The following is a 115,343-nucleotide window of genomic DNA, read 5'->3' on the forward strand; positions in this document are numbered from 1 at the left end:
ACGTTGAACACGGGCCCGTGACCGGCGAGGATCTGCCGGACCGTGCGCAGGACGAGCAACCCGTCGTCCGACATCCAGCGGCGGCGCCACGAGAGGTACGCGTAGAGCGCCAGCGTCGCGAAGGTTAGCCAGGTGGTGGGGGACTTGAGCCACGTCGCGGGTGCCGCCACGAATTTCGTCGTGGCGGTGGTGGCTGTGGTCATGGCCCCTCTCCCCGGTGGTCTTTTCCCAGTCTCGCATCCGGGGGTACAGGTGACTCGCGGCGCTGGTCGCGGCGATGCCGTGATTGTTTCAGTGCGTGGGTGCCGGACTCGCCGAAGGAGCCGGGGTTTCCGTAGGTGCCGGGGTTTCCGAAGGCGGTGGCGGAGTCGTGCTCGACGTCGGGGCCGGTGCCGGAGGCGGCGGGGGCGGCGGTGCCAGCCCGAGGTCCGCGTTGAGGTTCTCGTGCGTCGTCCCGCCGAGGGTGAACGCCGCCGTGCAGCCCGTGGCCGGGTCGGCATCGGAGTCGCGCGCCGCGTCGCCGACGGCCTGCCGCGTCACGGTGAGCCCGTCCGGCAGGTGCGAGACGTCGAAGCAGACCTGGTAGGTCCCGTCCTTGCGCTTGTCGAACAGGTACGAGCCGTCGGCCGCGGTTTTCGTGGTGGCGAGGGTGCCGCCGGCGCCGTCCTTGAGCGTCACGGGAATGTCGGCGACGCCGGGCTCGCCGTCGTCCTGCAGGCCGTTGCGGTCGGTGTCGCGCCACACGCGGTCGCCGATCTTGTCGATCAGCGGCAGCGGCGTCACGGTGATCGTCGCCGTGGCCGACTGGTCGGTCAGCGTGCCGCTCGTCGAGGTGACGCCGGTGATCCGAACCTTGTTGACGTGGCCGGTGTCGTTCTCCGCCAGGTTGGGGTGGTCGCAGGACACGGCGTTCGACGCGCCGGGCGCCAGGCTGAACGCGGGCGGCAGCGACGAGCACCACGAGTCCTTCAGCAGCACACCGGTCAGCGGCTGCGAGCCCGAGTTCGTGACGGTCGTGCGGTAGTGCGCGGTCTCGCCGGCGGGGATCGTGGCCGACGGGCCCCACTCGCCGGTGGCGGGGTTCTGCACCTCCAGCTTCACCGTGTACGCGGCGAGCTGCAGGTCCACGCAGTCCCACATCACCCAGTTGCGGTTGGTGGTCGCGAAGAACACCACCGACGCGGTCTTGTCCGGCGCCGTCTGCGCGGGAAAGTCCTGGCGCGAGAGCTTGCCGTCGGATTGCACGTCGTGCGTGACGTTCTGCGATTTCTCCAGGAGCGTGCGCCCGGCGGAATCGGTGAAGCGCAGTCCGGTCGACTGGGCGTTGGCGCGGTCGGCCAGCGCAGAGCCGACGGAACCCGTCGCCGCCGAGAGCGTGTAGATGCCGCCCGGCGTCGCGGGCAGGGTCTGGGTGGCGGAGCTGACGCGGCCGTCGGGCGTCTGGATTTGCGCGTTGAGCTTGCCGTCGGACGCGTGCGCGGAGTTCGTGACGAGCTTCGGCACCTTGTCCGGCGGCGTGCTGCGCGGCACGGGCGCGGCAGGAGTGAACACGTAGCCCGCCGGTGCTCCGCCGGGCGCGTTCGCCTGCTCCACGCTCGGGTTGGGGGCCACTCCGCCGCACGCCGAGGTGTCGGCCGCCGGCGCGGAACCCGGGAGGACGACGACAAGCGCGCCGGCCAGCACCAGGGTGCAGGCCGACGCGCCCGCCGAACGTCCGATCGCGACTTTTCCTGCCCGCCTCACCCACCGAAGCTATTACTCCGCACGGGTTCGGCGCAGTGGAAGCCACTCCAAAGAGTTACCGCACGCCGATGCGCCCAGCGTGTCTCAGAGTTCCTCTTCGCCCACCAACGCGGCTTCCTTCGGCACCTCGTGCGGGTCGGTTTTCTTCTCCCGCAACGACAGCAGCACCGCGGCGATGACACACAGCGCGGCCGCGATCACGAACGGCCCCTGCTCCCAGCCCAGCCAGTCGGCGACGTGCCCCACGAGTGTGGCCGCGACGGCGCCGCCGAGCCACCGGCAGAAGTTGTAGCCCGCGCTGGCGACCGGGCGCGGCGCGTTGCTGATCGACATCGCGGTGCCCGTGAACAAGGTGTTCAGCAGCCCCGAAACCAACCCCGAGAGCACGATGCCGATCACCACGACCGTCTTGTTCGGCACGGCCAGCACCACCATCAGCACGGTGTAGCCGACCACGGCGAGCGCGGCCGCGTGCCGTTCGCCGAACCGCGCGGCGAGCTTCGGTGCCAACGCGACGCCGGCCACCGCCACGCACAGGCCCCAGCCGCAGAAGATCAGCCCGACGGCGATCGCGCTCCAGCCCAGCACGAACGGCGACCACGCCAGCACCGCGAAGAACGCCGCCGTATACAGCGCCGACGCGACGGAAGTGCGCAGCAGACCCGGGTGCCTCAACGCGCGGATCGGGTCGAGCAGCTTGATCGGCTCGCGCTTCTCATGCGAATCGCTCTTCAGGAACACCGAGCACAGCACGAGCGCGCCGGCCATCAGCACCGCGGTGCCCAGGAACGGGCCGCGCCACGAGATCGTGCCGAGCAGCGCGCCCAGCAGCGGGCCGACGGACAGCCCGACGCCCAGCGCCGCCTCGTACAGCAGGATCGCGCCGGACTGCCCGCCTGTGGCGGCGCCGACGATCACCGACAGCGCGGTGGCGATGAAGAACGCGTTGCCGAGGCCCCACACCGCGCGCAGGCCCACGAGCTGCTCGATCGAACCGGCCGCGGCGCACAGCGCGGTCGCGGCGACGATCAACGTCAGCCCGACCAGCACGGTGCGCTTCGCGCCGAAGCGCGCGGACATCGAACCGGTGAACAGCATCGCGATCACCTGCACGCCGAGGTACGACGTGAACAGCAGCGTGACCTGCGACGGTGAGGCGTTCAGCCCCTGGGCGATCGACAGCAGGATCGGGTCGACCAGGCCGATGCCCATGAACGCGATGACCGCGGCGAACGCCGTGATCCACACCTGCTTGGGCTGACCCTTGATCGCGTCCAGCAGGCTCGAGTGGTGCTCAGCGCTCATCGCTGATCAGTTCCTCCTCCGGGTTTTCGGGTGACTCCTTCTCGGGTTGATCAGCCTTCGGTGCGTCACTGTGGAAATCGCTGATCAACTTCGTGAGGGCGGGCAACGCGGCGTCGATCGCGGCGCGTTCGGCGTCGTCGAGCACCATGAGCCGCTCGCGCAGCTGTGCCTCCCGCGCCGCGAGCAGCTCGGCGTAGAAGCGCTCGCCCGCCTCGGTGGCTTCCACGAGCACGGCCCGGCCGTCGTCGGGATCGGGGCGGCGGCTCACCATGCCGAGGCGCTCCAGCCGGCCGACGACATCAGTCATCGACGGCATCCGCACGCCTTCGAGCTGCGCGAGCCGGCTCATCCGGCGCGGGCCGCCGCCCACGAGCTCGGCCAGCACGGACCCCTGCGTGAGCGTCAGCAGCTGCGGGGTTTCGCGGCGCACCAGGTAGTACAGCCGGAACACGACCGGCCGGAGCCGGTGCGCGAGGTCGACGATCGGGGAAGTCACTTAGCCAGGCTAACAAATTTAGTTAGGCTAGCGAAGTAATTCGCCTCACAGACTAGGCTGCAGGCATGGACGCGGTGATCTTCGACCTCGACGGCGTGCTGGTGGACTCGGAAAAGACTTGGGACGAGGTGCGCCGCACCGTGGTCGCGGAGCACGGCGGTACCTGGTTACCCGAATCGACCAGAGAACAGCAAGGGATGAGCACCCCCGAGTGGGCTTCGTACCTGGTCGGCACGCTCGGCGCGCGGCTGACGCCCGACGAGATCGCGCGGACCGTGATCGACCGGATGGCGCAGCGCTACGCCTCGGGACCGCCCGTGATCGACGGCGCGCCCGACGTGGTCCGCGCCGTCGCCCGCCGCTACCCGGTGGCGATCGCGAGCTCGTCGCCGCCGGTGCTGATCCAGGCGTTCCTGCAGGCGTGCGACCTCACGTCGCTGGTGCCCGTCGCGGTGTCGAGCGAGGAGGTCGGCGCCGGCAAACCGGCGCCCGACGTCTACCTGCGCGCGGCGAAGCTGCTGAACGTGCCGGCCGCGCAGTGCGCCGCCGTGGAGGACTCGACCAACGGGCTGAAAGCCGCGCTGGCGGCGAAGATGGCCGTGTACGCGGTGCCGAACCCGCACTTCCCGCCGGACCCGGCCGTGCTGGAGCAGACCACCGCCGTGGTGCGCGACATCAACGAACTCCCGGCGGCGCTGGGACTCTAGACGCCGAGAAGGGCTCCCCGGAACACCGAGGAGCCCTTCTGCCGGCGAGAAAAGCGCGTCAGCGCTCCAGCTCGCCGCGGATGAACTTGTCGACCGCGTCGCGCGCGGTGGAGTCGTCGTACTGCTCCGGCGGCGACTTCATGAAGTAGGACGACGCCGACAGGATCGGCCCGCCGATGCCGCGGTCCTTCGCGATCTTCGCGGCGCGCACGGCGTCGATGATGATGCCGGCCGAGTTGGGGGAGTCCCACACCTCGAGCTTGTACTCCAGGTTCAGCGGCACGTCGCCGAACGCACGGCCCTCCAGGCGCACGTAGGCCCACTTGCGGTCGTCGAGCCACTGCACGTAGTCCGACGGTCCGATGTGGACGTTGCCCTTGCCGAGCTCGCGGTCGACCTGCGAGGTCACCGACTGGGTCTTCGAGATCTTCTTCGACTCGAGGCGCTCGAGCTCCTTCATGTTCAGGAAGTCCATGTTCCCGCCCACGTTGAGCTGCATCGTGCGGTCGAGCTGCACGCCGCGGTCTTCGAAGAGCTTCGCCAGCACGCGGTGCGTGATCGTGGCGCCGACCTGCGACTTGATGTCGTCACCGACGATCGGCACGCCGGCGTCTTCGAACTTCTTGGCCCACACCGGGTCCGACGCGATGAACACGGGCAGCGCGTTCACGAACGCCACGTTGGCGTCGATCGCGGCCTGCGCGTAGAACTTGTCGGCCTCTTCCGAACCCACGGGCAGGTAGGAGACGAGCACGTCGACCTTCGCGTCGCGCAGCGCGCCGACGATGTCGACGGGCGCCTCGTCCGACTCCGAGATGGTCTCGCGGTAGAACCGCCCGAGCCCGTCGTAGGTGTGCCCGCGCTGCACCGGCACGCCGAGCGGCGGCACATCGGCGATCTTGATCGTGTTGTTCTCGCTCGAGAAGATCGCCTCGGACAGGTCGTGGCCGACCTTCTTGGCGTCGACGTCGAACGCGGCGACGAAGTCGATGTCGCTGACGTGGTATTCGCCGAACTGGACGTGCATCAAACCGGGCACACGCGTGCCGGGATCCGCGTCGCGGTAGTACTGCACACCCTGGACCAGCGAGGAGGCGCAGTTGCCGACGCCCACGATGGCCACCCGAACGCGGCGGTTCTCGCCCATGCCGGTTTCTCCTTCAATCCGTTACTTCATCTGCAGGTCTGGCCGCGACGTTGCGGCCCGAGCGGCGCGCCCTCACTCCTGCGGGCCACGCTGCTCGGCTTGTTCGTGCGCGATCAGCTCGTTGAGCCAGCGCACCTCCCGCTCGCTCGACTCGAGTCCCAGCCGGTGCAGCTCGCGGGTGTAGCGGTCGATCCTCTCCTCGGCCCTGGACAGCGCCTCGCGCAAACCCTCGCGACGCTCTTCCACGCGACGCCGCCGGCCCTCCAGGATCCGCATCCTGACGTCGGCCGGTGTCCGCGAGAAGAACGCCAGGTGGACGCCGAACCCCTCGTCGTCCCAGGTCTGCGGACCCGCGTCACCGAGCAGCTCGGCGAACCGCTCCTTGCCCTCGGCGGTGAGCTTGTAGACGCGGCGGCCGCGCCGGGACCAGGCCCGGTCGTCCGCCTCGTCGAGCTCCTCGACGAGGAATCCCGCCCGCAGCAACCGACGCAGGGTCGGGTACAGCGAGCCGTACGAGAACGCCCGGAACATCCCGAGCGTCTCGTGCAAACGCTTGCGCAGCACGTACCCGTGCATGGGGGCCTCGTGCAGCAACCCGAGGATCGCGAGTTCGAGCACACCGCACCCCCTCACGGGAACAAACCGCAGCGGCCGCCGTTGCCCCAGTGGCTGGTGGGACCTACTGGGGCGACCGCCTCCGTCAACCTACTCGGCAACTATATCGCGCCGATACATCGAAGTGGCGGAAGTAACCCCAGGAAGTGGCCAGACCAGGGCGAACGTCACCAGAGAGTTATCGAATTTCCGGCGTGTCCGAATAGTCGCCCTGGGTGGCCTCCCGCAGGGGGCACTGCACACACAGGAAGAGCCCGTACTCTGTTCCTCGTGCTTACCCAGCGGCAGGTCGTGGACTACGCCTTGCAGCGCCGTGCGCTGCTGGCCGGCGTCCGCTCCGGGCGCGTCGTCGACCATGAGGTGTGCGACGCGACCCCGTACCTGCTCCGTGCGGCGAAGTTCCACGGCAGGCCGGACGAACGCGCCTGTCCGATGTGCCGCCGGGCGCCGTTGACCCTCGTGTCGTGGGTCTACGGCGACGAGCTGAAGCACGTCTCGGGATCGGCGCGGACACCCGACGAACTGGCCCGCATGGCGGGGCTGTTCGGCGAGTTCACCGTCTACGACGTAGAGGTGTGCCGGACGTGCCACTGGAACCACCTGGTCCTGTCCTACGTCCTCGGCACGGGCGAGCCCCAGCCCACCCGGCCGCGGAGGACAGCCGGCCAGTGACGAGTATCGAAACCGCTGCAGAGCACAGGGCGGCGCGCTCCGGCTTCTCCCGAACGCCGGTGCCGGCAGTGTCGGCAGTGCCGCCTTCGGAGGCCCATTCGTGAACGACGATCGCAACCGTTCCTGGCCCGGCCAGGAGCCAGATGCACCTCGCCGTGCCCAATGGCCGGAGGAAGAACCGGGTCCCGCCTGGCCGGGCGAGGACGCCCCCCGCCGCCCTCAGCGGCAGGCCCCGCCGCGACGCGGCCCCAACGGGGGCGCGCAGCGGCAGCCGCGTGGTGCCGTGCCCGAGTGGCCGAGCGGCGACGAGCCGCGTGGTGCAGACCGCCGTGGTCCAGACCCGCGCGGTGCGGATCCACGCGGTTCAGGTCCTCGCGGTCCGCGTGGTTCAGACCCGCGTGGTTCGGATCCACGCGGTTCAGATCATCAGTGGCCCGCGGACGAGCCCCCTCGCCGTCCCCAGCGGCCGCCGCAGCGTCCCCAGCAGTCCCAGCGCGTGCCGAACGCCAACGGCCAGGGCGGCATGCCGCAGCGCCGGCAGGCTCCACCGCCGCCACCAGGGCCGAACGGTCCCGCCGCGAGCCCGCCGCAGGGTTTCCGCCAGCCGGGCCCGCCCGGACCCGGTGGTCCAGGCCGCAACCCGTCCGGTCCCGTCCGCCGTCCGCCGCAGGGCCGGCCGGAGCCGCCGCCCCCCGCGTACCCCGACCGCGAGCCGGACCTGATCACCCACGCCGCGCACAACGGCACGGAGTTCGGCTACGACCCGTACGACGACCGTTACGACGATCGGTACGACAGCTCCGAACACCCCCAGTACTCGGACGAGGACGACTTCGAGGACGAAGGCCCCGAGCTCGACGAGAACGGCAAGCCGATCAAGCCGCCGCTCACGCCGAAGCAGCGCAAGCGGCGCCGGTGGAAGATCATCCGGCGCGTCGCCTACGCGTGCGTGGGTCTGTTCATCGTGGTGCCGGCCGTCGCTTTCGTGATCACGTACTTCATGGTGAAGGTTCCTTCCCCGCAGGACGTGAAAGCGTTGCAGAGCCAGCCGATCACGTTCTTCTACGCCAACAACCAGGTGATGGGCCGCAGCGTCCCGCCGGGCGGCGACCGCGAGCTGCTGCAGCCGAACCAGATCCCCGACGTCGTGAAGCACGCCGTGTACTCGGCCGAGGACAAGACGTTCGAGACCAACTCGGGCTTCGACGTCAAGGGCATCCTCGGCGCGGTGTACAACCAGGTCACCGGTGGTACCGGTGGTGGTTCGACCATCTCGCAGCAGTACATCAAGAAGGCCACGGAGAACGAAGCTCCGACGCTGACCCGTAAGTGGACCGAGCTCGCGAAGTCGTTCAAGCTCAACAACGAAGAGTCCAAATCGGACATCATCACGGGCTACCTGAACATCGTCTACTTCGGCCGCGGGGCCAACGGCATCGCGGCGGCCGCGAAGGCCTACTACGGCAAGGACGTGAGCCAGCTGTCGGCGTCGGAGTCGGCGCTGCTCGCCGGCCTGATCCAGGGCCCGAGCCGCTCGGAAGACCCGGCGTACACGCAGAAACGCTGGAGCTACGTGTTGGACCAGATGGTGACCAACGGCTGGCTCTCCCAGGCCGACCGCACCGCCGCGACGTTCCCGAAGCTCATCCCCAAGGGCGCTCAGGCGAAGGAGAACGCGGGCACGCTGGACTACTTCATCCAGCAGCGCATCCTCGACGAGCTCGAGGCCAAGGGCTACGACCAGGACAAGCTCTACGGCAGCGGCGCGAAGATCTACACCACGATCGACCCCGCGGCGCAGCAAGCGGCGGTCAAAGCCGTCCAGGACAACATGCAGGGGCAAACCGACCCCGACATCCTGGGAGCTCTGGTCGCCGTCGACCCGAGAACGGGCGGGGTCGTCGCCTACTACGGCGGCCCGAACACGGTGAAGGGCGACGACGGCAAGGACACGCTGGCCAACGACTGGGCGAACACGGCACAGAACCCCGGCTCGTCCATGAAGCCGTACGACCTCACCGCGTTCCTCAAGATGGGCAAGGGCCTCGGCGAGACCTTCGACGGGACCAACAACCGTGAGCTCGGCGGCCGCATCGTCCGCAACGCGGGTGAGAGCGCCAGCTGTGGCCCTCAGTGCACGGTCAAGAAAGCCATGGAGGTCTCGGCCAACACCGTGTTCTACGACATGGTGCTGAACGTGACGAAGCCCGCGCCTGTCGCCGAAGCCGCGAGGGAAGCCGGTGTGCAGCCGGCGCCGAAGGGCAAGGCCAAGCTCGGCACCAACGACGCCAACATCGCGCTCGGCGGTGGTGAGACGTCGTTGACCCCGGAAGACCAGGCCGCGGGTTACGCGACCTTCGCCTCGGGTGGCATCTACCGCCAGCAGCACTTCGTCTCGAAGCTCACCAACTCGCAAGATGAGGTGGAGTTCGACGAGACGACGCTGCAGGGCAAGCCGGCGTTCGACCCCGACGAGCAGAAGAGCCAGCAGATCGCGGGCAACGTCACCGACGCGCTCGGGCCGGTCATCAAGGAATCGCACTTGAAGTGCCCGACCGGCCATGAGTGCGCCGGCAAGACCGGTACGCAGCAGTTCGACCCGGGCAAGGCGAAGAACCTGCCGAAGGGCTACGCGGACCGCAACGCCCAGACGTGGATGGTGGGCTACACCCCGTCGATCTCCGCCGCGGTGTGGATCGGCGGTGACGGCAACAAGCCGTTGCACGACAAGAACAACAAGCCGATCTTCGGTGCCACCATCGCCGGTCCGGCGTGGCAGGACTTCATGGACACCTACCTCAAGGGCAAGCCCACGGAGAAGTTCCCGAAGGTCGACCCGATCGGCAAGGACGCCGACACGGTCACGCCCACGAGCAGCAGCAGTCGCACGGTGACCACCACGTCCAGCCCCACCACCACACAGTCGACCCCGACCACGACGTCGAGCACCACGTCGAGCGAGACGACCACGTCGACGAGCACCACGACCAGCCGCCCCGGCGGCATCTTCGGCGGTGGCACCGGTAACGGCGGTGGTCCCGGTCGCAACGGCGGTGGCGGCGACGGCGGAGGCGGGGTCGAGGTGACCCCACCACCGAAACAGCCGGGCGGGTAACCGCCAAGACGAGCCGCGAAGGGCTCCTCTCCGGCCGGGAGGGGAGCCCTTCTTCGTGTCCCGGCCACCGCGATCCGCGCAGGGAGTGACCCAGGCGACATCGCTCAGCCGCCACCCTGGGCGTAGTTTTGTCCGGTTCACGCCGCGCCGGGGCCGTTACCCAGAGATACGTCCCGCCGGTCGAGTGAACCGACCCCACCCGCGGTGCGTCCCCTTGTGGAGAGGGGATCTGCGCCCGCAGCACGCCCGCGTCCGAGAAGAGGATCCGCACGTGAACGACGACCGCAACCGCTCCTGGCCCGACCGGGATCCCGATCCGCGGCGTCAACCACCCCCCGCGGGCCGTCAGGGACCGCCGCCGTGGGCGCGCAACCAGCCGCCTCCGGGTGGTACCCCTCGGACGCCCCCGCCCGGCAATCCCGCGCAGCCCGGTCAGCCGCCGCGCGCGCCCCAGAACCGCCCCGGCACCCCGCCGCCCGGTTTCCGGCAGCCGCGGCCCCCGGGCGCGCGCCGCCCGACCCCGCCGCCGCGTCGCGAGCCGGAGCTGATGACGCACCACGTGCACAACGGCACCGCCGACGACGGCTACGACGCCCGGTACGACTCCGGGGGACCGCTCGACCCCGACGAGGTCTACCCGGAGGAGCCGGAGCTCGACAAGAAAGGCCGGCCGGTCCTCACGGCCGCGCAGAAGAAGAAGCGGCGCTGGAAGATCATCCGGCGCAGCGTCTACGCGTTCGTCGGCGTATTCATCGTGATCCCCGCGATCGCGTTCGTCATCACGTACTTCAGCATCGACGTGCCTTCGCCGCAGAGCGTGGCGCAGGGGCAGAGCCAGGCCGTGACGTACCTGTACGCCGACGGCAGCCCGATGGGCAAGGATGTGCCCTCGGGTGGCGACCGGCAGATCCTCACCGCCGACCAGATCCCCGACATCATGAAGCACGCCGCGATCGCGACCGAGGACTCTTCGTTCGAGACCAACTCTGGCTTCGACGTCACGGGCATCCTGCGTGCCGTGTTCAACCAGGTCACCGGCGGCACCGGCGGTGGCTCCACGATTTCCCAGCAGTACATCAAGAAGGCCACCGACAACGACGCGCCCACGCTCACCCGAAAATGGACCGAGCTCGCGAAGTCGTTCAAGATGAACCAGACGTACTCGAAGCAGGACATCATCACCGCGTACCTGAACATCATCTACTTCGGGCGCGGGGCGTACGGCGTCGGCGCGGCATCGCAGGCCTTCTTCCACAAGGACGTCAAAGACCTCACCTTCTCCGAAGCCGCGCTGCTCGCCGGCCTCATCCAGCAGCCCGGCCGCTCGGAGAACTCGAAGGTGGCCCACGACCGCTGGAACACCGCGCTCGACCGCATGGTGGAGAACCACTACATCACCGCGGCCGACCGCAAGGCCGCGCAGTTCCCCACGCCGATCCCGCTGTCGGAGAGCAAGGATGACTCGGGCGCGCCGTACGCCTTCATCTCGGACCAGGTGAAGGCCGAGCTCGAAGCCCACGGCATCTCGAGCGACCAGTACTACTCCGGCGGCTACACGATCCAGACGACCATCGACAAAAAGGCGCAGGACCTCGCCCAGCAGGCGGGCGCCGACGCGCTGGCGAACCAGTCGGACAAGCGGCTGCTCGACGCGCTCGTGGCCGTCGACCCGAAAACTGGCGGCGTGCTCGCGTACTACGGCGGGCCGACGACCATCGACGTGAACGGCCAGAAACAGAAAGCGCGCGACTGGGCCGACACCCCACAGAACCCCGGTTCGTCGATGAAGCCGTACGACCTCACGGCGTTCCTCAAGATGGGCAAGGGGATCAACTCGACCTTCGACGGCCGCAACAACCGCGAGTTCGACGGTCGCATCGTGCGCAACGCCGGTGACAGCGACAGCTGCTCGGAGCAGTGCACCGTCGCCGAGGCCATGAAGATCTCGGCGAACACGGTGTTCTACGACATGGTCCTCAACGTCACCAAGCAGGGCCCGGTCGAGCAGGCCGCCGAGGAAGCCGGCGTGAAGACCAAGGACAACGGCGGCGGCAACTCGCAGATCGACATCTCGAACAACAACATCTCGCTCGGCGGTGGCGACACCAAGATCACTCCGGCCGACCAGGCGTCGGGCTACGCCACCTTCGCCGGCGACGGCCAGCAGCGCGACCGCCACTTCGTGCTGAAGGTGACGAACTCGCAGAACGAGGTGGCGTACGAAGCCCAGGCGCAGCCGGCCAAGTCGGCGTTCGCCGACGGCGACGCCGACCTGAGCAAGCAGGTCGCGGGCAACGTGACCGAGGCGCTGAAGCCCGTGATCGGCTTCTCGAAACTGAAGTGCCCGACGGGCCACGAATGCGCCGGCAAGACGGGGACTCAGCAGCACACGAAGCGCGCGGGTGAGCCCGCCTCGGCGGCCAACGCCAACGCGCAGACGTGGATGGTCGGCTACACGCCTTCGGTCTCCGTGGCGGTGTGGGTCGGCGGCGACGGCGACCTGGACCTGCACGGCAAGGGCAGCACACCGATCTTCGGGTCGACGATCGCCGGCCCGCTGTGGCAGAAGTTCATGACGACCTACCTCGCGGGCAAGCCGGCCGAGCGCTTCCCCCAGGTGGATCTGATCGGCGACGCGGCCCCGCCGTCCGGTCCGCCGAGCGACCCGAACATCCCGCCGTCGGACATCACGCCGACCGACAACCCGAACGACCCGAACAACCCCGGCGACGGCAACAACCCGGTGAACCCCGGCGACCCGAACGGCCCCGGCGGCCCGGGCGGCAACTTCCCGTCGTTCCCGACGCGCACGCCGAAGCCGCCGAAGCACCCACCGTCAGGTGACCCCACCGACACGGGGCTTCCCGGCGACACGGGCGTTCCCAGCGAATAGCCAGGGCGTCGCAAGAGAAAAGGCTCCCCCCATCCGGGTTTCCGGACGGGGGGAGCCTTTTTCGCGCCCGCAAAGGAAAGCGGGGGAGGCCGCGAGCTCGGCACTGGGGGTTACCGAGGTCACGGCGAGCTAGTCGAGCGTGATGACGCGGCCCTCGGCGCCAGAGCGGTGAGCGGCTTCGATCACGCGCAACGCGGCCACGGAACCGGCCGGGTCCACGGGGAACGCCGCTTCGCCACGCAACGCGTCGCGCACCTGGGCGTAGAAGTCCTCGTAGCGGCCGACCTCGGTGGGCACGATCTCGGTGTGGTCCGTGCCGTCGTCGACGCCGAGGGCGCCGGCGTCGGCCTCGGGCTCGACGCCCCAGCCCTCGTCGCCGGGGCGCAGGCCGTCCTTGATCTGGGGTTCCTGCACGTCGAGGCCGTACTTGGTGAAGGTGGCGCGGTCGCCGAGCACGCGGAACCGCGGGTTGCGCGTGGCGGCCAAGGCGGAGGCCCACAGGTGCGAGCGGACTCCGTTGGCGTGGTGCAGCGCGACGAACACGTCGTCGTCCACCTGCACGCCGGCGCGGCGGCGGTCGACCTCCGCGTAGACCTGCGTGACCGGGCCGAACAGCTGAAGGGCCTGGTCGACGATGTGCGCGCCGAGGTCGTAGAGCAGGCCGCCGGCCTCGGCGGGGTCGCCGAACTCGCGCCAGTTGTCCTTGATCTTCGGCACCCAGCGGTCGTAGCGGGACTCGAAGCGGAACACGTCGCCGAGCCGGCCGGACTCGATCACCTTGCGCACGGTGAGGAAGTCGGAGTCCCAGCGGCGGTTCTGGAAGACGGTGAGGCCGACGCCCTTGGCCTTCGCCGCCGCCACGACCTGCTCGGCCTCGGCCGCGGTCGGCGCGAACGGCTTGTCCACGACCACGGGCAGGCCGAGCTCGACGGCGCGCAGGGCGAGCGGCACGTGGGTACGGTTCGGGGTGCTCACCACGACGAGGTCGAGGTCGCCCGCCTGGGCGAACAACGCATCGGCGTCGGGCACGATCTCGGTGCCGGGGTACTCCGCGCGGGCCTGGCCGGCGCGTTCCGGGTTCGCCGTCACGATCGCCGCGGGCACCAGACCCGGCGTCGAAGCCACCAGCGGCGCGTGGAAGACGCGGCCGCCGATGCCGTAACCGAGGATGCCGACTCGCAAGTCATCAGCCATGCCGCCCATTAAACAACACTGTTGCGTAACTAGCCAGTTCTTCGGGAGGATCGCCGGATGGCCGAAACCGGAGTCAACCTGCGCGGGCTGCGCCGCTTCAACAGAGCGCTGCTGCTCGGCCACATCCTGCGCGCGGGCGGGCTCAGCCGCGTGGAACTGGCCGAGCGCACGGGGCTGACGCAGCAGGCGGTGTCGAAGATCGTCGCCGAGCTGCTCGAGACGCAGCTGCTCGACGTCGAGCGACAGGCCGCGGCCGGCGTCGGCAAGCCACGCACGCAGCTGCGGATCCGGCCGTCAGCGAAGTGCGCGCTCGGCGCGCAGCTGGACCGCGACGGATTCCTCGTGCTGCGCACGGGACTGTCCGGCGAGGTCGAGGAGACCGTCGAAGGTCCGCTGCCCGTCGGCTTCACACCGGAGCAGGCCGTGACCGCGGTGGTCGGCGCGACGCGCAAGCTGCTCGCCGACGTCGACCCGGCGCGGGTGCTCGGCCTCGGCGTCGGCGCGGTGGGACCGCTCGACCACCGCGAAGGCCGCGTCCGTGACGCCACGAACATGCCGGGCTGGCACGACGTGCCCCTTCGCGACCTCCTCGCCGAGCGCACGGGACTGCCCGTGACGCTCGACAAGAACACGAACTCCGCCGCGGTCGCCCACACGTGGCCCGACACGCCGGAGACCGCCACCGCCGTGGTGCTCGTGGGCACCGGTATCGGCGTCGGGCTGCTGGTCGACGGCAACGTCTACCGCGGCCCGCGCACCAACGCCGGTGAGTTCGGCCACACCACGATCGCCTACGACGGCCCGCGCTGCGCCTGCGGACGGCGCGGCTGCGTCGAGATCATGCACCGCTCCGCAGCCACCCCCGCCGAGGCCGCGCGGCTGCTGGGGATCGGGCTCGCCGACCTCGTGCAGGTCCTGGACCTGGAGCGGATCGTGTTGTTCGGCCGCGCCGTCCGCGCGGAGCCCGACGTCTACCGCGACACGGTGGCGGCGCAGCTGAGCGAGCTGCTGCCGGTGCCGCACTGGCAGCGCATCGACGTGGAGCTGAGCGACCTCGGGGAGGAAGCCGTAGCCCTCGGTGGGGCTTTCGAGGTGCTTGCCGGGTTCTACTCCGACCCTAAATGACAGGCGCCTGACCTGCGGGCAGATAGCATCCGCGACGTGCCCGACCAAGCCACCGCCGAAGAGCCGGACGCGGCTCCCCGCACGCTGACGCCAGCGGAGCGGATCGTGCCGAGCTGGAACGACCCGCTGGCCGCCGCGGCGACGAGACCGATCGGTGGGCCGCTCGGCGAACACGCGGCCGTGGGCCGGCATTGGTTCTGGTCACCGCAGCGCGTGGGACTGGGCCTGGCGATCCTCGCGCTGGTGCTGTGCTGGTTCGGCAAGGCGTCCTGCATCCAGCAGTACCAGGACTCCACCGGCGCCAGCCAGCTCGACTGGCGCGCGGGCCGCCCGTTCGTCGCGATGTGCTACTCGGACATCGTGCCGCTCTACAGCTCCGAGCGGCTCAACGACCCGAAGACCTTCCCGTACGTCTCGTCCTGGCAGGAGGACACACAGACGGCGGACAACCAGACCCGCTACATGGAGTACCCCGTCCTCACGGGTCTGTTCCAGTGGGTCAACGCGAAGCTCGCGGCGGGCTGGCTCTCGGTCGCGAACTCCGGCTGGCTGCCCAGCGCATTGCCGGTGGCGATCTACTTCAACATCTCCGCGTTCTGGCTCGCGCTCGCGTGGCTGATCACGGTGTGGGCGACCGGGCGCACGATGAAACGCCGGCCGTGGGACGCGGTGCTGGTGGCGATCTCGCCGCTGGTGCTGGTGCAGGCGTTCACGAACTTCGACGCCATCGCCACGGCGTGCACCGCCGCGGCGATCCTCGCGTGGTCGCGAAAACGGCCGGAGATCGCCGGCGTGCTACTCGGGCTCGGTGCCGCGGCGAAGCTGTACCCGTTGCTGTTGCTCGGGGTGCTGTTCGTGCTCTGCCTGCGCGCGGGGAAGCTGCGCGCGTGGGGCAGAACGGCGGCGTTCACCGTGCTCACGTGGCTGATCGTGAACGTGCCGTTCATCCTCGTGGCCACGCACGGGTGGTGGGAGTTCTTCCGGCTCAACACGTTGCGGCCGATGGATCCGGACTCGCTCTACAACGTCATCTCCTACACCACGGGCTGGACCGGCTTCGACGGCGTGCTCCAAAAAGGACAGACGCCGGCGATCCTCAACACCGTGATCGCTGTGCTGTTCCTGCTCTGCTGCGCCGGAATCGCGTACGTCGCCCTCACCGCGCCGCGGCGGCCGCGCTTCGGCCAGCTCGCCTTCCTCGTGGTGGCGGCGTTCCTGCTGACCAACAAGGTGTGGAGCCCGCAGTACTCGCTGTGGCTCGTGCCCCTGGCGGTGCTCGCGATCCCGCGCTGGCGGCTGCTGCTGAGCTGGATGGTGATCGACGCGCTGGTGTGGGCGCCGCGGATGTTCTACTACCTCGGCATCGACCACAAGGGACTGCCGGAGGGCTGGTTCCTCGGCACGGTCGTGGTGCGCGACCTCGCCGTGGTGGGCCTCTGTGTACTGGTGATCCGCGAGATCTACCGGCCGCGCACGGACCTCATCCGGCTCGCCGGAGACGACGATCCGGCGGGCGGTGTGCTCGAACGCGCACGTGACCGCGTGAAGTTCCAGGGCTTCAGGAAGCACCGCCGGGCTGTGCCGACGGTGCCACCCGTGCCCGAGTCCTAGGCGGTCTGCTTGCGCAGGAAGGCGATGTCGGCCGCTTGGCCCTCACTCGGCGTCTCCACGACGACGGGCGCGCCGGCCTTGCGGACGACGTCGGCGAGCAGCTCGGGATCGATGGTCCCTTCGCCGCCGACGACGTTGGCGTGGCGGTCGCGGTTGGAGCCGAACTCGTCGCGCGAGTTGTTGAGGTGCACCAGGTCGATGCGGCCGGTGATGGCCTTGACCTTCTCGACGGCGTCGGCCAGGTCCCAGCCCGCGGCGTAGGCGTGGCAGGTGTCGAGGCAGAACCCGGCGCCGAACTCGCCGACCTCGTCCCACAGGCGCGCGATCACGTCGAGCTCGCGGGTCATCGCGTTCTCGCCGCCCGCGGTGTTCTCGATGAGGATCGGCACGGCGAAGCCGCCCTTGTCCGCTTCGCGCTCGAAGAGCTTGCGCCAGTTGGCCAGGCCCTCGGCCACGTCGTCGCCGGCGCCCACGTGGCCGCCGTGCACGATGAGTCCCTTCGCGCCGATCGCGGCGGCGCCGGTGGCGTGCTGCGCGACGTTCTTGCGCGACGGGATGCGGATGCGGTTGTTCAGCGACGCGACGTTGATCAGGTACGGCGCGTGGATGAACACCTCGACCGGCGACTCCTTGATCGCGTCCCCGAACGGGTGCGGTTTCGGAGCCTTCCACCCCTGCGGGTCGGACAGGAAGAACTGGACGACGTCGGCTTCTCGCTCGGCTACGGCGGCCAGCGGATCGTCGTCGCGGACATGGGCGCCAATCTGCATGAGAGCACGCTACCCCCGGGTGAATCCGCACCTGACGCCCCAGTTGGTGACGCTCGTGGAGTACCGTGAGCGCGTTCCGTGATCCAGTTCGGGCCGTCGGAGGGGTTTTGCATGGGGAAGCACGCCGCCCGGATCACCACGTTGGGGATCGCCGTCGCACTGCCGGTTCTCTCGGCCGCGCTCGCGCTCCCCGCCACGGCTTCCGCGGACACGAGCCCCACGCTCGACGGCGACTGCTCGGCCACGCTGCAGAACGGCAAGACCGGCAAGGGTTTGTCACTCGACGCGGGCGCGCCGCTCAACGCTCCGAACCGGCTCACCGTCGGCCTCGACTCGAAGGCCAAGCAGGCCGACGGGAGCAACCCGCTCTTCACGCTCCCGGTGGGCGATGTCGTGCGCACGCTGGGCGTCGGCGAGGTGCCGGCGGTCGGTGACGCGGCGGCGAACGGTGTCTGCCCGCTCGCGCAGAACACGGCCAACAGCGTCGGCAACGCCACGGGGAGCTTGGTCGGTGGCGTGACCGCCCCGGTTGTGATCCCGCCCGGAGACAACCCTCCCGGTGACAACCCGCCGGGCGACAATCCCCCCGGTGACACCCCGCCCGGCCAGACGCCTCCCGGCAGCACTCCGCCGGGCGCTCCCGGCAGCAGCCTCGACCCGGTGATCACCGGCTCGGGCGACCTGTCCGGCCTCGACTCCATCGCGGGCATCTTCACCAACGCCGCCATGCTGCCGTCCGGGCTCGTGCAGGCGCCGCCGGTGATCACGCAGGTCATCCCTGGTCAGCTGCCTGCGGACCAGGTGCCGACCGTCGACGCGAAGAAGTCGGGCACCGCCGAAGCGCTGCCGGCCGTGACACCGCCGGCGAAGCTGCCGATGCTCATCGCGGTGCTCGCGCTGGCCATCGTCGCGGCGGCGCTCGTGCGCGCGTGGCTGCGCCGCAAGACCGCCTGATCGACACGGGTGGTGACACCCGCTTCCCACCCGAATGCCTGACATCGGTGGCTGAGCGGGCGTCACTCGTTCCCGTTACCGTTGTTGTCCAGGGGAGACAGGTTCAGACCGAACGCGGTGGAGGGCTCGATGGCCAGGCAGCACCGCACACGCAGGGCCACCGCGCTGGGAGCCGCCGCCTTCGTGCTGGCCGGCTCGGCCGCGCTCGCCGCGCCGAGTACGGCGTCCGCAACGTCCACTCCGTCGACCATCGTGACCCAGTGCGGCTCGACGATCACCGCGAAGCCCGGGGACACGGTCCAGGTCAAAACGCTGCTGGGGCTGCCGGTCGACCTCGGTGTGGTCGGCCAGGTCTCCGGTGTGCTGACCGGCGCCGTCAACTCGGTTCTCGGTGCCCTCTGCAAAGTCACGGTGAACGTGGTCGACACCGTCGTCGCGCCGGTGCCCGTGGTGGGCGCGCCGGCCGCTGGGGCGCTGAACCAGACCGTCGCGGGGACCACGAACACGCTGCAGCAGGGCGTCGATTCGACGCAGCGCGCGCTGACGGGCGGGGCGCCCGCGCAGCAGAACCCCGGCAGCCCGCAGCAGCCGCCGGCGACCGGTCCCGGCGCGCCGCAGGGCGGCACTCCCGCCGGCCAGACGCCGATCCCGCCGGTGAACAGCCCGTTGCTGCCGCTCTCGGGTGGCGGCGGCGGTCTCGCGTCGCTGTTCCCGGGCTTCGCGAACTTCTCGAACCTGCCGTTCAGCACCGGCTACGCGCCGATGCGCGACTACAGCGACATCCCGATGGCGATGGCCGGGCTGTTCTCGCCGTCGCCCGCGCTGCGCTACGGCAGCCAGATCCCGGGATACGCGCCGCAGTACGGCCTGCCGAACCCGGGCCAGCCGTCGGCCGGCAACGCGAGCGTGCAGAACGCGGGCGAGGCGCAGGCGTTACCCCCCACCGGCGATAACCACACGAACGGGTTGGACTGGCCCGTGCTGGTGGCAGTTCTTGCACTCTCCGGAGTCAGCGCGGGCCTGGTTCGCACCTGGGTCCTCCGCCGAATGGCCGCTGCGAGTTAGGCCGACTCACCAGTATCTTTTCGGAGTCCCATTCGTTTTACCAGTGGCGATGGTTGACGCCCGAAGATCCCGGAGGACTGCGCTCGTGCCGAAGAACCCCACCTGGCTGAGAACCCGGCGCGTACTGAGCGTCACCGCGCTGGCGGCCCTGGTGAACGGCGGCGCGTTCCTCGGCTCGGGCACTGCTTCGGCCGCCACGACCCTCGCCAACCAGTGCACGGGCTCAGTCAGCGGCAGCATGGGCGACACCGTCGCGTTGCCGGGCTCCTCCGTCAGCGCGCTGGCAAAGCAAGCCGCTGCTTCGAAGCAGCAGACGCTGCTGTGGATCATCCCGCTCAACGGCGTGAACCCCGATGGCGTCGCCAACGCACTGTCCGCGAAGACGCTCACGGTCGGCACCGTGCCCAGCTCGTCGCGCGGCACCATCGACGGCAAGAGCATCGGCAGCGCGGTCGGGCAGGCACTGCAGGGCAACGCCGCACTTGGCTACAGCGCGGACACGAAGAAGCAGGTGCTCGACGCGATCACCAGCTCGATCACCTCGAACTGCGGCCTGACGACGCTGGCCACGAACTACACGCCGCCCACCTCGTCGTCGACGCCGCCGCCGAGCAACAGCTCGCCCTCGACCAACACCCCGCCCTCGAACCCCGACGGCGGCCCGCTCGCGAACCTCATCCCGGGATCCACCGGCACCGCGCCGCAGCGCGACTACAACGGCATCCCCACCGCGACGCCCGGCACCGCCGTCGCCCCCGGCATCCGCTACCCGGCCAACGGCACGCTGCCCGGATCGGCCGCACCCGTGACCGCTGGCCAGGACACGCAGAGCCAGGGCCCGGACGTGCGCAACGCCGGCAACGCGGAGTCGCTCGCGACTTCCGGCGGCGCGTCCGACATCCAGCTGCCGATGCTGCTCGCGGTGATCGTGCTGGCGGGTGTGACGGCCGGGCTGGTGCGCACCTGGGCGCTGCGCCGGGCCTCCTGACAGCTCTGTCGGTACCCCCAGGTAGTCTTACCTGGACAAACCCTCCTGCCACGGACAGTCCGTGGCCGCGAGCCCATAGGAGGTGAGTGGTTATGTCACGCCATTACGAGGTAATGGTCATCCTGGACCCCACGCTCGACGAGCGCACGGTCGCCCCCACGCTGGACAACTTCCTCAACGTGATCCGCACTTCGGGCGGAAGCGTCGAGAAGGTCGACGTCTGGGGCCGCCGTCGCCTGGCGTACGAGATCAAGAAGCACGCCGAGGGCATCTACGCGCTGCTCGACCTGAACTCCGACTCCGACGCGGTCAAGGAACTCGACCGTCAGCTGTCGCTGCAGGAGACCGTGCTGCGCACCAAGGTCATGCGCCGCGAGGTCAAGCGCGCCGCGGCCAAGCCCGTCGCCGCCAAGGCCTGAGCCGAAGGGACGTCCCCGTGGCTGGAGACACCGTCATCACCGTGATCGGAAACCTGACCTCCGACCCGGAACTGCGTTTCACCCCGTCCGGCGCGGCGGTCGCGAACTTCACGGTCGCGTCCACGCCGCGCACCCTCGACCGGCAGTCCGGCGAGTGGAAGGACGGCGAGGCGCTGTTCCTGCGCTGCAACATCTGGCGCCAGGCGGCGGAGAACGTCGCCGAGTCGCTCACCCGCGGCGCCCGTGTGGTCGTGCAGGGCCGGCTCAAGCAGCGGTCCTTCGAGACCAAGGAAGGCGAGAAGCGCACCGTCGTCGAGCTCGAAGTCGACGAGATCGGGCCCTCGCTGCGGTACGCCACGGCGAAGGTCAACAAGGTCAGCCGCGGTGGCGGCGGTGACTTCGGCGGCAGCGGTGGCGGCGGCGGTGGCAACCGTGGAGGCGGCGGTGGCGGCGGCATGCCGGCCGACGACCCGTGGGGCTCCGCGCCCCCCGCAGGCGGCGGTGGCGGCGGCGGTTTCGCCGACGAACCCCCGTTCTGATCTCGCACTTTTACACCTCAAGATTTGAATCCAGGAGAAGACAGTGGCCAAGCCACCCATCCGTAAGCCCAAGAAGAAGGTCTGCGTTTTCTGCAAGGCCGAGAAGAAGGGCCGCCCGGAACTGATCGACTACAAGGACACCAACCTGCTGCGGAAGTACATCTCCGACCGCGGCAAGATCCGTGCCCGTCGCGTCACCGGCAACTGCAGCCAGCACCAGCGTGACATCGCCATCGCGGTGAAGAACTCGCGCGAGATGGCACTGCTGCCCTACACCTCGACCGCTCGCTGAGGAGGCTCGTCATGGCGAAGATCATTCTCACCACCGACGTGGCGAACCTCGGTGGCCCCGGCGACATCGTCGAGGTCAAGGACGGTTACGCCCGCAACTACCTGCTGCCCCGCGGCTACGCCATCGTGGCCAGCAAGGGTGCCGAGAAGAACGTGCGCACCATCCAGCGCGCGCAGGAGTCCCGGCGCATCCGCGACCTCGACCACGCCAAGGAGATCAAGGCGACGCTCGAGGGCCTCGGCGCCATCCAGCTGACGGGCAAGGCGGCGGAGGGCTCGAAGAAGCTCTTCGGCTCCATCACCGCCGGCGAGATCGTCGACGCGATCAAGGCCCAGGGCGGCCCGCTGCTCGACAAGCGCGTCCTGGACCTCCGCGACCACATCAAGACGGTCGGCAAGCACTCCGTCAACGCCCGCCTCCACCCCGACGTGAAGGTCGACGTCCGCCTCGAAGTCAAGGCGACTTCGGTCTGACGGTTTTGTTCTGACGAAGCGCCCCTCGGGTTCCGACCCGAGGGGCGCTTCTCTTTCGAGTGACCGGCAGTGCGGATCGAAACCGAGTGATTTCGTTGCGTTATCCTCGCCGCTGATCTTGCTCAGGTTTCGCACGTCGGGGGTTCGCGATGTCACGCGGCTTCGTCCCGCTGGTGGTCGCGGCCGCCCTGCTGACCTCGTGTAGCGGAACAGCCGAACCCGCCGCGCCGACCACCTCGGCCGCCGCCACCTCCGGCCCCCAGGTTCCCAGCCCTCTCCCCACCAACGGCCTGCTCAGCGATCCGTGCGGCGTCCTCACCGAGGCCGAGGCAGGCACCGTCGGTCTGGCCTCACCGGGCAAGGAAGACACCAGCACAGCCAAGGGGTGCACCTGGAAGTCCAGCTCGAGTGAGCCGAACCAGATCGCCCTCACGCCCCTGCCGCGCAACACCGGCGGCATCGGGGACGTCTACGCCCAGAAGGCCAAGGACGCCTACTTCGAGCCGGTGAGCATCAGCGGCTATCCGGGTGCGTACGCAGACGTGCAAGACGCGCGTAGCCAGGGCAGCTGCACCCTTTGGGTCGGGGTCACTGACCAGCTCGCCGTCTCGGTGATTCCGCAGATCCAGGAGGGTCCGCACCAGTCGGACCCGTGCGGCGTCGCGCAGAATTTCGCGGCGGCGATGATCACCCATTTGAAAGCCCAGACCTAAGCCGGTTGAACCGCTGGTCAAGGCGGGAACAAGATCGCTTTCCACGCCCGCCCGAAGTCGCTTGAACCCGCGCGGGAACCATCGGCCGTGCGTTACCATCCAACCTGCTGATCTCGCCGTTTGGGGAGCGAGAGGTAGCCCAAGGGGGTAACGCCGATGTCCGATGTTCCACCACCCGCTCCGATCAAGGTCGGCAGCTACGGAACAGCCGGTGGGTACCAGTTCAGCGAGGAAGAAGTCGACAGCGTCATCACGCAGTGGGAAGACCTCCTCGCCCACCTGTCCGATGACCTCGGCAAAGCTCAGGCGATCTCCGACGTGAAAGCCCCGGCCGACGAATTCGCCAGCCACGACTTCATCAACAAGGGTTCGAACCCGTCCGGACAGACGCTGCTCCTCCAGCACCAGCGCATGCACGACTACGTCTCGAACTTCATCACCGCGCTCAAAGCCGCGAAGAACAAAATCACGTACCACGAGCAGGAACAACGCGACGCCCTCAACAAGACTGGAGCCTGAGTACCACATGCAGTCCCGCACCCTTCGACTCGCCGCAGGCACCGTCGCCGCCCTCGCCTTGCTCACGGCTTGCAGTGGTGGAACCGGCGGTGCGACGCCGCCGTCTGCCTCCGGCAGTTCAGACATCGCCCCGAGCGGCGGTTCGGGACCCAAGGTGCCGGCTCCGCTGCCGACCAAGGACCTGCTGAGCGACCCGTGCAGCGCCCTCACCTCGGCAGAAGCGACGCAGGTCGGGCTGGCGTCTCCCGGGCGGAAGACCGATGGGGAAGTGACCGGCTGCACCTGGACGTCGTCGGGTAACGGGCAGAACTTCGTCGCGATCAACGTTGCGCCGCAGAACAGCAACGGGATCAGCGACATCTACGACCAGAAGGCCCAGCAGGCTTACTTCGAGACCGTGACCGTGGACGGCTACCCCGGCGCTTTCACCTCGAAGGCCGACCTGCGTCCCAGTGGTAACTGCCAGTTGTGGCTCGGCGTGACCGACCAGCTGGCCGTGTCCATCAACCCTCAGCTCAGCGTTGGACCGAACAAGGCCGACCCGTGCGGGTACGCCAAGAGGTTCGCGACGACGTTCATCGCACATCTCAAGGCCGCGGCGTGATCACCACGCGGCCGACACACGGTTCGGAAGGAGTGGCACATTATGGGGAATGATGCCAACACCGTCGGCAAGGAACTGAAGTACGCCGCGGGCGGTGCGCTCGCCGGTGCTGCCGTCGGCTCCGTGGTGCCGGTCGTCGGCACCGCGGTCGGTGCCGTTGCGGGCGCGGCAGTGGGCAGCCTGGTCGGGCTCTTCAGCGGTGGTCCCGAGGCCCAGCAGCAGTCGGCCGACCTGGGTGGCCGCACGATCGACGCCTACACGATCTACCAGAAGATCAACGCCGGCAACACGACTTCGCTCACCACCGGGGTAGGTGCCGCCCAGAACCTCCAGACGGTCCACGACGGGCGCGTCACCGAGATCGACAACCTGAACAAGAAGATGGACGCCGCCTGGCAGGGTGGCGGCGCGACGGCCGCGCAGGCCGGGGCGCACCCGCTCGGTATCTGGTTGCAGGATTCGGTGAACAACCTCGGTAAGAGCCACACCTACCTCAACACCCAGGTCGACTGTTTCGGCACCGTCAAGACGAAGGTGCAGAACATTCCGAAGGATCCGCCGTCCGCGGGCTTCCTGGACGGGGTCAACCCGTTCAGTGACAAAGACGACGAGATCAACGACTACAACAACAACGCCAAGGCCAACGTCGACGCGTACACCAATTACTTCAACGCCTCCGGCGCGAACGCCCAAGGTCTGCCGCAGTACAGCGCGTGGCAGGGCAACAACCTGTCCGGCCCGCCCGGCGGCCCGAACGTCCCGGGCGGACCTGGCGGCGGCGGCAAGGTTCCCAGCATGAGCGGAGGCCCAGGTGGAGGCGGCGCCAGCAGCTTCAAGCCGGGGGACATGCCGAAGTTCGACGCCAAGCCACCTTCGACGGACTCGACGGGCAACCACACGGGCATCAACGACCCGAATGGCCCCAACGGCACCGGGATCCCGACCGGGACGTACACACCTCCGGGCTCGGACAGCACCTCAGCACAGGGCTTCACGCCGTCGTCGTTCGACTCGAGCGGGTTCGGGCCGGGCGGCGCAGGCGGGTTCGGGCCGGGCGGTGGCGCCGGCAGCTTTGGCGCCGGTAGCGGAGGCGGGTTCGGTGGTGGCGCCGGTTCGGGTGCTGTCGCGGGCTTCGGGCCGGGTGCGTTCGGTGGCGGCTTCGGGCCTGGGGGCGCGGCCTCCGGTGCGTCGGCAGGGTTGGGCGCTGGTGAAGGCGCCGCGGGTATGCGCGGCGGCGCCTTGGGCGCCGGTGCGGCCGGCAAGGCCGGTACTTCGGGCATGGGCGGCATGGGTGCGGGCGGCGCCAAGGGCGGCAAGGGCACCGAGGACGAGGAACACCAGACCAAGTACCTCGTCGAAGAGGACGCCAACGAGTTGTTCGGTACTGACGAATTGACCGCCCCGCCCGTGATCGGTGAATGAGGCCCAACGACGTGATCACTCTCGACCGACCGGTCAAGTTCACCCTCCCGACGCTGTTCAACCTGATCAAGCGTCGGGGCGGCGAGCCCCACCAGACGTTCTCCGATGTGGCGACGTTTAACGACCCGGATGCCGAGCGCAGCCTCGACCTGCAGGTCAACGCGGCACTGACCGAGATGGGCCTGATGGGGCCGCGCGGGATGGACCGGGACCTGCTCGGGCTGGTCGAGTCGATCTCACACCCGCAGGTCGAGTACTACGGCTGGTTCGACGGGCAGTTCGAAGACGGCAGCCCGTCGCAGTACTCGGTGCTGGTCGGCAGCGGCAGCGGCGGTGGGTTCGGCCTCATCAAGATCGCCGGGGACAACGCCGTGACGTTGCAGCGGCAGCGGCCCGACTACCTGCTCCCGACGTTCCTGGACATGATGCCCGCAGGCCAGGGTGCATCGGGGCAGCCGTTGGTCACCAGCAAGTCCGAGTTCGACAGTGGACGCGCCGCGGGGTCCGAGGATGTGTCGCAGCGTTCGATCATGCAGACCGGGCCTGGGCGGAACGAGGCGCTCGCGCCGTTGAAGGAGATTCAGCGGATCCTGAAGGCGCCGCGGACCGGGGCGGGGTCGTTGTACGTCGCGACGCGGCCGAACGGGGGGCGGCGCCGGCGGATTCCGAAGCCGATCAACTTCGTGGACACCGCCGAGGGGCGCTGGCTGATGGAGGAGCGGCCCGGGCGGGACGATTCGCTCGTCGTGTTCACGCCCGGTACGCCGAAGGCGATCGGGGATCGGTTGCGGACCGCACAGAGCGCGTTGGGCTGACCCGTCAGAGCGCTACTCCGGGTGGGGTTTCGAGTGCGGCACGTTCAGATTGCCGCCAGGTGAACCCCACCCGGTTTTTGTGTTGCGACCGGCCTACCAGCGTGTTCTCACTCAGCGGTTACTCAGAGCGCCGAAACACCGGTGCACGGCCGGCGTGGCCACTCGTTCAGCCCACCGTGTCATGCCTCTACGCTCCGTAGCATTCATCCACAGGCATGTGTGCACGCACCCGGGCGACACGCCGAACGACGCGCCACGCGCGACACGCCGGACGAGTTTCGACAAAGTTCTCCACAGTCTCTACACAGGCCTTGAACTGGGGATTCTTTGAAGCTGATCAGTACTGTCCCCAACTTGTCCACAGCGTGGCGGCTGCCTGTGACTGGTTACCTCCAGTCGTCCACAAGTTATCCACAGGACCGTCAACACCCTGAATTGCGCTCGTCCGTCCGGGGGATCTAGCGTGCCCTCTCGGCCAGCACTCACGGTGGCGCCCGGCGTGGCAAGTCATCGGTGAGGGGGACGCCGGTCCATCATCAAGAAGGGCCCGGCGGTTGGGCTGGGAAAGTCGGAGAGGATCCGGCATAATCGAACAGGTGTTCGCACGGGGAGAGCTCGCGCGGCACCGTTCGACACAGGACGTGACGAGTGGCAGGGGATGACCGCGGCTTAGCCCGCCGGTCGAGGAGGTGTCCGGGGCGGTGGCGCTGACCGACGACCGCGGTCCGATGTACGACGCGGACTCGGACCCGGGGCCGAGTGACCCGGGTCCGGGCGGGTTCGACCGGCAGCCGCCGCAGGACATGGCGGCGGAGCAGTCGGTGCTGGGCGGCATGCTGCTGTCGAAGGACGCGATCGCCGACGTGATCGAGGCGCTCGGGCCCGGCGACTTCTACCGGCCCGCGCACCAGGCCGTGTACGACTGCATCCTCGACCTCTACGGCCGCGGCGAGCCCGCCGACCCGATCACGGTGTCGGCGGAGCTGGAGCGCCGCGGCGAGCTCGGCCGCGTCGGCGGGGCGCCGTACCTGCACACGCTCATCGCGACCGTCCCCACCGCGGCCAACGCCGGGTACTACGCCGAGATCGTCGCCGAGAAGGCGGTGCTGCGCCGGCTCGTGGAGGCGGGCACGCGCATCGTGCAGTACGGCTACGGCGCGGCGGCCGCCGACGGCGCCAACATCGACGAGGTCGTCGACCGCGCGCAGGCTGCGATCTACGACGTCACCGAGCGCCGCACCAGCGAGGACTACGTCGCGCTGGAAGACCTGCTGCAGCCGACGATGGACGAGATCGACGCGATCGCGTCGCGCGGCGGGCAGTCGCGGGGCATCCCGACGGGGTTCGCCGACTTCGATGAGCTCACCAACGGCCTGCACCCCGGCCAGATGATCATCGTCGCCGCCCGCCCCGGTGTCGGTAAGTCGACGCTGGGCCTGGACTTCGTGCGGTCAGCGTCGATCCGCCACGGCCTGACCAGCGTCGTCTTCTCGCTGGAAATGAGCCGCACCGAGATCGTGATGCGCATGCTGTCGGCCGAGGCCAAGATCCGCCTCGCCGACATGCGCGGTGGCAAGATGTCCGACGACGACTGGACCCGCCTGGCCCGCCGCATGAGCGAGGTCTCGGAGGCGCCGCTGTTCGTCGACGACTCCCCGAACATGACGATGATGGAGATCCGCGCGAAGGCCCGCCGGCTCAAGCAACGCCACGACCTCAAGCTCGTGGTCGTCGACTACCTCCAGCTGATGACGTCGGGCAAGCGCGTCGAGTCGCGGCAGCAGGAAGTCTCGGAGTTCTCGCGGCAGCTCAAGCTGCTCGCGAAGGAGATCGAAGTGCCGGTCATCGCGATCTCCCAGCTCAACCGTGGTCCGGAACAGCGCACCGACAAGAAGCCGATGCTGTCCGACCTCCGTGAGTCGGGCTCCCTGGAGCAGGACGCCGACATCGTCATCCTGATCAACCGCCCCGACGCCTGGGAACGCGACGACCCCCGCGCCGGCGAAGCCGACCTGATCCTGGCGAAGCACCGCGCCGGCCCGACGAGCACGATCGTCGTCGCGCACCAGCTGCACTACAGCCGCTTCGCCGACCTCGCGCACGATTAGCCCCGCTTTGTCCGACGCGGCCCCCACCTTCGGCGACGTGCGACTGCGCGCCTTCGAAGACCGCGACGTGGACATGATCATCGACTTGTCGACCGATCCCTACATCCCGACCATCGGGTCCCTTGTCGGCAACTCCAACCGGGACGACGCCCGCGCATACCTCCGGCGACAGCACGACCGCCTCGAGGCCGGGCTGGGCTACGCGTTCTGCGTGGCGTCCGCGAGCACCGACGAAGCACTGGGCACGATCGGCCTGCACCTCACCGCCCTCACCGCCGGCCGCGCGACCGCGGGGTACGCCATCGCCCCCGCCCACCGCGGCAGGGGGCTCGCGCGGCAGGCACTCACCGCGCTGACGTGGTTCGCCTGGTCGATCCCGGACCTGCACCGGATCGAGCTGTACATCGAACCGTGGAACGTCGCCTCGGTGCGCACGGCCGAGGCCGCGGGCTACGAGCGCGAAGGTCTGCTCCGCAGCCACCAGGAAGTCGGCGGCCGGCGGGTGGACATGCTGCTGTACGCCGCGATCAAGCCGGCCGACCAGCCAGGGTAGCGAGGTGGTTCAGCTGGGACGCGGAAGGTTCGGCGCCCGCGCGGTCAGGGTCGATCACCCTGCCACCGTGACTCTCGGCGGTCAGCGGCCAAGAGCCTCGTAGTTCGTGATGAAGCTCGTCAACAGGCGAGCGAACGTCGCACGATCCTCGGCACTCCACGGCGACATCGCCTCCGCGAAGACAGTCCTGCGGAACGTGTGCAGCGCGTCCAGCCGGGCGCGGCCGGCCGGGGTCAGCGCGAGGACCGTGCGGCGGCCGTCGGATTGGTCGGCTTCCCGCTGCAGGTCGTCCTGGTCGACGGCGCGGGCGACGAGACGGCTGGCGCGAGGCTGGTCGACGCCGAGCGCCAAAGCGAGCGACGTGACGGTGGCCGGATCGCCACGGTCCGCGAAGTCCTCGACGACGTCGAGCAGTTCGATCACCGGGTCCAGGGCGTGCTGGCCACGGCCACGGGCGATGCGTGTGAGAGCGCGGCGCTGCTGGCTCCGGCGGATGGCGATCATGGCGTGCTCGACGTCGGCCACCGGGTCCGGCATGGGTGTCCCCTCACGGAAATACATGTACATTTACATGTAGTTGCTCTTCAACATAGGGAGTATCCATGAAACCCATCGGCTACTGGCTCCGGCACAACCACGAGTTGCTCGAAAAGGCCTTCGACCAGCCGCTCGGCGCCTACCACCTCACGCGCCGGCAATGGCAGGTGCTCAACGCGGTCGCGCAAGGGGCGCACGCCATCGAACAAGTCGACGAAGCGCTGAAGCCCTTCGTCACCCAAGAAGGCAGCATGGCCCGACACCTCGGCGAGCTGCACCACCGAGGCTGGCTCACCCCGGACCACCAGCTCACCACCCAAGGCCGGCAAGCCCACCAAACGATCGAGGCCGACGTCCGAGCCTTCCGCGCCCGGGCCACGAACGGCATCGACGAGCAGGACTACCTCACCACCGTCCGCACCCTGGAACGAATGGCTGAAAACCTCACCTGAGGAAATATCGCCGGGCCACAAAGCGTCGCGTACTGTAGTAGTTGAAGTTTCAAACACTTGGAGGCACGCATGGCCCGCACCCCGGTTCTCTACCTCAGCCACGGTGCGCCGCCGCTCGCGGACGACACGAGGTGGACGCGGCAGCTCGCCGGCTGGTCCGCTGACTTGCCGAAGCCCCAGGCGATCCTCGTCGTCTCGGCGCACTGGGAGGAGGCGCCGCTGACGCTCGGGGCGACCGAGACCGTCCCCCTCGTGTACGACTTCTGGGGCTTCCCCGACCGCTTCTACCAGGTGAAATACGCCGCGCCGGGCGCGCCCGAGCTGGCCGCGAAGGTGCGCAAGCTGCTGCACTCGACCACGCCCGTGCACGACGCGCCGGACCGCGGCCTCGACCACGGCGCGTACGTGCCGCTCGTCGAGATGTACCCCGGCGCCGACATCCCCGTGCTGCAGGTTTCGATGCCTTCGCTCGACCCGCAGGTGCTGTTCGACCTCGGCCGCAAGCTCGCGCCGTTGCGCGACGAAGGCGTGCTGATCATTGGCAGCGGCTTCTTCACCCACAACCTCAGCGCCATGCGCGAGACCGACGGCACCGACGGCACGCCGCCGCAGTGGTCCACCGAGTTCGATCACTGGGGCGACGAGGTCATCAACCAGGGCGACGTCGACGCGCTGCTCGACTTCCAGCACAAGGCGCCTGCCGCCGCCGTCGCGCACCCGCGCATCGAGCACTTCGCGCCGCTGTTCGTCACGCTCGGCGCGAGCGAGACGACCGGCCGCACCGTGATCGACGGGTTCTGGCACGGCCTCGCGAAGCGTTCTCTCGAATTTTCCTGACGCACAAAGAAAACGGGCCCGGAAGCTGGCTGCTTCCGGGCCCGTTTCGGGATTGGCTACATGCTCACTTCTTGAAGAAGCCGGTCACCTTCGCGGCCAGCTGCTGGATCATCGCCAGGGGCGAGGAGTCCATGCCCGACAGCGCCGGGACCTGAGCCACGGGCAGCGCCGGGACGGCGGGCAGCGTCGGCAGAGCCGGCAGACCCGCGGTCGGCAGCGCCGGGACACCCGACGTCGGCAGCGTGGCGGGCACGCCCGGCAGAGCCGGCAGCGCCGTCACGGCGGGAAGCTGCTGCAGCGTCGGCAGGTTCGCCTTCACCGGGAGCTGAGCCGGGACGGCCGGCATGTCCGCACGCTCGCCACCGAAAGGCAGACCCGGCAGCTGCACGCCGCTACCCAGACCCGACACGGTCGGCAGGGAGGTGGCGCCCTTGAGCTGACCCAGCTCGTTCAGGGCCGACAGCCCGCTGACCGGCAGGTCGGCGCGCTCGGCACCCGGCAGCATCGCCATGGCGGGCAGGCCCGGCAGAGCACCGGCGTCCGGCAGGGCCGGCAGACCCGGCAGCGCGGGCAGACCCGGCGTGGCACCGGCGGCCGGCAGCGCCGACAGGGCCGGCAGCGCGGGCAGCTGAGCCGCACCGAGCTCGTTGCCGAGCGGGGTGTCGATCGACGGCTCGGACACGACGGTGTTGTCGGTGCCCTCCGCGGTCGCGGTGCCCAGCAGCTCCAGCGGGACGCCGAAGACCGGGACGTTGACCGGCAGGTGGTGGTAGAAGTTGTAGCCCGAGAGCGCACTTCCATCACCGTCGGTGGTGGGGGTGCCACCGTTGGTCGCGGTGATGTTGTTGTCACCGGTCGCGTGGGCGACACCGGCCGCGGAAACGGCGTTGGTCACCACGTGCGGCACCGCGCTGACGGGGATGTCGAGGATGTTGCCCGAAACCGAGCCCTCGAGACCCGACGTGGTGTCGTCACCGGCAGCGGTCACGTCCTGCGTGTTGGTGCTGTCGGCGGAGGACACGCCCGCCGCGGAAACCGAGTCCGCCACGACCGGGACGGCCGCCAGCGGGTCGGCACCGATGACGTTGCCCGCCACCGCGCCGGCGTCACCGTTGGTCAGCGCGGAGCCGCCCGCGGTCGACGCGACGTCGTTCGAACCGGCCGCGTGGCCCAGCGCCGCACCCGCGACACCGGTGCCCGACGGGTTCACCGCACCGGCGACCGGCGCCTTGATGATGTTGCCGGCGAGGCCGCCGCCCTGGCCGTCGGTGCTGGCGTGGCCGCCCGCGGTCGAGTCGGTCAGGTTGTCCGCCTGCGCGGTGCCGATGCCGGCCACCGCGCCGCCGATCCCGTGGCCCTGGACGGGCAGCGAGACCGGGGCTTCGATGATGTTGCCCGCGCCCGCACCCTTGGTGCCGGTCGCGTGCGTGTCCCAGCCGGCACCCGAGGTGGTGTCGCCGGTGGCGTTGCCGTGGCCCTGGCCCACGAACGCGCCGCCGATGCCGAAGACCTGCACCGGGGCCGACACCGGGACGGTGCCGAGGTTCGAGCTCAGGAAGCCGTTGTCGTCGGCGGTGTTGCCGCCGCCGCCGGCCTGGACGACCTTGGTCTCGTGCGCGTCGGCCGAGCCCTGGCCGATGAACGAGCCGCCCACGCCGAAGACCTCGGCGGGCACGCCCACCGGGACCTGGACGACGTTGCCCGAGCCCGAGGAGTCGGTGCCCTGGCTGCCGTCGTAGCCACCGGCCGTGACGGTCTTGGTCTCGTTCGACGTGCCGGAGGCGTTGCCGATGTGGCTGCCGCCGATGCCGTGCACCTCGGGAGCGCCCGCCACCTGGCTGTTGACGACGTTGCCGCCCAGCACGGTGTCGTTGCCACGGGTGTAGCTGCCGTTGCCCGCGTTGGCGTCGGTCGTGTTGTCGCACGAGGCGTGCGCGTTACCGATGTAGGTGCCGCCGACGCCGCACGCCTCGACGGGCAGGGCGACGGCCGGGTCGACCACGTTGCCCGCGCCCGCGGCGTGCTGGCCCGAGGTCTTGACGAAGCCGCCGGAGTCGACAGTGCTCGAGTGCGAGCTGCCGACCGAGCGCTCGGGCGACATGCCCGTGGTCGCGTTGCCGATCCACGAACCCGCCACGCTCGCGACGTTCGCGATCGGGCTGAGCTGCGCGGCCGCGGCGTTGCCGCCGAGGAACGACTGGTCACCGTCGGTCTCGAGGTAGGTCGGCGTGCCGGCCAGGCTGCCCGGCCGCTTGTCGCCCGCCTTCGCGTCGGCCGAGGAGGAGGACGACGCGTCGGCGTCCGAGCCCCACACGCCACCGGCGTTGCCGTTGAACTTCACCGGCAGGGCGATGGGCGCGCCCACCACGTTGCCGGTGCCCGCGCCGCCCTTGCCGTCGGTCAGCGCGGAGCCGCCCGAGGTGGCCGTGGTGTCGGCGGTGTACTGGCTGTAGCCGTTGCCCAGGATCCAGGACGCGGCGTTGCCGGTCACCTGCACCGGGGTGGCGAACTGGCCGGCGACGACGTTGCCGGACAGGCCGGAGCCCTTGCCGGTGGTGTCGATGTTGCCGGTCTCGGTGGTGCTCTGGCTGGCCGAGCCGCCGTGCACCGCGCCGGACCCGCCCGCGAGGCCGACGCCGTTGCCGGCCAGCTGCACGGGGAGCGCCCAGTCGAGGGCGACGACGTTGCCCGCGAGCCCGGAGTTCTTACCGGAGGTCGCGATGTCCTGGTTGTGCGAGTAGGTCTGCTCGTGCGACTTGCCGTCGACGTTCGCGTCACCCAGCACACCGACGGCGTTGTCGACGATCTGGATCGGCACGACGAGGTCGCCGGAGACCTTGTTGCCCTTGAGGGCGTCGTGGGTCGGCGTCAGCTGCCGCGGCGCGTCGGCCTTCGGCAGGCTGCCCGTCAGGTTGCTCGCCGCACCGCCGGGGCTCTTCGCCGAAGCGAGCGCGTCCTTCACGGCGGAGGTGACGGGCTTGGTGCTGACCTCACCCTGGTAACCAGGAACGTCCACCTGACCCAGCGGGGTGCCGATGGCGTTGTTGTCGACGTCGACCGGAACGGTGACGTTGAGGTCGAGCGGGGAGGCCGGGGTGTCAGGGTTGACGTTTTCGTCGGCCGAGGCGATGCCGGTGCCCAGCATCAACAACCCACCCGTGACCAACGCGGTCTGGAGTCCGCGCTTTGCCCAGGTCTGCATGGGGTTTTTCTCCTTCATTTCGGGTTCCCTTGCGGGCTTGTGGAGGTGCGCTTTTCGCCGTGTTCATCGAGGGGAAATGCGCACCAGAGGGGTGGTGCGGTGCGAGCGCAGAAAGGGCGCATCGCGAGAAAACCCGCGGGGTTCAGTCGGTGACGCGAAGCAGGCACGACGAAGGTGCTCGAGCTTCAGGGCGCGTCAACGACCCCGCGGGTGAGGTGAATCAGTCAGGAGTGACGCCGGGCTGGTGGCCCGGGCTGAGCGGCGTGTGCCGCACACCGGCGCGGGTCGAACCCGCCACGGCGCTGTCGACGGCAGCGGTGACCCAGGAGGGGACGCCGAAGTTGAGGCCGTCGAGGTGACCACCGGGGGCGGTGTTGCCGCCGCCGCCGGGGACAGTCGGGATGGAGGGGGGCGCCATCGGGAGCTGCGCCGGGGAGAACGGGTCGGGCAGGTTGCGGTGGTCGCCACGCGAAGGCGTGTCGACGCCCGCGCCTGCTGCCGCGAAGTCCTCGTGCGCGGAGCGGGAGAAGATCGCCCGCAGCGCGTCGGAGGTGGAAACCGCTGCGGCGCCGAGGTTCTGCGCCGTGTCACCGGTGGTGCCGGTGGCGGCCGAGACGGGAGCGGCCGGCTCGACGGGCGAGCCCGGGAGCTCGGGGAGGTCGACCAGCGACCCCGTGTGGCTCGGGTCGAGCAGGTCCCACACCTTGCGGCCGAAGTCCTGCGCCTCGGGCGACGGGGCCGTGGCCTCGTCGATCACGCGGCGCGTGTCCTCGGGCTTGCGGGCGATGTGCTCGATCGCGCCGAGCGTGCGCGACGCCGGGTGCAGCACGGCGTCTTCACCGAGGTCGGTCACGGCGTCGCTGACGCGCCCGGACACCTCGTGGTCGGCCGTGGTGCGCACCTGGTCGCGGTGCGGCCCACCGATGTGGTCGCGCGGGTCGAGCGAGCAGATCGGCCGGTCGTGGCCCGGCTCGGACCACGTGGTGGCGTCCTGCTCGCACGCGGAGAGATTCTGCACGGCGCCCGCGGCGGTACCGGCGAACTCCGAGACGCCGCCCGTGACGTCGCCGAGGTTGGCCACGGTCGCGTCGGTCACCGGGGTGGCGCTGGGGATGGTGTCGGCCGAGGCAGCGGAGGAGGAGACGGCCCACGCGGCGGCGGTCGCGGCGACCGCGCCACCGAGGACGAACAGCGCACGCGACGCGAGACGGCCGACGCGCTTCGCGTCCCGCCTCTCGTTCGCCGCGTTCGTCACTCGTGTTTCTCCTCGACTCGAAATGTCTGACTCGAAATGTTTTCGGGCTTTTCGCTTTCCGAGCGACACTGAATCGTCGGAATTGCGTTCCCCATCGCCGGGTGTGAGACCGAGAAAACCAGGAGCAACACCCGTCACGCATCCTTGACACGACTTGATGCCACCATCGTGTGAACAACACAGAGTGTGGCTCGATCTCACGTTCGGTGATCACCACTGGCGGAGCGGGGTTACTCCGCAGTCGGCTGTCAAGCGCCACTTCGGGCGAACCGACGGACGCGCCGCCGCCCGCAGCACTGCGATTCGCCCGGAATGACAGGGCGGACCGATACGGTGGGCTTCGTGAGCCAGCCACCACGCGGACGGCGCGAGCAACCGTTCCTCACCGAGCACAACGACATCACCGGCCTGGTCCCACGCGGACTCCGGGTGGCCGCGGCACTGGGGTGGCGGTTCATCGTCGTGATCGCCGCGCTGTACGCGGTGGTCTGGCTGATGGGTTACCTGGCGGCGGTGGTCATCCCGGTGTCCATCGCGCTGCTGCTCGCGGCGCTGCTCGCGCCCGCCGTGGAAAAGCTCGTGCAGGTCCGGTTCCCGCGCGGACTCGCGACGGCGATCGTGCTGATCGCCGGGCTGGCCGTGCTGGGCGGGCTGCTCACGTTCGTGATCACGCAGTTCTCCAGCGGCCTGCCGCAGCTGCAGCAGCAACTCAACAACAGCCTCCACCAGATCCAGCGCTGGCTCACCGACGGGCCGATCCACCTGCGCCAGGAACAGATCCAGGATTTCCTGAGCAATGCGATCGGGTTCATCCAGAACAACCAGGCCTCGCTCACGAACACCGCGCTGACCACGGCGGGCACCGTCGGCGAGATCCTCACCGGGTTCGTGCTCACGCTGTTCATCACGATCTTCTTCCTGGCCGGTGGCAACCAGATCTGGTCGTTCCTCGTGCGCGGCGTCCCCACGCGGGTGCGCAAGCGCGTGGACGTGGCCGGGCGCCGCGGTTTCGCGTCGCTCGTCAGCTACATCCGCGCCACGGCCGCAGTGGCCGTGGTCGACGCCGTGGGCATCGGCATCGGGCTGTGGATCGTCGGCGTGCCGCTGGTGATCCCGCTGGCGACGCTGGTGTTCCTCGGCGCGTTCATCCCCATCATCGGTGCGGTGATCGCCGGTAGCGTCGCGGTGCTGATCGCCTTGGTCACCAAGGGATTCATCGGCGCGATCATCGTGCTGGCGATCGTGATCGGCGTGATGCAGCTGGAAAGCCACGTGCTACAGCCGCTGCTGCTCGGGCGTGCGGTGCGGCTGCACCCGCTGGCCGTGGTGCTCGCGATCGCCACCGGTCTCGTCGCCGCGGGCATCGCCGGCGCGCTGCTGGCCGTGCCGCTGCTGGCCGTGCTCAACGCGGGCATCCGGTCGCTGCTCCACGAACACAATCCCGACCCCGAGGCCGTCGACGTGCTCCACGACCAAGCGGCGCAACCCAACGACGCCGAACCGGGCTCCGACGACGCCGAAGTGCCGACTCGGGGCGACGACGAGGAGAAGTGAGCACGCCGGCGACCCGCGACCCGGCGACGCCGCTGTGGCGCGGGGTCGTGTTGCTGCGCGTGGTCACGTGGGCGTTCGCGCTCGGTGTGGTGATCGCGCACCGCGGTGAGTTCCAGCGCGCGTGGCTGGCGTGGGCCGTCGTCGGCGCGATGGGCGGGTGGACGCTGGTGTCGGGCGTCGCGTACCTGCGCGAAGGCGGCCGGTGGCGGTGGCTGGTGGTGCTCGACGTCGTGCTGACGACCGGGCTGATGTTGTTGTCGCCCTTCATCTTGTCGCCGACGCAGTACGCCGAGGCCGCGCCGCTGATCACCACGGTGTGGGCCGCGGTGGGACCGATCGCGGCGGCGACCCGCTTCGGCGCGGGCGGCGGTGTGCTGGCGGGACTCGTGGTCGCCGTCGGCACCGGCGTCGCGCGCGAACGCCTGGACCTCGACGTCTTCCGCGACGGTGTGCTGCTCTGCGCGAGCAGCGTGCTGATCGGCATGGCGGCCACCACGGCGCGGCGCTCGGCGGACGCGCTCGCGCTGGCGTTGCGCACGGAAGCCGCGACGGCCGAACGCGAACGGCTCGCGCGCTCGATCCACGACAGCGTGCTGCAGGTGCTCGCGCGCGTGCGCCGGCGTGGCATGGAAGTCGGCGGCGAGGCGGCCGACCTGGCGCGGCTGGCCGGTGAGCAGGAGATCGCGTTGCGCGCCTTGGTGACCACCGAACCGTCGTGGGCGGTGGCGAGCAACGGGACCGCGGACCTGCGTTCGGCGTTGCAGCTGCTGGCCACGCCGTCGGTTCAGGTCGCGACGCCCGCGGGGACCGTGGACCTGCCGGCGCACGTGACTTCGGAACTGGTGGCCGTCACGCGCGAGGCACTGTCCAATGTGGAGAAACACGCGGGCGCGGACGCCCGCGCGTGGGTGCTGCTGGAGGACCTGGGCGGCGAGGTCGTGGTGAGCATCCGCGACGACGGCCCGGGCATTCCCGAAGGCCGGCTGGCGCGCGCGGAGGCCGACGGGCACCTGGGTGTGGTGGAGTCCATCAGGGGCCGGGTGCGCGATCTCGGCGGCACCGCGGCCCTGGACAGCGCTCCGGGCCGCGGCACGGAGTGGGAGGTGCGCGTGCCGAACACGCCGGTGCCGAACAAGACCGCGCCGAACAAGGCCGTGCGAAACAAAACGAGGGGCGGACGATGACGATTTCCGTGATGGTGGTCGACGATCACCCCATCTGGCGCGACGGCGTCGCCCGCGACCTGGGCGAAAACGGCTTCGACGTCCGCGCCACGGCGCCCGACGCCCCCTCCGCCGTCCGCATCGCCCGCACGGTCTGCCCGGACGTCGTCCTGATGGACCTCAACCTCGGCGGCACCTCCGGCGTCGACGCGACGCGCGAGATCACGACGGAACTGCCGGACACACGGGTGCTGGTGCTGTCGGCTTCCGGCGAGCACTCCGACGTGCTGGAGGCGGTGAAGGCGGGTGCCTCGGGCTACCTGGTGAAATCGGCGTCCGCGGCGGAGCTGGTGGACGCCGTTCGACGCACGGCCGAGGGCGATCCCGTCTTCACGGCGGGTTTGGCGGGGCTCGTGCTGGGGGAGTACCGGCGGATGGCCGACGCGCCGTCGTCCGCCGAGCCGGCGCCGCCGCGGTTGACCGAACGCGAGACGGACGTGTTGCGGCTGGTCGCGAAGGGGCTTACCGCGCGCCAGATCGCGGAGCGGCTGGTCCTGTCGCACCGGACGGTGGAGAACCACGTGCAGTCGACGCTCCGGAAGCTGCAGCTGCACAACCGAGTGGAGCTGGCGCGGTACGCGATCGAACACGGCCTCGACGAGGACTGATCGCTACGAAGCACTGACTGCGACCGTCTGCAGAGCGCCGGTCAGCTTGGCTTTCCCGAGCCGCCACGCGGGTTCGCCCGGGTGCCAGGCCGCGACGACCCCGTCGTCGAGCACGAGGTCGCCATCGTCGGTCCAGTCCAGCGACGAGTGCTTGAGGTTCTCGGTGACGAACGGCATCGACGGTGACTGCTGCCAGGTCAGGTCCGTGAGGTCGAGCAGCCACACGTCGCGGGTCTGGAGGTCGGAGTTGTGCCACGAGGGCGAGCCGAAGTCGACGGCCGCGAAGTTGCCTTCCCGGCTCGGGACGACCAGGGGATTGCTCTGGACCACCGGCAGTTGGACCTTCTCGCGGCTCCCGTCGCGCAGGTCGACGACCGTCAGGTCCGTGAGGCCGCCGAGGATCAGCCGGTTGCCGATCGCGGCGAGGATTCTCGGGGCCTGCTGCACGGTGCGTCCGGTGTCGGGGTCGATGAGGACGTCGACGGTTTCGGCGGTGCCGTTGTTCACGGTGATCAGCAGGCCGCGGGAGGTCTCCTCCCGCAGGATCGTGGTGCAGCTCGCCGTGGTGCCGCCGCCCAGCGCCGAGCCCGCGAGCGACACGTGCTCGAGCCGGCAGCTGTCCGGGGCGTCCTGGCGGATGACCCACACGCTCTTGGCGTCGGCGCCCGGCGCGAGGCTCACCGCCTGGCCGAGCGGCGTGGCCACGCCCGCGTAGGCGTAGACGTCGAACGGCTGGCAGGTCTGCTGGCACCGCGGCGAGGTGAGGATCACCGGGGTGCGGCCCACTCGCTGCATCCAGACCAGCCGATCACCACCCGGCACGCCGGGCACGGTGCCCTTCGCGCCGGTGTCGGCGTCGAACAGGGTCGGCGGTGACGTGGCGAGCAGCAGCTGCACGTCGATCCCGCCGGTGGCGACCGACCCGGTGAGCCCGCTCGGCGGCGGGCCGCTCGGCCGGGGCATCGTCGTGGCCTTGGGGCTCGGAGCCGGGGTGGGGATCCCGCCCGTACACGCGGCCAGGAGGAAGCTCGTCGCAACGAGGGCGACGCCGGCGCGAAATACGGGTCTGTTCAGGGTTTTTCCCCGATCTGACGACGGAAATACGGTTCTACCATCGTTTGCATGGCCGAGGAAGAGACGACCGGCGCGGAGACCGCGACCGAGACGAAGCCGTTGACCGCACGCGACATCCGGGTGTCGGACGACGAGCGCGAACACGTCGTCGCCGTGCTCCAGAAGGCGATCGGGCTGGGGATGCTCAACCTCGACGAGTTCACGGAGCGCACCGACAAGGCGCTGGCGTCGCGTACGCGCGGCGAGCTGAACGCCGTACTCACGGATCTGCCGGGCCTGCTGCACCCGGGGGCGGCGCCCAGTTACCCGGCCTACCAGCCCCCGACCAGCACGTATGCACCCGGTCGGCGGCTCGAGCTCAACGCCAAGTACTCGTCGCTGCAGCGCGGCGGCCCGTGGCTGGTGCCGGCGGCGCTGGTCGTGCGCAACAAGTACGGCAGCACGAAGCTGGACTTCACCGAGGCCCAGGTGTCGACGCCGGTCGTCGAGATCGAGCTGGACTCCAAGTGGGGTTCGGTCGAGATCATCATCCCGCCGCAGGCCGCGGTGGACTACAACGCGATCACCGAGATCAAGTTCGGTTCACTCGACGACAAGACCGGCAGCAACGGCCGCGCGGGCAACCCGCGCTACGTCATCACGGGCCGCATCCACGGAGGCTCGCTGGTCATCCGCAACCCTCGGCGGGGCTTATTCGGCTGACCGGCGATGCGGTGCCGGACCCGGTTTTCCATCCGTCGGCCGGGTCCGGCTCCGTCTTTTTCAGTTCTTTCAGTTCGCTGCCGCGCGCGCCGCGGCCGGATCGGCGCTGGCCAGCGCGTTGGTTGCTTTCACTTCCGCCTCGGCCAGCGTGACCGCGGCCAGCGAAGCGCCGACGGCCCGCACCGCCGCGGCGTTCATCGACAAGCTCGTGAGGCCCAGGCCCGCGAGCACCACGGCGAGCCGCGGGTCGGCCGCCGCTTCGCCGCAGACGCCGGCCGGCTTGCCCGTCGCCTTCGCCGCGTCGCCGATCAGCTTGAGCAGCCGCAGCAACGCGGGCTGCCACGGGTCGTTCAGCTTCGCGACGGCGCCGAGCTGCCGGTCGGCGGCGAACGTGTACTGGGCCAGGTCGTTGGTGCCGACGGACACGAAGTCGACGACGTCCAGGATCTCCCGCGCGGACAACGCCGCCGCCGGGATCTCGATCATCACGCCCGCGCGCTCGATGCCCGCCGCGCGCACGCGTTCGGCGAACCACGCGGCTTCCTCGGCCGTCGCGACCATCGGGGCCATCACGGAGACCACTGCGCCCGAATCCTGCGCAGCGCCGGCGATGGCCTCGAGCTGGCGGTCGAGCACCTCGGGCCGGTCGAACGCAACGCGCAGGCCGCGCACGCCCAGCGCCGGGTTGGGCTCGTCGTCGGGGTTGAGGAAGGCGAGCGGCTTGTCGGCGCCCGCGTCGAGCGTCCGCACGATCACCGGCTTGCCGCGGAACGGCGTTAGCACCGCCGCGTACGCCTTGCGCTGCTCGTCGACGGACGGCTCCGCCGGGGCGTCGAGGAAGCTGAACTCGGTGCGGAACAGGCCGACGCCCTCCGCTCCCGCGTCCGCGGCCGCCTGCGCGTCGGCGGGCGAACCGACGTTGCCGTAGACCTTGACGACGTGTCCGTCCGCGGTGGCGCCGGTGCCGTTCCACTCCGCGGGCCCCTGCGCGACGGCCATGAGGACGGGCGCCGCCGGGTCCGCCGGCCGGACGAGGCCTGTGTCACCGTCGACGGCGAGCGCCTCGGCGTCGAGGGCGAGCAGCCCGCGAACAGCCACGACCGCCGGGATCCCGAGCGCGCGGGCGAGAATCGCGGTGTGGCTGGTCGGGCCGCCTTCCTCGGTGACAAGGGCGAGCACCTTCGCGGGATCCAGCCCCGCCGTATCCGCCGGCGCCAGGTCCCGCGCCACCAGCACGCTGGGCGACACCAGCTGCGGCACTCCCGGCGGCGAGACGCCCAGCAGCTCGGCCACCAGCCGGTCACGCACGTCGCGCACGTCGCGCACGCGCTCCGCCATGTACCCCCCGGCCGCGGCCAGCGCCTCGGCAAACCCTTCGGCCGCCTGGTGAACCGCGCGCGCCGCCGGCAGGTTCTGCTCCGTCACCAGCTTCTTCGCCTGCGCGGTCAACGCCGGGTCGCCCGCCATCGCCGCGGTGGTGATCAGGATCGTCGCGGCCTCACCGGTCGCGGTCTCGGCCTGCGCCTCCAGCCGCGCGGCCACAGCCTGCGCGGCGGGCTCGATCCGCGCGGCCTCGGCGGCAGGATCGGCCGGTGCGGGGGTGCTCGCGGGCTCACCGAACGGCTCGGGGACGCGCACGACGGGGCCGCTCGCGCGCCCCGGGCTCACCGCGACCCCGGTCAGCGTCACGTCGGCGGTGGACTGACTCTCAGGCATGGTCTAGACCATAGCTCAGATACGTCTCGATATCCCGGGGTGGCGCGCACAATCCCCGGGACCGCACTCGTTCCAGCACCGGTCGCACCTCCTCCTGCCACCACGCGTCGGCCAGCTCTTCACGGCTGCGCAGCGGGCGGCCGGTCAAAGTCTGCCGGAAACCCCAGGCCTCCGCCGAATCCGCGAGACGGAACCAGTCGGCCGGCTCGTCGAGCCACAGGCCCACGCGCACGTCGTCGGCGAGCGGCACGCGTTCCAGGAACAGCCGTTCCGCGGTCTTCGACGGCAGATCGGCCAGCGTCAGGCAGCTCAGCGCGCACGCGACGGTGCTGATCCAGTGCACCTGGGCACGCACCACCTTGGCGCCCCGCGCCCGGGCGAGCGCCACGCGGTGGTGGCCGTCCTCCACGAAGTACAGCTCGCCGAGGCGCACGAGCCGGACCGGCGGAAGGTCGGCCGCCGTGGTCGCGAGGGCCTCCCACCTCGGCCGCAGTGCGCGGTTGAGGGGCCGGAAGTACCGGTCGAAGTCGCCGACGCGCGCGACCGTACCCACCACGCGCGTGACCGGGACGTCCCGGACGCCCTCGTCGGTCTCGGCCTGCCTACCGAGCGCCGCCAGCGTCTCGTCGAGCGGCAACAGGGCCAGCGCGTCGGGACGGCGGGCGTCGGCGATCGCCTTCAGCTGTGCGGCGTACCCCCGCCACCAGGCGGAACCGAACGAATCGCCCATGTAAAGGACAACGCGGCCCGGCTGCGGGTCATTCCAGCTCGGCGGACGTCGGGTACGACGGCTGCGCACCAGGGCGGGTCACGCTCACCGCGGCCACCCGCACCGCACGGCGCGCGGCGTCGACGAGCCCCGCCCCCTCGGCCAGCGCGGCGGCGAGAGCTCCGGCGAACGCGTCGCCGGCGCCGGTCGTGTCGACCGCCTGGACCTGCGGCGACGCGACTTCCGTGACCCCTTCGGATGCCACCACCACGGCGCCCTTCGGGCCCAGAGTTACCACGGCCGCGCGCGGGCCCAGCTCCAGCAGCTCGCGTGGATCGGCGCCGGGCGAGCCGAGCAGGTACGCGGCTTCGTGCTCGTTGACCAGCAGGACGTCGAGCGCGCCGAGCGTCTCGGGCGGCAGCCGGGCGGCGGGCGAGAGGTTGAGCAGCACCGGCACACCCTTCGCCGCGGCGCGCGCCACGGCGTGCTCGACGGTCGGCAGCGGCACTTCCAGCGACAGGACCACGATCTTCGCGCCGTCGAGGACCGCATCGGTGAGGTCGCCGGGCGCCAGTGCGGAGTTGGCGCCGGGCGAGACGAGGATCGAGTTCTCGCCGTCGGGTGTCACGGTGATGTAGGCGATGCCGGTGGGCCTGCGGACAGTCCGCAGGTGCTCGGTGCCGACACCCGCGCCGGCGAGCGAATCACGCAGCAGCTCGCCGTACGGGTCGTCGCCGATCGCGCCGAGCAGAGCCACGTCCGCGCCAAGACGGCCCGCCGCGACGGCCGTGTTCGCGCCCTTGCCGCCGGGGGACAGGACGGTGTCGCCGCCCAGGACGGTTTCGCCGCCGGCCGGGCGGCGGTCGACGGGGACGACGAGGTCGGCGTTGGCGGAACCCACCACCAGCACGGCTGCACACATGGTCGACACCTTGCCACGGGTGCGCTCGGGCGCAGGTCACGCACCGTCCGTGCGCAAAAGTGAAGGTTTTTGTAACTTATCCGGCGCCCAGTGCGACAATCAGGCGAGCAGCGGCTGCCCGTCACTCGATCGGGGGATCCATGTCCCCCAGGCGTCACTTCTGACACGGGTTCCGCTCTTGTGGAGCGTCACTGTCCTTGAGCCAGTGGCGTTGCCCCGACCGGAAGCGCACCGGAGAGGGCATCGGGTCGCCGGCGCCGATCACGTAGCCCCCCGAGTGATCGGCGTCGGCGGCGCCCCGACCAGCGCGGCCACGGCCCGCGCGGCCGGCATCGAAACACCCGAAGCGAGCACGAAGTCGCCGCCATCGCGCGACTGCACGCGCACGACGCCGCCCGGCTCGGCCGTCACGGCGGAAATCTCCTCGCGCCGCACCACGACCCCGTTGTCGTACCGAGGTATCCACACCACACCGTCGCCGTCCACAGTGAACACGCCCCGCGTGCCACGGTGCCGGGTCCACACCAGCGCGGCGACGCACAGCGCGACCGCGATCAGGCCGGGCACCGTAACCGGCAGCCACGTCCGCACGATGAGCACGGCCGCGAGCAACGCCACCGTGCCCCCGATCGCCGCCTGACGCGCGCCCGAAGCCTTGCTCGCGCGCACCGTCACGCTCTCGCCGGCAGCCGGCGCCCGCTTCGCGGAGGCCCACCGCACCACCGTCGCCGCCACCCGTTGCGGGCCGAACCCGCCGCGCCGGACCTCCAGCGACGGCCACCGCACCAGCCCCGGCCGCACCGTCTCGACGGCGGCCGCCAGCCGGTGGGCCTCGCCGGGTTCGAACAGCGTCGACAGGACGAAGCCGTGGGGACCGCGGCGGCTGAACCGGTTGACCAGGCGATCCTCGGCAGAAGGAGCCAGGTACACCTCGACCCGGTTGTGCTTCTCGACCAGCACGACCGCGCTGAGGTCGTCCCACGGCAGCACGAGCCGCGCGTCGCGAGCGGGGAACCGCAGGCCACGCGAAGTGACCTCGACGCTCAGCCGCTCCTTGCGCATGCCGCGCCGCCCGACGGGGATACAGCCCAGCAGCACGAGCCCCACCAGGGCGATCACGGATCCGGCGTACAGACCGGCGCGGCTCACCGTCATGAGCACGCCGCCGAAACCCGCGATGAGCAGCCCGGGAACCAGGAGCAGCAACGTCGCCAGCCGCACCTGGTCCGGCGGAACGGGCGCGGGGTAGGTGACCGTGGTGATTTCGTCCATCTCGGACGAAGTGTGACAGAACGCGCCCGGGGTTTCCCTACCCCGTTCGGCGGACGACCGGGTGTTTTCGCAGCTCAACGGCCCCTAGCGTCGGCCGCATGAAAATCTCGGACTGGAAACGAGCGGTCTACGCCCTGCTCGCCCTGCCCGCCTGTTTCGGCGGCAGACGCGCCCGGCAGCTGCTCGCGGAGCGACTCTTGAACGTCCCGCCGCGCGAAGGGACCCCTCGCTACCTGGCCGCGGCCGGGGTGAGCGTGGTGGCCATCCCGTTTTCGCTGCTCATCGGATTCCTGGTGTGGCGGATCGCGACGTACGGCGCGTTTTGGGACCCCTCGACGGCCGACGAATCGTGGGGCGGACCGTCGCTCGTCGGGGCCTGGCTCGTGCACTTCTGGTGCGCGCTGGGCATGGTCGTGGTGGCCATGTGGGTGCTGCGTCCGCTCACCGATCTGCAGGCCCGGCTGCTCTCCGGCCACGTTGTTACGGGAACAACGGTGCCGACCACCTAGAATGTCCGGATGAGCAGCCCCACGCGAAGGGGCCGCGCGCGAGCGGCTACCGAGCAGGACATCCGCCGGACCGCCCGGAGACTGCTGGTCGAACAGGGTCCGGACGCCGTGACGCTCCGGGCGATCGCCCGGGAGCTGGGCATCACCGCGCCGGCCCTGTACCGCTACTACGAATCGCGCGACGACCTGGTGGAGAAGCTGCGCCTCGACGTGATCGCCGATCTCGCCGCCGAGCTCGCCGAGGACGTCGCCGTGCTCCCCGACGACGGGATGGCGCAGCTGTTCGCCATCTGCAAGGGCTTCCGCCGCTGGGCGCTCACGCACACCAAGGAGTTCACGCTGGTGTTCGCGTCGCCCACGGGCGGCGTCGGCACCACAGCGGGCAGTGCACTGCACCGCCTCGACGAGCCGTTCGGCCGCATCTTCCTCGCCGCCGCCGGCCAAGTCCTCGCCACGCACGACCTGGTCATGCCACCGAACGACGTCGTCCCGCCCGAGCTGCGCGACGACCTCACCGCGTTCCAGAGCGAGCTGCTCGCCGTGCTCGGCGAGTCGGGCCGCGCGATCGCGCCCGAGAAGCTGGACCTCGGGCTCACGTACCTGATGATCCAGTTCTGGGCGCGCCTCTACGGCCACGTGACGCTCGAGGTGTTCGGCAACTACCCGATCCCCGTGTCCAAGCCGGACATCCTCTTCGAGGCCATCCTCACCGACCTGGCCCGTGACGTGGGGCTTTACGCCGGTTAGGCCGCGTGGCCGCCGTCGACCGAGAGTGTCGCGGCCGTGATGTACGCGCTGGCCGGGCCGGCGAGATACGCCACGGCGTCGGCGACTTCCTCGGCCGTGCCGTAGCGCCCGACCGCGGTGAGCGACTTCTGGTCGTCGGCGAACGGGCCGTCGGCCGGGTTCATGTCGGTATCGGTCGGGCCCGGGTGCACGAGGTTCACGGTGACACCCCGCGGCGCGAGCTCCCGCGCGAGCGCCTTGGTCAACCCGACCATCGCCGACTTGCTCATCGCGTACAGCACCATGCCCGGCCCAGGCGCGCGATCGGTGACGCAGCTGCCGATGGTCACCACGCGCCCGCCGTCGCCGAGGTGCTCGGCCGCCGCCTGTGTCGCCAGGAACGCGCCGCGCACGTTGATCGCCAGCACCCGGTCCACGTCCGCCAGTGCGGTCTCCGCGACGGGCGCGACGAACCCGACGCCGGCGTTGTTGACCAGCACGTCCAGCCGCCCGAACTCCGCGACCGTCGTCGCCACGGCAGCCCGCACGGCCTCGGCGTCCGCGCTGTCCGCCGCGATCGCGATCGCCCGACGGCCGAGCGCTTTGATCTTGTCGACGACGTCCGCCGCCGGCCTGGCCCCGCTGACGTAGGTGAGGGCTACGTCAGCGCCTTCCTCGGCCAGCCGCACCGCCGTCGCCGCGCCGATGCCCCGGCTGCCGCCGGTCACGAGCGCCACCTTGCCGTCGAGCTTCATCCCCAGATCTCCTTCGTGGAAGCCGGTTTTCCTCATGGCTCCATCGAATCGCCGGGGGTGCGGCGGTGCTGGCGCGTTTCGGCCCTGGCACTCGAAGGTTCGGTTTCGCGCACGGCCGGACACGGGTTGTGACAAACTCACCTTCGGATCTTGAAGGGGAGGGCCGGGGTTGCTGCACGTCCAGGGGCTGGTGAAGGACTACGACGGCCGCCGCGTGGTGGAGAACGTGTCGTTCGCGCTACAGCCCGGCACGGTCACCGCGTTCCTGGGCCCGAACGGCGCCGGGAAGTCGACGACGCTGCGCATGATCTGCGGCCTGACCCGCCCCACCGCGGGCACGGCGACGATCGCCGGACGGCGGTTCGCGGAGTGGCCCAACCCGGGACACGTCGCGGGCGTGCTGCTCGACGCGGCCGCCGTGCATCCCGGCCGCACGGGCCGCCGTCACCTCGTGAACGGCGCCAAGCTCATGCGCCTGCCCAGCTCGCGCGCCGACCAGGTGCTCGCGCAGGTCGGGCTCGGCGACGCGGCGAACCGGCGCATCGGCAAGTACAGCCTCGGCATGCGCCAGCGCCTCGGGCTCGCGCACGCGCTGCTCGCCGACCCGCCCGTGCTCATCCTCGACGAGCCCATCAACGGCCTCGACCCCGAAGGAATCCGCTCCACACGGCAGCTTCTGCGCGGCTACGCCCAGCGCGGCGGCACCGTGCTGCTCTCGAGCCACGTTCTGTCCGAAGTGGACCAGACGGCCGACCGCATCGTGATGATCGGCCACGGCCGCGTCGTCGCCGACGGGCCGCTCGCGAGCTTCGCCGGCCCCGCGCGGACGGTCGTGCGCACCAGCGACGTGCCCACACTCGGCACCGCCCTGCAGCGCGCGGGCCTCGACGTCCGCCAGACCGGCCCCGACGCGCTTTCCGTCGCCGCCCCGACGGAGCGCGTCTCGGAGGTCGCGTTCGCCGCGCAGGTACGGGTGCTCGGGCTGGCCGAGGAACAGCAGAACCTGGAAGAGCTCTTCTTCCGCCTCACCGGAGGTCCGCGATGATCCCGATGCAGTCGCCTGTGCAGCAACAGCCGGCGTGGGCCGCCGCTGCTGCGAGGCGCGCTTCGTTCGGCACGGTGGTGGGTGTCGAGCTGCGGAAGTTCACCGCCACCCCGGCCGACAAGATCCTCCTGGTCGCCGGGCCGATCGCGTTGGTGCTGCTGTCGATCCTGTTCATGGTCGACCCGTTCAACCCGGTGACCATGCGCAAACAGCTGGGGACCGTGGTGACCACCATCCGGTTGGCGGCGGTTCTCGTGGACGTCGCGCTGGTCAAGCTCATCGCGAGCGAATGGCACTACCGCAGCGCCCAGCCCACTCTGCTCGCCCAGCCCTCCCGGCTGAGGTACGTGCTGGCCCAGGGCGCGATCGCCGCCGGTTCCTGGGTGCTCGTGGCCGGCCTGCACATCCTGATGACCTTCACCTACTTCGCTGGTGTGCTTGACGACCACGACGCCGAGAACCTGCTGACGATCCGGGTGGGCACCACGATCGGAGTGTGCCTGCTCGGCTCGTTCCTCATGACGCTGCTGGCCGTCTCGATCGCGTGGCTGATCCCGAACACCGCGGGCGCGATCGCCGCCTACTGCCTGATCTCGATCCTGTTCGTGATCGTGCAGGCCAACCAGGATTTCGCAGGCTGGGTCGATCCGGTCGAACCCGCGCGACAGCTCGGCGGGCTGTCCGCACACGGCCCGATCGCGCTGGCCACATCGCTGGTGCTCTGGCTCGGGGTCACGGTGCTCGGCATCACCCGTGCTGCGCGGCGGGAAGCCGCCTAGCGGACAAGGGAGCCGCCGCCGGGATCGACCGCGGCGAAGTAGTCACCCGCCATTTTGCGCAGCGGCGGGCAGTACTTGTCGGACGCGCGGCGGTAACCGTCGATGGACGAGTCGTCCGCGCCGCCTTGGTGGAAGGTGTCGAACGCCAATGGCTCCGCGGAGCCGGTGTTCACGATGAGGGAGCAGCCGTTCATCCCGGCCGAAGTCACGGCGTAGTAGCGCCCGAGCAGGATTTCTCGGCGGAAGTGGCTGCTCAACCCCGATTCGGACATCCACGCGGACTGCCACGGGTCGGGTTGGCGGCTGTCGGCGGCGTCCGTGTGCACGACGAGCAGCCCATCGGCCGAGTTGATGTCGCAGGCCTTGACGTTCGGGTCGAAGGTCGGCTGGGTGCTGGCACCGAGTGCGGCGAGCAGCGCCGGGTTGCGCTCGAACTGGGTGCAGCTGTCGGGGAACACGTTGGGCCGGGTGGTCACCGTCGGCAGCTGGTCGTAGGCGATCGAGTCGGCGGGCAGGGTCGGCGCCGGCTTGCCCGGGGCCGGACCGGGCGCCACGGCGCAGCCGGTCAGAGCGAGGGCAGCGGCGAGCACCGGCAGAACGGTGAGCGATCGACTACGCACGGCGAGCACGTTACCGGCCCGGGCACGAGACCCGGGCCGGAACGCGCGAATTCACGAGCACTGAAACACCAGCGCCGATTCACAGCACGATGTTGACCAACCGCCCCGGCACCACGATCACCTTGCGCGGCGTCTTGTCGCCGACCAGTGCGGCCACCTTCTCGTCCGCCAGAGCCGCAGCCTGCACGGCGTCGGAAGCGGCATCCGCCGGCACCGTCACGCGCGCCCGGACCTTGCCGTTGACCTGGATCGGGTACTCCACCGAGTCCTCGACCAGGTACTGCTCGTCGACGACCGGGAAGGGGCCATGGACCAGGGAGTCGACGTGGCCCATCCGGTGCCACAGCTCCTCGGCGACGTGCGGCGCCAGCGGAGCCAGCAGCAGCACCAGCGGCTCCGCCACCTCGCGCGGGGTGCCGGCAGCGGAGCCGTACACCTTCGTCAGGTGGTTGTTCAGCTCGATCAGCTTCGCGCCCGCGGTGTTGAACCGCATCTCCGCGTAGTCCTCGCGGACACCGGCGATGGTGCGGTGCAGCAGCTTGCGGTCGGCCTCCGACGGGTCGTCGGCGGTCACGCGCAGCTCATCGGTCTGCTCGTCGATCAGCAGGCGCCACAGGCGCTGCAGGAACCGGTGCGCGCCGACGACGTCCTTGGTCGCCCAGGGGCGGGACATGTCCAGCGGGCCCATGGACATCTCGTACAGGCGGAAGGTGTCGGCGCCGTAGGTGTCCGACATCTCGTCGGGCGTCACGGCGTTCTTCAGGCTCTTGCCCATCTTCCCGTACTCCTGGGTGACCTCCTCGTCACCCAGGAAGAACTTGCCGTCGCGCTCCACGACCTCGTCGGCCGGCACGTGCACGCCGCGCTTGTCCGTGTAGGCGTACGCCTCGATGTAGCCCTGGTTGAACAGGCGCCGGTACGGCTCCTTCGACGACACGTGGCCCAGGTCGAACAGCACCTTGTGCCAGAAGCGCGAGTACAGCAGGTGCAGCACCGCGTGCTCGACGCCGCCGACGTACAGGTCCACGCCACCCGGGTCGTCCACGCCGTGCTCGGCCGGGCGCGGGCCCATCCAGTAGGCCTCGTTCTCCGGTGCGCAGAACACGTCGGGGCTATCCGGGTCGACGTAACGCAGCTGGTACCAGCACGAACCCGCCCACTGCGGCATCACGTTGGTGTCGCGGCGGTACTTCTTCGGCCCGTCGCCCAGGTCCAGCGTGACCTCGACCCACTCGGTCGCACGCGACAGCGGCGGCGACGGCTCGGAGTTGGCGTCGTCCGGGTCGAAGGTCTTCGGCTTGTAGTCGTCGACGTCCGGCAGCACCACGGGCAGCTGGTCCTCGGGCAGCGCGATCGGCATCCCGGTCTCGTCGTAGACGATCGGGAACGGCTCGCCCCAGTAGCGCTGGCGCGCGAACAGCCAGTCGCGCAGCTTGTACTGCACGGTGCCCTCGCCGGCGCCCTGCTCCTCCAGCCACGCGATGATCGTCTTCTTCGCGTCGGCGACACCCATGCCGTCCAGCGACACGGTGTCGTTGGCGGAGTTGATCGCTGCGCCCTCGCCGGTGAACGCCTCGCCGTCGAAGCCCTCGCCCGGGTCGACCGTGCGGACGATCTCCAACTCGAACTTCTTGGCGAAGTCGTAGTCGCGCTGGTCCTGCGCCGGCACGGCCATGATCGCGCCGGTGCCGTAGCCCATCAGCACGTAGTCGCCGATGAAGACCGGGATTTCCTTGCCGTTGACCGGGTTCACCGCGAACGCGCCGGTGAAGACGCCGGTCTTCTCCTTGTTCTCCTGACGGTCCAGATCGGACTTGCGCGACGTCGCCAGGCGGTACTCCGCGACGGCGTCGGCCGGGGTCTTCGCGCCACCCGTCCACACGGCCGGGTGCTCACCGGCCCACTCGACCGGCGTCAGCTTGTCGACCAGCGGGTGCTCGGGCGCCAGCACCATGTAGGTGGCGCCGAACAGCGTGTCGGGCCGCGTGGTGAAGACCTCGATCTTCTCGTCCCCGGAAGCGCCGGCGGCGAACGCCACCCGCGCACCCTGCGAACGCCCGACCCAGTTGCGCTGCATCGACTTGACCTTCTCGGGCCAGTCCAGCAGGTCCAGGTCGTCGACCAGCCTGTCCGAGTACGCGGTGATCCGCATCATCCACTGGCGCAGGTTCTTGCGGAACACGGGGAAGTTGCCCCGGTCGCTGCGCCCGTCGGCGGTCACCTCTTCGTTGGCGACGACCGTGCCCAGGCCGGGCGCCCAGTTCACCGGCGCCTCGGAGATGTAGACCAGGCGGTGGTCGTCGATGACCTTGCGGCGCTCGACGTCGCTCAGGTCGCTCCACGCACGCCCGTCGGGTGTCGGGCGCTCACCGGACGCGTACGCCTTCTCCAGGTGCTCGATCGGGCGCGCCTTGCCGGCCGGCTCGTCGTAGTAGGAGTTGAAGATCTGCAGGAAGATCCACTGGGTCCACTTGTAGTAGTCCGGGTCGATCGTCTCGATCGAGCGGCGCTCGTCGTGGCCCAGGCCCAGGCGCTTCAGCTGGCTGCGCATCGTGGCGATGTTCGCCTCGGTGGTCGTGCGCGGGTGCGTGCCGGTCTGCACCGCGTACTGCTCGGCCGGCAGGCCGAACGCGTCGTACCCCAGCGTGTGCAGCACGTTGCGGCCGATCATGCGGTGGTAGCGCGCGTAGACGTCCGTGCCGATGTAGCCCAGCGGGTGCCCGACGTGCAGGCCAGAGCCGGACGGGTACGGGAACATGTCCTGCACGAACAGCTTGTCCGACGGCACCGGCTCGCCCTCGACGGCCAGCGCGCCCGTCGGGTTCGGCGCGTGGTAGGTGCCGTGGTCGGACCAGTAGTCCTGCCAGCGGCGCTCGATCTGCCCCGCGAGCTCCGCGGTGTAGCGGTGCGGCGGGGTGTTCTCGGCGCCGGGAGCACCGTCACCCGTGGTCGGGGTGGGCGCCGTGGACTCTGTCATCGCCGTCTTCCTCCGTGATCGGACCACTCCAGAAACAACTCGACCCCTCAAGCCCGAAGGCATGAGGGGTCGCCGCGCCGGCCGGGCCAAGGGTTGGCCGAGTCAGCGCGGCAGGCCAAGGAGCAGCCGAGCCGAGTTCATAGCCTCATGTTACCAATCCGACCAAAAGCAGTGCGGACACCAACCGGACGTCACCTCGCCAGCCAGTGGTTTCCGCCGTGGCTGTGGTCGGATTGGTAACCATCAGCACAGTACTTGGCGGTCAAAGGCGTTCCGACGGGACTGCCAAAGCGATGACCTGCGTCACCTGCGTCGCGGAGAAGTTGTTGTCGCTCACGAAGACCAGGCTGCGTTCGCCGTTCGGCAGCGCCGGGCCCCAGGTCATGCCCTCGACGTTGTCCACCGCGGAAACGTAGTCCGACAAGTCGGCGATCAGCTTCTTCTTCACCGGCTTCACGCCCTTCGCGCCGGCGAGCGATTTCACGTTCAGCACATTGGTCGCGCCGGACGTGTCGATCTCGTACACCCGCACCTTGTTACCCACACCGGTGACGAACGAGCGCTCCATCATGAGGAACTTCGTCGGGTCGAGCTGGTTCACCGCGAGCATCGAGGACACGCCGGTGTCGGCGAACGCGTCGGCCGGCACCGAGGTCGCGAACAGCTTCTCCTGCGGGTACGCGTACTGCGCGAGCACCGGGCCCGTCCGCGCCTGCAAGGTGACCCGCGAAAGCGCGCCGGACGTCGGGGTCGGCGGCGGGCCGTCCTGCAGCAGCGGCGCCTCGACCTCGCTGGCCAGCAGCGCGCCGAAGCCGGTGTAGGCGAGGCCTTCGAGCACGTAGTTGCGGCGCGGGCCGGCGTCGGCGGTCATCTTCTCGTCGGCCGGCAGCGGCAGGTCACGCACGTAGCGGCCGTCCCGGGTCGCCTCGCGGATGGAGGGTTGGATGAACGAGTCCGCCAGCCGGTCACCTTCCTGCGACCAGGTGTACCCGCCGGTCCACGGGTCCACGCGCAGCTCTTCGGGATCGATCGTCTGCTCGTTCTGCGGCGCCGTCGGGTCGTTCTGCGCGAGCGGTGGGTACGGCGTGCCGTCGGGACGCAGCAACGGCTTCGTACCCGTGAACGTCACCGGGCCGAGGTGGTGGGCGTCGAGGGAGAACTTCGCCGTGTAGAAGCGGGCGGGGTTGATCGCGGAGCGGTCGTCGCAGATGAAGGCGTAACCGCCGGTGCGCGGGTCGAAGTCGATCGACGACAACCCGCCGACGGTGGTGCCCTGGAACTGGAGGGCGTTGGGCACGAGCTGCTCGCCGATGAGGCGAACGGGGCGGGCGTGACTCTCCGAAAGAACCTCGGCGCTCGCGGCCGGAGCGGCGAGCAGGGAAAGGGGCAGTGCCCCGATCAAGGCGGCGGTGAGCACGCGGCGTCGCTGGGACGAAGACATGGCGTGTAGCACAACGGACGAGGGTATCCACCACGTTGCCGGGAGGTCACGCTTATCCTCAGGGGGTGTTCGCTATCGCGCTCGTCCCGATCGTGCTGGGTCTCGTCGTCGGCTGGGGTGGCTTCCTCGGCTTCCGCGAACGGCTGACCCGCGAAAGCGGTACTGGTGTCCGCACGGCGGCTTCGCTGCGCAGTGACGCCGCCTTCAAGCTGGCCAACCGGGTGGCGAGCGTGCCGACGCTCGCGGGCGGCGCCGTCGGCGTGATCGCCGGCCTGGCGGGCCTCGCCACGGGCACCACGGCCGGGATCGTCGCCGCGGCTTTCGTTGGTGTGCTGGGCATGCTGGTGCTGGTCGTGGGTGGCGGGGTGCTGGGCGCCCGCGCCGCGCTGACCGTGCCCGCCCCGGCTCCGGCCGCCCCCGCGGGCTGCAGCGGCTGCGCGTGCGGCTCGGGTGGCTGCGGCGTGTTCCAGAAGGCCGACAGCTAGTTCCGCTGCAGGTCACCCGGGTGGGTGGCCAGCAACGCGATCGGCACACCCTGGCGACGCAGCACCTGGCCCCAGAGGTCACGGTTGGGCGAGGCCAGGATGTCGCTCGGCAGCGCGGGCACGATGACCCAGTCGTCGCGCTCGATCTCGCCCGCCAGCTGCCCGGAGTCCCAGCCCGAGTAGCCGGCGAAGACGCGTACGCCACGCACCTTCGGCACGAGCGCTTCCGGGTCCGTGTCGAGGTCCACGAGCGCCACCGGCCCACGCACGGCGATCACGCCGGGCACGCTCGCCGCTGTCTCGCCCGTGCGCAGCGCGGCCAGGCACAGAGCCGTTTTCTTCTCCACGGGACCGCCGACGAACACCGACTGCGGCTCCGCCACGTGCCCGCCCCAGTTGGGGAGCACGTCGTGCACGGGGACGTCGCTCGGGCGGTTCAGGACCACGCCGAGCGTGCCCTCGTCGCGGTGGTCGATGACGAACACCACGGTCCGCTTGAAGTTCGGGTCGAACATCGTGGGTGCGGCGACCAGGAGCGTTCCCGGTTCAACCTCGGCGTCCGCTGGCACGCCGCCAATCCTCCCACTTCCCGCCCCGAGAATTTCGTCGGCACGGGAACACCAACCACTCGTGCCCCGTTGGGAACAGTAGGCCGGCGCACTCCGTGTCCCCCGGGCTCACTGAAGAACAGCCTTTGTGGAATACCAGTTCGGCTGGAGCCACACTGCGCCAAGCCGCCGAGAGGCGACCAAGTGCGCCGGCCCCCAACCTCCCTCAGCCGTGCCACGTCCGCGGTCGCAGCGGCAGGCCCGACGTGCCCTCGTCCGGAGTCCGCACCGCCAGGACCTGGTTCACGCCGATGTGGTTGCCCTCGAACGCGAGCGCCGAAGCCGCCATGTACATCCGCCAGACGCGGGCGCGACCGGCTCCGGCGAGCCCCGCGGCCCGGTCCCAGTCGGCTTCCAGGTTGGCGACCCAGCGGCGCAGGGTCAGCGCGTAGTGCTCGCGCAGCGCTTCGACATCGCGCACCTCGAACCCGGCGCGCTCCAGCTGCGTCACGGTCGTGCCGACCGGCGCGAGCTCACCGTCGGGGAAGACGTAGGCGTCGATGAACCCGTCGAGCTGGTACTCGGACTCGTCCTCGCGCGGCCGGCGGCCGATCTGGTGGTTGAGCAGCTTGCCGCCCGGACGAAGCAGGGCGTACAGGTCGCGGGCGTACTCCAGGTAGCTCTCGGCGCCGACGTGCTCGGCCATGCCGATGGAGGAGATCGCGTCGTAGGGACCGTCGGAGACGTCGCGGTAGTCCTGCACGCGGATCTCCACGCGGTCGGTCAGGCCCGCCTCCGCCACGCGCTTGCGGGCGTAGGTGGCCTGCTCCTCCGAGAGCGTCACGCCGACGACGTGCACGCCGTGCTCGCGCGCCGCGTGCAGCGCCATCGAGCCCCAGCCGCAGCCGACGTCGAGCAGGCGCTGGCCCTCGCGCAGGCCGAGTTTCCGGCAGACGAGCTCGAGCTTGTCGTGCTGCGCCGTGTCCAGGGTGCTGCTTTCGGACCAGTACGCGCACGAGTAGACCATCGACGGCCCGAGGACGAGCTCGTAGAAGTCGTTGCCCACGTCGTAGTGGTGGCTGATCGCTCGCTTGTCGGTGCGCCGGGTGTGCCGGTGGCGAGGCCGGCGCACCTCCTCGGGCGGCCGAGGGGGCGGCAGCGGCGGTCCGGCGAGCTTCAGCAGCTCGCCGATGGCGCCCCGCACCTCCGGGTCCCGCAGGGCGCCGAGGACGCTGCCGCCCGCCGCCTCGTCGCGCTCCCAGATCAGTCCCGAAATGGCCCCGAGCGCGGTGTAGAGGTCCCCTTCGAGGCCGAGGTCGCCGGACACCCAGGCGCGGCCCAGGCCCAGCTCGCCCGGCTTGAACAACAGGCGACGGAGGGCGCGGCGGTTGCGCACCACGAGCACGGGCGCGCCCTCAGGACCGGCCTGGGAGCCGTCCCACGCTCGGATCTGCAGCGGGAGCTCAGCTCCGAGCAGCTTCTCTGCGGCACCCACCAGCCGCGACGCGGCGCCGGTCATGGCCACACCCCTCTCCCTGAGACGACAGTCGGACGTCTGTCCTCCAGGTAAAACGCTTTCACACCCTTTCGCAGTCCCCCATAGGCGTCACAGCTCAGTAAAATGCCGCCGGTTCACTGGGCGAAGTGCGCTCATTAGGACCTTCTGGGCCGTTCACCCCGTAGCTACGCTGGCCCCCGTGACGATCAGCGCGACAACGGAGCGATTCGGGCCGAAGCTCCTGGTCCGTGATCGCGAGTTCCGCAGGCTGCTCTACACCCGGTTCGCCGCGCAGTGGGGCGACGGCGTGTACCGGGCGGGCCTCGCGGGTGCCGTGCTGTTCAACCCCGAGCGCGCCGCCGACCCGCTGGCCATCGCCGAGGGCTTCGCGGTGCTGCTGCTGCCGTACTCCGTGGTGGGACCGTTCGCGGGCGCGCTGCTCGACAGGTGGGACCGCCGGCGCGTGCTCGTGTTCGCGAACCTGCTGCGGGCGGTCGCCATCCTCGCGTCGGCCGCCGCTGTGGGCACGGGCCTCGGCGGGCCGGCGCTGTTCTCCCTCGCGCTACTGGCCGAGGGCTTGTCGCGCTTCATCGGCTCGGGTCTGTCGGCTTCCCTGCCGCACGTGGTCCCGGCGCCGAGCGTCGTGTCCGCCAACGCTTTCGCGACCACGCTCGGGTCGGTGATGGCCGTGGTCGGCGGTGGGTGCGCCATCCTGCTGCGCCTGGTCTTCGGCGCGGGCAACCTCGGCTCTGCCGAGACGACGGCGTTCGCCGCGCTGGGCGCGCTCGTCTCGGCGCTGATCGCCCGGCGGTTCAGGCGCGGGGTGCTCGGGCCGACGGTCGTCGACGAGCCGCCGAACCCGTTCCTCGCCGTCGCTCGCGGTCTCGCGGACGGCGCCCGCCACGCCTGGCGCGCGCCGAGCGTGACGGCCGGGTTCATCGCGCTGTTCGCCCACCGCGCGGCCTACGGCATCTCGCTGCTGGTCACCGTGCTGCTGATGCGCAACTACTTCACCGACAACGGGGTGTTCCGCGCCGGCCTGCCCGGGCTCGGGCAGATGGCCGCGCTCGCCGGCGCGGGCATCCTCGTGGCCGGGCTGCTCACGGCGCGGCTGATCCGCGGCTTCGGCCGGCTGCGCGCGATCCTCGGCGCGCTGCTGGTGGCCGCCGTCGCCCAGTCGGCGCTCGGGCTGCCGATGGTGCTGCCGCTGGCGTTGCTGGCGTCGTTCCTCATCACCGGCGCGGGTCAGGTGCTCAAGCTGTGTGTCGATTCGTCGATCCAGCTCGACGTCGCCGACGAGGCCCGCGGCCGCGTGTTCGCCCTGTACGACACGCTGTTCAACATCACCCAGGTGGCCGCCGTGGCCATCGGCGCCGTCTTCATCGCGGACAACGGGTACTCGCCGGGACTGATGATCGCGGCCACGATCTGCTACTTCCTCGGCGGCGCCGGTTACCTCGTGGCGCGCCGCCGCGCGGTGCCGGACCGGCCGAACTGATTCGCTGCCGCAAACCGTTGAGCCGAACGGGGTCAGTGATCGTCTCATTGGCATTAGAGTGACGCGTGACCCGGCCGGGTGAACCCCGGCGAGTGCAACCGACACGGGGGGCCACCGTGAGTACCGCAGGGGACGACCGCGCCCTGGAAGCCGCTCCTGCAGTGCTGACGTCTCCGGACGGGCTGGTCCGGGCCACCGTCGGCACCGGCGGCACGCTGGGCCGGCTGGAGTTCGCTCCGGACACTTTCCAGCGCACCACTCCCGCCCAGCTCGCGTTCACCGTCCAGGCCCTGGTGCAGCAGCTCGCCGAGGCCCCGCTCACCGACGCCACGCCACAGCAGATGCCGTCCCCCCGTCCGACGCCGCGGCGCGTGCGCCCGCGTACGGCGCCTGCTCCGCAGAGCCCCGCCACGCAGGGCGCTGTGAAGCCGCAAGGACCGCTGCCTCCGCGAAGCGCCGTGCCGCAGCACCGGCGCCGCGGCTACTAACGCCGCGCACCGGATGTGCTGAGACCTGTGGAACCACCAATTTCCGAGTCCGACCAACACGGTCGGCTGGTCGAGATCGGGCGGCTGATCCGCGCCCACCAGCCCGACGAGGGTGCCCCCGCCGGCATCGGCTTCGCGCAGGTCGGCGACCACACCGAGGTCCAGCCGCGCAACACCGAGGCCGGCCCCGAACTGGTCGGGATGTTCCACGCGCTGCGCGCCGGCATGTACCGCCAGGGCCGCGGGACGTGGCTGCAGGCGCGGTTCGTGCTCGCGTCCGACGGCACGTTCGACTTCGACTTCTTCGTCGACGGCGAACCCCAGTGGACGACCCCGCCCGACCCCGGTACCTACCGCGACGAGCTCGAGACGTTCCCCCGCGAGGACGCGCACATCCCCGACTGGTGGCGGCTGCGCACCGGCCTGCCGCTCGGCGTCGAGTTCCGCCGCGCCCGCCCCGCCGAGGTGGGGGAGGAGCGCGAGCCGCTGGCCGACGAGGAGCTGCCGCTCGTGCTGCAGTACCTCGAACGCGAGGCGCTGGTCGGCGACGCGCACCGCACCGACGGCACCTGGCTGTGGCCCGAGACCGTGTCCCACCAGCTGCGCCGCCACAGCATCGCGCCGGAGCCGGAGCTCGTCGCGCACATCCGTGAGCTGGGGTTCCAGCCGCCGTACGTCGAGCACCTGGTGCGCCGCACGGCGGAGGCCGACCTGCTCGGCCGTCCGCGTCCGCGACCCGCCGCCGAGGACGGGCAGCGCACCGCGGGCGACGTCGCCGCCGAGCTGGAGACCAGCCCCGACCCGGATCTGGCCGACGAGCAGCTGCTGGTGGTCCTCGTGCAGCGGCTCGGCTCGTTCGGCGTGTGGCCGCAGGCCTACCGGATCGGCGCCGTCGAGGCCGGCAAGTGGTGCCTGACCAGGGGCGACGACGGCTGGACCGTCACGTCGGCCGCTGGAAACGGCCAGACCTTCGAGCACCTCGCCGACGCGGCCCAGCAGCTGCTCGGCGCGCTCTTGCTGCACCCGGCCCGGCGGACCGGCGGGCGCGAGACCCCGCTCGAGACGGCGAAGGAAGTGGACGACTGGCCCATCCAGCCGGCCGCGGGTGACCCGCCCCTCACCCTGCTGCGCAACAAGAGACTCACCCGACTGCCCGAAGGTACGGTCGTCCTGCGCTTCGGGGAGGAACCGGGCAACCTGGTCCACCACGGCGAGGTACGGTTCGCCACGACGTCACTGCCACTCGAACGGGAACGAATGGCGCACACTTACCGCCTGAGAAGGTCACTCTACGTGGTCACCGGAGTGACGGTGCCCTGGGCGAACCTGCCGGGCGGAGCAGTGGCATACGTGTTGCCCAAGCCGATCGCGGAGCACGAGTCCGACGGAAGCCTGGAGAGGATCGAGTAGGTGGAAGCGGCGGAAGCGATGGAGAAGGTCGTGAACTGGCTACGCGCTGTGCACGGCCCCCAGATCGCCGGTCCTGGTGGGCTGCGGGTCGACACCGACCGCGTGCTGCGCATCCCCGAAGGCTGGTCGATCCCGTACAACACCACCGCGTACCTCGACGACGGCCGGCCGGACAAGGAGCTCTTCCCGCCACCGTCGGTCGTCGTGCGTGAGCCGGACGGCGAGCTGCGCCAGGCACCCCCGAACCCAGGAGGGCTGAGCATCCCCGTGGCGTTCCCCGGCCAGGAGAGCTGGCGCGAAGTCGTGGACCCCGAGTACGTCAAGGCCGGGTTCGGCGAGCTCGGCGTGCCGCTTCAGGCCGTGGCCGGCTGGGTCAAGGTCGACAACGAGGGCCGCCAGACCGGCGACGAGCGCGAGAACCCCGAGTACAAGGCCGGCCCGATCCGCCGCGGCTACCCGAAGCCGGAGAACACGCTGGAGACGCTGCTCGCGTTCGCCAGCGTCGGCTGGCTCACGCGTGAGCAGCTGCTGATCGGCCTGCTGCGCTGCGACGTCTTCGTGCCACTCGACCCCGAGACCGGCGCCACGGATCGCTTCTACTTCTCCGAAGAGCGCAACGAGCTGCGCGTCTTCAGCGCGACGCGCCACTTCCCGCCGCGGGAGCACTCCTGGTGGCGCGTGGACCTCGCCACGCTGGCCGAGTTCGAGCACCCGCCGAACCTCGTGATCAACGGCGGCCCGGCGACGTTCGAGGACGTCTCCGGCGACGATCTCTCCACCATCGCCAAGCGCTTCCCGCGCCACGAGCCGCGCATCGACCGGCACGGACGCGGCCCCGAGGCCGAGGAAGACCTCGAGCGACTCACCAGCGACACCGCCACGCGCATGGGCCTGTCCGAGCCGGTGGCCGTGCCGCTGGTAGCAGCGGAAAACGCGCGTCGCCACGGCTTCGAGCTCACCGCCGAGGAGTGCCAGCGCACGGTGCTGGGCCAGTCGTGGCTCAACCGCCTCGCGATGGCGGAGCCGCCGCGCAGCAAGCCGAACGACTGGCGCGCCAACGGCCTCGTGCCGGGCTGGGACAACCTCGGCCGCGTGATCCCGCGCCTGGACACGTTCGGCAAGTACCCCGACCGCGACCTCGAGAACTTCCGCTACGGCTGGCAGCGCGTCGCAGGCGCGTACGTGGGCTTCGCGCTCGGCGAGGCGCTCGGCATGGCCGTGGACCGGATGCGGCTCGACGAGATCGTCACGCAGTTCGGGGCCGAGGGCGTGGCCGACCTGCCGGTCGCGTTCGACCAGGCGGGCCGCATCGGCTCGCTGACGCAGCGGCTGCTGTTCTACACCGAGGCCGTGATCCGCAGCCCGCACCGCGAGCAGCCGGAGTCGCGCGACGTCGAGCAGCAGTTCCCGTCCGTGGTGCGCGGCGCGTTGATGCGCTGGCTGCACACGCAGGGCGCGCCGTACGACGACGCCGACGGCTGGCTCGTGAAGGTGCCCGACCTCCACGTCCGCCGCACAGCCGAGGACGCCGAGCTCAACGCCTACCACGCGGCGGTCACCGGATCTCCGCAGGCAGTGCCGCTGACGGGCCCGACGTCGTTGATCGCCGCGCTGCCCGCCACGCTCATCGCCGCCGGCCCCGGCACGGGCTTCAGCGGCGGCGTGCGCCAGGCCGTGCGCGACCTCGTCGGCGTGACGCACCCGCACGAGGACGACCTGTCGGTGGCGACGTACCTGGCCTGGCTCTTCGAGCCGGTGCTCACGAAGGACGCGTTCAGCTATCCCGTGTGGAACCTCTCGCGCGAGATCCTGACCGAGCACAACACCACGTTCGTCAGCGGTCCCGAGTGGGCGCCGGTGAAGGCGATGGTCGCAGAGTCGGTGCCGTTCTTCGGCGAACACGGGCTGCCGGATCTGCGGATGCCCGAGCTGATCGGCGACGGCCAAGGCACGCTTTCGGTGCTCGGGCGCGCGTTCGCCGCGTTGTCCGGGTTCGAGAACTACCCCGAGCAGGCCCTGCTGCGCGCGGTGAACCATTCCGGGCGCAGCGCTCTGACCGGAGCGATCACCGGCGCGTTGCTCGGCGCCCGCGTCGGCGTGCCCGGGCTGCCGCAGAAGTGGATCGAGCAGCTGGAGCTGCGGCACCTGATCGAACAGGTCGTCACCGACGCGTTGTGGCACTTCGATCGCCGCTCCGCGCTGAGTTTCCTGGGCGAAGAGTGGGTGCAGCGCTACCCGCGGCGCTGACGCCGCGAGGCTTCGAAAAGATGGGGTCATGGAGGCACAGCGGCTGAAGGGCTGCCTGCTCGCGGGCGCCATCGGCGACGCGCTCGGCGCGAAGACGGAGTTCGATTCGATCGAGCGGATCCGCGAGCTCACCGGGCCCGTCGGCATCACGGACTTCATCCCCGCGTACGGCGGCGAAGGGCGCTTCACCGACGACACGCAGATGACGCTGTTCACCCTCGAAGCGCTCATCCGCGCCCACGCGCAGCAGCGGCGGACCGGCAGCGCCGACGTCGTGCAGTCCGTGCAGCTGGCCTACCAGCGCTGGCTGCACACGCAAGGCGTGCCGTGGGAGCGGGCGCGCGGCCCGCACTCCGCGCTCGCGGCGCCCGACGGTGAGCTCGTGACGCACGCCGCGCTGTTCAGCCGCCGCGCACCGGGGCTCACGTGCTTCGGCGAGCTGGAGGCCTACGGGCGATCGGGCGTACGCGGCAGCGTCTCGCGGCCGGTGAACAACTCGAAGGGCTGCGGCGGTGTGATGCGGGTGGCGCCCGTCGCGCTGTGGTCCGTCGACCCGGCCGAGGTGTTCCGGCTCGCCGCCGAGTTCGCGGCTCTGACCCACGGTCACCCGAGCGGGTATTTGTCGGCCGGCGCCTTCGCCGTGATCGTGCAGCAGTTGCTGGCCGGTTCGCCGCTGCTCGACGCCGTCGCTGTGTCCAGAGCCGAGCTGGTCCGCCACCCCGGTCACGAGGAGCAGGAAGCCGCGCTGGCGCAGGCCCTCGCGATGTCCGGCCCGCCGACGCCGGAGCGGCTGGCCGAGCTGGGTGAGGGCAACGTCGGCGAGACGGCGCTGTCGATGTCCGTGTACGTCGCGCTGACCACCGAAGATCCGGATTCCGCGCTGCTCGCGGCCGTGAACCACAGCGGCGACAGCGATTCCACGGGTTCGGTCTGCGGCAACCTCGTCGGCGCGATGTACGGCGAAGCGGCACTGCGCGTCAGCTGGCTGGAGCGGCTCGAACTGCGGGACGTGATCGCGCGGCTGGCGGACGACGCGCTCGCCGAGTTCGGCCCCGACTCACCGAGTGACGAGGGTTGGTTCACGCGTTACCCGGTCGACTAAGTTCTTTCCCGGTCACCGGGGGAATTGGGGAGGAACCTGACGTGCGCTACCGGGTAGAGGCGGGAGACCGCCCGGACGGTTTGTACGCGACGCTGGACGACCGTACGTTCGCGGCCGAGCGCTCGACCACCGACGGCACGCTGCTGCTGTCCGTACCGCCGGACGAAGAGGCGCCCGACGGGTTCGACCGCGAGCACGAGGGTCGCCCGGCGCGCGTGGTGCTGGCCACCGAGGTGCCGGCGACGTTCACGCTGCGCACGTACTGCGAGTACGACGACGAGCTGTTCGAGGTCGCGCCAGGGGACGGCAAGGAGCTGACGCTGCGCTGGACGCAGCACGACCCGGCGCGCGCCGCGCAGCTCGGCCTCACTGACTTCTCGACGACGGCCGAGGCCAAGCGCGTCACGGGCCTGTGGCAGCTGCGCCGCGACCAGGGCGAGCCGCGCCCGGAGCTCGATGCCGACCACGGCGCCTTGCTGCGGGCGATCGGCCGCACGCTGCGCGCCGTGCCCGGCGGCTGGACGCGTGTCGCCGCGCAGTTCCGGCAGGTCGGGGACTACGCGGAGCTGGAGGTCCGTGCGGTCGGCGACGAGAACGGTCCGGTGTCCGTGTCGCTGCCCGCGCCGCCGAAGCTGAGCGCGTTGTTCGCGCGACTGCGCGCGGCGATGTACTCGCCCGACACCGGCACGTGGTTCCAGGGCACCTTCACGCTCGACACCGAGGCGCAGTTCGACTTCGACTTCGACTCCGAGCACGAGCCCACCTGGCGCGTCCCGCCGAACGACGGCGGCCGGCCCGCGCCCGAGTCGTACGCCGTGGAGCTCGCGCAGTACCCGCGCCCGCCCAAGGAGCTGCCCGACTGGCTGGCCGCGAAGGCCCACCAGCCCCTCGACGTCGCCTTCCGCCACGCCCGCGTGGTCGACGCGCACAACGAGAACGAGCGCCCGGTCGTCAACCGGCCGCCGGTGCCGCCCGACCAGCTGCGCGGCGTGCTCGATTACCTGTTCCGCGCGCCCCTCGTCCTGCATCGCCCGCAGCCGCAGCACGACATCTTCGCCCCGGGCGCGCCGCCTGACGTGCCGCACGCCTTCCACACCGACGGCACCTGGGTGTGGCCCGCCGCCGTGCCGCACTACCTGCGCAAGTACGGCGTGCCGCCCGAGCCCGAGCTGGTGGACCACATTCGTGGTGCCGGCTTCCGTCCGCCGCTGGTGCGCGAGCTCGTCCGCGCGACGGCCGAGGCCGAGATCCTCGGCACCCCCCGCCCGACGCGCTCGGAAACCGAACTCCCCGACGACGGCCGCCTCTCCCGCGCCCTCCGCGGCGACGACCTGGGCCTCGACCTGCACGCCGCCGAGACGCTGACCTTGCTGCACCAGCGCCTGGTCGAACACGGCGTGCCTGCCGGCGCGTACCGGATCGGCGCCACCGAGGTGCCGGTCGCCGACGTCTGGACCCTGCGCCGCGCCGAGAACGGCTGGGAAGTCTCCCGCCCGCCGGCCGTCGCGCCCGTGGCCTTCGGCAGCCTGGCCGACGCCGCCCGCTTCCTCCTCGGCACGCTGCTCATGCTGCCCCCGCGCGCCGCCGACGAGTCCGACCAGCCCGCCGACTGGCCGATCCTGCCGCTGCGCGGCGAGCCGCCCCTGAGCTTCTTCCGCGGCAAACGCGTCGTCGTCCTCCCCGCCGGCACCACGGTCCTGCGTTTCGGCAACGACGCCGGCAACCTCGTCCACACCTCCGGCACGCGCTTCGCCTCGACGTCGCTGTCCCCGGAACGCGAACGCGAGCGACACGAGTACCGGGTGCAGCGCACGCTGCGGGTGCTCACCGGCATCACGGCCCCGTGGGGCCCTCAACCGGGCGGGGCGACGGCTTACTTGCTGCCGCGGCCGATCGCGCAGCATGTGGAGGCGGGGGCGCTATCCCGCGTGTGAACCACGCGCGGTGATCAGCACGGCGGGGGACCACCAATAGTCGGCAAGCGGCTCCACCACAACGTCGGTGAAGCCCGCGATTTCAAGCTGAGCCACCCACGCCAACGCAGGCTGCTCCCAGTTCGTCCGCTCCGCACCCGCGGCGACGCCGAGCAGCACGGGCATCAGAAAGCCTTGCGCGACAAGCGAAGCCTCATCACCGTACTCGGCGACGCCGCGCTCGTACCGCGTCACCAGCGACTCCAGAAGGTCCGGCGACGCCTCGTCCAGCACGGGAATGTCGAACTCCGCCAGCACCAGCGTTTCCGTGCGCGGCCGCAGTTCTCGCAGCACCGCGGCCCGCACCGGTGGCGTCATGGACTGCATCGCGAACGTCGACTGTGCAAGGTTCCACGTGGAACCGTTCGCCCCGAGAAAGCTCTGCGCCGTCGCCTCGAAGCGGTTCGCGCCGGGCACGTCGACGTCCGCGAGCAGCGCCGCCGACGGCTCCACCAGGTCGATCCGCCCCGGCCGGAACGACGACCGCGCCAGCGCGGGCACTACGGCCAGGCCGTCGCCGCAACCCAAGTCCAGCAACGATTCCGGGCGCAGCGCCGCATATCGAGCAGCCAGCGCAGCGCTCAGCCGCTCGTACAGCGAGACATTCCCGCCACCACGGATGAACGCCGTGAACGCCGCCGGCTGGTCGTACACCGGCCCGGACCCGTCCGTCGCGAGGTACGCGGAAAGCTCCACCCCCAACCGCGAATCAGCCCGCGAGGCAAGCTCGATCGCCTGAGAAACATCCCCGGCCCGGTATGCGGCAAGGGCGTCGACAAGGATCACGCGCTCGTGTCTAGCACCTGACTCAGAACGGCACCCACAACGTCACCCGTGTGCCGCTGCCGGGCGTCGACTCCACGAGGGCCGTGCCGCCGACCTCGCCGAGGCGCGCGTTGATCGACTGGCTGATGCCGAACCCCGCGGGCCGCGCATCAGGACTGAAGCCCTGCCCGTGGTCGCGCGTGATCACCGCGATTCCGCCGTCGCGTTCCTCCACGCGCACCACGACCTTGTCCGTGCCGGAGTGCTTCATCGTGTTGCGCAGCGACTCGCGCACGGCGTCGCGCAGCGCGATCTGGCGCACTTCCGACAGCGTGTCCTCGTCGAGCTCCGCGATCACCAGCTGCGCGCGCAGGCCGTCGCGCGCCATTTCCGCTGCCAGCGCCGCCAGCTTCTCGCCCAGGGGCCGCGACGCTTCTTCCTCGCGCTGCGCCGCCGCCGTCTCGATCGTCTGCCGCAGCTCCATCGCCTGGGCGCGGGCGAGCCGCTGCACCTCCACGAGCCGGTCGGCCGACTCGCCGGTGCCGCCGAGCGAGATGGCCTCCAGCGTCTGCAGCACGGTGTCGTGCAGCATCCGGTGCTGCTGCGCGCGTTCGGCGAGCCGGCCGTTGCGGATGCCGTAGGCCAGCGCGAGCCGCGTGCCGAGGCCGAGCAGGATCAGCGCGCCGATGCCGGTGAACAGCACTCCGAACATCGTCGGGTACAGCGACCAGGCCTGCGCGAAGTTCGCCGAGCCGCTGTTGAGAAAATCGGACAGCAGCCGCACGGGCAGGCTCAGCGCCGCCAGCGCCAGCCCCGACGGGATGCCGATCGCCAGCGTCAGCAAAGCGATGTCACCCAGCAGGTGTTTGTCCGCGACCCCGAGCGCGTCGTGGAACACCGCCGTCGGCTCGGTCAGGCCGATGACCAGCTGAAACGCCACCGTGATGATCAGGTCCGCCACGAGCAGCCGCGCCGCGAGGTCGGAGCGGAAGGGCGACGAGCGCAGCATCCAGTAGATCCCGAACGCGCTCATCGCCATCGAGCACAACGCCACCAGCGCCACCGGCACCACGCCGGTCGAACCGTGCGCCGACACGAACGCGCCGAACGCGCCCGGCACCGCGACGATCCGGTAGGCCAGCGGCACCAGCACCACGTACCGCGCCGCGCGCAGCAGCAGCCCGTCGTTGTACCTGGCGTCCACCGCGCCCGCCATGCGCGAGATCCGCTTGAACGCCCGCAGCGGCGTCGGGTCGGCGATCTCGTCGGTGAGCCCGGTCGTCGCCGTCGCGAGCGCGGGCGTGCCGCGTTTCAACAGGGTGACGAGGAAGCTCGACGTGCGGGGCGACCGGCCGTCCTGGTCCTCAGTTGCCTGCGCCGTCATCGATCTCCCCGGTACGGGGCGCGCCCCCTCCGGCAGCGCCCGGGGCAGCGAGTATTCCCGCTCGCCGGGCCGCGTTCCAGAGGCCAAAGGGGGATCTTGGCGGATTCGCGATCACGAATTCGACTCGTGTTCGTTCGAACGACCCCGCGACGACCCCAGGGTGATCACCCGTGCCCGCAGCGCGAGATCACTCCGTGGGCGCGATGCCCTCCGACTCGGCCCACTTCTTGAGCTCGGCCACGGCCTCGTCGTGGTCCAGCGGACCCCGGTCCAGCCGCAGCTCTTTGAGGAACTTCCACGCCTTGCCGACCTGCGGACCGGGCTTGAGGCCGAGCAGCCGCATGATCTCGTTGCCGTCGAGGTCGGGGCGGACCCGGTTGAGGTCCTCCTGCTCCTTCAACGTCGCGATGCGCTGCTCGAGGTCGTCGTACGTCGCCTGCAGCGCGGCCGCCTTCTTGCGGTTGCGCGTCGTCGAGTCGGCGCGCACGAGCTTGTGCAGCCGCGTCAGCAGGTCGCCGGCGTCGGTGACGTAGCGGCGCACGGCCGAATCCGTCCACTCACCGTTGGCGTAGCCGTGGAAGCGCAGGTGGAGGAACACGAGCTGCGAGACCTGCTCCACGACCTCCTTGGAGAACTTGAGCGCCCGCAAACGCTTGCGCGCCATCCGCGCGCCCACGACCTCGTGGTGGTGGAAGCTCACGCCGCCGCCGGGCAGCAACTCGCGCGTCTCCGGCTTGCCGACGTCGTGCAGCAACGCGGCCAGCCGCAGCACCAGGTCGGGCTCCGACGCCGGCTCGTGCGTGGTCTCCAGCTCGATCGCCTGCGCCAGCACGGTCAGCGAGTGCTGGTAGACGTCCTTGTGCTGGTGGTGCTCATCGATCGCCAGGCGCATGCCGGGCAGCTCGGGCAGCACGTGATCGGCGAGGCCCGTGTCCACGAGCAGCTCCAGGCCCGGCCGCGGGTCGGGGGCGAGCATGAGCTTCGACAGCTCCGCCTGCACGCGCTCGGCCGTGATCCGCTCGATCTCGCTCGCCATCGACGTCATCGCCTCGACCACGCGCGGTGCGGCGGTGAAGCCGAGCTGCGAGGAGAAGCGCGCGGCGCGCAGCATGCGCAGCGGGTCGTCGGCGAACGACTCCTGCGGCGTCGCCGGGGTGTCGAGCACCTTCAGCCGCAGCGCGTCCATGCCGTCGTGGGGGTCGATGAACGTCTTCGTGACCAGGTCGATCGCCATCGCGTTGACCGTGAAGTCGCGGCGCAGCAGGTCGCCCTCGATGGTGTCGCCGAAGGTGACCTCGGGGTTGCGCCCGACGCGGTCGTAGCTGTCGGCGCGGAAGGTGGTGATCTCGAGCGTCGTGCCCTTCTTGGTGACCCCGACCGTGCCGAACGCGATGCCGACGTCCCACACGGCGTCGCCCCAGTCGCTCACGATCTGCAGCACACGGTCCGGCCTCGCGTCGGTGGTGAAGTCGAGGTCGTTCGAGAGTCGGCCGAGTAGCGCGTCGCGCACGCTGCCACCGACCAGGTAGAGACTGTGGCCGGCTCGCGCGAACCGCTCCGCCAGCTCGTCGGCCAAGGGGGACACTCGCATCAGTTCCGTCACCGCGTTCTGCTGGGCGACCAGGTTGTTCACTTCATCCCACCATTAGCTGACAACGGGGAGTGGCGTCCACTACTACGGACGCCGTCGGACACGGACACGGAGAGCCAGCGTACCTGGGCAACCGTTTGCTCTAGCATCGCAGCATGCCTGGATCCGCCGGCCGCGCCGGAGCGCCGAAGCCGCGCAGAAGGCGCAGGCGGCAGCGGGGCAGGCGCCTGACCACGGTCGACGAGACGTCGGCCGGCGGACTGGTCGTCGACGCCGGGCGGGAACACGCGGTGCTGATCGGCCGCCTCGACCGGCACGGCAGACTGCTGTGGTCGTTGCCGAAGGGCCACATCGAGGACGGTGAGACGGTGGAGCAGACGGCGATGCGCGAGGTGAAGGAAGAGACGGGCATCTCCGCGCAGGTCCTGCGCCCGCTGGGCACCATCGACTACTGGTTCGTGGCCGAACGACGCCGCGTGCACAAGACCGTGCACCACTTCCTGCTCGAGTCGACGGGTGGCGAGCTCTCCGACGAGGACGTCGAGGTCACCGAGGTCGCGTGGGTGCCGCTGGCCGAGCTGGAGACGACGCTGGCCTACGCGGACGAGCGCAAGCTGGTCCGCAAAGCCAAAGAACTTTTCGCGCACGACGAGCGCGCCTGAGAGGGAGCACCCGAGTGAAGCGGCCCGCCGCCTTCTTCCTGTCCCTGCTGATCTTCGCCGCAGGCGCCCTTCTCGGCGCGCCCGCGCAGGCCCAGGACGCCGCCAGCCCCGAGCCCCCGCGCCTGCGGCTCGATCTCGACCAGCTCAACCCGCGCGTGATCACCACGTCCACGACGACGCTGACCGTGTCCGGCACCGTGACGAACGTCGGAGACCGCCGCATCGCCCGTCCGCAGGTGCGGCTGCAGGTCGGCGAGCACCTGACCGGTGACCGCGAGCTGAAGGGCGTGCTGGCCGGCGAGCCGATCCAGGACAGCCCGCTCACCGACTTCACCACGCTCACGGAGACGCTGGAGCCGGGGCAGACCGCCAAACTCGCCGTCACCGTGCCGCTCACGGGCAAGAGCGCGCTCCAGCTCAGCCGGCCCGGTGTGTACCCGATGCTGGTCAACGTCAACGGCACGCCGGAGTTCGGCGGCCCGGCGCGGCTCGCGGCCGTGAGCCTGCTCATGCCGGTGCTGTCCGCGCCCGGGAAGCCGACGTCGCCGGGCAAGCACGCCGACGTCAGCGTGCTGTGGCCCATCACCGACAGCTCGCCGCACGTGCTGTCGTCCCCCTACGGCGGCCAGCTCACGCTCACCGACGACACCCTCGCGGCCGAGCTGAGCCCCAACGGCCGGCTGCAGTCCCTCGTCACGGCCGCCCGCGCGGCCCAGCAGTCGGACCCGAACGTCGGCGAGTCCTTGTGCTTCGCCGTCGACCCGGACCTGCTGCGCACCGTCAACGCGATGGCCGGCGGCTACGTCGTCGCCGGCGCGCCGGGCAAGGGCTCGCAGCTGGCACAGGACTGGCTGGCGCAGCTGCGTACGCTCGTCAACGGCCGCTGCGTGATCGCCCTGCCCTTCGCCGACGCCGACCTCACCACGCTGGGCAAGGTCCGCTCCGCCACCGGCACGCCCGACACCGGCCTGCTGAGCACGGCGCTCAGTGGCGAGGCGACGATCCGCGATCTTCTGCACACGCAGCCGCGCCCGGGCGTGCTCTGGCCCGACGGCACGCCCGACGACCAGGCGCTCACCGCGATGTCGGCGGCCGGCGTGCACACCGTGCTCACCGACGGGTCGAAGCTGCAGGCCGACGCGCCCGTCTCCGGCCCCGTCTCGCTGCCGGGCGGCCTGCGCGCCCAGCCGATCGACAGCGTCATCGCCGGCGCCATGACGGGTTCCGCGCCCAACCCCCAGACCGCGACCACCGTCGGCGCCGCGACGCAGCCCGCGATCGCGAGCCAGAACGGCCTCGCCGCCATCGCGTTCGAAGCCGGCCTCGGCCGCACCGGCACCGAGCCGGGCACGCAGCTGCTCGTCGCGCCGCCGCGGCGCTGGGACGTGCCGGTAGGCGAGCTCACCGCGTTCCTCCAGCACGTGGGCCAGCTGCTCGGCCCCGGCGGCGTCGCCACCGCCACGCCCCTGTCCGACCTGCTCGACCAGAACGCGTCGGGCACGGCGTCGTTCGCGGCCGGCACCCACGACCAGCCGCTGTCGGGGGGCGGGGACGTCGCCGACGCCCTGACGGACCTCGACGGCCAGGCCGCCGGCCTGCTCTCGGCCATGCGGATGGACACCACGCACCGCGTGCCGCCCGAGGACATCGTCGCGCCGGTGCGCACCGCCCTCGTGCGCGGCGCGTCCACGGCCTACCGCGTGCCCTCGGGCAGCACGGCCGGCGCGAACGCCGACGCAGAGCTCGCCGCGATCCGCGACCAGGTGACCGTGGAACAGCCGAAGCAGACGATCGCGCTCGCGTCCGGTTCGTCACCACTGCCCGTTTTCGTGAGCAACGGCCTCCCGGTGGGCATCACCGCGCAGATCGCGCTGAAGAACGAGGTCGGCATCCGCCCCGAGCAGGTGCAGAACTGGTTCATCCCGGCCAAGGGCGGCCAGAACGAGCTGCTGCAGATCGAGGCCCTGCGCGCCGGCCGCCTCAGCGTCGATGTGTCCTTGACCACCCCGGAGGGCACGCAGCTCGGCAGCACGGCGCGCTTCGAGCTGACCTCGACGGAGTACGGCCCGATCACGATCATCATCACCGTCGTCGCTGGTTGTGCGCTGCTCCTCCTGGCGTCGCGGCGGATCTACCGGCGGGTCAAGGAAGGCCGGGCCGCGAGGGCCGAATCGCGCTGAGTCCTCGGGGGACCGGGTATCGGAGGCCGTTCCCGATTACCCTGGGTCGACCGCTGCCACAATGGCAGGGACCCTGGCACCGAGGATTGGGCGCGCGTTGGACAGAGAGCCGGGCTTACCACCCGAGCGTGCGAGTCGTCCTCGGCGCGACGGCGCGCCTCCTCGTCGCGGCGAACGCACCGAGCAGCCGCGCCGCGCCGCCCGCGAAGGCCGGCGCCAGCCGCCGCCCCAGGGCCAGGTGCCGCCCGAACGTCGCCAGCTGCCACCGCCGGCCAACGGCCGCACGCGCCACCTGCCGGTCCCCGCCGAAGAGCGCCCCCAGCGCCCGGCCCCCGACGAGCACACAGAGCGGCCGAAACGCCGCGTACCCCCGCCTGTGCAGCAGGGACAGCCGCGTCAGGCGTCTCGCGCCCAGGCGACACCGCCGCCGCCCACCCGACGGCAGGCCGTTCCGCCGCCACCTCAATCACCGCCGCCGCAGGGCCGGGCGCCACTGCCACGGCCGGCCGCTTCACCCTCCGGCCCCTTGCCGCAACCCTCCGGTCCGCCTTCGGGACCTCAGCCGCTGCCACCGACCTCCGGACAGCACCCGGTGCCCCCGACCCCCGCGCCCCACCGTGGCCGCGGTCCGCGTCCGGGCTCGCCGGTCCGCCCGTGGCAGGAGGAGGCGCTGCGCGACCCCGAGGCCACGCGCTTCATCCCGCGCACCGCCGGCGTCCCGATGCCCGCCTCGCGGTGGCCGCTGGCCGACCCCGACTCGATGCGTCCGTACGACGCGCTGGCCACGCAGGTCATGCCGCGGATCGGCGACGCGCCACTGGTGCGGCCGGCCGAACCGGGCAGCACCGGTGAGCAGCCGGCCACCTCGGCGAAGGCGCCCTCGCTCGCGAAATCGAGCGGGCGGATGGCGATCGCATCGCTGATCAGCCGCATCACCGGCTTCCTCTGGAAGCTGTTGCTGGTGGCGGCGATCGGCGCGGGCGTGGCCAACGACTCGTTCAACGTCGCCAACACGATGCCGAACATCATCTTCGAGCTGCTCATGGGCGGTGTGCTCGCCAGCGTGGTGGTGCCGCTGCTCGTGCGCTCCCAGGACGACGAGGACGGCGGCGAGGCTTACACGCAGCGGCTGATCACAGTGGCGTTCACGCTGCTGCTCTTCGGCACCGTGATCGCGGTGGTGTGCGCGCCCGCGTTCACCTCCCTGTACGTGGACGGCTCCGGCCAGGCGAGCTCGGGGCTGACCACCGCGTTCGCCTACTTGCTGCTGCCGGAGATCTTCTTCTACGGCGTGTTCGCGCTGCTCTCGGCGATCCTGAACGCCAAGCACATCTTCGGCCCCACTGCGTGGGCGCCGGTGGTCAACAACATGGTGGTCATCTTCACCATCCTGGTCGTGTGGATCATGCCGGGGCAGATCGACACCGAGCACGTGTCGATCACCGACCCGAAGGTGCTCACGCTGGGCCTCGGCGTCACCGGCGGCATCGTGGCGCAGGCGATCATGCTGGTCCCGCCGCTGCTCAAGTCGGGTTTCCGGCCGAAGTGGCGCTGGGGCATCGACAGGCAGATGAAGGAGTTCGGCGGCCTCGCGCTGTGGATCGTCGGCTACGTGGCCGTGAGCCAGGTCGGCTACACGATCACCACCCGGGTGCTCACCAACGGCACCCCCGGCGGTGTCACGGCCTACGCCAACGCGTGGCTGCTGTTCCAGCTGCCTTACGGCGTCATCGGCGTCTCGCTGCTCACGGCGATCATGCCGCGGATGAGCCGCGCGGCCGCCGACGGCGACCACAAGAAGCTCATCGGCGACCTGTCCTACGCTTCGCGGATCTCGACGGTCACGCTCCTGCCGATCTCGGCGGTGATGACGATCGTCGGCTCGTCGATCGGCATCGCTCTGTTCACCATCGGCAAGGGCTCGGTCGAGAGCGCCGAGCGGCTCGGCGGCGCGCTGGCGATCTCCGCGTTCGCGCTGTTGCCGTTCGCGTTGGTCCAGCTGCAGATGCGCGTGTTCTACGCGATGAAGGACGCTCGCACGCCCACCCTGATCATGGTTGTGATGACGCTGGTCAAGGTGCCGCTGCTGTACCTGTGCCCGGTGCTGCTCTCGCCGGACAACGTGGTGCTCGGCGTGATGATGGTTAACGCGCTCACGTACGTCGTCGGCGCGATGCTCGGTCAAGTCTGGCTTTGGGTCACGCTCGGCAACCTGCGCAGCAAACGGGTGCTCGGGGTGATCCTCTTCACGGTCGTCGCGAGTGTCCTCGGCGTCGGGGCCGCGTGGCTCGTGGGCCAGATCGTGCCCGACTCCTTGGGGCTCAAACTGCATGCGTGGATCACGCTCTTCCTGCAGGGGATCGTGGGCATCGGCGTGTCGTTCGGCGTGCTCATGGCCCTGAAGGTGGAGGAGCTGAGGCCGGCGACGTCGAGGATCACCCGATTGATCAAGCGCGGGTAACGATTGATTCACGACTGACGACGCTTCCTCCAGACCTGATCCGGGTACCCTCGGGGCGGGAGCGCGACGCGGGAGAGAAGCGGTGGACACGAGACGGAGCGAACAGGCAGGGGAGGCCAACCGTGCGGGCATTCGTGCCCAGGGCGGTTCGCTGGCCCCGGGCCGGGTCGTCGGCGACGGCCGGTACCGCCTGCTCGCGCAGTTCGGGGTGGACGAACGAGCCGCCGCGCACCTGTGGCGGGCACGGGATGGGCAGCTCAAGCGCGATGTCGCGCTGACGCTGCTGGTCGGTGATCCGGCTGATCCGGAGGCCGCGAGGCTGGCCCGGCGAACGCTGGAGCGCGCGGCGCACGCGTCGAAGTTCGGCCACGGCGGGGTCGCGCGGGTGCTCGACGTGCTGAGCCTCGGCAGTGGCGTGACCTCGAACGAGGGACTTCTCGGCGTTGTCGTCGCGGAGTGGACCAAGGGCAGCGACCTGGTGGACCTGGTCGCGCAGCGGCCCGTGGCGCCTGCCGCGGCCGCGCGCATGGTGCAGGCGCTCGCCGAAGCGGTGGAGCACGCGCACCAGAACGGCCTGGTCCTCGGTCTGGACCACCCCCAGCGGCTGCGCCTGACGCCCAACGGCGCGTTGAAGCTGGCGTTCCCCGGCCCGCTGCCGGACGCGACGCTGCGCGACGACGTCAAGGCCCTCGGCGCCGTCCTTTACCTCCTGCTCACCGGACGCTGGGCGCTGCCGGGCGGGCCGCCCGCGATCCCCGCGGCGCCGTTGACCCCGCAGGGCCACGTCGTGCCGCCGCGGACGCTGGTCCCGGCTGTGCCGCCCGAGCTGTCCTCGCTGGCCGTGCGAACGATCGAGGACGGCGGCAACGGCGGGATCCGTACGAGCTCGGCCATCCTGCGCGTGCTCGACCAGGCCGCCGAGGCCGAGGAGCGCACGCAGCTGATCAAGGCCGTCGGCGAGAACGCCACGAGCGAGGCCGACGGCACGATCTGGACCACGAAGAAGCCGGTGAAGGACGTCGCGCGGCGGCGGAAGCTGGCGTTCGGCGTGACGGTGCTGGTCGTCGCCACCGTGCTGATCCTGGCGTGGGGCGGGTTGATGCTGATCAACCTGTTCCAGGGCGATTCCAAGGCGAGCGGTCCGACGATCAACGTCGCGGCGCCCACGTCGAGTGCCGCGCCGCCGCCCGCGAACTCGGCGGCGCCCCCGCCGTCGTCGCCGGCCGCGCCGAAGCTCGGCCAGGCGGTGGAGCCGAAGGCGGCCACGATCTACAACCCCAAGGGCTCGGGCGACAACTCCGGCCGGGTGAAGAACACGATCGACGGCGACCCGGGCACGGTCTGGCGCACCGACCAGTACCAGCAGCAGCTGCCGACGCTGAAGCCCGGCGTCGGGTTCGTGGTGCAGTTCGACGACCCGGTGAAGCTCGCGCAGGTGAAGATCGCGGCCGACAGCCCCGGCACGAAGATCGAGATCCGCTCGGCCGACACCAAGAACCCGAAGCTGGACGACACCAAGGTGGTCGGCACCGGTGACCTCAACGCCACCGACACGACGATCGACCTCCAGACGCCGACGGAGAGCCAGTACTTCGTCGTGTGGATCACCCAGCTGGGCGACGACAGCGACGGCGGCTTCATCAGCGAGATCGGAGACGTGAGCTTCCTGCCTGCGGGGTGATCGACATCTCCCACTCAGTAGGCTCTGCCGGGTGACGGCTGCAGCTCCCACGGACGCGGATCTCATAGCGGCGCACGCCGCCGGTGATCCGCATGCGTTCAGCGAACTCGTCCGGCGGCACCGTGATCGTCTGTGGGCGGTGGCCCTGCGGACGCTGCGTGATCCGGAGGAAGCCGCCGACGCGTTGCAGGAGGCGTTCATCTCGGCCTTTCGCGCGGCGGGAAACTTCCGCGCCGAGTCGCAGGTGACCACGTGGCTGCACCGCATCGTCGTCAACGCGTGCCTCGACCGCATCCGCCGCAAGCAGGCGCGTCCCACCGTTCCCCTGCCCGAGGCCGGCTTCAACGAGCCGGCCTCGCCGCGCGACTCGATGTCCGAGAAGGAGACGAGCCTGCTCGTGCGCGAGGCGCTGGAGCAGCTGCCCGAGGAGCAGCGCGCGCCGATCGTGCTCGTCGACGTCGAGGGCTATTCCGTGGCCGAGACGGCGAAGATGCTCGGCATCGCGGAAGGCACGGTCAAGAGCCGCTGCGCGCGAGGAAGGGGCAAACTCGCGAAGGTTCTGGGGCACCTGCGGAACCCGGATGCGAATGCGAACGTCCCAACTCACGAAAGCAAACGCAGGAGCGCCACTTCGGACGGGTCCCGGAGTGCCGGGCGAGCCGACCGCTCGCCGGGGAACGGGGAGGCACGATGACGGACGAGAGTCGGGGGGTCGGCGGGACCGTCGGTCCGCCTTGGTCTGTCGACGTGCTGGCCGACCTCCACGCCGGCGTGCTGGACGAACACGAGGCGGCGCGGCTGTGGCCGCGGGTGCAGGCGGACCCCGAAGCGCGCGCGATCATCGAAGCTCTCGAGGCGACCACAGCCGATCTGGCCGCTCTGGCTCACGAGCCGGCGCCGCCGATGCCGGCCGAGTTCGCCGCGCGGATCGACCAGGCGCTGGCCGCCGAGGCCGCGTCCCGGCAGGCCGCCCCCTTTCCGGCGTCCGGTTCCGCTTCGGTACCGGCATCGGTTGAGCCCGGCGTGGCGCCCGTGGTGGACCTCGCGGCAGCACGGCGGCGGCGGAACAAGCGGCTCGGCTGGGGCGCGGGGATCCTGACGGCGGCCGCTGCGGCGATCGTCGCGATCGCCGTGACGGTGCCCGGCCCGGCCCAGGAAACCGGCACTGGCGTGGCCGCTCCGGCACCGGCGGGACCGTCCGTGGGTAGCGACGGCAGCGGGGCGGAAGCGCTGCTGGGCGGAGCCATGGGCGTACGCGACTTCGGCCCGCTTCAGGACGAGCAGCGCCTCGACGCGTGCGTCAGCGCGGCCGGTCTGGACCCGGACGTGCGGCCGGAGGGCATCCGACCGGTGACCGTCGAGGGCAAGCCCGGCGTGCTGGTCATCTACACGACGGGTCAGCTCGCGCAGTTCCGTCTGGTGGCCTTCGGGGCCGACTGCGGGCCGGGTCACGCCGACAAGCTGTTCGACAAGGTCGTCGGCAAGAAATAACCGCTGGTCGGGACGGGCGAGTAGCGGCCGTCACCGTCGGGAACACCGCCACCTACCATCGTGTTGAGACCAGAGCACAGGTCACTACGAGCGGAGGTTCACGGGTGGCTGCCGAGGAAATCAGGAACCTGATCATCGTCGGGTCGGGTCCCGCCGGTTACACGGCCGCGGTCTACGCGGCTCGCGCGCAGCTCGAACCGTTGGTGTTCGAGGGCACGCAGTTCGGTGGTGCGCTGATGACGACCACGGAGGTCGAGAACTTCCCCGGCTTCCGAGACGGCATCCAGGGCCCGGACCTGATGGAAGAGATGCGCAAGCAGGCCGAGCGCTTCGGCGCCGAGCTGCGCGCGGAGGACGTCGAGTCGCTGGAGCTGACGGGCGACGTCAAGTACGTGGTCGCGAACGGCAAGCGGTACGCCGCGCGCGCGGTCGTCCTCGCGATGGGCGCTGCGGCGCGCTACCTGAACGTGCCCGGTGAGCAGGACCTGCTCGGCCGCGGTGTGTCGGCCTGTGCGACGTGTGACGGTTTCTTCTTCCGCGACCACGACATCGCCGTGGCCGGCGGTGGTGACTCCGCGATGGAGGAGGCGACCTTCCTGACGAAGTTCGCCAAGTCCGTCACGATCGTGCACCGCCGTGACGAGTTCCGCGCGTCCAAGATCATGCTGGAGCGCGCCCGCGCGAACGACAAGATCAAGTGGCAGCTGAACTCCCAGATCACCGGGGTGGAAGGCGACGGCACCGTCAAGGGCCTGAAGGTCACGGACACGAAGACCGGCGACGAGAAGACGCTGGACGTCACCGGTTTCTTCGTCGCGATCGGTCACGACCCGCGCAGCGCGCTCGTGCGCGGCCAGGTCGACGTCGACGAGGACGGCTACGTGGTGACGCAGGGGCGCACGTCCTACACGAACGTGCCGGGCGTCTTCGCGGCCGGTGACCTCGTGGACCGCACCTACCGTCAGGCCATCACGGCGGCGGGTTCCGGGTGCAGCGCGGCCATCGACGCGGAACGATGGCTGGCGGAGCACGGCGACGAGAACGCCCACGAGGCGTCCGAGCTGGTCGGCGGCGGCTACGGCGCCGGCACCCACTGACCTTCCGACACTGACGTTCCGACACTGACGTTCCGACACTGACTTTCCGATACCGACCACCCGAAGGAGAAACCATGGGCAACAACACCGTCAAGGTGACCGACAAGTCGTTCGTGGACGACGTCCTGACCAGCGAAAAGCCGGTCCTGGTCGACTTCTGGGCGACCTGGTGCGGACCTTGTAAGATGGTCGCCCCGGTGCTCGAGGAGATCGCGGCCGAGAACGGCGAGAAGCTGACCGTCGCGAAGCTCGACATCGACGAGAACCCGAACACGGCGCGTGACTACCAGGTGATGTCCATCCCGACCCTGATCCTGTTCCAGGGTGGCAAGCCGGTGAAGCAGATCGTCGGCGCGAAGCCGAAGGCGGCTCTGCTGTCCGACCTGAAGGACATCCTCTGATCGAGGCGGCGCTGTCCAGCTGCTGAGAACCCGGGCCTGCGGGAATCGCCTCGCGGGCCCGGGTTCTCGCACGTTCGGGCGAAGTGTCCGTGGCCATGATCACGCAGGTGCACGGGCGTGTCCGTCCTGCGGCGGCTTGCGCACTCCCGGGCACACTGACCGGGCCTGCGCGCTCACCGAGAGTTCACAGGGCACAATAGGTGCCCTGGGCTTACACCCACACAGGTTTTCTGTTTTCGCATCGAGCCGGTTTCGGTGCCCTAGGAAGAGCGAGGAGTGCATGCGGGTACTCCGCCGCGGTGACGCCGGTCCGGACGTCGCCGAGATCAGGTCGATCCTTGCCGGGATGGACCTGCTCCCGCCGGTGGCGGGGACCGAGCAGTACGGCACCTTCGACGCCGCAGTCGAGCACGCCGTACGGGCCTTCCAGCAGCGTCGTGGGCTGATCACCGATGGGGTGGTCGGCCCCGCCACATTTCAGGCGATGAAGGGCGCGAGCTTCCACCTGGGGAGCCGTCCGCTGCAGTACATGCTGTCCTCGCCCGTCCAGGGCGACGACGTGTTCGCGCTGCAGGAGCGCCTCACCGAACTCGGCTTCGACGCCGGCCGCCCCGACGGGTATTTCGGCCCCCAGACCGAACGCGCCCTGCGCACCTTCCAGCGCGACATGCGCCTCGAACCCGACGGCATCTGCGGCCCGGCCACCATCCGCGAGCTGCACCGGCTTTCGTCGCCCCGCGCCCGCGGCGGCCGCCCCGTCTTCCTGCGCGAACAGGAACAGGTCCGCCAGGCCGGCCCCCGCCTGCGCGGCAAGCGCATCGTCATCGACCCCGGCCACGGCGGCGAAGACCTCGGCGTGGTCGCCGGCGGCCTGCGCGAAGCCGACATCGCCTGGGACCTCGCCCGGCGGCTGGAAGGCCGCATGCAGGCCACCGGCATGGAAGCCCTGATCTCGCGCGGCCCCAACCACAGCCCCACGGACTTCGAACGCGCCCGCTTCGCCAACGACGCCGGCGCGGACCTGTTCCTGTCGCTCCACAGCGACAGCAACCCCAGCCCCCGCGCCCAGGGCATCGCCAGCTTCCACTTCGGCACCGGCAACGGCACCACGTCGACCGTCGGCGAGCTCCTCGCGGGCTTCATCCAGCGCGAGGTCGTGGCCCGCACCGGCCTCCGCGACTGCCGCACCCACTACAAAACGTGGGAAATCTTCACCCGCACGCGCTGCCCCGCCGTCCGCGTGGAGATCGGCTACCTCACCAACCCGGACGACAGCCGCAAACTCGGTGACCCCGCCTTCCGCGACATCGTCGCCGAGGGCATCCTCATCGCCGTCAAGCGCCTGTACCTGCTGGGTGAGGGCGACCAACCCACGGGCACCTTCACCTTCGCGGACGTGCTGGCGCACGAGCTGGCCAAGGCTGAGTAGGTCCTTCTTTTTCTGCTCCACAACCCCCGCATCTTCGCGACTGAGCCGGGCCCTCCCTCCCGAGGCCCGGCTCACGTCTTTCCCTGCCACTCCGCCGGCAACGCCCGGATCCGCGGCTCGAACGCACCCGCCACCAGGTCTTACGGTGACTGCCCTCCACCACCTGTCTCGCACTGCGGTTCGCCTACCCCTGGCCCTTTGGCCGCTGGGCCGCGCGCAGTGGCGCCTGGCGCTACTGCGCGGCTGCAGGCGGCCGGGCTCGGCCATCAGCTCTCCGATGCCGGCCTCCTGCCGCGACTCGCCGCTCTGCCGGTGCGGATCATCAGTCGCGGCTGGGCTCTGATTGCCGGTTACTGATCGCGGCTTCCCTCGACTTGCCACGAATCACCGAGGTGTGGGCCTCGCCCGGACCAAGTTCCGATCACTGGCCGCCGATCGCCGCCCGGCCAGGGGACGCAGGACTCATCCCCAGTCACCGACCACCGACCGCGACTTCCGATGACAGAGCCATCGCTTTCCACAGCCCAGGCTGGTCGCCGGGAAGTCCCACCGATTTCCGCAACCAAGCCACTGCCCGGCCGGCGCTTGGCACGTGCTCTGCACCACCGGGCGCCGACCGCCAACGACTACCCAGTCGCTACTGCACCCGGACGCAAGCCCTGCCATCGGACTAGTTCCCGCTCAGCAGCCGGTGCACTGGGTCAGGTTTTGCTTCACCCAGCTCTGAACTCTGACCAATCCTCGGTGCTCAGCAATGCGTTAATCGCAGGCCGCCCGCTGCCGGGCCGCACTCCTCGTCGCCGGGGCCAGTCGCTGCTGCGCAGAGACCGGGGCCGGGTTCCGACCGCTGCCCGGCGAGCTTCGATCAGCACTCGTTGGTCGAAGCTCGCGAGGGCCGATCCGCTGGTCTGCGCCCATTGCATTGCTGAGGCCTTGCCGAGAGACCGGCTCGCCAGGTTTGTAGCTGCGTACCTTTGATCGCTGGCCGGTGCTATTGGTTGCCAACTCACACCATCTCAGTCGATGGCTCCAACCCGGGGCCGCGAGGCGTCAGCCGTCAGAACGCCTCGGCGCCGTTCGGCAGCCCTGGGTTGGTTCCGCCGTTCGGCAGCCCCTGGATTGGTGGCGCCGTTCGGCAACCCCTGCGTTGGTGCCGCCGGTGGGGCCCCGGTTGGCGCAGCGAAGGCCCTTCAAGCTCGAAGTCGCCCACGTCGTGTCATCCGGGCGCGGCCGAAGGTCGCCGACCCCTGCCGCCGATCCGCCGCCGCTCCAGCCGAGGGCGCACAGCCCACCTGAACCTCAGGCGATCCCGAGCTCTACCCGCCACACCCATCCCGGCCAAACCACCGCCACCGCAGCCTCGCGCCCCACGTCCGCCCAACCCCTCACCCGGCCGTAGCACCTTCGGTGGACGACTTACCCACACCCACTCTGGGTAGTCGCTCGCATCCCTCGCAACCAGCCGCGCTCAAGGCATGACGCACCGCCCACCGCTGGCGCCCTGTGCACAACTACGGCCCGGACCTCACCCCAAGCGGTGCACGGGCCAACCCGGGTGGAGTAGTCCACCGTCAACCCGACAACCGGAGCCACGCAACCGCTTCGACCGCCCCAGCCGACCGCCACAACCCATTGCGCCCGCCCCGCCGGGGACACACCACACCTTGGGGCAGCCCCCGCCCTCCTCGGGGGGCGTCCCCAAATCCAGTCTACTCATCCACAGGTTTTCCACCGCGCCTATCAGGGATCTGTGGATAACTCGGGGTTTCTTCCACAGTTGTGCACAGCTGGGTAAATCGGGTATTTCGGGCTGGGTAAGACCGTGGTAGGCGGGCGTAGCGAAGATCTTTCGGGGGGTGTGTCGAAGGGGTGGGGTCGGTGGCGACGTTCGGGGTGACGAGACAAGGAGGGCTGCCATGGGTGGCACGAAGTTGACCTCGGACGATGCGGTGCGTACGGCAACCGGGCGAGGGTTCGGTGAGTGGGGTGAGGTGCTCGACGCGTGGGGAGCGCGTGGTCAGGGCCACGGGGAGATCGTCCGCCGGCTCGTCGAGGAGCATCGGGTGGGCAATTGGTGGGCACAGACAGTGACCGTCGAGTACGAGCGGTCCCGGGGGTTGCGGCCGCGCAACGGGGGTCGGGACGGGCTGTTCACGGTGAGTGCGAGCCGGACGATCGACGCGAGCGTCGAGGATGTGTACAACGCCGTGGCCGAACCGGCCGCGAGGGAAGAGTGGCTCGACGGTGATCAGCTCACCACCAGAACGACGCAACGGAACAAGACGGCGCGGTTCGACTGGGGCGACGGGGCTACGAGGGTCAACGTCGGATTTGTCGACAAAGGCACAAAGACTCAGCTCGCCCTGGCGCACGAGCGCATTGTCGACGAAGAGACAGCCAACGACCTGAAGGCCTACTGGCGCGACAGCCTCACCAAGCTCAAGAAGCAGCTCGAGAGCAGCTGATCAAGCCCGCCCGAGACTCGGCTCCGCGGTCGTAATCGTCACCTGGCCGAGCAGCCGCTCCAACGCCGCCTCGACGTCTTCCTTCCAGGTGATCGCCGAACGCAGCTCCAGCCGCAGCCGCGGCCACTTCGAGTGCGGCCGCACCGTCTTGAAGCCGACGCTCTGCAGGAAAGCCGCCGGCAGCACGCACGTGTGCTGGCCCATCGGGTCGAGCTCGTCGGGCACGGCATCGCCGAAAGCCTCGATGGCGCGGACGCCACGTTTGGTCAGGTCCTTCGCCACAGCCTGCACGAGCATCCGGCCGAGGCCGCCGCCGCGGAACTCCGGCAGGACCTGGAACGCGGTAAGCAACACGGCGTCGGCGCTGGGCGGCGACGTGGGGAAGGCCAGGGAGCGCGGCACGGCGTTCGGCGGCGCGTACAGCACGAAGCCGACCGGCAGCGTGTCGCTGTAGACGATGCGGCCGCAGGAGCCCCACTCCAGCAGCACGCTGGACACCCATGCTTCCTTCTCGACCTCGGTGGAGCCGAACTCCTCCGCCTGGGCCTTGAGGTGCGGCGCGAGCTCCCAGTAGACGCACCGGCGGCAGCTCTTGGGCAGGTCTTCGAGGTTGTCGAGTGTGACGCCCACCACGCGACGCGACACCTGAAACCTCCCCGAATCCCTCACGACCGGCATCCGCTCCCCGCAAGAGCGCAGGAACGACCGGAAGAGCCACTCGAAGAATAGGACGATGTGATGAGCGCCGGAAGAGCGGGGACCAGGAAGAGGCCCTGGTTACACTCGATGGATCTACCCGTAGGTACCACCGAGCCCTCAGGTGTGTCGATGACCGAGAACCGCCCCGTCAAGCCGCAAGCCGGCCGCCACAATCTCGACCCTCACCTCGACCGGTACGCAGCGCGCACCGCCGGGATGACCGCTTCGGAGATCCGGGCCCTCTTCGCGGTGGCGAGCCGGCCCGAGGTCGTGTCGCTGGCCGGCGGCATGCCGAACCTTGCCGCGCTGCCGCTGGACACGCTGTCGGCGCGGGTGGCGGAGATCATCGCCGACGAGGGTCTCGTGGCACTGCAGTACGGGTCGGCCCACGGCATCCCCACGCTGCGCGACCAGATCTGCGAAATCATGGCTCTCGAGGGCATAAAGGCGCACCCGGACGACGTCGTCGTCACCGTCGGTTCGCAGATGGGCCTCGACATGGTCACTCGCCTGTTCTGCGACCCCGGTGACATCGTGATCGCCGAAGGCCCTTCGTACGTCGGCGCGCTCGGCTCGTTCGCGGCGTACCAGGCGAAGGTTGTGCACGTCGCGATGGACGACCAGGGGCTCGTGCCCGACGGGCTGCGCGAGGCGCTGCGGCAGGCCGAGAAGACGGGCCGGCGCGTCAAGTTCCTTTACACCATCCCGAATTTCCACAACCCCGCCGGCGTCACGCTCGCTGTGGAACGCCGCGCGGAGATCGTGGAGATCTGCCGCGAGCACGGTGTGCTGATCGTCGAGGACAACCCGTACGGGCTGCTCGGCTTCGACGGCCAGACCTACCCGGCGCTGCGCTCGATCGACCCTGACAACGTGGTGTACCTCGGCTCGTTCTCGAAGACGTTCGCCTCCGGCCTGCGCGTCGGCTGGGTGCTCGCGCCGCACGCCGTGCGTGAAAAGCTTGTGCTGGCAGCGGAATCAGCGACGCTGTGCCCGCCCACGTTCAACCAGATGATCGTCTCGCGCTACCTCGCGACGCACGATTGGAAGGGCCAGATCAAGAAGTTCCGCGAGAACTACCGCGAGCGCCGCGACGCGATGATCTCGGCGCTGAACCAGTACCTGCCGCCGGGCTGCTCGTGGACGATGCCCGAAGGTGGCTTCTACGTGTGGGTCACCGTGCCGGAAGGTGTTGACACCAAAGCGATGTTGCCGCGTGCGGTCACCGCGCGCGTGGCGTACGCGTCGGGTACCGGCTTCTACGCCGACGGTTACGGCTCGCGCCAGATGCGCCTGTCGTACTGCTACCCGACGCCCGAACGGATCCGCGAAGGCGTGCGCCGGCTCGCGGCGGTGCTGGAGTCCGAAATGGATCTCAGCCGTACCTTCGGTAGCGTGAAGGCACGCACCATCTCGGGGCCCGAAACCCCGTCGCCGGACACGGTCTGACCGGTCCGCAGCAAAACCTAAGGAGTTCCCACGGTGGTCGACCGTACCGTTGCCGTGCTCGCAGGCGGGCTTTCCCACGAACGCGACGTCTCCCTCCGTTCGGGCCGCCGGCTTTCGGCCGCGCTGCGCTCCGAGGGGCTCACGGTGGAGGAGTGGGACACCGACGCCGGGCTGATCGAGCGCCTGCGTACGCAGCGTCCTGACGCCGTTGTCGTCGCGCTGCACGGCGGTGAAGGTGAGAACGGCTCCGTGCAGACGGTGCTGGAAATGCTCGGCGTGCCCTTCGTCGGCACGAGTTCGCAGGGCTGCCGTCGCGCGTGGGACAAGCCGACCGCGAAGGCGTTCGTACAGCAGGCCGGTTTCTCGACGCCGGACTGGATTGTGTTGCCCCACAGCACTTTCCGTGAACTCGGCGCGCAGTCGGTGCTCGACGCGATGGTGGAGCGTCTCGGCCTGCCGATGATCCTCAAGCCGGACCAGGGTGGCTCGGCGCTCGGCACGCAGGTCGTGCGCGAGGCGTCGGAACTGCCCGCGGCGATGGTCGGCTGCTTCGCATACGGCGACACCGTGCTGGCGGAACGCTTCATCGACGGGGTCGAGGTGGCCGTGACCGTAGTCGAAGGTGAGCACGGCGCCGAGGCGCTGCCGGCCGTCGAGATCGTGCCGGAGAGCGGCGTCTACGACTACACCGCCCGCTACACGGCCGGCCTCACTGACTTCTTCACGCCGGCGCGCATTTCCGAAGACGCGGCGAAGGCCGTCGGCGAGCTGGCCGTGGCGGCGCACCGCTGGCTCGGCTTGCGCGACATCTCGCGCACCGACGCCGTGATCACTGCCGACGGCACGGTGCAGTTCCTCGAGGTGAACCTGTCGCCGGGTCTTACCGAGACGTCGACGGTGCCGATGGCCGTTGAGGCGGCGGGGAAGTCGCTCGGGTCGGTGTTCGCGGATCTCGTGGCACGGGCCGTTGCGCGCTGATCACCGCGCTCGGTAGAGGTCGCGCAGCAACGCGATTTCGGCGCCGTGGTGCAGCACTTCCTGGTTGACCCACCACACGATCTCGAGGAACGGCTCGTCAGGATCGCTGCCGTGGGGATAGGTGCACAGGCCCACGGTGTCGAGTGCTGCGTCGTCGACGCTCAGCAAAGCTTTCCGCCACGCAGCTGCGCCGGTTTGGAACGCGGCGGTCGCGGTTGCGGCGTCGCCGGTATCCAGGTAGTCGTCGCGGGTCAGCGTGTGGCTGCCTGACGTGTGGTCGGCGCGCTGGATCAGCATTTCGCTCAGGTGGCTCAGCCGCCACGCGATCGTCGTGACGGGCGGCGGCGACGGGTGGGGGTGGGGAGCCGAGTCGCGGCCCCACTCGCCGCGGCCGGCAAGGAACGTCGCGCGTGGCCCCGGTCCGTCGGAGTGCCGCCGCACCGACCAACAGTCCGGCGTCGGCTCCCACCGGAGCTCGTCGTCGGCCATCGGTTCGACGGGGACGGGGGTTCCGTCGCCGCTGTCGACCGCCGGCCCGTCGAGCCGATCGACGAGTCGCTCGCACGCGAAGTCGAACTGACTCAGTAGCGGAGCCAAGCGCGGAGGGATCACGGGATGCTCCTTCGGGAGAGCTGGTTCCGCCAACTCTCCCGGATTCCGCGCCGCACGACCTCCGATTTTCCCGCGCCCGCGGCGACCACCCAGAGTGCCGGTCCGTGTCCCGGTGAGCAATCATCACCGTGACGAAACGACCCGGGGTGATCCCTAGTCGGTTTCCTCTGTCCGATTCGCCGTTTTTTCGTTCGAGTTCGCGTCGATGAGCGAGACGATGCGTTCAAGGTCGTCGACCGAGCCGAACTCGAGAACGATGCGGCCCTTGCGGCGACCGAGGTCGACCTTCACGCGGGTGTCGAAACGATCGGAGAGGCGGTTGGCCAACTCCTGCAGACCCGGTGCCTGAATCGGCTTGCGGGGAGCGGCCTTCGGCTTCGCCGGCTTTTCGTTCTTCTTCAGCGTGACGGCTTCTTCGGTGGCGCGCACCGACATGCCCTCCGCGACGATCCGGGCGGCCAGCTCTTCCTGGCTCTCCGGATCTTCGAGCGACAGCAACGCCCGCGCGTGCCCGGCCGAAAGCACACCCGCGGCCACGCGGCGCTGCACGGCCAGCGGCAGCTTGAGGAGGCGGATCGTGTTGGTGATGACGGGGCGGCTGCGGCCGATGCGGCTGGCGAGCTCTTCGTGCGTGACCGCGAACTCGTCGAGCAGCTGCTGGTACGCGGCCGCCTCTTCGAGCGGGTTCAGCTGGACGCGGTGGATGTTCTCCAGCAGTGCGTCGCGGAGCATGGACTCGTCGGCGGTCTGCCGGACGATCGCGGGGATCGCCTCGAGCTCCGCCTGCTGCGATGCCCGCAGGCGCCGCTCGCCCATGACGAGCTCGTACTCGCCGTCGCCCAATTCGCGGACGACGATGGGCTGCATGAGCCCGAACTCGCGGATGGAGTGTTCGAGTTCGGCGAGCGCTTCTTCGTCGAAGAACTGGCGGGGCTGCTTCGGGTTTGGCTTGACGGCGCTGACCGGGATCTCCCGGTAGACCGCGCCGGCGACCTCACCGCTGACGGGAGTCGCCGCGCCGTTGGCCGCGAACCAGCCCTTCTCCTCACGCGCCGCCTTGTCCGCGGACGTGCCACCTTCGACGGCGGAGGGCGCCGGGCCGGCCGTGGTGGCCGGCCCGGTCGGGATCAAGGCCGCGAGCCCTCGCCCCAGCCCTCCTCTGCGCTCAGTCATGCGGTACTGCTCCTTCCTTCGGTCGCGCCACGCTCCGCGATCTCCTTGGCGGCGTCGAGGTAGCTCATGGCGCCGCGTGAACCGGGGTCGTAGGAGAGCACGGTCTGACCGTAGCCAGGCGCCTCCGAGACCTTCACACTGCGCGGGATGACGGTCTTCAGGACAGTGTCGCCGAAGTGGTTGCGGACCTCGTTCGTGACCTGGTCCGCGAGCTTGGTGCGCCCGTCGTACATCGTCAGCAGGATCGTGGAGACGCGGAGCTCACGGTTGAGGTGCTGCTGCACGAGTTCGATGTTGCTCAGCAGCTGCCCCAGACCTTCCAGCGCGTAGTACTCGCACTGGATCGGGATGAGCACCTCCTGCGCGGCCACCATCGCGTTGACTGTGAGAAGGCCGAGCGACGGCGGGCAGTCGATGAAGACGTAGTCGACGCCGATCTGATCGAGGACCTCGGACGAGAGCGCCTCCTTGAGCCGCGTCTCGCGGCTGGCCATGGAGACGAGCTCGATCTCCGCACCGGCGAGGTCGATCGTCGCGGGGACGCAGAACAGGTTCGCCGACTGGTCGCTGACGGCGGCCGCCTCAGCGAGCGACACCTCGCCGATGAGCACCTCGTAGATCGACGGCGTGCCCGAGCGGTGGTCGATGTCGAGCGCGGTGCTGGCATTGCCCTGGGGGTCGAGGTCGATAACCAGAGTCTTCAGCCCGTGCACGGCAAGTGCGGCGGCCAGGTTGACGGTGCTCGTTGTCTTACCGACGCCGCCCTTCTGATTGGCGACCGTCAGCACCCGGCGATGGGTCGGGCGGGGGAGCATGCCCTCCTTCGGGTGCAGGACGCTCGCGGCGCGGACGGCTTCTTCGGCGATCGGCGTCCAGCCCAAGTCGTGGCCGGTGCTCGCAGGGTCGGACGGGCGGGGATTCACCGGTCTCGGCACCTCCTCTTGATTAGACGACTCGTTGGCGTTCGGACCGCGGTGTTTCACGTGGAACGTCGCGGCCGCACTCGTACGCTTAGCTCCGCCTGCCGCGTGGCCGGGACGGCTTCGGTGGCAGGCGGCGGATCATCACGACCGTGCTGGGGACCTCGAGCACTGCCTTCCCACACTCGGCGAGTTCTGGATCGGCACCGCCGGCCTTCCGCACAGCCACGCGGTCCCGCTCGATTTCCTCTCCCGCGCTGGCCCCCTTGAGCGCAACCAGACGACCTTCGGGGCGAACCAGCGGAAGACACCAGCCCGCGAGGCGAGCGAGAGGAGCAACAGCGCGAGCGGTGACGACGTCAGCGCCACCCAGCTGCTCGCGCACAGACCGCTCCTCGGCACGTCCACGCACGATGGTGATCGGGAGTTCCAGCTTCTCGGCGACCTCGGCCAGCCAGTCGACCCGGCGGGCCATGGGTTCGAGGAGAACGATAGCGAGGTCCGGTCGAGCGATCGCCAGCGGCACACCCGGAAGCCCAGCCCCCGACCCGACGTCCACCACGCGCGCCCCGTCGGGAATTTGCTCCCCGATCACAGCCGAGTTCAGCACGTGTCGCTCCCACAACCGCTCCACCTCACGCGGCCCGATCAGCCCCCGCTCGACCCCATGCGTAGCCAGCAACTCCACGTACCCAGCCGCCCGGTCCACCCGCTCGCCGAACACCTCCGCCGCCGCGGTCCGCACCATCGCGGTGGCGCCGTCCAAGCTCACGAAACCCACTCCTCGGTCCGCGCGTTTCACGTGAAACGCGCTCGTTCGATTGTCCCCGATGCCGAGCTCAAATCGAGCCGACAGACCGCAACTGTGGACAACTCCACTCAGGGAGCCGAGTGTCCACAGCCGTGTTCCACGTGAAACCGCGACGGTGGGTGGCGCTCAGGGAGGTGCGCCGTTTCACGTGAAACGCCACGGTTGTAATTCGGGCGGGCAAGCCTCGGAGGTTCGGTCCACCCGAGGGATCGGGTGGGGGGTACGCCAGATCGATCGGGTCCGGCAAATCGCCCGGCGCTGCGTAGCCAGCGGGCGGGCAGGGTCGACAAGCGCGCCAGCGAACTGACAGGCGAGGTACTCCACTGCTAGGCCGGCGAGCCGGAGGATGAGGATCGTGGCCCGGCATCACCAGGACAGGCCGACACGGACACCCATTGGCCCGCCGTCGGGCGCCACCAATAACCGAGGGGAATCCTCCTCGACGAAAGGGCGCGAACGCTTGGGCAAGGGGATAGGTCGACAACGGAGCAGGCGGCTTCGGCGGCGCCACCGAGAAACCGACACGCGGAGCGGTCAGTCAGGCGAACCGACAGCGGGCCCGCCGGCCCACGAGCGAACATGCCGCCGCATGAGTCGACCGGCCGACCGATCCGCGAACAGCGGCGTGGGCAAGCGCAGCACCCGGCTCGGAATGCAAGCGGGCAAGCATGGAGGAGTGGCCGGAAGGCGACGGCATGGACCGCTCGCGAGCTGAACGGACGAGCCAAGGAACACGAAGTTGGGCCCGGGTCGAAGGTCATAGGCCGCCCTTCTTTGCCCAGCCTCCTCGGCTCGCAGCCCTCGCTGCGGCGCGCAAGCTGAGCGCCGACTCGGAGCAAGGTTCGGTGGGCACGGCGCAGCGGAGTGGTCGTGACACTGGTGCGGCGATCTGTTGGGTCGAGCGGAGGCTCCCGGATGAGCCAGGGCGCCCAAGCGGACGACGCTCGATCGGTCCGAGCGCGTGGCGGTGGATGAGTGCGGGGCCGCGGCCAGGCATCCGCTCTAGCGGCTGCCTGGCGTGGGGCGCATCCGGGCAATCGCTCGGCTACGCCGACGGACGACCGGCAGCCCGCGACACGACCGGGCTCGCCGAGCGGTAGATGAGGTGTGGGTCGCTGCGAGTGCGAGCCCGCAGGTCCGAACTGCGGAGCAGCCGGCGACCAGGCGGCTCGATGAGCCGCGTTCCCTGGACCGGACTCTGCCGCCTCAACGTCCGGCGCCGAGCGAAACCGGCGGGTTCGGACGAGCTGGCCGAGCGAGGGTCTTCGCGAATGCGGGTCTCATGGTGACGGCCCGGCGGGGCCGACCGGTGTTGCCTGAGCCGACCCGGCCGGCCAGGCGGGCGGACGCACCGCAGCCAAGCCACTCCGAGCGCCGACCGAATGGGGGGCCACGGGCGGCGATCCTCTTGCACCGGGCGGCCCGCTGGGCAGTGGGAGGGGCGACAGGTTCCAGCGAGTACGGGCTGAGGCGAGTTCGGGCGGGGACCAAGGTGTCGTGTAGATGTGCGCCGGGCACCGCGTTCGGTCGGCTACGACGACAGCGCCGGAACGGGTCCGGCCGGCTTGGGTGGGCGCAGACTCGGTGAATGCGGAGTCGCGATGGAGACGTTCGGTTGGCCGAGCGGACTGTTCCGCGTGTGCGTGGGTTGCGCGTTCGGATCGGCTGGGAGGGCGGCAGCGGAGAACCTCGCCTAGTTATTCGATGGATGAATATGGAACCTCGGCGGAGTGAGGTCGCGTCGCCTGAAGGCCCGCGGGCGGTAGAGCCGCGTTGCCGCGGGTGCGTTCGCGTGGCGAGTTCAGTCGACTGAGTCGGCAGACCCCAAGAAGCTCCGCGCCGTGGGTGGTGGATGGCTGGGGGCGTGGGGTCGCAGCCGGAGTTGCGCGGGGGGTGGGCCGTCATGTCCGGAGTGCGCGCCGTGGGTCGGGTGGGTGCGCCGGAGCATGGTCGGTCAAGTTGGGCGGCGGGTTGGTGTGGGGCCCGGCCGGCGCGGGCCCAGGTGTGAAGGCCGGAAGCAGCTGGAGATCCGCGACGGAGTGAGCCTTGGTGTTTGGGCAGCCTGAGTGGCTCCGGGGGAGTCCGCGGTCGGTAGTTGGACTGGGTGGGGCTGCAGCGGAGCCGCGGTGAGGTCGGGGCGCTGCGGAGCGAGGGTGAAGTGGTGCAGGGTCCCGACCCTGCAGTCCGACGCCGCGTGAGCCGCGACGTCCCGGAGCGGTGTCCGGTGGCGCGGCAGGTGCGCGGCCCAGGGCTCGGGAGCGGGGTTCGGACCAAGGTGGCAGGGCTACAACTGCAGCAGCTGGTTCTGGCCAATGAGGCGAGGCGGCAAGCGCCCGAGCTGATCCGAGCCGCAGTTGCGAAACGGCATTGCGATCAGAACCGGATTGGGCCCAAGTCACGACGGCAAGGCGATCGGCACGAGAGAGGGTTCAGGCCATGGCGTCACAGCGACGAGTGCGGCACCGGTCCACGCCAAGGACTAAAGGCGAAGGGACGGCACAGCGTTGGGGCACGGCAGCAAGCGCTGAAGCAGATCGGGGCCACTGTGCCAAGGCGATGGGCACGGGAGGGGTTCGAGCCACGGGCCAAAGCGACCGCGGCACCAGCGGATTCAGGTCGCAAGGGCACAGCGATGAGCGCGGCAGCCGATCCGGGCCAGGGCGGCAAGGTGACGGGCGTGGGGATGAGCATGAGCAAGCGGCGTGGCCGCCCAATGCGGGAGCCGGTTCGGCGCATGGCGGCAAGGTGATCGGCGTGGGGAGCCGCTCCGGCGCACGGTGGTGAGGCGGCCCAGCGCGGGAGCCGAAGCGCGCGCGACCGTCGGGAGCGGGTCCTGGCATGTGATGAACCGATGAGCGCGGCGGCTGTGGCGGCTGCGTGCGGGGGCGCGGCGGAGACGTGCGGGGCACGGCGGCAAGCGCGGAGGCCGCGCCGGAGCACGGCCGCGAGGCGACTGGTGTGAGGAGCCGTTCCGGGCACGCGGTGAGGCGGCCGAGCGCGGGCGCCGACGGCACGCGGCCGTGGAGGACGGGCCCGGCACGTGATGAGGCGATGAGCGCGGCAGCAGCGTGCGGGGCAGCCGCGTGCTGGGCACGGCCGCAAGACGATGGTGTGGGGAGCCGTTCCGGGCACGCGGTGAGGCGGCCCAGTGCGGGCGCCGGCGACACGCGGCCGTGGAGGACGGGCCCGGCACGTGATGAGGCGATGAGCGCGGCAGCAGCGTGCGCGGCGGCGGCGTGCGGGGCACGGCGGCAAGCGGGGAAGCCGAGCCGGCGGCACGGCCGCAGGGCGATGGTGCGGGGGAGCGGGTCCGGGGGCACGGCGGTGAGGCCGTCCAGCGCGGGAGTCGGCGGCGCGCGTGGGCGTGAAGAACGGGTCCGGGGGACGTGATGAAGTGATGAGCGCGGCAGCAGTGCGGGGCGCGGCCGCAAGTGCGGCAGCAGTGCGGGGGCGGCCGCAAGGCGACCGGCGGGAGGAGCCGTTCCGCGCACGGCGGTGAGGCCGCCCAGCGCGGGAGCCAGCGGCGCGCACAGTACAGCGGAGCGAGCAAGAGAGTCGAGACAAAAGAAGCGGCCCACCGGAAGTTCGGCGGGCCGCTTCTGCTCAGTGCTTCGTAATACTCAGTGATGCGTCCAGATCACCCGCATCAAGCCGTGACGGCCGCAAGGATGGGGTCCAGGAGGCTCAGCCTTCCGGGAAGATCACCACGCGGCGCTTCGGGTCTTCGCCCTCGCTTTCGCTCGTGACGCCGTCCACGGTGGCCACCGCGTCGTGCACCACCTTGCGTTCGAAGGGGCTCATGGGCTGCAAGCGGACGCGCTCGCCGCTGGACAGGACGGACTCGGCGGTGGAGCGGCCGAGTTCGCGGAGCTCTTCGCGGCGGTCGGCGCGCCAGCCGGCGATGTCGAGCATGAGGCGGCTGCGGGAGCCCGTCTCCTGCTGGACGGCGAGGCGGGTGAGTTCCTGCAGGGCCTCGAGCACGGTGCCGCGGGGGCCGACGAGCTTTTCGAGGTCCTCGCCGCCGTCGATGCTGATGATGGCGCGGCCGGCTTCGACGTCGAGGTCGATGTCGCCGTCGTAGTCGAGCAGGTCGAGCAGGCGCTCGAGGTAGTCGCCGGCGATGTCGCCTTCCTGCACGAGCAGGTCGTCGCCGCCCTGCTTCTCGTCGGCGGCCTCGGCGGAGGCACCCGCGGCGGGTGCGGCCGAGGCCGTGGTCTCTTCGTCCTGATCGGCGTCGATCGTGTCGACCGTCTCCGACATCATTCGTCTCCTCTCCGAACCGGACGCGTCAGCGACGCTTCCGGCCCGACTTCCTGGTCGAGTCCTTGAGGAGCCCCGGAACCCCGGTTCCGTTCTCCTTGTTCGATCCGTTCGAAGCCGGCTGCTGCGCCGGCTTCGACGGGGTCGCATCGGTGTCCGGCTCGGACGGCGTGGACTGCGAGGCAGCCTCGGCCGAGGCGTTCTTCTTGCTCTCCACACCACCCGAGGAAGACGGGGACTTCGTCTGCGCGAAACCGTGCGCCGAACCCGCCTTGCTCACCTTGCCCTGCTGGTCACCGTTGCCGGACGGGTTGTTCTTCTTCTGCTGCACAGGCTTCTGCCCGACCTTCGGAGCCGTCGGCTTCTGCCCGGGCTTCGGCCCGAGCGACGCTCGCTTCTCCGCGGCCTCCGCCTTGCGCGCGGCCTCTTCCTTGTCGATGCGCGTGTACACGAGCCGCTGCTGCATCAGGGTCCAGCCGTTGTTCGCCAGCCAGTAGAAGAGCAGGCCGAGCGGGAACAGGGCACCGAACACGAGCACGCCGAGCGGGAAGATGTACATCGTCAGCTTGTTCATGATCGCGGTCTGCGAGGTGGCCGACGCGGCGTTCTGCCGGGCCACGGAGTGCCGCGCGGTGAGGTGTGTGGCGATCGACGCGATGATCATCAAGGGCAGCGCGACCGGGAGCACGTTCCAGTGGAACCCAGGAGCCGCGACACTGCCGCTGACCACCCCGACGCCGTTGTAGACCGCTTCACCCAGGTTGACGCCGAAGAGCTTCGCGGTGACGTACGACTGGACATCGTGCTGGTTGAAGAAGTAGTTCTCCGTCTTCACACCACCGCCGGCCGGCGGGATCGTGAACGCGCGCAGCACGTGGTTCAGACCGATGAACACCGGGATCTGAAGAATCATCGGCAGGCAGCTGCCCAGCGGGTTGACGCCGTGCTCGCGCTGGAGCTTCTGCATCTCCTGCGCCTGGCGCTGCTTGTCGTTCGCGTACTTCTTCTGGAGCTTCTTCATCTCCGGCGCGAAGTCTTGCATCTTCTTCATCGACCGGACCTGGTTCACGAACGGCTTGAACATGATGCCGCGGACCGTGAACGTCAGGAAGATGATCGCGAGGATCCAGGAAATCGCCGATGCTTCCCCGAACGCGAACCCGAATACCTTGTGCCAACACCACAAGATGAAGGACACGGGGTAGTAGATGAAATCGAGCACTGAGCTACTCCTCGATCGGTGTTTCAGGCAGGTGGTGGCGCCACGAGAACTTCTCGGGTACCGGATCGCGGCCCGGCGGTGTCCACGGGCCGCACCGTCCCAGCCGGCGCAGCGCGAGGTAGGAGCCGCGGCCGGCACCGTGCCGGGTCAGGGCTTCGACTGCGTACGCGCTGCAGCTCGGGTAGAAGCGGCAGGCCGGCGGCAGGAAAGGCGAGATCGCCTTGCGATAGAACTTGATGGGGAGGAGCAGCACCCACGCGACCGGCCCGGGGCGGCGCGGGGCCGTCTCCCCGGTGACGTCGGTGCCGCCGTGGGTGTGCTCGGGAGTGGCTTGCATTGCCGTTACACCGCTGATCCGTGGTCGGGGGCCGCGTCCTGCTGACGCGGTTGCCGGGGAGCATCTTCCCCGGCGGCGCGGCGGGACGAGGTGAGTCCGAGCCGGCGCAACGCCGCGTCGAGATCGGCGCCGAGCTCCGCGCTCGAAGCGGACGCCGCCGGAGGTAATGCCCGTACGACCAACGAGCTGCCCGGGGGCAGTGTTCCGAGTCGGGCCGAAACGAGATGACGCAGTTGCCGGGTCACTCGATGGCGGACCACCGAGTTCCCGACGGCCTTGCTCACCACAAAACCCGCCCTGGCCGCATCGGGTGCGGCCGCGGACGGGTCCGTGGTCAACGCGTGGACGACGAGGCGACGCCTGCCTGCCCTGGAGCCCCGGCGGAGAACGACCCGGAAGTCTTCACTCCGCCGTAGACGTGCGGCTGCGGGCAGCACGGCGCGCCTCGACGAGCCGGATCAGGCGGACAGCGCGCCGCGGCCCTTGCGACGACGAGCCCCCAAGATGGCCCGGCCGGCACGGGTCCGCATGCGGAGGCGGAAACCGTGGGTCCGCGCGCGTCGGCGGTTGTTCGGCTGGAAGGTGCGCTTACCCTTGCTCACTGCTACTCCTGTGTCTCGGCCGTCGGGCGACGGATTTTCGGCCGTCTACCGGCATGTCGTGCGGTCGCACGGCAGTCTCTGGTGTCTCCTACCAACGTGTGGCCTCGTCACGACGAGCGACGACATACGTGGGCACGCGAAACGCACCCGTCGCTTACGGGAGACCTTACGAGGGTACGCACCCCGGTCGGGAGCCGTGTAGGCACCCCCTCCGCCACGCTCGGCGACCGGGCCGTGACCTTGCCTTCGCCCACGTCGGGACACCGAATGGCAACACGCCGTACACCGTGAAATGCTTGCGCACAATGGTGCCTTGTGGCAGCGGGCGAGGCTTGTTAGCGTGCCTCTTCCGGGTCGCCCGGTCTCGAGGCGCGCGGCGGTATCGCCACCGGGGTGTGGAGGCGCCCACGGCGAACGCCGAGCCCGCAGGTGGCGTGGCTGCGGGCAGCCGTACATTAGTGCACAGCTGTGGACAACTATGTGGATATTCGCTGTGCCCGCGCGCAGGTCGGTCCAAGATGACGTCCAGGGGAGTGTTTTGCGGGCGTGGTTGGGGTGATTCCGCCGTTCACGCCGACGAGGGGAGGGGAGCCAGACAGGTGTCCGAGCACCAGCACAATCTGGGCGTTATCTGGGAGCAGGTGGTACGGGAGCTGTCCGACGGCACCCTCTCGCCGCAGCAACGAGCCTGGATGCGGGTGACGAGGCCCATCGGCCTGCTCGACGGCACCGCCCTGCTGGCTGCCCCCAGTGACTTCGCGAAGGAAGCGATCGAACGCGCGCTGCGAGGCGCGATCACCGACGCCCTCTCCCGCCGGCTCGGCCGCGCCGTGTCGCTCGCCGTGAAGGTCGACAGCGCCGAGGCCATCGCGCCCGCGCCGCGCTACGTGCCCGCACCCCCTCCGGTGGAAAACGGGCACCCCGACAACGGCCGCATCGACAACGGGCGCCTGGAGCCCGGTCACCTCGACCCCACGCACGTGGAGAACGGCCGGCCCGACAACCGCCGTCTCGAGAACGGCCGCCTCGACAACGGTTCCGTCGCGCAGCAGCGTCCGCCGATCGACGGCGCCTCCATGGCCGCCGCGCGCGCCGCCCGGCCCGAGCCGCCGCGACAGCGCCCGGTGCCGCAGCCGGCCCCGCTCGAGGAGTCCGACGACCCGAACGAAGAAGTGGACGAGGAAGGCGAAGCGCTCGCCGCCGTCCACGAGATCTGGCCGACGTTCTCCGGCCAGCCGATCGCCGGGCAGCCCTACACCGCGCCCGCGCAGCCGCAGACGTCGAAGACGAAGCTCAACGAGAAGTACACCTTCGACACGTTCGTGATCGGCGCGTCCAACCGGTTCGCCCACGCGGCCGCGGTGGCCGTGGCCGAGGCGCCGGCCCGCGCGTACAACCCGCTGTTCATCTGGGGTGAGTCCGGGCTCGGCAAGACGCACCTGCTGCACGCCGTGGGCCACTACGCGCAACGGCTGTTCCCCGGCATGCGCGTGCGCTATGTCTCGACCGAAGAGTTCACCAACGACTTCATCAACTCGCTGCGAGACGACCGCAAGGTCGCCTTCCAGCGGCGCTACCGCGACATCGACATCCTGCTCGTCGACGACATCCAGTTCCTGGAAGGCAAAGAAGGTACGCAGGAAGAGTTCTTCCACACCTTCAACACCCTCCACAACGCGAACAAGCAGATCGTCGTCAGCTCCGACCGCCCGCCCAAGCGCCTCGAGACGCTGGAGGACCGGCTGCGGACGCGGTTCGAGTGGGGCCTGATCACCGACATCCAGCCGCCCGAGCTCGAAACCCGCATCGCCATCCTGCGCAAGAAGGCCGCGCAGGACCGGCTGGCGGTCCCGGGCGAAGTACTGGAGTTCATCGCCTCGCGCGTGGAGGCGAACATCCGCGAACTCGAGGGCGCGCTGATCCGCGTGACCGCGTTCGCGTCGCTCAACCAGCAGGCCGTGGACACCTCGCTCGCCGAGATCGTGCTGCGCGACCTGATCCCCGACTCCCACGCACCGGAGATCACGGCGCCGACCATCATGGGCGTCACGGCGGAGTTCTTCGACGTGACGCTCGACGAACTGTGCGGGCCCGGCAAGACGAAGGCGCTCGCCACCGCGCGCCAGATCGCGATGTACCTGTGCCGCGAGCTCACGGACATGTCGCTGCCGAAGATCGGGCAGACGTTCGGCGGCCGCGACCACACGACCGTGATGCACGCGGACAAGAAGATCCGCAAGGAGATGGCCGAGCGCCGGCGCATCTACGACCAGGTGCAGGAGCTCACGTCGCGGATCAAGCAGCGGGCCCGGCAGTAGCTTCGGAGCTTCAAGGAGGGCGTCGCCTACGGGCGGCGCCCTCCTTTTTTATGGGCGACGTGGGGACGTGCTCACGACGGCGCTCGGCGAGGCCCGCAGTCCGGCACTGAGGCCCGCTGTCCGTCCACAGAGACTCGTCCACGCCGCACTCGGCCCAGCGCCCCAAGCGAGCCCGGTTTCCCCTACCACGCAAGACCTTCCACAACGCCCCGGGTCCAACGTGGACGAAGCGCCCGTACACAGGCGAAGCAGCGAAGCAAGCGGCGTGTGCCGTCGCCCACGTACGCACGCGTACGCAGCCATCCCCAAACCCATTGATACACAAGGAGTTTTCCCCACCCTGTGCGCAGTTTGTGCACAACTCCAGCAGATCCAGGAGCTGCAGCGACGCCGAATCGGTCCACATCCCGCCCACACGAAATCCACAGACTTTCCACAGGGCTGTCCACGGGGATTCCACAGGTTGCCCACACGTGATCCACAACGGGAGCCCGTCACTCTCCAGGGCGATTCGGACCCGTTTCCGTACCCACAGAACCTGGGTACAACTCCCCTCACACCTGGGGACAACCATGGGGACAACTGGCCCAAGATGTGGATGGATCACGGCCGAGACGAAACCATCCACCGATCGCCCGAACCATCCACCGATCCACCACCAGGACTCTCCACACCCCGCCGCGCCCTCCGACCTGGGCAAACGGGCTCTGTCCACACAACCCACAGCCCCTATTACTGCTACTGCTCTTAGATCTTTTGAAAGAAAGAACAAAACAAAAACAGGCGATGGACGAAGTTGGGGACAAGCGGTCGAGCCTGTCTCCTTGTCGACAAAGTCAAGGGGAGGCCGAGGTGACGGGACCCCCGGTGACGGCCTAACGTGGATGCCTGCACCTGGTCCGTTCCTGTGCGCCGATCCCGGCACGCCGAAACGGGCCGGCCCGGTGGGGACTCGGTCGCGGCGTACTCGGCGCAGTACTCGTGAACCGCCAGCCGCCGACCCTTCACGAGCCGAGGGGCTCGGCTGTCGAAAGGATGCGCGCATGAAGATCCGCGTCGAGCGCGACGGGCTTGCCGACGCCGTCGCCTGGGTGGCCAGGAGCCTCCCGTCCCGGCCTCCGGTGCCGGTGCTGGGCGGTGTGCTGCTCGACGCGGGTGCGGACGGGGAGTCCGACGCGCTCACCGTGTCCGGGTTCGACTACGAGGTCTCCGCCACGGTGGGCGTCCCCGCGACGATCGCCGATGGTGGCCGCCTCCTGGTCTCCGGCCGCCTCCTCGCCGACATCACCAAGGCGCTGCCCGCGCAGCCGGTGGAGATCTCCGTCGACGGCGCCCGCGCCACCATCACGTGCGGCAGCGCGCGCTTCTCCCTGCCGACGATGCCCGTCGAGGACTACCCGCAGCTGCCGTCCCAGCCCGCCTTCGCGGGTGAGCTCACCGGCGACACGTTCGGCCAGGCCGTGACCCAGGTCGTCACCGCCGCCGGCAAGGACGACACGCTCCCGATGCTCACCGGCATGCGCCTGGAGATCTCCGGCGAGACCCTCACGCTCGTGGCCACCGACCGCTTCCGCCTCGCCATGCGCGAGTTCACGTGGAAGCCGGCCGAGGGCCTGGCCGACGCCGCGGTGCTCGTGCCCGCGCGCACGCTCGCCGAAGCCGCGAAGACGCTCGGCGGCGCCGGCAGCACCGTGCGCCTCGCGCTCGCCAGCGGCGAAGGCCTGCTCGGCCTCTCGGGCAACGGCCGCTACACCACCACCCGCCTCCTCGACGCGGAGTTCCCGCCTTACCGGCAGCTGCTGCCGGCGACGCACACGTCGCGCGCCGTGATCGAGGTGTCGGCGCTCGCCGAGTCGATCAAGCGTGTGTCGCTGGTCGCCGAACGCGGCACGCAGGTGCGGCTGGAGTTCGCCGACGGGTCGCTGCGACTTTCCGCCGGCGGCGACGACGAGGGCAGCGCCGAAGAAGAGCTGCAGGTCGACTACGAAGGCGAACCGGTCACCATCGCCTTCAACCCCGGCTACCTCGTCGACGGGCTCGGCGCGCTCCACAGCGACCGCGCGGAGCTCACCTTCACCACCCCCAACCGGCCGGCGCTCATCAAGCCCGCCGACGCCGAGGGCAACGTCGTCCCCGGTTATCTCTACCTGCTGATGCCGGTCCGGCTCCCGGGCTGACCGGCGCGTCACAACCGCGGATTTTCGTTCCTACCTAAGGGGATCTCATGGTTCAGCTCGGTCTCGTGGGCCTGGGCAAGATGGGCTTCAACATGCGCGAGCGGCTGCGTGCAGCCGGGCACGAGGTCGTGGGCTACGACCGCAACCCGGCCGTCGCCGACTCCGAGTCGCTCGCCGACCTGGTGTCCAAACTGGACGCGCCGCGCATCGTCTGGATCATGGTCCCCGCCGGCGAGCCGACGCGGCAGACCGTGGTGGAGCTCAGCCAGTCGCTGTCCGAGGGCGACCTCGTGATCGACGGCGGGAACTCGAAGTTCACCGACGACAAGCTGAACGCGGATCTGCTGGCGGCCAAGGGCATCGGCTACCTCGACTGCGGTGTCTCCGGTGGCGTGTGGGGCAAGGACAACGGCTACGGCCTCATGGTCGGCGGCGCCGGCTCCGACGTCGCCCGTGCGATGCCGATCTTCGACACGCTGCGTCCGGAAGGCCCGCGTGAAGAAGGCTTCTCGCACGCCGGCGAGGTCGGCGCCGGCCACTACGCGAAGATGATCCACAACGGCATCGAGTACGGCATCATGCAGGCCTACGCCGAGGGCTTCGAACTGCTCGAGGCCGCGCACGTCGTGAAGAACGTGCCCGAGGTGATCAAGGGCTGGCAGCGCGGCACCGTCGTGCGCTCCTGGCTGCTCGACCTGCTGGTGCGCGCGCTGGAGGAGGACCCGGAGCTCGACGACCTCGAGGGTTACGTCGAAGACTCGGGCGAGGGTCGGTGGACGCTGGAGGAGGCCGTGAACAACGCGGTGCCGGCGCCGGTGCTCTCGGCCGCGCTGTTCGCCCGGTTCTCCTCGCGGCAGAAGGACTCCGCCGCGATGCGCGCCGTCGCCGCGCTGCGCAACCAGTTCGGTGGTCACGCTGTGAAGAAGGCTGGGAGCTAGCCTCCCCCCGCTCGTGTATCTGCGACATCTCCAGGTCACCGACTTCCGGTCCTGGCCGCAAGCCGACCTCGCCCTCGAACCGGGCCCGGCCGTGCTCGTCGGTCAGAACGGCCGGGGGAAGACGAACCTGCTCGAAGCGATCGGCTACGTCGCGACCCTGGGTTCCCACCGGGTCGCGACGGACGCCCCGCTGATCCGGCACGGGTGCGAGCGCGCGCTCGTGCGCGTTGCCGTGGTCAACGACGACCGCGAGCTCACCGTCGAGCTCGAGATCACGGCGGGACGAGCCAACCGCGCCCGCGTGAACCGGGGTGCGGTCGGCAAGCCGCGTGACGTGCTCGGGATCCTGCGCACCGTGCTGTTCTCCCCGGAGGACCTGGCGCTCGTGCGCGGCGACCCGAGCGAGCGCCGGCGGTTCATGGACGAGCTGCTCGTGCTGCGCGCACCTCGGTACGCGGGCGTGCGCGCGGACTACGAGAAGGTGCTGAAGCAGCGCAACGCCCTGCTCAAGACCGCGGGCAAGCGCCGCACCGGCAAGGAGGACCCGTACGCGCTCTCGACGCTCGACGTCTGGGACGACCACCTGTCGGTGGCCGGCGCCCAGCTGCTGGCGGCGCGGCTGAACCTCATCGCCGACCTCGGGCCGTACGCGGCGGAGGCCTACATGGGGGTCGCGCCGGACTCGCGGCCGGCGTCGATCGCGTACAAGTCGTCGCTCGGCGAAGCGCTGCCGCCGGGCTACGGCGTGGCCGGTGGCGAGCGGGCGGACGCGGAAGTGCTGCGCGAGCTGCTGCTCAAGGCGCTGGCCGACGTCCGGCGCAACGAGCTGGATCGCGGCATCAGCCTCGTCGGCCCGCACCGCGACGAGCTGGATCTGATCCTGGGCGAGGCGCCGGCGAAGGGGTACGCGAGCCACGGCGAGTCGTGGTCGTTCGCGCTGGCCCTGCGGCTCGGGAGCTACGAGCTCCTGCGTGGCGAAGCGGGCGAACCGGTGCTGCTGCTGGATGATGTGTTTGCCGAGCTCGACCGCAAACGGCGGGCGCGGCTCGCGGAGGTCGCCGCGGGTGCCGAGCAGGTGCTCATCACGGCGGCGGTGGACGAGGACGTGCCGTCGGAGCTGGCCGGGAGCCGGTTCGTGGTGGCGGATGGCGAGGTCAACCGTGCCTGAGCCCTCGACCCCAAGATCAAGTCGGCCACGGCGGGTGACCGCGGTCACAGAAGTTACCCACCGATCTGGGGACAAACCTGTGGACAGTGTGGATAAACCGGGGAATGGGTTATCGCCGCGCGTGACGAAACGGCCTGATGAGGGCCTTGACACCTCCCGAACGGGCAATCACCCACGTGGGACGCGTGATTCAGGTACCGAGCGTGATGTGTCCGCTGGGCCGAACGGGAAGCCCTCCGGACGGGACTTGGCGCACGCCGCGCTCGAGGCCGCGAAGGCCAAGGCGAAGGAACGCGGTGCTCCGCCGAACCTGCGCCGCGGCCGGATCACGGGCGGCGGGGGCCAGAACCCGCGCCGTCGTCGCTGGTCAGGGCCCGGGGCCGACGCGCGCGACCCGCAGCCGGTCGGCCGGCTCGTCTCGCGGCTGGTCTCCGACAGCGGCTGGCAGGACACGATGACCAACGCGCGCGTGTTCGGGCAGTGGGCCCGGCTCGTGGGCGAGGACGTCGCCGAACACGCCCAGCCGGTGAGCCTCAAGGACGGCGAGCTGACCGTCCGCGCGAGCTCCACGGCGTGGGCCACGCAGCTGCGGCTGCTGCAGAGCAAGCTCATCGCGAAGATCGCCGCGGGGGTCGGCAACGGCGTCGTGAAACGCATGCGGATCCAGGGTCCGACGGCGCCGAGCTGGCGGAAAGGACCACGGGTCGTGCCGGGTCGCGGGCCTCGTGACACGTACGGCTGACTCCGGTTGCGCGTCGGCGGGTGAGTTCCCCGAGAACCGCTTGACAGCCCGCGAGCTACGACCTGACTCGCCTTCGAGCGATTTCGCGGCTCTGTGACGCAGTGAGGGGTGTCCTTGCCGCATGTCAGCACGCGCGGGCAAGTACACTGGAGGAGTAGCGAGCGTCCGCTCGGGCGAGACGAGGAGAAACAACGCCGGTGACCGAGAACAAGAGCGAGTACAACGCGTCGTCCATCACCGTGCTCGAAGGCCTCGAAGCGGTCCGCAAGCGCCCCGGTATGTACATCGGCTCCACCGGTGAGCGCGGTCTCCACCACCTGGTTCAGGAGGTCGTGGACAACTCCGTGGACGAGGCGATGGCCGGCTTCGCCACCAAGGTCGAGGTTACTCTCCTCGCCGACGGCGGGGTACGGGTCGTCGACGACGGACGCGGCATCCCGGTGGACATGCACCCCAAGGAGAAGAAGCCGACCCTCGAGGTCGTGCTCACCATCCTGCACGCGGGCGGCAAGTTCGACAGCGACTCCTACGCGGTGTCCGGCGGCCTGCACGGCGTCGGCGTCTCGGTGGTGAACGCGCTGTCGACTCAGCTGCTCGCGGAGATCAAGGTCGGCGGCCGCAGCTGGCGTCAGCTCTACACGGATCAGGTCGCCGGCCCGCTGGAGGACCTCGGCCCCGCCGAGAACACCGGCACCACGATCACCTTCTGGGCCGACTCGAACATCTTCGAGACCACGACGTACAACTTCGAGACGATCTCGCGTCGCCTCCAGGAAATGGCCTTCCTCAACAAGGGCCTCACCCTGTCGCTGCGCGACGAGCGCGTGGCCGACGAGGAGACCGAAGCGGACGCGGAGGGCAAGCAGGCCCGCGTCAAGGAGAAGGTCTACTGCTACCCCGGCGGGCTCGAGGACTTCGTCCGCCACATCAACGGCAGCAAGGACCCGATCCACGAGAGCGTGATCTCCTTCGACGCGAAGGGCGTCGGCCTCGAGGTCGAGGTCGCGATGCAGTGGAACAACGGGTTCACGCCGTCGGTGTACACGTTCGCCAACACGATCAACACCCACGAGGGCGGCACCCACGAAGAGGGCTTCCGCGCCGCGCTCACGCGCGTGGTCAACGCGTACGCGCGCGAGAAGAAGCTGCTCAAGGAGAAGGACGCGAACCTCACCGGCGATGACGTGCGCGAGGGTCTCGCCGCCATCGTCTCGATCAAGCTGTCCGAGCCGCAGTTCGAGGGCCAGACGAAGACGAAGCTGGGCAACAGCGAAGCGAAGACGTTTGTGCAGCAGCAGTCGAACGAGTGGCTGGGCGACTGGTTCGAGCGCAACCCCAACGAGGCGAAGACGATCATCAACAAGTCGATCTCCTCGGCGCAGGCGCGCATGGCCGCCCGCAAGGCGCGGGACCTGGTGCGCCGCAAGGGCGCGCTGGAGATCGGCGGCCTGCCGGGCAAGCTCAAGGACTGCCGCTCCAACGACCCGGGCGAGTGCGAGCTCTACATCGTGGAGGGCGACTCGGCCGGCGGCTCGGCCAAGGAAGGCCGCGACTCGATGTACCAAGCGATCTTGCCCATCCGGGGCAAGATCATCAATGTGGAGAAGGCGCGCATCGACCGCGTGCTCAAGAACACCGAGGTCCAGTCGCTGATCACGGCGCTGGGCACCGGCATCCACGACGACTTCGACCTCTCGAAGCTGCGCTACCACAAGATCGTGCTGATGGCCGACGCCGACGTCGACGGCCAGCACATCACCACGCTGCTGCTCACCCTGCTGTTCCGCTTCATGAGCCCGCTGATCGAGCACGGCCACGTGTTCCTTTCGCGGCCGCCGCTTTACAAGATCAAGTGGCCGCGGCAGGACCCGGAGTACGCGTACTCCGACAAGGAGCGCGACGCCGTGATCCAGGCGGGCGTCGAGGCCGGCCGCCGGCTGCCGAAGGACGACGCGATCCAGCGCTACAAGGGCCTCGGCGAGATGAACGCCGAAGAGCTGTGGGAGACCACGATGGACCCGGCCAACCGCCTGCTGGGCCAGGTCACCCTCGACGACGCTGCGCAGGCCGACGACCTGTTCTCCGTTCTCATGGGCGAGGACGTGGAGGCCCGGCGCTCGTTCATCACGCGCAACGCCAAGGACGTGCGCTTCCTGGACGTGTAGCCGTCCGCCACTCCAGCCAGCCCAGACTTTTTCCCCGAGAAGGAACCCATGACGGAAACCTTGCCGCCGGAACACGACCGCATCGAGCCGGTCGACATCCAGCAGGAGATGCAGCGTTCCTACATCGACTACGCCATGAGCGTGATCGTGGCGCGGGCGCTGCCGGATGTGCGCGACGGTCTCAAGCCGGTGCACCGGCGCGTGCTCTACTCGATGTTCGACTCCGGTTTCCGGCCGGACCGCGGGTACAACAAGTGCTCCCGCGTCGTCGGCGACGTCATGGGCAACTACCACCCGCACGGTGACTCGGCGATCTACGACGCCCTCGTGCGCCTGGCCCAGCCGTGGTCGATGCGCTACCCGCTCATCGACGGGCAGGGCAACTTCGGTTCGCCGGGCAACGACCCCGCCGCCGCCATGCGGTACACGGAGTCGCGCCTCGCGCCGCTGGCGATGCAGATGCTGGCGGACATCGAAGAGGACACCGTCGATTTCCGCGACAACTACGACGGCCGCACGCAAGAGCCCAACGTGCTGCCGGCGCGGTTCCCGAACCTGCTGGTCAACGGCAGTTCCGGCATCGCGGTCGGCATGGCGACCAACATCCCGCCGCACAACCTGCGCGAGGTCGCCGACGGCGTCGTGTGGGCGCTGGAGAACTACGAGGCGTCCGACGACGAGCTGCTGGCCGCGCTGCTCACGCGCATCAAGGGCCCGGACTTCCCGACGAAGGCGATGATCCTCGGCACCTCCGGGATCGAGGACGCGTACCGTACGGGCCGCGGTTCCGTGCGCATGCGTGCGGTCGTCGAGGTCGAGGAGGACGCGAAGGGGCGCACCACGCTCGTCGTGTCCGAGCTGCCGTACCAGGTGAACCCGGACAACCTCGTCGAGAACATCGCGCACCTGGTGCGCGACGGCAAGCTCACGGGCATCGCCGACATCGCCGACGAGTCCAACAGCCGCTCCGGCATGCGGATCGTGGTCACGCTCAAGCGCGACGCTGTGGCGAAGGTGGTGCTGAACAACCTGTTCAAGCACACCCAGCTGCAGCAGAACTTCGGCGTGAACATGCTGGCGATCGTCGACGACGTGCCGCGCACGCTGCGGCTCGACCAGATGATCCGCCACTACGTGAAGCACCAGGTCGAGGTCATCGTCCGGCGGACCAAGTTCCGCCTGCAGAAGGCCGAAGAGCGTGCGCACATCTTGCGCGGTCTGGTCAAGGCGCTGGATCTGCTCGACGAGGTCATCGCCCTGATCCGGCGTTCGCCCTCGGCCGACGAGGCGCGGCCGGCGCTGATGGAACTGCTGGACGTCGACGAGATCCAGGCCACGGCCATCCTCGACATGCAGCTGCGCCGGCTGGCCGCCCTCGAGCGTCAGCGCATCATCGACACGTTGGCCGAGATCGAGCTGGAGATCGCGGACCTCAAGGACATCCTCGCGAAGCCGGAGCGCCAGCGTTCGATCATCCGCGACGAGCTCATGGAGATCGTCGGCAAGTACGGCGACGACCGGCGCACGAAGATCATCCCGTTCGACGGCGAGGTGTCGATCGAGGACCTCATCGCGGTCGAGGACGTGGTGGTCACCATCACGCGCACCGGCTACGCGAAGCGCACGAAGACCGACCTGTACCGCTCGCAGAAGCGCGGCGGCAAGGGCGTCCAGGGCGCCACGCTGAAGCAGGACGACATCGTGCAGCACTTCTTCGTGTGCTCCACGCACGACTGGATCCTGTTCTTCACGAACAAGGGCCGCGTCTACCGCACGAAGGCGTACGACCTGCCCGAGGCCAACCGCAACGCGCGCGGACAGCACGTGGCCAACCTGATGGCGTTCCAGCCCGACGAGCAGATCGCCCAGGTCATCGAGATCCCGAACTACGAGGTGGCGCCGTATCTGGTGCTGGCTACGCAGAAGGGGCTCGTGAAGAAGACCAAGCTCACCGACTTCGACTCCAACCGCGCGGGCGGCCTCATCGCCGTCAACCTGCGGGAAGGCGACGAGCTGGTGGGCGCCGTGCTGGCGGCGGCGGAGGACGACCTGCTGCTCGTGTCGGCCGGCGGCCAGTCGATCCGCTTCCACGCGACCGACGAGGCGCTGCGCCCGATGGGCCGCGCGACGTCCGGTGTGCTCGGCATGCGGTTCAACGACGGCGACGAACTGCTCGGTATCAGCGTGGTCAAGCCCGACAAGTTCCTGCTGGTCGCGACCGACGGCGCGTACGGCAAGCGCACGCCGATCGAGGACTACCCGGTGCAGGGCCGCGGCGGCAAGGGTGTGCTGACCATCCAGCACGACACGAAACGTGGGAGGCTGGTGGGTGCACTCATCGTCGACGAGGACGACGAGCTGTTCGCCATCACCTCGAGCGGTGGGGTCATCCGCACGCCGGCGCGCGACGTGCGCAAGGCCGGGCGCCAGACCAAGGGCGTGCGGCTGATGAATCTGGCGGATGGCACGACTCTTCTCGCGGTCGCACGCAACGCGGACGAGGGTTCGGACGTCGCCAATGGTGGCGAGGACTCCGCGGAGACCACGGACGCTTCGGATAGTTCGGAAGCGTCGGTGGACGAGGCTGGGGAGACCCCCGCCGTCGACGGCGAGGTGACCACCGCGCCCGAGGAAAGCACGGAAGAAGACGGCACGGCGCCGGAGCAGTGAGCGGCGCCCCACGCACGGGTAAGGACTGACTCTTCGTGACACCATCCGAGAAGGCAGACGGCACGTCGTCGAGCCCACCCTGGCAGCGCACCGCCAAGGACGGCGGCGGCGATTCGGAGGCGACGGTTTCGACCGGGATCGCCACCGAGGATGTGGTCTACTCGGATCATGAGCAGGACGGACCGCGCGTGAGCGAGACCGACTACACCGCCGTGAGCGGCACGGCCGCGCCCCGGCTCTTCGGAGCCGAGGGCGCGCCCCCGGCCGCCGCCGACGTCCCCCCGGCCGGCCGCACGCGCCCCACCCCGAGCGCCCTGCGCCGCCCGGGCCGCGGCCCGCGCCGCGCGTCGCTGCAGATCAAGCGCTTCGACCCCTGGTCGGTGCTGAAGCTGTCGCTCGTCCTGGGCGTCGCCATGTTCTTCGTGTGGCTGGTCGCCGTCGGCGTGCTGTACACGGTCCTCGACGGCATGGGCGTCTGGGACAAACTGAACGGCACCTACTCGTCCCTGGTCGGCGGCGAGGGCGCCAACGCGTCCACCGAGCCCCTCATCAGCGCCGGCCGCGTGTTCGGCATCGCCGCCATCCTGGGCGCGATCAACATCGTGCTGGTCTCCGCCCTGGCCACCGTGAGCGCCTTCATCTACAACGTGTCCGCCGACCTGGCCGGCGGCCTCGAAGTGACCCTGTCGGAAAGGGAGTAACCCGGTTGCAGGGCCCCTCCGGGGGTCCTGTAAAGTTCCCTTCGTTCGACGGGCCCATAGCTCAGGTGGTTAGAGCGCTTCGCTGATAACGAAGAGGTCCCAGGTTCAAGTCCTGGTGGGCCCACCCAGGTCAAAGCCCGGTTCGCAGAGGTCGCGAACCGGGCCTTTTTGTGCCTGGGTGACTAACTGGGTGACTAAGCCGCTCCGTTCTCCTCTCCGTCCCCGAAAATCTCGTCCATGGCTTCCGCCCCGTGCTCGACGACCGGGCGAAGCTGGTGCCGGTAGACCAGTTCGGTGACTGCGGTGCCGTTGTGGCCCATCAGGCGCGAGATCTGCTCGATCGGCATCCCGCGGTCCGAGAGCAGTGAGACGAAGCTGTGCCGCAGCTCTCGGGGTGTCCAGTCCTTTGGGTCCAGACCAGCTCGCTGCACCACCTTGCGGAAGGCTCGCCGAACGTTCGCAGCGTCGAGCAGTGTGCCGACGTCGGACGCGAACACCAGGTCGGTCTCCCGCCACCGATCGCCGGCGACGCGCCGCGCGAAGTCCTGCTTCGCGCGCTGGACTCGTAAGGCCTCGACGCACCGCTGTGGGAGCGCGAGCGAGCGCCGCGACTTCCGGGTCTTGGTGTCGCCGTGCTCGCGCACTGACCGCCACACCATGACGTACGGCAGAGCCTCGCCTGCGGCCTCCAAGACAACGTGCGACCACGTGAGGGCCCTCAACTCCTCGGTGCGGGCACCCACGAGCAGCGACAGCACCACGTACGCCCGCAGCTGAGTGTGTTCCGCCGCAGCGAGCACAGCCTCCGCCTGCTCGAAGGTGAGTGACTTGGACGGCCGTCCGGCGCGGCCCTCGGGCAGCTCGCAGAGCAGCACGACGTTCCGCTTCACCTTCTCGCGCGCCTGTGCCCGGTTGACCGTTCGCAAGAGGATCGAGCGCACCTCGCGCAGCGTCCGAGTGGAGAGGACCTTCGCACGTTCCGCCAACCACTTGTCGACGTCGTCGGCGCTCAGGTCGCGCAGCTTCCTGGCTCCAAGGCGGCCAATCACGTGCTTGTTCGCGAGCGTGGTGAGTTTGTCCCGCGTCGCTTGGCTTCGCCGCGGCAAGCCGTACTCGAGCCAGTCCGTCACCGCGTCGGCCACGGTGAAGTTGCGGGCTTCGGCCGGTACGCCGTCCTCGATCTCGCGCAGCATCTCCCGGAGCTTGTCCTTCGCTTCGGTCTTCGTGAGGCCGCGCGCTTTGCGCACGATGCGCTTTCCGTCCGGTCGGTAGCCGACCGTGGCTTCGGCTGTCCAGCGCTGCCGTTCCTCGTCCCAGTAGAGCCCGCCGTCGCCTCGACTACGCCGTTTGGCCATAGCCGGTCACCTCCGCTTCGCTGATGAGCTGGTCCACGTACTGCTTGATGGCGATGGCTGGGATGAGCCGGGCCCGACCTTCCTTCACGGAGAAGAGGCGGCCGGCGCGCAACTGCTCGTAGATCACGGAGCGGCTCATTGAGAGCAGCCGCATGGCTTCCGGGATGCGGTAGAGGTGCCGGGCCGGCACGTCGAGCGGCAGGATCGTTGCGTCCATGAGGGTCCCTTTGCGTCGTGAAGTTGGGCGGGTGCGGCGGCCTCGAACACGGCGTGCTCCTCTCGGTCGGCGAGTGACAGGGCTGGTGGGGTGTCACTCGGGGTGTCACTGGTGTTTGTGCAGGTCAGGGCCGGTTGAGGGACAGGGGTGACAGGTGTGACAGGTGCGGGGTGGTCACGGGTGTCACCGTGACGGCGGGGGTGTGACAGGTCTTTGGGGTGTCCCTCTTGCTGTCACACCGGTTTTCGCTGGTCAGGTGCCGTTGAGGGACAGCGGGGACAGGTGTGACACCTCGGGGGTGTCCCGGCTGTCCCCGCCGTCGGGGGCGCTGTAGGTGCCGTCCGGGGTCTTGTGCAGCTGTCCCGCGTCGGCCATGCGCGCGCAGGTCTTGCGGACGGTGTTGGGGACTTGGTCGAGCGCTTCGGCGATCCGGGAAGGCTTGAGCGGCCCGTGCTCGCGCAGCAGGCGCAGGATGTCGGCGCGGGTGTCGGCGACGAGGTGGTCGCCGGCGGGGCCGTCGAGCTTGGTCCAGGCGCCGGCGTGGGCGTCGAAGGTCATGGCGTAGTCGGTTTCCTCGACGTCGCGCCCGGTCACGTGCAACACCCCGTCGGCCTGCCCGCGGGCGCGTTCGAGCACGAGCGTGGCGTCCATGGCGCCGGTGAGCCCGGCGGTGCCGGACACCATGTTCTGCCAGTCGTCGGCGTCCTGTTTGCGGACGTGGTGGATGAGCAGGAATGGCACGCTGAACTCGTCGGCGATGTCCTTGAAGCGGGCGCCGGCGGCGTAGTCAGAGGCGTAGGCGGATGCCCCGGGAATGACCGGGCCGCGCATCTTCTGCAGCGTGTCGATGATGACCAGCCGCGCGGTTGGGTTCTCGGTGAGCCATTCCCGCAGGACTTCCTCCCCGCCGGCGTTCATGGTGGGGCAGGAGGTTTCGAGGGTGAGGAACGGTGCGGCCCGGCCGCCGGCGGCGATCATCTGCTTTCGGCGGCGCTGCAACCGGCGCCCGGTGTCTTCCAGCGCGCAGTAGAGGACCGGGCCGCGCTCGACCTCGATCGAGCCCAAGGCGGGGTCTCCGTTCGCGATGGCCGCGGCGATCCCGAGGGACATCCACGACTTGCCCAGCTTCGGCGCGCCGGCCAGCATGTTGACCCCTTCGGCGAGCAGGCCGGGAACGGCCCACTTGACCGGGGGGAACTCCTCTCGCATCAGCTCCGCATCCGTCCATCGGGTGCGGCGGGCGGGCGGTGTCGGCACGGCGGCCAGCGGCCGGGGCGTGGTCATGGTGGTCTCCCTCGGGATCGACGGTCAGGCGGCGATGGTGCGGGGCCGGTTTCGGCCGGCCCGGAGACCGGAGGTGATGGTGGCTTCGGCCCCGCGGCGGGTGAACTGGCTGATACCGGTGTGCCGGCCCGCGGCCGTGAGCAGCGCGGCGCGTACCTCGTCCTCGGTCAGCGCGCCGCCGGCCACGAGCTGCCCCAGCGCGAGCGCGGCGCCGTAGAGGGTGGCGTTGCGGTTGGTGCTGGCGTCGGCGACCTTCCCGGCCTCGGCCTTGATCGCGGCGGTCAGGTACTTGTCTCGCCGGTTGCCTGCCGGCCGCACCGGCAGCGCCGGCGGCGCGGGCAGCGGCTTCGGGGTGAGCCGCTGCACCAGCCATCCGGGCAGCGGCTCGACCGTGCCGTCGAACAGGAACCCGTACCGGTCGCTCCCGATCGACGTGCCCGGGGCGACGACGTAGCCGCCCCACGCGCGGGTGTCGACCTTCCAGCCGAGACCGTTGCCGCGCTCGCCCGCGGTGGAGCGCAACGTCACGTCCCCCGGCGCCTGGTAGTACAGGTGCAGACCGCCCGACGGCGTCCGCACGGTCAGGGTGTCCCCGGGCAGTTCCTCGCCGGCCTCTTCGGCGAGCACGGCGAGCACGTCTTCCCCACACGTCACGCCTTGCGCGGCCCACCGCGCCGGCACCTGCTCGCCCGGCTTGGCGGTGTCGAGATCGATCACGCACAGCCCGGACGGGCCGGTGGCCAGGCCGATCCCATAGAAGGCCTGCGTCCATGCGGCGCGGATCTTGTCCGGGTCGGTGGTGGCGCGCTGCTCCCACGTGCGGTGTCCATCGGCGCACCGGCCGGTGGCGGGACAGTCGTGCTCGCCGTGCCCCGCGGGCCGCTTCGTGCCGGGCCGTAGCGGGAAGACGTGCCACCCCCGGGCCGCGGCGTCGAGCGCGGCCGACATGAGTTCGGTGTCCACAGTGGTCACTTCCCGTTCTTGGCTTGACGGATGGCTTCGCAGGCGGGGCAGGCCGGACCCGTGAACCACGACGACTTGGCCTCGCCGGGCTCGAACACGAGCCCGCAGAGCGTGGTGACCTTCCCGGACCACCAGGACTTGCTGCCACGGTGCACAAACGGCTTGCTGCTCATCGGGTTTCCTCCGGTCCGGTCGTCGTGGTGGGCAGGTCGACCCGGTGGGCGGCGTCGGTGATGATGCGGGGGTGGTCGAACGCGATCCGGTCGCGGTTGCGCAGGACCCACGCGAGCGGGAGCCACCGGGCGAGGCGCGCGTCGTCGCCGGCGGTGGGGCGCACGAGGGTGTGCAGCACGGTCCAGAACGCCCCGGTGACGTAGCGGCCCCGCGGGTCGCGGCCGGGCTGGTCGTACACACCGACCTCACCGAAACGCTCGACCAGCAGGCCGGTTTCTTCGCGGAACTCGCGCACCGCGGCCTCGCGGAAGGTCTCGCCGGGGTCGACGTGCCCACCCGGGAGTGCCCAGTAGCCCTCGAACGGCTCCCAGCGGCGCAGGATCATGAGCACGTGCCAGATGCCGGAGCGCTCAGCGAACGCGACGACGTCGCCGGTAAGGCGCGCCTGCTCGACGGTGTCGTGGTTGTCGGCCATCACATCGGTTCCCTTCGGTGCGGTTGGTGTCACGTCCCCATGCGGTGCAGGGGTTTTCACTGGCTGCTCTTGCCGTAGAAGGTCGGGCCGTACTGAATCCCGATCTGCTGCTCGACGTAGTCGCTGCCGCTAGCGGTGGTGCGCGAGTCACCGGCGGCCCGCTCCCGCTCGGAGCGCGACGCGTCGGAGGTGGTGGTGTTGCTGCGCGGTCCGCTGAACGGGTCGAAGTCGCCACCGGAGGTGAAGGTGGTCGGGCCGTGCATGACACCGATCTGCGCGCCGACGGTCGCGCCCGGCGCGGCGTAGTTGGTGAAGCGCGTCCCGTCGGGCGCCGTGTAGTCGGTGACCCGCGGCTGCTCGCTGGTGGCCTGCTCACGCTCGTGCCGCGAGCCGGTGTCGCTGTGTGGCTCGTGCCGCGGGCCCTGGTGGTCCTTGGGTGCCGGCGGCGGGTTGTCCGGAGTGGACACCTTGGCGGCGCGGGCTTCGGGCGCCTTGAAGGACTGCCAGAGCGCGCGGATCTCGTCGTGCTCGGACTGGTGGGGGTTCGGCGGGGTGGGCGGCGGCGGGGTCGTCGACCGGGGGTGCACGACGACGTCGGACTCCGAGCGCCGGCGGCGGGTGCCGCTGCCCTTACGGGGCTGCCGTCGCGTGCTGGTCTGCTTCGCCTTGGGCTTGGGGGTTTTCGCCGCGGGCGGGGTGTTCGGAGTGGACGGTGCCGCCTTGGCGCCTGTCACGTCCCCGTCCTCGTGGTGGGTGACCGCGCCGTCGCGACCGCGGATGGTGACGTGGGTGGTGCCCGTGTGGTCGCCGCCCACGATGACGTGCGGGCCGCCGGCCGGGTCGGGGTCGGTGATCGATGCGCTGATGTAGCCGGTGTGGTCGCCGCCGACCGCAACCCCGGTGATCGTGCCGCCGATGTGCTGGCGGGGGTTCGGCCGCGCGGTGGGGGCGTCCTCGGGCGTCACGTCCCTCGCCTGATCTGCGGTGCTGCCCGCGGCGTCGTCGTACTCGTCGATGCGGGACTTGTGGTCATTGAAGTCCTGAGTGGCCTTGTCGAGGCGGGCTTTGGCGCTGGGGAACGCGTCGTGGTCATCGGCGGCGATGGCCTTGTCGACGGCGCGACGGGCCTCCTGCACGCGGCGGCGCAGCGTCGCGGCGAACGGGTCGTCGGTCACGTCCCTCAGCTGACCTGCGGTGTTCTGCGTGGGCTGCGCGGGAGTGGGCTGGTGGCTGTCCATACGGGACTCCTGTTCGGTGCGGTGGGCGGTGTTGTGGGCGGCGAGGGCCTCTTTGGCTTCGGCGAGGCGGGCTTTGGCGCTGGTCACGGCTTCGGGATCGCCGGCCGCGGTGGCGTTGGAGACGGCGCGGCCGGCGCGGGAGACGCGTTGGCGGAGGGAGGCGTGGGCGCGGGATCGGCTCGATCCGCCGGCGCAGCGGCGGCCTCCTCCAGCAGATGAGCGGCACATGCGGTGCTCCCTTCGGTGTCACGTCCCCTGTGGGCGTGGTGACGGTGTGTGTCTGTTTTTGGCATGGGTGGGGTAGCGCGGTGTCCGGGGAGGGACCCGCGTCACGCGGTGTGAAAGTGGGTTTTCGGTGGGTGATCAGGGGGTTCGGGGAGTGGCTCCCTCGACTCCCTCAGGGGTTGTCGTTGCTGTTCAGGTGAGGGAGGCGGGTCCCGGGGAGGCAGTGAGGGAGAACTCCCCGGGATTCGGTGCCTCCCTCACTCGGCTCCCCCGTCCTCGTCCGCGTCGAGCGCCGCGTTTTCGTCACGCTCTGCGATGGCGTCGCGGACGCGGGCCGCGGACACCTGCATGTTGCCGCCGGTCTTGTAGGGCTTCGCGGACTCGGGCAGCGCCTCCTGCAAGTCGCCGAACGTCCAGCCCTTGTAGGTGCCGCCGTCGAGCTGCGTGAGACCGTGCAGGACTTCCTGGGTCCGCATCCGCGCTTCGGTGCCGAGCACGCTCGCGATGTCGGCGAGGTGGTCGACGCGTTCGGCGCGGACCGTGACCGGCGCGGCGGCCGGCGCGACCTGTGCGCGCAGTTCCATCGCGCGCTTGGTGACCTTGGTCGCCTGCTCGGGGCTGATGTAGAAGCTGCGCAGCAGGCCGGGCTGCGCGGTGAAGCCGCGGGCCATGCAGGTGCCGACATCGCCGGGGCCTTCGTCGGTCTTCGGGGTGAGCCCCACTGCGGAGATCCCGGCCTTGTAGGACCCAGTACCGAGCACCGCGTCATTCGCCAGCTGGTCGCCGATCGCGAAGCACGCCTTGTTGCTGGCCACGGAGGTGATCTTGCGGGGCAGCGCGTC

101 protein-coding genes and 1 tRNA gene (2 of these 102 only partly in view) are annotated in these 115,343 nt (G+C 70.1%); 58 read left to right on the plus strand and 44 right to left on the minus strand.

Annotated elements, in window-relative coordinates; translation table 11 throughout:
- From ABZU76_RS05905 to ABZU76_RS05920, 4 genes are all read right to left on the minus strand, one after another.
- Nucleotides 1-203, minus strand: partial view of a hypothetical protein gene (locus ABZU76_RS05905; RefSeq protein ID WP_354865476.1) — the 5' portion only. Its footprint begins 1,468 nt before the window's first position; the window shows 203 of its 1,671 coding nt (coding positions 1-203); its start codon is at nucleotides 201-203; the stop codon falls past the left edge of the window.
- An 88-nt stretch (nucleotides 204-291) separates the two neighbouring features.
- On the minus strand, nucleotides 292-1,743 hold the full coding sequence (locus ABZU76_RS05910; protein WP_354865478.1) for an SdrD B-like domain-containing protein: 1,452 nt from the start codon (nucleotides 1,741-1,743) through the stop codon (nucleotides 292-294).
- Between the two features lie 84 nt (nucleotides 1,744-1,827).
- Nucleotides 1,828-3,048 (minus strand): MFS transporter, encoded by a 1,221-nt coding sequence (locus tag ABZU76_RS05915; RefSeq protein WP_354865480.1) that lies wholly within the window; start codon nucleotides 3,046-3,048, stop codon nucleotides 1,828-1,830.
- Nucleotides 3,038-3,544: a MarR family transcriptional regulator gene (locus ABZU76_RS05920; RefSeq protein WP_354865482.1), complete on the minus strand. Its 507-nt coding sequence runs from the start codon at nucleotides 3,542-3,544 to the stop codon at nucleotides 3,038-3,040. Before ABZU76_RS05920 ends, ABZU76_RS05915 begins: the two co-directional genes overlap by 11 nt.
- Nucleotides 3,545-3,609: 65 nt before the next feature.
- On the opposite strand from ABZU76_RS05920, the gene ABZU76_RS05925 reads away from it, so the two are divergent.
- The gene (locus ABZU76_RS05925; protein WP_354865484.1) at nucleotides 3,610-4,251 is read left to right on the plus strand and encodes an HAD family phosphatase; all 642 of its coding nucleotides are present in this window, start codon (nucleotides 3,610-3,612) and stop codon (nucleotides 4,249-4,251) included.
- Between the two features lie 58 nt (nucleotides 4,252-4,309).
- On the opposite strand, the gene ABZU76_RS05930 is transcribed toward ABZU76_RS05925, so the two are convergent.
- Both ABZU76_RS05930 and ABZU76_RS05935 read right to left on the minus strand, forming a co-directional pair.
- Entirely contained in the window at nucleotides 4,310-5,398 is a 1,089-nt protein-coding gene (locus ABZU76_RS05930; RefSeq protein ID WP_285971412.1) for an inositol-3-phosphate synthase, read from the minus strand.
- A 72-nt stretch (nucleotides 5,399-5,470) separates the two neighbouring features.
- Nucleotides 5,471-6,016 (minus strand): PadR family transcriptional regulator, encoded by a 546-nt coding sequence (locus ABZU76_RS05935; RefSeq protein WP_220245336.1) that lies wholly within the window; start codon nucleotides 6,014-6,016, stop codon nucleotides 5,471-5,473.
- Between the two features lie 267 nt (nucleotides 6,017-6,283).
- Here ABZU76_RS05935 and ABZU76_RS05940 point away from each other — a divergent pair, with 267 nt between their 5' ends.
- From ABZU76_RS05940 to ABZU76_RS05950, 3 genes are all read left to right on the plus strand, one after another.
- The gene (locus ABZU76_RS05940; protein WP_354865487.1) at nucleotides 6,284-6,685 is read left to right on the plus strand and encodes a DUF5318 domain-containing protein; all 402 of its coding nucleotides are present in this window, start codon (nucleotides 6,284-6,286) and stop codon (nucleotides 6,683-6,685) included.
- 100 nt (nucleotides 6,686-6,785) lie between these two features.
- A complete protein-coding gene (locus tag ABZU76_RS05945) occupies nucleotides 6,786-9,800 on the plus strand; it encodes a transglycosylase domain-containing protein (RefSeq protein WP_354865489.1) in 3,015 nt (1,004 codons plus the stop codon).
- A gap of 547 nt (nucleotides 9,801-10,347) precedes the next feature.
- Nucleotides 10,348-12,693 (plus strand): transglycosylase domain-containing protein, encoded by a 2,346-nt coding sequence (locus ABZU76_RS05950; RefSeq protein WP_354865491.1) that lies wholly within the window; start codon nucleotides 10,348-10,350, stop codon nucleotides 12,691-12,693.
- A 129-nt stretch (nucleotides 12,694-12,822) separates the two neighbouring features.
- On the opposite strand, the gene ABZU76_RS05955 is transcribed toward ABZU76_RS05950, so the two are convergent.
- Nucleotides 12,823-13,887 (minus strand): Gfo/Idh/MocA family oxidoreductase, encoded by a 1,065-nt coding sequence (locus ABZU76_RS05955; RefSeq protein ID WP_354865493.1) that lies wholly within the window; start codon nucleotides 13,885-13,887, stop codon nucleotides 12,823-12,825.
- Between the two features lie 57 nt (nucleotides 13,888-13,944).
- On the opposite strand from ABZU76_RS05955, the gene ABZU76_RS05960 reads away from it, so the two are divergent.
- The gene (locus tag ABZU76_RS05960; RefSeq protein WP_354865495.1) at nucleotides 13,945-15,012 is read left to right on the plus strand and encodes an ROK family transcriptional regulator; all 1,068 of its coding nucleotides are present in this window, start codon (nucleotides 13,945-13,947) and stop codon (nucleotides 15,010-15,012) included.
- Between the two features lie 36 nt (nucleotides 15,013-15,048).
- The gene (locus tag ABZU76_RS05965; RefSeq protein ID WP_354865497.1) at nucleotides 15,049-16,623 is read left to right on the plus strand and encodes a glycosyltransferase 87 family protein; all 1,575 of its coding nucleotides are present in this window, start codon (nucleotides 15,049-15,051) and stop codon (nucleotides 16,621-16,623) included.
- On the opposite strand, the gene ABZU76_RS05970 is transcribed toward ABZU76_RS05965, so the two are convergent.
- Nucleotides 16,620-17,393 carry a deoxyribonuclease IV gene (locus ABZU76_RS05970; protein WP_354865499.1) on the minus strand — a complete coding sequence of 258 codons (774 nt, stop codon included), beginning with the start codon at nucleotides 17,391-17,393 and terminating at the stop codon, nucleotides 16,620-16,622. The genes ABZU76_RS05965 and ABZU76_RS05970 overlap by 4 nt on opposite strands.
- Before the next feature lie 111 nt (nucleotides 17,394-17,504).
- On the opposite strand from ABZU76_RS05970, the gene ABZU76_RS05975 reads away from it, so the two are divergent.
- From ABZU76_RS05975 to ABZU76_RS06040, 14 genes are all read left to right on the plus strand, one after another.
- A complete protein-coding gene (locus ABZU76_RS05975) occupies nucleotides 17,505-18,347 on the plus strand; it encodes a hypothetical protein (protein ID WP_354865501.1) in 843 nt (280 codons plus the stop codon).
- Nucleotides 18,348-18,476: 129 nt separating this feature from the next.
- Complete coding sequence (locus ABZU76_RS05980; protein WP_354865503.1) at nucleotides 18,477-19,412, plus strand: hypothetical protein; 936 nt, start codon at nucleotides 18,477-18,479, stop codon at nucleotides 19,410-19,412.
- Between the two features lie 85 nt (nucleotides 19,413-19,497).
- Complete coding sequence (locus ABZU76_RS05985) at nucleotides 19,498-20,400, plus strand: hypothetical protein (protein WP_354865504.1); 903 nt, start codon at nucleotides 19,498-19,500, stop codon at nucleotides 20,398-20,400.
- 92 nt (nucleotides 20,401-20,492) lie between these two features.
- A complete protein-coding gene (gene rpsF, locus ABZU76_RS05990; RefSeq protein ID WP_220245346.1) occupies nucleotides 20,493-20,819 on the plus strand; it encodes a 30S ribosomal protein S6 in 327 nt (108 codons plus the stop codon).
- A 17-nt stretch (nucleotides 20,820-20,836) separates the two neighbouring features.
- Nucleotides 20,837-21,358, plus strand: a complete 522-nt coding sequence (locus ABZU76_RS05995) for a single-stranded DNA-binding protein (protein WP_354865507.1) — start codon at nucleotides 20,837-20,839, stop codon at nucleotides 21,356-21,358.
- 43 nt (nucleotides 21,359-21,401) lie between these two features.
- Nucleotides 21,402-21,650, plus strand: coding sequence for a 30S ribosomal protein S18 (gene rpsR / locus ABZU76_RS06000; RefSeq protein WP_003098744.1), 249 nt, complete (start codon nucleotides 21,402-21,404; stop codon nucleotides 21,648-21,650).
- An 11-nt stretch (nucleotides 21,651-21,661) separates the two neighbouring features.
- Nucleotides 21,662-22,123 carry a 50S ribosomal protein L9 gene (rplI, locus tag ABZU76_RS06005; RefSeq protein ID WP_220245348.1) on the plus strand — a complete coding sequence of 154 codons (462 nt, stop codon included), beginning with the start codon at nucleotides 21,662-21,664 and terminating at the stop codon, nucleotides 22,121-22,123.
- 149 nt (nucleotides 22,124-22,272) lie between these two features.
- On the plus strand, nucleotides 22,273-22,836 hold the full coding sequence (locus tag ABZU76_RS06010; RefSeq protein WP_354865509.1) for a DUF3558 domain-containing protein: 564 nt from the start codon (nucleotides 22,273-22,275) through the stop codon (nucleotides 22,834-22,836).
- Between the two features lie 156 nt (nucleotides 22,837-22,992).
- Nucleotides 22,993-23,355, plus strand: a complete 363-nt coding sequence (locus ABZU76_RS06015; RefSeq protein ID WP_354865511.1) for a hypothetical protein — start codon at nucleotides 22,993-22,995, stop codon at nucleotides 23,353-23,355.
- A 7-nt stretch (nucleotides 23,356-23,362) separates the two neighbouring features.
- Nucleotides 23,363-23,959: a DUF3558 domain-containing protein gene (locus ABZU76_RS06020; RefSeq protein ID WP_354865513.1), complete on the plus strand. Its 597-nt coding sequence runs from the start codon at nucleotides 23,363-23,365 to the stop codon at nucleotides 23,957-23,959.
- 42 nt (nucleotides 23,960-24,001) lie between these two features.
- Nucleotides 24,002-25,381, plus strand: coding sequence for a hypothetical protein (locus tag ABZU76_RS06025; RefSeq protein ID WP_354865515.1), 1,380 nt, complete (start codon nucleotides 24,002-24,004; stop codon nucleotides 25,379-25,381).
- 11 nt (nucleotides 25,382-25,392) lie between these two features.
- A complete protein-coding gene (locus ABZU76_RS06030) occupies nucleotides 25,393-26,196 on the plus strand; it encodes an ESX secretion-associated protein EspG (RefSeq protein ID WP_354865517.1) in 804 nt (267 codons plus the stop codon).
- Between the two features lie 701 nt (nucleotides 26,197-26,897).
- Nucleotides 26,898-28,304, plus strand: a complete 1,407-nt coding sequence (dnaB, locus tag ABZU76_RS06035) for a replicative DNA helicase (protein WP_220245354.1) — start codon at nucleotides 26,898-26,900, stop codon at nucleotides 28,302-28,304.
- A 37-nt stretch (nucleotides 28,305-28,341) separates the two neighbouring features.
- Nucleotides 28,342-28,857 (plus strand): GNAT family protein, encoded by a 516-nt coding sequence (locus ABZU76_RS06040; protein ID WP_354865519.1) that lies wholly within the window; start codon nucleotides 28,342-28,344, stop codon nucleotides 28,855-28,857.
- 81 nt (nucleotides 28,858-28,938) lie between these two features.
- On the opposite strand, the gene ABZU76_RS06045 is transcribed toward ABZU76_RS06040, so the two are convergent.
- Nucleotides 28,939-29,394 (minus strand): MarR family winged helix-turn-helix transcriptional regulator, encoded by a 456-nt coding sequence (locus tag ABZU76_RS06045; protein ID WP_220245355.1) that lies wholly within the window; start codon nucleotides 29,392-29,394, stop codon nucleotides 28,939-28,941.
- A 65-nt stretch (nucleotides 29,395-29,459) separates the two neighbouring features.
- Here ABZU76_RS06045 and ABZU76_RS06050 point away from each other — a divergent pair, with 65 nt between their 5' ends.
- Nucleotides 29,460-29,846: a MarR family transcriptional regulator gene (locus ABZU76_RS06050; RefSeq protein ID WP_354865521.1), complete on the plus strand. Its 387-nt coding sequence runs from the start codon at nucleotides 29,460-29,462 to the stop codon at nucleotides 29,844-29,846.
- A gap of 69 nt (nucleotides 29,847-29,915) precedes the next feature.
- Nucleotides 29,916-30,683 carry a class III extradiol ring-cleavage dioxygenase gene (locus ABZU76_RS06055; protein WP_354865523.1) on the plus strand — a complete coding sequence of 256 codons (768 nt, stop codon included), beginning with the start codon at nucleotides 29,916-29,918 and terminating at the stop codon, nucleotides 30,681-30,683.
- A gap of 64 nt (nucleotides 30,684-30,747) precedes the next feature.
- Here the strand turns inward: ABZU76_RS06055 and ABZU76_RS06060 are convergent, their stop codons facing one another.
- The gene (locus ABZU76_RS06060; RefSeq protein ID WP_354865525.1) at nucleotides 30,748-33,885 is read right to left on the minus strand and encodes a PE-PGRS family protein; all 3,138 of its coding nucleotides are present in this window, start codon (nucleotides 33,883-33,885) and stop codon (nucleotides 30,748-30,750) included.
- 220 nt (nucleotides 33,886-34,105) lie between these two features.
- Nucleotides 34,106-35,140, minus strand: a complete 1,035-nt coding sequence (locus tag ABZU76_RS06065; protein ID WP_354865527.1) for a hypothetical protein — start codon at nucleotides 35,138-35,140, stop codon at nucleotides 34,106-34,108.
- 342 nt (nucleotides 35,141-35,482) lie between these two features.
- Between ABZU76_RS06065 and ABZU76_RS06070 the strand changes: the two genes are divergently transcribed.
- Genes ABZU76_RS06070 through ABZU76_RS06080 form a run of 3 tightly spaced genes read left to right on the plus strand, consistent with a single transcriptional unit; the run spans nucleotide 35,483 to nucleotide 38,525 of the window.
- On the plus strand, nucleotides 35,483-36,694 hold the full coding sequence (locus ABZU76_RS06070; RefSeq protein WP_255638566.1) for an AI-2E family transporter: 1,212 nt from the start codon (nucleotides 35,483-35,485) through the stop codon (nucleotides 36,692-36,694).
- A complete protein-coding gene (locus ABZU76_RS06075) occupies nucleotides 36,691-37,878 on the plus strand; it encodes a DUF5931 domain-containing protein (protein WP_354865529.1) in 1,188 nt (395 codons plus the stop codon). Before ABZU76_RS06070 ends, ABZU76_RS06075 begins: the two co-directional genes overlap by 4 nt.
- Entirely contained in the window at nucleotides 37,875-38,525 is a 651-nt protein-coding gene (locus ABZU76_RS06080) for a response regulator transcription factor (protein ID WP_354865531.1), read from the plus strand. Before ABZU76_RS06075 ends, ABZU76_RS06080 begins: the two co-directional genes overlap by 4 nt.
- 3 nt (nucleotides 38,526-38,528) lie before the next feature.
- Here ABZU76_RS06080 and ABZU76_RS06085 read toward each other — a convergent pair whose 3' ends face one another.
- Nucleotides 38,529-39,488, minus strand: coding sequence for a hypothetical protein (locus tag ABZU76_RS06085; RefSeq protein ID WP_354865533.1), 960 nt, complete (start codon nucleotides 39,486-39,488; stop codon nucleotides 38,529-38,531).
- A 159-nt stretch (nucleotides 39,489-39,647) separates the two neighbouring features.
- On the opposite strand from ABZU76_RS06085, the gene ABZU76_RS06090 reads away from it, so the two are divergent.
- Nucleotides 39,648-40,301, plus strand: a complete 654-nt coding sequence (locus tag ABZU76_RS06090) for a DUF1707 domain-containing protein (protein WP_354865535.1) — start codon at nucleotides 39,648-39,650, stop codon at nucleotides 40,299-40,301.
- Between the two features lie 69 nt (nucleotides 40,302-40,370).
- Here ABZU76_RS06090 and ptsP read toward each other — a convergent pair whose 3' ends face one another.
- The 4 genes from ptsP to ABZU76_RS06110 all read right to left on the minus strand — a co-directional run bounded on the left by ptsP (nucleotide 40,371) and on the right by ABZU76_RS06110 (nucleotide 44,920).
- Nucleotides 40,371-42,017 (minus strand): phosphoenolpyruvate--protein phosphotransferase, encoded by a 1,647-nt coding sequence (gene ptsP / locus ABZU76_RS06095; RefSeq protein ID WP_354865537.1) that lies wholly within the window; start codon nucleotides 42,015-42,017, stop codon nucleotides 40,371-40,373.
- Entirely contained in the window at nucleotides 42,010-42,747 is a 738-nt protein-coding gene (locus ABZU76_RS06100) for a hypothetical protein (RefSeq protein ID WP_354865539.1), read from the minus strand. The genes ptsP and ABZU76_RS06100 overlap by 8 nt, the downstream gene beginning before the upstream one ends.
- A gap of 28 nt (nucleotides 42,748-42,775) precedes the next feature.
- Nucleotides 42,776-43,648 carry a ribokinase gene (locus ABZU76_RS06105; RefSeq protein ID WP_354865541.1) on the minus strand — a complete coding sequence of 291 codons (873 nt, stop codon included), beginning with the start codon at nucleotides 43,646-43,648 and terminating at the stop codon, nucleotides 42,776-42,778.
- Nucleotides 43,649-43,909: 261 nt separating this feature from the next.
- Complete coding sequence (locus ABZU76_RS06110; protein ID WP_354865543.1) at nucleotides 43,910-44,920, minus strand: hypothetical protein; 1,011 nt, start codon at nucleotides 44,918-44,920, stop codon at nucleotides 43,910-43,912.
- Nucleotides 44,921-45,018: 98 nt separating this feature from the next.
- Here ABZU76_RS06110 and ABZU76_RS06115 point away from each other — a divergent pair, with 98 nt between their 5' ends.
- Both ABZU76_RS06115 and ABZU76_RS06120 read left to right on the plus strand, forming a co-directional pair.
- Nucleotides 45,019-45,429: a hypothetical protein gene (locus ABZU76_RS06115; protein ID WP_354865545.1), complete on the plus strand. Its 411-nt coding sequence runs from the start codon at nucleotides 45,019-45,021 to the stop codon at nucleotides 45,427-45,429.
- A 9-nt stretch (nucleotides 45,430-45,438) separates the two neighbouring features.
- A complete protein-coding gene (locus tag ABZU76_RS06120) occupies nucleotides 45,439-46,176 on the plus strand; it encodes a WHG domain-containing protein (RefSeq protein ID WP_220245368.1) in 738 nt (245 codons plus the stop codon).
- Here the strand turns inward: ABZU76_RS06120 and ABZU76_RS06125 are convergent.
- Nucleotides 46,173-46,910, minus strand: coding sequence for a 3-oxoacyl-ACP reductase family protein (locus ABZU76_RS06125; RefSeq protein ID WP_354866003.1), 738 nt, complete (start codon nucleotides 46,908-46,910; stop codon nucleotides 46,173-46,175). The genes ABZU76_RS06120 and ABZU76_RS06125 overlap by 4 nt on opposite strands.
- Before the next feature lie 169 nt (nucleotides 46,911-47,079).
- Between ABZU76_RS06125 and ABZU76_RS06130 the strand changes: the two genes are divergently transcribed.
- Together ABZU76_RS06130 and ABZU76_RS06135 are read left to right on the plus strand one after the other, a co-directional pair.
- The gene (locus ABZU76_RS06130) at nucleotides 47,080-47,955 is read left to right on the plus strand and encodes an ATP-binding cassette domain-containing protein (protein WP_354865547.1); all 876 of its coding nucleotides are present in this window, start codon (nucleotides 47,080-47,082) and stop codon (nucleotides 47,953-47,955) included.
- On the plus strand, nucleotides 47,952-48,734 hold the full coding sequence (locus tag ABZU76_RS06135; RefSeq protein WP_354865549.1) for a hypothetical protein: 783 nt from the start codon (nucleotides 47,952-47,954) through the stop codon (nucleotides 48,732-48,734). Before ABZU76_RS06130 ends, ABZU76_RS06135 begins: the two co-directional genes overlap by 4 nt.
- Here ABZU76_RS06135 and ABZU76_RS06140 read toward each other — a convergent pair.
- The 3 genes from ABZU76_RS06140 to ABZU76_RS06150 all read right to left on the minus strand — a co-directional run bounded on the left by ABZU76_RS06140 (nucleotide 48,731) and on the right by ABZU76_RS06150 (nucleotide 53,772).
- Entirely contained in the window at nucleotides 48,731-49,354 is a 624-nt protein-coding gene (locus tag ABZU76_RS06140) for a hypothetical protein (protein ID WP_354865551.1), read from the minus strand. The genes ABZU76_RS06135 and ABZU76_RS06140 overlap by 4 nt on opposite strands.
- Before the next feature lie 79 nt (nucleotides 49,355-49,433).
- Entirely contained in the window at nucleotides 49,434-52,331 is a 2,898-nt protein-coding gene (leuS, locus tag ABZU76_RS06145) for a leucine--tRNA ligase (protein WP_354865553.1), read from the minus strand.
- A gap of 262 nt (nucleotides 52,332-52,593) precedes the next feature.
- Nucleotides 52,594-53,772, minus strand: a complete 1,179-nt coding sequence (locus tag ABZU76_RS06150) for an esterase-like activity of phytase family protein (protein WP_354865555.1) — start codon at nucleotides 53,770-53,772, stop codon at nucleotides 52,594-52,596.
- A gap of 65 nt (nucleotides 53,773-53,837) precedes the next feature.
- Here ABZU76_RS06150 and ABZU76_RS06155 point away from each other — a divergent pair, with 65 nt between their 5' ends.
- Nucleotides 53,838-54,257 carry an SdpI family protein gene (locus ABZU76_RS06155; RefSeq protein ID WP_220245374.1) on the plus strand — a complete coding sequence of 140 codons (420 nt, stop codon included), beginning with the start codon at nucleotides 53,838-53,840 and terminating at the stop codon, nucleotides 54,255-54,257.
- Here ABZU76_RS06155 and ABZU76_RS06160 read toward each other — a convergent pair.
- Together ABZU76_RS06160 and ABZU76_RS06165 are read right to left on the minus strand one after the other, a co-directional pair.
- The gene (locus tag ABZU76_RS06160; protein ID WP_220247264.1) at nucleotides 54,254-54,835 is read right to left on the minus strand and encodes a YqgE/AlgH family protein; all 582 of its coding nucleotides are present in this window, start codon (nucleotides 54,833-54,835) and stop codon (nucleotides 54,254-54,256) included. The genes ABZU76_RS06155 and ABZU76_RS06160 overlap by 4 nt on opposite strands.
- A gap of 196 nt (nucleotides 54,836-55,031) precedes the next feature.
- On the minus strand, nucleotides 55,032-56,324 hold the full coding sequence (locus ABZU76_RS06165; protein ID WP_354865557.1) for a class I SAM-dependent methyltransferase: 1,293 nt from the start codon (nucleotides 56,322-56,324) through the stop codon (nucleotides 55,032-55,034).
- 178 nt (nucleotides 56,325-56,502) lie between these two features.
- Between ABZU76_RS06165 and ABZU76_RS06170 the strand changes: the two genes are divergently transcribed.
- From ABZU76_RS06170 to ABZU76_RS06195, 6 genes are all read left to right on the plus strand, one after another.
- The gene (locus tag ABZU76_RS06170; RefSeq protein WP_354865559.1) at nucleotides 56,503-57,801 is read left to right on the plus strand and encodes an MFS transporter; all 1,299 of its coding nucleotides are present in this window, start codon (nucleotides 56,503-56,505) and stop codon (nucleotides 57,799-57,801) included.
- A 116-nt stretch (nucleotides 57,802-57,917) separates the two neighbouring features.
- Nucleotides 57,918-58,289, plus strand: a complete 372-nt coding sequence (locus ABZU76_RS06175; protein WP_354865561.1) for a hypothetical protein — start codon at nucleotides 57,918-57,920, stop codon at nucleotides 58,287-58,289.
- A 27-nt stretch (nucleotides 58,290-58,316) separates the two neighbouring features.
- On the plus strand, nucleotides 58,317-59,699 hold the full coding sequence (locus tag ABZU76_RS06180) for a TNT domain-containing protein (protein WP_354865562.1): 1,383 nt from the start codon (nucleotides 58,317-58,319) through the stop codon (nucleotides 59,697-59,699).
- Nucleotides 59,700-61,946, plus strand: coding sequence for an ADP-ribosylglycohydrolase family protein (locus ABZU76_RS06185; protein WP_354865564.1), 2,247 nt, complete (start codon nucleotides 59,700-59,702; stop codon nucleotides 61,944-61,946).
- Between the two features lie 28 nt (nucleotides 61,947-61,974).
- Nucleotides 61,975-63,048, plus strand: a complete 1,074-nt coding sequence (locus ABZU76_RS06190) for an ADP-ribosylglycohydrolase family protein (RefSeq protein ID WP_354865566.1) — start codon at nucleotides 61,975-61,977, stop codon at nucleotides 63,046-63,048.
- A 41-nt stretch (nucleotides 63,049-63,089) separates the two neighbouring features.
- The gene (locus ABZU76_RS06195) at nucleotides 63,090-64,982 is read left to right on the plus strand and encodes a TNT domain-containing protein (protein ID WP_354865568.1); all 1,893 of its coding nucleotides are present in this window, start codon (nucleotides 63,090-63,092) and stop codon (nucleotides 64,980-64,982) included.
- On the opposite strand, the gene ABZU76_RS06200 is transcribed toward ABZU76_RS06195, so the two are convergent.
- The 3 genes from ABZU76_RS06200 to ABZU76_RS06210 form a co-directional block, all read right to left on the minus strand.
- Nucleotides 64,968-65,807: a class I SAM-dependent methyltransferase gene (locus tag ABZU76_RS06200; protein WP_354865570.1), complete on the minus strand. Its 840-nt coding sequence runs from the start codon at nucleotides 65,805-65,807 to the stop codon at nucleotides 64,968-64,970. The genes ABZU76_RS06195 and ABZU76_RS06200 overlap by 15 nt on opposite strands.
- A 22-nt stretch (nucleotides 65,808-65,829) precedes the next feature.
- Nucleotides 65,830-67,170, minus strand: coding sequence for an ATP-binding protein (locus tag ABZU76_RS06205; protein WP_354865572.1), 1,341 nt, complete (start codon nucleotides 67,168-67,170; stop codon nucleotides 65,830-65,832).
- A 187-nt stretch (nucleotides 67,171-67,357) separates the two neighbouring features.
- Entirely contained in the window at nucleotides 67,358-68,803 is a 1,446-nt protein-coding gene (locus ABZU76_RS06210; RefSeq protein ID WP_354865574.1) for a CCA tRNA nucleotidyltransferase, read from the minus strand.
- A gap of 113 nt (nucleotides 68,804-68,916) precedes the next feature.
- Here ABZU76_RS06210 and ABZU76_RS06215 point away from each other — a divergent pair, with 113 nt between their 5' ends.
- Entirely contained in the window at nucleotides 68,917-69,423 is a 507-nt protein-coding gene (locus ABZU76_RS06215) for an NUDIX hydrolase (RefSeq protein ID WP_354865576.1), read from the plus strand.
- A gap of 14 nt (nucleotides 69,424-69,437) precedes the next feature.
- Nucleotides 69,438-71,603, plus strand: coding sequence for a DUF6049 family protein (locus tag ABZU76_RS06220; protein ID WP_354865578.1), 2,166 nt, complete (start codon nucleotides 69,438-69,440; stop codon nucleotides 71,601-71,603).
- A 115-nt stretch (nucleotides 71,604-71,718) separates the two neighbouring features.
- Here the strand turns inward: ABZU76_RS06220 and ABZU76_RS06225 are convergent, their stop codons facing one another.
- Nucleotides 71,719-71,895 (minus strand): hypothetical protein, encoded by a 177-nt coding sequence (locus tag ABZU76_RS06225; RefSeq protein WP_354865580.1) that lies wholly within the window; start codon nucleotides 71,893-71,895, stop codon nucleotides 71,719-71,721.
- A gap of 300 nt (nucleotides 71,896-72,195) precedes the next feature.
- On the opposite strand from ABZU76_RS06225, the gene murJ reads away from it, so the two are divergent.
- From murJ to ABZU76_RS06265, 8 genes are all read left to right on the plus strand, one after another.
- Nucleotides 72,196-74,064 carry a murein biosynthesis integral membrane protein MurJ gene (gene murJ / locus ABZU76_RS06230; protein WP_354865582.1) on the plus strand — a complete coding sequence of 623 codons (1,869 nt, stop codon included), beginning with the start codon at nucleotides 72,196-72,198 and terminating at the stop codon, nucleotides 74,062-74,064.
- An 82-nt stretch (nucleotides 74,065-74,146) separates the two neighbouring features.
- Nucleotides 74,147-75,745, plus strand: coding sequence for a protein kinase family protein (locus ABZU76_RS06235; RefSeq protein ID WP_354865584.1), 1,599 nt, complete (start codon nucleotides 74,147-74,149; stop codon nucleotides 75,743-75,745).
- 31 nt (nucleotides 75,746-75,776) lie between these two features.
- Entirely contained in the window at nucleotides 75,777-76,439 is a 663-nt protein-coding gene (gene sigM / locus ABZU76_RS06240) for an RNA polymerase sigma factor SigM (protein ID WP_354865586.1), read from the plus strand.
- Nucleotides 76,436-77,236, plus strand: a complete 801-nt coding sequence (locus ABZU76_RS06245) for a hypothetical protein (protein ID WP_354865588.1) — start codon at nucleotides 76,436-76,438, stop codon at nucleotides 77,234-77,236. Before sigM ends, ABZU76_RS06245 begins: the two co-directional genes overlap by 4 nt.
- A gap of 104 nt (nucleotides 77,237-77,340) precedes the next feature.
- On the plus strand, nucleotides 77,341-78,333 hold the full coding sequence (trxB, locus tag ABZU76_RS06250; RefSeq protein WP_354865590.1) for a thioredoxin-disulfide reductase: 993 nt from the start codon (nucleotides 77,341-77,343) through the stop codon (nucleotides 78,331-78,333).
- Nucleotides 78,334-78,407: 74 nt separating this feature from the next.
- Nucleotides 78,408-78,734, plus strand: coding sequence for a thioredoxin (trxA, locus tag ABZU76_RS06255; protein ID WP_354865592.1), 327 nt, complete (start codon nucleotides 78,408-78,410; stop codon nucleotides 78,732-78,734).
- Nucleotides 78,735-79,014: 280 nt separating this feature from the next.
- Entirely contained in the window at nucleotides 79,015-80,163 is a 1,149-nt protein-coding gene (locus tag ABZU76_RS06260) for an N-acetylmuramoyl-L-alanine amidase (RefSeq protein WP_220245391.1), read from the plus strand.
- 1,916 nt (nucleotides 80,164-82,079) lie between these two features.
- Nucleotides 82,080-82,628, plus strand: a complete 549-nt coding sequence (locus tag ABZU76_RS06265; protein ID WP_354865595.1) for a hypothetical protein — start codon at nucleotides 82,080-82,082, stop codon at nucleotides 82,626-82,628.
- On the opposite strand, the gene ABZU76_RS06270 is transcribed toward ABZU76_RS06265, so the two are convergent.
- A complete protein-coding gene (locus ABZU76_RS06270; protein WP_220245393.1) occupies nucleotides 82,629-83,273 on the minus strand; it encodes a GNAT family N-acetyltransferase in 645 nt (214 codons plus the stop codon). It lies immediately after the preceding gene.
- A 183-nt stretch (nucleotides 83,274-83,456) separates the two neighbouring features.
- Here ABZU76_RS06270 and ABZU76_RS06275 point away from each other — a divergent pair, with 183 nt between their 5' ends.
- Both ABZU76_RS06275 and ABZU76_RS06280 read left to right on the plus strand, forming a co-directional pair.
- Nucleotides 83,457-84,776, plus strand: a complete 1,320-nt coding sequence (locus tag ABZU76_RS06275; RefSeq protein ID WP_354865597.1) for a PLP-dependent aminotransferase family protein — start codon at nucleotides 83,457-83,459, stop codon at nucleotides 84,774-84,776.
- Nucleotides 84,777-84,809: 33 nt separating this feature from the next.
- Nucleotides 84,810-85,754, plus strand: a complete 945-nt coding sequence (locus ABZU76_RS06280; RefSeq protein WP_220245395.1) for a D-alanine--D-alanine ligase — start codon at nucleotides 84,810-84,812, stop codon at nucleotides 85,752-85,754.
- Here ABZU76_RS06280 and ABZU76_RS06285 read toward each other — a convergent pair whose 3' ends face one another.
- The 9 genes from ABZU76_RS06285 to rpmH form a co-directional block, all read right to left on the minus strand.
- Nucleotides 85,755-86,366, minus strand: coding sequence for a DinB family protein (locus ABZU76_RS06285; RefSeq protein ID WP_354865600.1), 612 nt, complete (start codon nucleotides 86,364-86,366; stop codon nucleotides 85,755-85,757).
- A gap of 153 nt (nucleotides 86,367-86,519) precedes the next feature.
- Complete coding sequence (locus ABZU76_RS06290) at nucleotides 86,520-87,539, minus strand: ParB/RepB/Spo0J family partition protein (protein WP_220245397.1); 1,020 nt, start codon at nucleotides 87,537-87,539, stop codon at nucleotides 86,520-86,522.
- The gene (locus ABZU76_RS06295) at nucleotides 87,536-88,462 is read right to left on the minus strand and encodes a ParA family protein (protein ID WP_354865602.1); all 927 of its coding nucleotides are present in this window, start codon (nucleotides 88,460-88,462) and stop codon (nucleotides 87,536-87,538) included. The genes ABZU76_RS06290 and ABZU76_RS06295 overlap by 4 nt, the downstream gene beginning before the upstream one ends.
- 88 nt (nucleotides 88,463-88,550) lie before the next feature.
- Nucleotides 88,551-89,231: a 16S rRNA (guanine(527)-N(7))-methyltransferase RsmG gene (gene rsmG, locus ABZU76_RS06300; RefSeq protein WP_220245399.1), complete on the minus strand. Its 681-nt coding sequence runs from the start codon at nucleotides 89,229-89,231 to the stop codon at nucleotides 88,551-88,553.
- Nucleotides 89,232-92,954: 3,723 nt separating this feature from the next.
- On the minus strand, nucleotides 92,955-93,530 hold the full coding sequence (locus ABZU76_RS06305; RefSeq protein WP_354865604.1) for a R3H domain-containing nucleic acid-binding protein: 576 nt from the start codon (nucleotides 93,528-93,530) through the stop codon (nucleotides 92,955-92,957).
- Nucleotides 93,531-93,558: 28 nt separating this feature from the next.
- Complete coding sequence (gene yidC, locus ABZU76_RS06310; RefSeq protein ID WP_354865606.1) at nucleotides 93,559-94,752, minus strand: membrane protein insertase YidC; 1,194 nt, start codon at nucleotides 94,750-94,752, stop codon at nucleotides 93,559-93,561.
- A 4-nt stretch (nucleotides 94,753-94,756) separates the two neighbouring features.
- Entirely contained in the window at nucleotides 94,757-95,089 is a 333-nt protein-coding gene (yidD, locus tag ABZU76_RS06315; protein ID WP_220245402.1) for a membrane protein insertion efficiency factor YidD, read from the minus strand.
- A gap of 5 nt (nucleotides 95,090-95,094) precedes the next feature.
- Entirely contained in the window at nucleotides 95,095-95,526 is a 432-nt protein-coding gene (rnpA, locus tag ABZU76_RS06320) for a ribonuclease P protein component (RefSeq protein WP_220245403.1), read from the minus strand.
- Nucleotides 95,527-95,547: 21 nt separating this feature from the next.
- Nucleotides 95,548-95,691, minus strand: coding sequence for a 50S ribosomal protein L34 (gene rpmH / locus ABZU76_RS06325; RefSeq protein ID WP_220245404.1), 144 nt, complete (start codon nucleotides 95,689-95,691; stop codon nucleotides 95,548-95,550).
- 599 nt (nucleotides 95,692-96,290) lie between these two features.
- Between rpmH and dnaA the strand changes: the two genes are divergently transcribed.
- The 9 genes from dnaA to ABZU76_RS06370 all read left to right on the plus strand — a co-directional run bounded on the left by dnaA (nucleotide 96,291) and on the right by ABZU76_RS06370 (nucleotide 108,694).
- Entirely contained in the window at nucleotides 96,291-98,009 is a 1,719-nt protein-coding gene (gene dnaA, locus ABZU76_RS06330; RefSeq protein ID WP_354865609.1) for a chromosomal replication initiator protein DnaA, read from the plus strand.
- A gap of 1,043 nt (nucleotides 98,010-99,052) precedes the next feature.
- Nucleotides 99,053-100,186 (plus strand): DNA polymerase III subunit beta, encoded by a 1,134-nt coding sequence (dnaN, locus tag ABZU76_RS06335; RefSeq protein ID WP_220245406.1) that lies wholly within the window; start codon nucleotides 99,053-99,055, stop codon nucleotides 100,184-100,186.
- Between the two features lie 47 nt (nucleotides 100,187-100,233).
- On the plus strand, nucleotides 100,234-101,124 hold the full coding sequence (gene gnd, locus ABZU76_RS06340) for a phosphogluconate dehydrogenase (NAD(+)-dependent, decarboxylating) (RefSeq protein ID WP_354865612.1): 891 nt from the start codon (nucleotides 100,234-100,236) through the stop codon (nucleotides 101,122-101,124).
- A gap of 13 nt (nucleotides 101,125-101,137) precedes the next feature.
- Complete coding sequence (gene recF / locus ABZU76_RS06345; RefSeq protein ID WP_220245408.1) at nucleotides 101,138-102,292, plus strand: DNA replication/repair protein RecF; 1,155 nt, start codon at nucleotides 101,138-101,140, stop codon at nucleotides 102,290-102,292.
- 208 nt (nucleotides 102,293-102,500) lie between these two features.
- The gene (locus ABZU76_RS06350; protein WP_255638571.1) at nucleotides 102,501-103,034 is read left to right on the plus strand and encodes a DciA family protein; all 534 of its coding nucleotides are present in this window, start codon (nucleotides 102,501-102,503) and stop codon (nucleotides 103,032-103,034) included.
- A gap of 197 nt (nucleotides 103,035-103,231) precedes the next feature.
- Nucleotides 103,232-105,199 carry a DNA topoisomerase (ATP-hydrolyzing) subunit B gene (gene gyrB, locus ABZU76_RS06355; protein ID WP_354865615.1) on the plus strand — a complete coding sequence of 656 codons (1,968 nt, stop codon included), beginning with the start codon at nucleotides 103,232-103,234 and terminating at the stop codon, nucleotides 105,197-105,199.
- 48 nt (nucleotides 105,200-105,247) lie between these two features.
- Nucleotides 105,248-107,869 carry a DNA gyrase subunit A gene (gene gyrA, locus ABZU76_RS06360; RefSeq protein WP_354865617.1) on the plus strand — a complete coding sequence of 874 codons (2,622 nt, stop codon included), beginning with the start codon at nucleotides 105,248-105,250 and terminating at the stop codon, nucleotides 107,867-107,869.
- 35 nt (nucleotides 107,870-107,904) lie between these two features.
- Complete coding sequence (locus ABZU76_RS06365; protein WP_354865619.1) at nucleotides 107,905-108,570, plus strand: DUF3566 domain-containing protein; 666 nt, start codon at nucleotides 107,905-107,907, stop codon at nucleotides 108,568-108,570.
- Between the two features lie 50 nt (nucleotides 108,571-108,620).
- Nucleotides 108,621-108,694: transfer RNA gene (locus tag ABZU76_RS06370), tRNA-Ile, on the plus strand.
- Nucleotides 108,695-108,764: 70 nt separating this feature from the next.
- Here ABZU76_RS06370 and ABZU76_RS06375 read toward each other — a convergent pair.
- The 8 genes from ABZU76_RS06375 to ABZU76_RS06410 form a co-directional block, all read right to left on the minus strand.
- On the minus strand, nucleotides 108,765-109,925 hold the full coding sequence (locus tag ABZU76_RS06375; protein WP_354865621.1) for a site-specific integrase: 1,161 nt from the start codon (nucleotides 109,923-109,925) through the stop codon (nucleotides 108,765-108,767).
- Nucleotides 109,909-110,142 carry a helix-turn-helix domain-containing protein gene (locus tag ABZU76_RS06380; protein WP_354865623.1) on the minus strand — a complete coding sequence of 78 codons (234 nt, stop codon included), beginning with the start codon at nucleotides 110,140-110,142 and terminating at the stop codon, nucleotides 109,909-109,911. Before ABZU76_RS06380 ends, ABZU76_RS06375 begins: the two co-directional genes overlap by 17 nt.
- 252 nt (nucleotides 110,143-110,394) lie before the next feature.
- Nucleotides 110,395-111,426: an AAA family ATPase gene (locus ABZU76_RS06385; protein WP_354865625.1), complete on the minus strand. Its 1,032-nt coding sequence runs from the start codon at nucleotides 111,424-111,426 to the stop codon at nucleotides 110,395-110,397.
- Between the two features lie 24 nt (nucleotides 111,427-111,450).
- Entirely contained in the window at nucleotides 111,451-112,398 is a 948-nt protein-coding gene (locus ABZU76_RS06390) for a bifunctional DNA primase/polymerase (RefSeq protein ID WP_354865627.1), read from the minus strand.
- Nucleotides 112,395-112,562, minus strand: coding sequence for a hypothetical protein (locus ABZU76_RS06395; protein WP_354865629.1), 168 nt, complete (start codon nucleotides 112,560-112,562; stop codon nucleotides 112,395-112,397). The genes ABZU76_RS06390 and ABZU76_RS06395 overlap by 4 nt, the downstream gene beginning before the upstream one ends.
- On the minus strand, nucleotides 112,559-113,038 hold the full coding sequence (locus ABZU76_RS06400; protein WP_354865631.1) for an NUDIX hydrolase: 480 nt from the start codon (nucleotides 113,036-113,038) through the stop codon (nucleotides 112,559-112,561). Before ABZU76_RS06400 ends, ABZU76_RS06395 begins: the two co-directional genes overlap by 4 nt.
- Before the next feature lie 56 nt (nucleotides 113,039-113,094).
- Nucleotides 113,095-114,363 carry a hypothetical protein gene (locus ABZU76_RS06405; RefSeq protein WP_354865633.1) on the minus strand — a complete coding sequence of 423 codons (1,269 nt, stop codon included), beginning with the start codon at nucleotides 114,361-114,363 and terminating at the stop codon, nucleotides 113,095-113,097.
- Between the two features lie 395 nt (nucleotides 114,364-114,758).
- Nucleotides 114,759-115,343, minus strand: the end of a protein-coding gene (locus ABZU76_RS06410) for a zonular occludens toxin domain-containing protein (RefSeq protein WP_354865635.1). 1,602 nt of this gene lie beyond the right edge of the window; 585 of the gene's 2,187 nt are visible here — the last part of the coding sequence; its start codon lies off the right edge, out of view — the gene reads right to left on this strand; it ends in the stop codon at nucleotides 114,759-114,761.

It is taken from the genome of Amycolatopsis sp. NPDC005232, from assembly GCF_040607795.1.
Taxonomy (GTDB): Bacteria; Actinomycetota; Actinomycetes; order Mycobacteriales; family Pseudonocardiaceae; genus Amycolatopsis.

Excerpts from the sequence above, each read along its gene's own strand:
- ABZU76_RS06205 (WP_354865572.1), bottom strand. The coding sequence starts at position 67,170 with ATGACGGCGCAGGCAACTGAGGACCAGGACGGCCGGTCGCCCCGCACG.
- ABZU76_RS06115 (WP_354865545.1), top strand. The coding sequence starts at position 45,019 with ATGAAAATCTCGGACTGGAAACGAGCGGTCTACGCCCTGCTCGCCCTG.
- ABZU76_RS06395 (WP_354865629.1), bottom strand. The coding sequence starts at position 112,562 with ATGAGCAGCAAGCCGTTTGTGCACCGTGGCAGCAAGTCCTGGTGGTCC.
- ABZU76_RS06020 (WP_354865513.1), top strand. The coding sequence starts at position 23,363 with ATGCAGTCCCGCACCCTTCGACTCGCCGCAGGCACCGTCGCCGCCCTC.
- ABZU76_RS06010 (WP_354865509.1), top strand. The coding sequence starts at position 22,273 with ATGTCACGCGGCTTCGTCCCGCTGGTGGTCGCGGCCGCCCTGCTGACC.
- ABZU76_RS06105 (WP_354865541.1), bottom strand. The coding sequence starts at position 43,648 with ATGTGTGCAGCCGTGCTGGTGGTGGGTTCCGCCAACGCCGACCTCGTC.
- ABZU76_RS06375 (WP_354865621.1), bottom strand. The coding sequence starts at position 109,925 with ATGGCCAAACGGCGTAGTCGAGGCGACGGCGGGCTCTACTGGGACGAG.
- ABZU76_RS06385 (WP_354865625.1), bottom strand. The coding sequence starts at position 111,426 with ATGACCACGCCCCGGCCGCTGGCCGCCGTGCCGACACCGCCCGCCCGC.
- ABZU76_RS06045 (WP_220245355.1), bottom strand. The coding sequence starts at position 29,394 with ATGCCGGACCCGGTGGCCGACGTCGAGCACGCCATGATCGCCATCCGC.
- ABZU76_RS06110 (WP_354865543.1), bottom strand. The coding sequence starts at position 44,920 with ATGGACGAAATCACCACGGTCACCTACCCCGCGCCCGTTCCGCCGGAC.
- ABZU76_RS06060 (WP_354865525.1), bottom strand. The coding sequence starts at position 33,885 with ATGCAGACCTGGGCAAAGCGCGGACTCCAGACCGCGTTGGTCACGGGT.
- ABZU76_RS06135 (WP_354865549.1), top strand. The coding sequence starts at position 47,952 with ATGATCCCGATGCAGTCGCCTGTGCAGCAACAGCCGGCGTGGGCCGCC.
- ABZU76_RS05955 (WP_354865493.1), bottom strand. The coding sequence starts at position 13,887 with ATGGCTGATGACTTGCGAGTCGGCATCCTCGGTTACGGCATCGGCGGC.
- trxA (WP_354865592.1), top strand. The coding sequence starts at position 78,408 with ATGGGCAACAACACCGTCAAGGTGACCGACAAGTCGTTCGTGGACGAC.
- ABZU76_RS06080 (WP_354865531.1), top strand. The coding sequence starts at position 37,875 with ATGACGATTTCCGTGATGGTGGTCGACGATCACCCCATCTGGCGCGAC.
- ABZU76_RS06120 (WP_220245368.1), top strand. The coding sequence starts at position 45,439 with ATGAGCAGCCCCACGCGAAGGGGCCGCGCGCGAGCGGCTACCGAGCAG.
- ABZU76_RS06275 (WP_354865597.1), top strand. The coding sequence starts at position 83,457 with ATGACCGAGAACCGCCCCGTCAAGCCGCAAGCCGGCCGCCACAATCTC.
- ABZU76_RS06050 (WP_354865521.1), top strand. The coding sequence starts at position 29,460 with ATGAAACCCATCGGCTACTGGCTCCGGCACAACCACGAGTTGCTCGAA.
- ABZU76_RS05975 (WP_354865501.1), top strand. The coding sequence starts at position 17,505 with ATGGGGAAGCACGCCGCCCGGATCACCACGTTGGGGATCGCCGTCGCA.
- ABZU76_RS06125 (WP_354866003.1), bottom strand. The coding sequence starts at position 46,910 with ATGAAGCTCGACGGCAAGGTGGCGCTCGTGACCGGCGGCAGCCGGGGC.
- ABZU76_RS06015 (WP_354865511.1), top strand. The coding sequence starts at position 22,993 with ATGTCCGATGTTCCACCACCCGCTCCGATCAAGGTCGGCAGCTACGGA.
- ABZU76_RS05925 (WP_354865484.1), top strand. The coding sequence starts at position 3,610 with ATGGACGCGGTGATCTTCGACCTCGACGGCGTGCTGGTGGACTCGGAA.
- ABZU76_RS06025 (WP_354865515.1), top strand. The coding sequence starts at position 24,002 with ATGGGGAATGATGCCAACACCGTCGGCAAGGAACTGAAGTACGCCGCG.
- rplI (WP_220245348.1), top strand. The coding sequence starts at position 21,662 with ATGGCGAAGATCATTCTCACCACCGACGTGGCGAACCTCGGTGGCCCC.
- rpsF (WP_220245346.1), top strand. The coding sequence starts at position 20,493 with ATGTCACGCCATTACGAGGTAATGGTCATCCTGGACCCCACGCTCGAC.
- ABZU76_RS06150 (WP_354865555.1), bottom strand. The coding sequence starts at position 53,772 with ATGTCTTCGTCCCAGCGACGCCGCGTGCTCACCGCCGCCTTGATCGGG.
- dnaN (WP_220245406.1), top strand. The coding sequence starts at position 99,053 with ATGAAGATCCGCGTCGAGCGCGACGGGCTTGCCGACGCCGTCGCCTGG.
- ABZU76_RS05960 (WP_354865495.1), top strand. The coding sequence starts at position 13,945 with ATGGCCGAAACCGGAGTCAACCTGCGCGGGCTGCGCCGCTTCAACAGA.
- yidD (WP_220245402.1), bottom strand. The coding sequence starts at position 95,089 with ATGCAAGCCACTCCCGAGCACACCCACGGCGGCACCGACGTCACCGGG.
- ABZU76_RS05970 (WP_354865499.1), bottom strand. The coding sequence starts at position 17,393 with ATGCAGATTGGCGCCCATGTCCGCGACGACGATCCGCTGGCCGCCGTA.
- ptsP (WP_354865537.1), bottom strand. The coding sequence starts at position 42,017 with ATGCCTGAGAGTCAGTCCACCGCCGACGTGACGCTGACCGGGGTCGCG.
- ABZU76_RS05930 (WP_285971412.1), bottom strand. The coding sequence starts at position 5,398 with ATGGGCGAGAACCGCCGCGTTCGGGTGGCCATCGTGGGCGTCGGCAAC.
- ABZU76_RS06085 (WP_354865533.1), bottom strand. The coding sequence starts at position 39,488 with ATGCCCCGGCCGAGCGGCCCGCCGCCGAGCGGGCTCACCGGGTCGGTC.
- ABZU76_RS05950 (WP_354865491.1), top strand. The coding sequence starts at position 10,348 with ATGACGCACCACGTGCACAACGGCACCGCCGACGACGGCTACGACGCC.
- ABZU76_RS06055 (WP_354865523.1), top strand. The coding sequence starts at position 29,916 with ATGGCCCGCACCCCGGTTCTCTACCTCAGCCACGGTGCGCCGCCGCTC.
- leuS (WP_354865553.1), bottom strand. The coding sequence starts at position 52,331 with ATGACAGAGTCCACGGCGCCCACCCCGACCACGGGTGACGGTGCTCCC.
- ABZU76_RS06290 (WP_220245397.1), bottom strand. The coding sequence starts at position 87,539 with ATGACTGAGCGCAGAGGAGGGCTGGGGCGAGGGCTCGCGGCCTTGATC.
- ABZU76_RS05980 (WP_354865503.1), top strand. The coding sequence starts at position 18,477 with ATGGCCAGGCAGCACCGCACACGCAGGGCCACCGCGCTGGGAGCCGCC.
- gyrA (WP_354865617.1), top strand. The coding sequence starts at position 105,248 with ATGACGGAAACCTTGCCGCCGGAACACGACCGCATCGAGCCGGTCGAC.
- ABZU76_RS06165 (WP_354865557.1), bottom strand. The coding sequence starts at position 56,324 with ATGACCGGCGCCGCGTCGCGGCTGGTGGGTGCCGCAGAGAAGCTGCTC.
- ABZU76_RS06265 (WP_354865595.1), top strand. The coding sequence starts at position 82,080 with ATGGGTGGCACGAAGTTGACCTCGGACGATGCGGTGCGTACGGCAACC.
- ABZU76_RS06190 (WP_354865566.1), top strand. The coding sequence starts at position 61,975 with ATGGAGGCACAGCGGCTGAAGGGCTGCCTGCTCGCGGGCGCCATCGGC.
- ABZU76_RS06100 (WP_354865539.1), bottom strand. The coding sequence starts at position 42,747 with ATGGGCGATTCGTTCGGTTCCGCCTGGTGGCGGGGGTACGCCGCACAG.
- ABZU76_RS06380 (WP_354865623.1), bottom strand. The coding sequence starts at position 110,142 with ATGGACGCAACGATCCTGCCGCTCGACGTGCCGGCCCGGCACCTCTAC.
- ABZU76_RS06400 (WP_354865631.1), bottom strand. The coding sequence starts at position 113,038 with ATGGCCGACAACCACGACACCGTCGAGCAGGCGCGCCTTACCGGCGAC.
- ABZU76_RS06245 (WP_354865588.1), top strand. The coding sequence starts at position 76,436 with ATGACGGACGAGAGTCGGGGGGTCGGCGGGACCGTCGGTCCGCCTTGG.
- ABZU76_RS06305 (WP_354865604.1), bottom strand. The coding sequence starts at position 93,530 with ATGTCGGAGACGGTCGACACGATCGACGCCGATCAGGACGAAGAGACC.
- ABZU76_RS05915 (WP_354865480.1), bottom strand. The coding sequence starts at position 3,048 with ATGAGCGCTGAGCACCACTCGAGCCTGCTGGACGCGATCAAGGGTCAG.
- ABZU76_RS06215 (WP_354865576.1), top strand. The coding sequence starts at position 68,917 with ATGCCTGGATCCGCCGGCCGCGCCGGAGCGCCGAAGCCGCGCAGAAGG.
- ABZU76_RS06260 (WP_220245391.1), top strand. The coding sequence starts at position 79,015 with ATGCGGGTACTCCGCCGCGGTGACGCCGGTCCGGACGTCGCCGAGATC.
- gnd (WP_354865612.1), top strand. The coding sequence starts at position 100,234 with ATGGTTCAGCTCGGTCTCGTGGGCCTGGGCAAGATGGGCTTCAACATG.
- ABZU76_RS06090 (WP_354865535.1), top strand. The coding sequence starts at position 39,648 with ATGGCCGAGGAAGAGACGACCGGCGCGGAGACCGCGACCGAGACGAAG.